This window comes from Ferrovibrio sp. (genome assembly GCF_035304305.1).
Classification (GTDB): Bacteria; Pseudomonadota; Alphaproteobacteria; order Ferrovibrionales; family Ferrovibrionaceae; genus Ferrovibrio.
The window spans coordinates 1-84,886 of the sequence record NZ_DATGQG010000152.1; the positions used below are offsets into that span (position 1 = coordinate 1).

The window sequence follows — 84,886 nt, forward strand, 5'->3', positions numbered from 1 at the left end:
ATCCTGGTGGACCAGATTGAGCAGGACATCCGTGCCGGCGAGCAGCCGTGGGACGCCATCGTGAATGCCACCCTGCGCCGGTTCCGGCCGATCGTGCTGACCGCGCTGGCGGCGATCCTCGGCATGGTGCCGCTGTCCACCAGCAACTTCTGGGGGCCGATGGCCTTCACGATCATCGGCGGCCTGCTGATCGCGACCCTGCTGACCGTGCTGTTCCTGCCGGCGCTTTATGCCGCCTGGTTCCGCGTCAGGCCGGCGGCGTGACCGTCACGTCGCGTCGTCCTTTTTCGCCCCGGTCGGCTGGATCGGCTTTTCCGTCCATTCCTCGCCGCCGGTGACGACGCAGGAGCGGCCGTCCTTACCGGTGATCAGGATGGTCCACGAACCGGATGCCGAAACCAGCAGTTCGACGACATTGTCGCCGGCCAGACCGGCGGCCTTCGGCTGCTCGGCGAAACGCTGATCCAGCATCCTGCCCATTTCATCGCGCAATCCGCAGATCATCTGGGCCTGGGCGGGCGCTGAAAAGGCGGGAATGGCAATCACAACGGCACTCGACAAGACGGCCTTACGCATGGCGGGCCTCCTTACCGTGCTGCGTCAACGCCTGGAGGATACCCGGCGAGACGCTTCAGCCACTGGAGAAAAGACGCGGCTTGCGGCGAAAAGGTTCCGTTCCGGAGGCGCGGCGAAGGCGAAGCCTCCGCTTACTGCCTGGTCACGGTCAGACGGTGGCCATCTCGTTGAGATGACAGGCCGACATGCGGCCCGGCGCGATTTCCCGCAGCGGCGGCGCTTCCGTTTTGCAGCGCGCCATGGCGAAGGGGCAGCGCGGATGGAAGTGGCAGCCGGTCGGCGGATCCAGCGGCGAGGGAATCTCGCCCTTGATCGGCGTGTAGTCGCGGCGTTCGGCCACCAGTTTCGGGGCCTCAGCCAGCAGCGCCTTGGTATAGGGATGGTTCGGCGCCGCGAACAGTTCCTCGGTCGGTGCGCTCTCGACGACGCGGCCGAGATACATGATCACCACACGGTCGGAGATATGCTCGACCACGGCGAGATTGTGGCTGATGAAGAGATAGGTCAGGCCGAGCTGCTCGCGCAGGTCCATGAACAGATTCAGCACCTGGGCCTGGATCGAGACGTCGAGCGCCGCCACCGCCTCGTCGCAGACGATGAACCGCGGCTGCACGGCCAGGGCGCGGGCGACGCCGATGCGCTGGCGCTGGCCGCCGGAGAACTGGTGCGGATAGCGGCGGCGGTAGCGCGGATCGAGGCCGACCTGCTGCATCAGCTTCTCGACATACTCGCCCATCTCGCTGCGCCGGATCAGGCCATGGGCCACCGGCGCCTCGCCGATGATGTCCTCCACGCGCATGCGCGGATTGAGCGACGCATAGGGGTCCTGGAAGATCATCTGCACGGCGAGCTTGTAGTCGCGGCGCTCTTCCTCGGTCATGGCCGAAAGTGCCTTGCCGCGGAAGCGGATCTCGCCCTCACTCGCATCCATGATGCCGGCGACGATGCGTCCGAGCGTCGACTTGCCGCAGCCGCTTTCGCCCACCAGGCCAACCACCTCGCCTTCGGCAATGCCGAGATCGACATGGTTCACGGCATGCACCGCGCGTTCCCGGATGCCGGCGCCGAGCAGGTTGGCCAGTCTCGACGCGAGATCGAGACGCCAGACGAAGCGCTTGGAAATCTGTCGCAGTTCGATCATCGGCGCAGTCATGCCGCACTCTCCGTCGGGGTGAGCGGCCTGGCGTCATGCGGATGGTGGCAGCGCACGCTGTGGTTCGGATGCAGCTCCACCAGTTCAGGCAGCGTATCGCAGAGCGTGTCGGCGCGGCTGCAGCGGGTCTTGAAGCGGCAGCCCGGAGGCAGATTCAGCGGCGCCGGCGTCATGCCCGGAATCTGGAACAGCCGCTTGCCGCGCGGCAGAACGCCCGGCACCGAGCCGATCAGGCCGCGGGTATAGGGATGCTGGGGCCGCTCGATCACGGTGGCGACCGGACCGGTCTCGACGATCTTGCCGGCATACATGACCATGATGCGGTCGGCGAGGCCGGCAACGACGGACAGGTCATGGGTGATCCAGATCAGCGCCGTGCCGGTGTCGCGGCAGAGCTTGCGCATCTCGTAGAGGATCTGCCCCTGGATGGTGACGTCGAGCGCGGTGGTCGGCTCGTCGGCGATGATCAGGTCCGGGCTGTGCAGCAGCGCGGTGGCAATCGCGATGCGCTGGCGCATGCCGCCCGAGAGCTGGTGCGGATAGGCGAGCAGGCGTTCTTCCGGCGCGGCGATGCCGACCGCCTTCAGGGTTTCGACGGCCCGGGCCCGGGCGGCTGCCTCGCTGACCTTCTCATGCGCCTGCACCGTCTCGATCATCTGGGTGTCGACGCGCAGGACCGGATTGAGCGTCATCATCGGGTCCTGGAAGATCATCGCGATGCGCGAGCCGCGCAGGCTGCGCATGCGCTCCGGCGACGCGCTGGTGATGTCCTCGCCCTTGAACAGGACGCGGCCGCCGGCGATGCGGCCCGGCGGGTCGATCAGGCCGAGGATGGAGAAGCCCGTGATCGACTTGCCGGAACCGGACTCGCCCACCAGGCCGAGGATCTCGCCCTCGGCGACGTCGAAGCTGACGCCGTCGACGGCGCGCACGATGCCGTCGCGGGTCGGGAAATGGGTTTCGAGGTCTTCGACCTGCAGCGTGGGAATGGTCATCGGTTCAGCGCTTCAGGCGGGGATTAAGCACGTCGCGCAACTGGTCGCCGACGAGATTGATGGCGATGATCACGAGCGTCAGCAGCACGCCGGGGAAAAGCGAAATCCAGTACACGCCGCTGAGCAGGTAATCGAAGCCGTTGGCGATCAGCATGCCGAGCGAGGGTTCGGTCACCGGCACGCCGAGGCCGAGGAAGCTCAGCGTCGCCTCCAGGGTGATTGAGCGGGCGATGTCGACGGTTGCGATCACGATCAGCGGCGGCATGCAGTTCGGCAGCAGGTGGCGCAGCAGCAGGCGGGTGCGGCTCAGGCCGAGGCAGCGCGCGGCCTCCACGTATTCCTTGTTGCGCTCAACCAGCGCGGCGCCGCGGGCGGCACGGGCGAAATAGGCCCACTGCACCGCGACCAGCGCGATGATCACCTTGTCGACGCCGTTGCCCAGCACGGCGAGCAGGATCAGCGCGACCAGGATGGCCGGAAACGACAGCTGGATGTCGACGATTCGCATGATCACGGTTTCGACCCGGCCGCCCACATAGGCGGCGAGCAGGCCGGCAAGGGCGCCGATCGCCAGCGCGAGCGCCACGGCGGTGACGCCGACGAAGAGGCTGATGCGCAGCCCGTAGAGCATCGCGCTCAGCATGTCGCGGCCCTGGCCGTCGCTGCCGAGCAGGAAGGTGAGGCCGGTGCCGGAGATTTCGCCGGGCGGCAGGCGGGCGTCGAGAATGTCGAGGTTTGCCAGGTCGTAGGGATTCTGCGGCACCAGGAAGGGCGCGAACACGGCGGCGATCAGGAAGATCACCAGCATGGCGAGCCCAAGCAGGGCCAGCCTGCTTTCGGCGAATTCCTGCCAGATCCGCTTCAGCGGGCTTTCGGTCTTCGCCGGCGCGGCGGGAAGGGCGGCGTCACTCATTTCGCATTCCCCAGCCGTACGCGCGGATCCAGCACGGAGTACAGGATATCGACCACCAGATTGATGATCACCAGCAGCAGCACCACGATGATCAGGTAGGCCACCACCACCGGACGGTCGAGCTGCACGATGGAGTCGATCAGCAGCTTGCCCATGCCAGGCCAGGAGAAGATCGTTTCCGTGATCACCGCGAAGGCGATCAGCGCGCCCAGCTCCAGTCCGGTCACCGTGGTAATCGGCACCATGATGTTCTTCAGGATATGCACGCCGATGATGCGCTTCTCGTTCAGGCCCTTGGCGCGGGCGAACTTGACGAAGTCCATCAGCATGACCTCACGCGCGGTCGCGCGGGCGAGCCGGATGATCAGGGCGCATTTCGACAGCCCCAGCGTGATCGCCGGCAGGATGATGTGCTTCCAGCCATTGGCCGTGAAGATGCTGAGATGCAGGCCGAGGACTTCCACCGTCTGGCCGCGGCCTGAGGCCGGCAGCCAGCCGAGCTGCACGGCGAAGATCATGATCAGCATCAGGCCGACCCAGAAATTCGGCAGGCTGAAGCCGAGCACCGACCCGGCCATGATGGTGCGCGCCGCGGTCGTCTCGTGGCGCAGGCCGGCATAGAGCCCGAGCGGCACGCCGATCAGCACGGCCATGACGGTTGCGGTGATGGCCAGCTCCAGCGTTGCCGGCATGCGCTCCAGCACCAGCTTCATCGCCGGCTGGCCGAACACGAAGGACTTGCCGAAATCGCCGCCGAAGGCCGAGCCGACGAAGCGCAGGTACTGTTCCCAGACCGGCCTGTCGAGGCCGAGTGCCCTGGCGATCTGCTCGCGGTCGAGTTCGGTGGCTTCGGGGCTGGCGAGGATCGCCAGCGGATCGCCGATCATGTAGATGCCGGCGAAGACCAGCACCGACATCACCGCCACAACGAGGGCGGCCTGCATCAGCCGTCGGATAATAAAAACCAGCATGCTGGGTCGGTTGCCCCGCTTGTCATCGGGCTCACGCCCATTCCCTGTCTGGCAAGGCTATAGCGGAAAGCCGGCCCGGCAGCCAGCCCGATCGGCGTTATGCAGCTATCAGCCGAGGTTATGGTTCTCGTCGCTCGCCGGCGTTTCCGCGGCGGGAGCGGCGGCGGCTTCGGCCGCGCGGGCCTTGGCGCGGGCCTCGCGCGCTTCACGCTTTTCCCGGTTCTCCCGGCGCTTCGCGGCGAGGATCAGCACGCGATCGAGTTCGGCCTGGCTGCACATGCCCAGACCGACGGGATCGCGCGGCTTGATGTTGGCATGATTCCAGTGCGTGCGGTTGCGCACGGAATCGATCGTCGCCTTGGTGGTGCCGAGCAGCTTCTGGATCTGCGCATCGGGCACTTCCGGATGGTATTTCAGCAGCCAGGCGATCGCATCGGGGCGATCCTGGCGCTTCGAGAGCGGCGTGTACTTTGCGCCCTTGGTTTTCTGGCGCTGCAGCGGCACGGTCGGCTCGAGCAGCTTCAGGTCGGCGGTCGGATCGGCCTCGCAGCGGGCGATTTCCTCCGCCGTGAGCTGGCCGTTCGCCACCGGATCGAGCCCGACGATCCCGACAGCCACTTCACCGTCCGCCACGCCCTTCACTTCCAGCGGATGCATGCCGCAGAAGCGGGCGATCTGGTCGAAGGTCAGCTTGGTGTTGTCGATCAGCCACACGGCGGTGGCTTTGGGCATCAGGGGCAATGCCATAGGGCAAATCCTTCCAGTGCGGCCGGCCGGCTTTACGGCCGCCCGCGGGTCAATTTACGAAATTGCGCGACAATATAGTGGAACGGCCCACCTGCGCAACCGCCCCGGATTTCAGCAATTTCCTGTTTATGATCAGGTGGTTAGGAGGATTTTGCCGACGTGGTCCGCATGGTCGATGCGGGCATGGGCCTCGGCGGCCTGAGCCAGTGGAAAACGGGAGTCGACGATCACCTTGAGGCGCCCGTCGGCGAAGGCCGGCCAGACTTTTTCCTCCAGCGCGCGGGCGATCGCCCCCTTGAACGCCACCGGCCGCGGCCGCAGCGTCGAGCCGGTCACGGTCAGGCGCTTGCGCATCACGACGCTCAGGTCGCCCTCGCCCTTGGGGCCGCCCTGGACGGCGATGATCACCAGCCGGCCTTCCTCGGCCAGACTCTTGATATTGGGCGCGAAATACTTGCCGCCGACCATGTCGAGGATGACGTCCACGCCCTTGCCGCCGGTCAGTTCGGCGATCCGGGCGGCGAAGTCCTCGGTCTTGTAGTTGATGGCCTTTTCCGCACCGAGACTTTCGCAGAAGCGGCATTTCTCGTCGGTGCCGGCCGTGGCGAAGATGCGCCCGGCTCCCAGCAGTTTCGCCAGCTGGATGGCAGCGACCCCGATGCCGGAGGCGCCACCATGGATCAGGATGCTTTCGCCGGCCCTGAGCTGACCGCGGTCGGCGATGTTGGTCCAGACGGTAAACCAGTTCTCGGGCAGGGCGGCGGCCTCCGTGATGTCGAGGCCCTGCGGAACGGGCAGGCATTGCTCGGCCGGTGCCACGCAGTAGGTGGCATAGCCGCCGCCGGTCACCAGCGCGCAGACTTTGTCGCCGACCTTCCAGTGCTGCACGTCGGGACCAAGGGCGGCGATCTCGCCGGCGACCTCAAGGCCGGGATAGTCCGGCGCGCCGGGCGGCGGCGGATACATGCCGGCGCGCTGCAGCACATCGGGGCGGTTCACGCCGGCGGCCGCCACCTTGATCAGCACCTCGCCGGCGCCCGGCCGGGGCATCGGGCGGCTGGCGGGTTTCAGCACCTCGGGGCCGCCGGGCTGGCTGATCTCGATGACGGTCATCTCCTGCGGCAGCATTCGTTTCCTCCTTGCGGTGCATCGGCATGTTTCAGGCGCGGGAGGATAGAGCTACTATCCCGCCCTTGCCAGTTGGAGACCGCCATGGACTGGGACGAAGCCCTGTCGCGCAAGCCACAGCCGCCCAAATATGACGTGATGTCAATCAAGGATCTTGAGGCCCGCATCGCCGAACTGGAAGCCGAGATCGAGACGATCCGCGATGTGATCCGCATGAAGCAGGATGCCCGCGGCGCGGCGGCGAGTTTCTTCAAGAAGTAGCGGCCGGTGTCAGGCTGCAACCGCCTGCAGGATCAGGTCGATGGCGGCCTTCGCCCGGGCGCGCCAGATGTCCGGCTCCAGATCGGCCGCCAGCTGCGGGTCATGGAAGCGGCCGATCAGGTCGTCGAGGGTCTGGGCCAGCCGCTCCGGCTGGTCGCTGCGGAAGGCGCCCTGCGCGATGCCCTCCGCCAGCAGCCCGGCCAGGTGCCGCCGCACATGGGCGCGATGCTGCTGGACCACCGGAGCGACCCTGCGCGTCACTTCATCCAGAACCTCCAGCAGGCTGGGATCGGCAAGATAGCGGCGGGCCGATTCGGCATCGGCCAGCAGGAAGGCCCCGAGGCGCTCGGCAGGCGCGGTTTCGTGGTCGCGGGCGATCTCGGCCAGCCGCGCCTCGTCCTCCGCCAGCCAGCGGGTCGCCAGCGCGGCCACCATGGCCTGCCTGTTCGGGAAATAGCGGTATACGGCCGTGCGGGCGACCCCGGCTTCGGCGGCGATGTCCTCGATTCGGGTCCGTTTGCTGCCCAGCCGCCGGAAACAGATCAGGGCGGCGTCGAGCAGCCGGTCGGGGACCGGGCCGGGTGACGCCGGTTTGGCGGGGTTGTGTGACATGGAGGGGGAAGATGTCATGGCCTGACCATACAGGACTCCCGGTGTTTCACGAAATCTTAAGCGGATGGCGCCAGACTGCCCTGCAGTTCCAGTTGGTCATAGTTTCCTCCCTGTTGAGTTGAACTGAGGCCGCCGGACCCGCTTCGGCGGCCATTTTTCTCCCCCGCGCCAGCCCCCGCACCGCCCTTCTTGACTTGAGGCTAGGGCGATGAATTAATCGCCCCGTTTCGAGCTTGAGGCAGAATTGTCGGGGTCGTCCCATCCATCAGGGAAGGGGCGGCCCGCTTTTTATGCCGGCCATGCGCCCGCATGGCTGATGCGTCCGGGGAGAATGATCATGCTGGGACCGAAATTTCTGCGCTTCGACACCCTCAGCCTGCATGCAGGCCAGCAGCCGGATCCGACCACCGGGTCCCGCGCCGTGCCGATCTACCAGACGACCTCGTATGTCTTCCGCGATGTCGACCACGCCGCCGCCCTGTTCAACCTGGAGCGCGGCGGGCACATCTATTCGCGCATCTCCAACCCGACGGTCGCGGTCCTGGAAGAGCGCCTGGCGGCGCTGGAGGGCGGCGTCGGCGCGGTCTGCACCTCGTCCGGACAGGCGGCCCTGCATCTCGCCATCGCCACGCTGATGGGGCAGGGCAGCCATATCGTCGCCTCCCGCAACATCTACGGCGGCAGCTACAACCTTCTCCATCACACCCTGCCGCGCTTCGGCATCACCACCACTTTCGTCGATCCGCGCGACCATGCCGCCTGGAAGGCCGCCATCCGGCCCGAGACGCGGCTGGTTTTCGGCGAGATCCTCGGCAACCCGGGGCTGGAGGTGCTGGACGTCCCGGCGGTGTCGAAGATCGCCCATGACGCCGGCCTGCCGCTGATGCTCGATTGCACCTTCGCCACGCCGTATCTGTTCAAGGGTTTCGAGCATGGCGCCGATCTGGTGATGCATTCGGCGACCAAGTTCCTCGGCGGCCATGGCGTCGCCATCGGCGGAGCGCTGATCGATTCCGGCCGCTTCGACTGGGAGAAGTCCGGCAAGTTCCCGACGCTGACCGAGCCCTATGCCGGCTATCACGGACTCGACTTCGCCGAGGAATTCGGTCCCTCGGCCTTCATCATGCGGGCGCGCGCCGAAGGCCTGCGCGATTTCGGCGCCTGCCTGTCGCCAACCAATGCCTTTCATATCCTGCAGGGCGTTGAAACGCTGCATCTGCGCATGAGCCGCCATGTCGAGAATGCGCGCAAGGTCGTCGCCTTCCTGAAGGATCATCCGGCGGTGGACTGGGTCTCCTGGCCGGAACTGCCGGAGCATCCCGATCACGAACTGGCGAAGAAGCTGCTGCCCCGGGGCTGCGGCGCGATCTTCTCCTTCGGGGTGAAGGGCGGCCGCGAGGCCGGCCGCGCGCTGATCGAGAACCTGCAGATATTCTCGCATCTCGCCAATGTCGGCGACGCCAAGTCGCTGGTGATCCATCCGGGATCGACGACGCACCAGCAGATGAGCGCGGCCGAGCTGAAGGCCGCCGGCATCGGCGAGGAACTGGTGCGGCTTTCGGTGGGACTGGAAGACGTGCAGGACCTGATCGATGATCTGAACACCGCGCTGCGCGCCGCGCAGAAGGCCGTCAAGGCCGCGGCCGAATAAACCGGGGGGATGTCAGTATGTGGCTCGATGTAGCGGGCAAACGCGTGTTTGCCGCCACCGGCGGCAGGGATTTCGACAACACGAAGCCGACGGTCGTGTTCATCCACGGCAATGCCGGTGACCATACCGTCTGGGCCTTGCAGACGCGCTGGTTCGCCTGGCACGGCTATTCCGTGCTGGCGGTCGATCTGCCGGGCAACGGCCGTTCCGAGGGTCCGATGCCCGACAGTGTCGAGGCCTTTGCCGACTGGATGCCGAAGCTGCTGGATGCAGCGGGCGTGAAGCAGGCGGCCCTGGTGGGTCATTCCATGGGCGCGCTGATCGCGCTGGAGACCGCGGCGCGCCATCCCGACCGCGTGAGCCGGATTTCGCTGCTCGGTTTCGCCTATCCGATGAAGGTCAATCCGGATCTGCAGGCGCTGGCCGACAGCGGGGCTTATACCGTCGTCGAGCTGATGAACGACTGGATGATCGCCAAGCGCAACCAGATCGGCGGCAACCGGGTGCCCGGTTCCTATCTGCTGGGCGGCAGCATCCGCCTGACCGACAACGCGCCGCGTGAATCGCTGGCGCTCGGTTTCCGCCTCTGTAACGCCTATGCCAACGGCAAGCAGGCGGTGGCGGCGGTGACCTGCCCGGCGCAGATCATTGCCGGCGAGCGTGACATCATGACGCCGCTGCGCGCGGCGCGCGGCTGGGCGGCCGAGTTCAGCCAGGGCCGCATTGACGTCCTGCCGGGCTGTGGCCACATGATGATGGGCGAGCGTCCCGACGAGACGCTCGACGCCCTGCGCAGTTTCATCGCCGGCTGACCATGGCTTCCAATACCCCGCGCACGCGGCTTTACCTGATCACGCCGCCGGTCATCGATCCCGCCGCCTTCGCGGAAAACCTCAAGGCGGCGCTGGATGCCGGCGATGTCGCGTCGCTGCAGCTCCGCCTGAAGGACGGCGAGCGGACGGCTTCGGAGAATGCCTTCCGCCGCGCGGCCGAAACGGTGCTGCCGATCTGTCACGAATACGACGTGGCGCTGATCATCAACGACCGGCCGGACTTTGCCGTGAAGTTCGGTGCGGACGGCGTGCATGTCGGTCAGGACGATGAATCCTACGCCGAGGCCCGCCGCATTCTCGGGCCCGACCGGATCGTCGGCGTCACCTGCCACAATTCCCGCCACCTCGCCATGGAGGCGGCCGAGGCCGGCGCGGATTACGTGGCTTTCGGCGCCTTCTTTCCGACCGAGACCAAGCAGCCCAAAACCCGGGCCGAACCGGAGATCATCGCCTGGTGGTCCGAGCTGATGGAGATACCCTGCGTCGCCATCGGCGGCATCACGGTCGAGAACTGCGTGCCGCTGATCGAGGCGGGCGCCGATTTCCTCGCGGTTTCGGCGGGAATCTGGAAACATCCCGATGGACCGGCAGCTGCCGTGAAAGCTTTCCATGCGGCAATTGCCAAGCATGGCCGCGGCTGATAGGGTCCGCCGCCTTTCCGGACGGACAATTCATTCATGGCGCTGAAATCCGCACTGATCAATGCGATGGGCAATGCTGCGCGCAAGGCGCAGCGCAGCCTGATCCGCGATTTCAATGAGGTCGAGCATCTCCAGGTCTCCAAGAAGGGCCCGGCGGATTTCGTCTCCGCCGCCGACCGCAAGGCAGAGAAGATCCTGCAGGGCGAACTGGCCAAGCTGCGTCCCGATTTCGGCTTCCTGATGGAAGAGGGCGGCCGGGTCGAGGCCAGGGACGGCAGGCATTACTGGATCATCGACCCGCTCGACGGCACCACCAATTTCCTGCACGGGATTCCGCATTTCGCCATCTCCGTCGCCGTGCAGCGCGAGGGCGAACTGATTGCCGGCATCGTTCTGGACGTGATCCGGGACGAGCTGTTCTGGGCCGAGAAGGGCGTTGGCGCCTACCTGAACGAGCGCCGGATCCGCGTCTCGGCGCGCCGCAAGCTCTCCGAGGCGCTGTTCGCCACCGGAATTCCGTTCCTCGGCCGCCCGGGCCATGCCGAATTCCGCCGCGAACTGGCCGCCGTGATGGGCGAGGTGGCGGGCATCCGCCGCATGGGCTCCGCCGCCCTCGATCTCGCCTATGTCGCGGCCGGCCGCTACGATGGCTACTGGGAAACCGGCCTGTCTCCCTGGGACGTCGCGGCCGGAATCGTGCTGGTCCGCGAGGCCGGCGGCATGGTTACCGACTATGCCGGCGGCGACCGCATGGTGGAGACAAGCGGGATCGTCGCCGCGAACGACGTCCTGCACGCGCCGCTGCGCAAGCTGCTCGTCCAGGTCGGCTGACCCACCCGCCCGCAACCGCTTGATTCTGCAATCCCCGGGTTGTTCCCGAGGGCTGCCTCCGCTATCGTTCCAGCCCAGATTTGGGGTGAGGGGGAAGGGTCCGATGGCTGCCAGGCCGCTGAGGTTCACACTTGCTGCTGCGATGCTGGCCGGCGGATTCCTGCCCGCCGCCGCAGGAGCGCAATCCCTCATCGACGGCAGCAATGTCCAGGTGAACCCGCAGGCGCTGGACCAGCTCGGCGCGCCCGCTCACGCCCGCCCCGCCCGGCCGCTGCTCGGCGGCGGCCAGTCCTTCAGCCAGTTCTTCGTTCCGCCGCCCGTTGCCGGCCGCCCGCCGCTGCCCGGAGAGGCCCCGGCGCCGCGTCCGCTGATCGGTGAGACCGGCAATCCGCGGTTTGCGACCCGGTCCCGGCCGGCGCGGCCCGCCGCGAAGGCTGACCGTCCGGCAGCGATATCGGTGGGCGAGGCGCCGCCCCGCAGCGAGACTCCGGCTGCCCAGACCCCTGCCACCCAGCCGCCCGCCGCCGAGGCTCCGGCGACCACTGCGCCGGCCGCATCCGCTGTCTCTGAAGCTCCGGCCGCCGCGCCGACTGCCGCCGCTCCGGCGGCCGAAACGCCGGCCGCTGCACCCGCCACGCCGGCGCCGGCCGCGCCCGCACCGGCTGCTCCGGCTGCCGAAGCCCCTGCGGTTGCGGCGCCTGCCGCGCCGGCCCAGACGCCACAACAGTCTTCGCAAACCCAGTCCGCGCAGGAACAGCCTTCGCCGGCTCCCTCCCGGCCGGTCGCAGTCGCGCCGTTGCCGGCACCGCCCGCGTCGACGGATCCTGCACCATCCAGTCCTGCACCGGCCCCTGCTGCTTCGGCACCGGCGCCGGCTCCCGCTGCGCCGGTGACACCGGCGCCTCCGGCAAGCGAGCCGGCGGCCCCGGCTGCCACCTCACAGGCGGCGCCGCAGACGGCCATGGTCACACCGCCGCCCGTACCGACGCCCGCACCGGCATCGCAGGGCGGCATCGTTACCGTCGCTTTCTCCGGCGGCCAGAGCGAACTGCCCGGCGACTCCATTCCCGCGCTGGATACGCTGGCGCAGCAGATGGCCAATACCGAAGACCGTCTGCAGATCCGCGCCTATGCCGCCAGCAGCGGCAGCGATGGCGGCAGCGGTGCGCGGCGGCTGGCTCTGAGCCGGGCCCTTGCCGTGCGCGCCTATCTAATCGATCGCGGTATCCGCAGCACGCGGATCGACGTCCGTGCACTCGGCACACCCACCGATGGCAGTCCGGTTGATCGCGTCGAGGTTGCGCCTGTCGGCCGCTGAGCGTCGTCAGCCCGTTTCGTCCGCATTGTCCGGCCCGGTTTCGGGCGCGATCATTCGCCAGTGACTTCCGGATTCGGAAGGTGGCAGAGGGGGATTTCATCGCGGAGGTGCCGCGAAAATGCCGTATTCCGTGCCTAGGCAGGTTCTCGAAGGAAGGCATGCATGACTAAACCGGGGCGTTTCCTTTTCCGCATGGGCGTGTTCCTTGCGGCCGTGGGCGCGGTGATCGCCGTCCTGCACCAGCCGCTGTTGCGCGCTTTCATGGCCAATCCGGCGCTGAACGGCTTCATCCTCGCGGTGCTGCTGATCGGCATCGTCTACGCCTTCCGACAGGTGATCCTGATCGGACAGGAAGGCGCATGGGTCGAGGCATGGCAGCGCGCCCAGCGCACCGCCACGCAGGTCCGCGTCGGCGAACCGGCGCATCTGCTTGCGCCGCTCGCCAAGATGCTGGAGAGCCGCGGCCCCCGCGGAACGCTGTCCGCAGTCGGAACCCGCGCCCTGCTCGATTCCGTCGGCGCCCGCCTGGACGAGTCGCGCGAGATCCTGCGCTACCTTATCGGCCTGATGGTCTTCCTCGGCCTGCTCGGGACCTTCTGGGGCCTGCTGGAAACCATCTCCTCGGTCAGCGACACGATCAATGCCCTCAATCTCGGCGGCAGCGAGGACATCACGGCGCTGTTCGACAAGCTGAAGGGCGGTCTCGAGGCGCCGCTGGCCGGCATGGGGCTGGCCTTCTCCACCTCGATGATGGGCCTGGCCGGCTCGCTGGTGCTTGGCTTCCTCGATCTGCAGGCCGCCCAGGCGCAGAACCGCTTCTTCAACGATCTGGAGGAATGGCTGTCGGGCTTCACCCGCTTCGCCGGCGGTGCCGTCGCCGATGGCGACCAGTCCGTGCCCGCCTATGTGCAGGCGCTGCTCGAGCAGACCGCCGACAGTCTCGACAATCTGCAGCGCACCATGGCGCGCAGCGAAGACAGCCGCAATTCCACCGGCGCGGCGCTGCTGCAGCTGAACGAGAAGCTCAGCCTGCTGGCCGAGCAGATGCGCGCCGAGCAGGGCCTGCTGCTGAAGCTCACCGAGCACCAGATCGAGATGAAGCCGATCATGGCCAAGCTGGCGCAGAATGCCGAAAGCGGCGGCTTCGATGCTGCCAGCCGCGGCCACCTGCGCAACATGGACATTCTTCTCACCCGGCTGCTCGACGATGCGGCCCAGGGCCGCGCCAAGCTGGTCGATGAGATGCGCGCGGAGATCAAGCTGCTGTCGCGCACCATGGCCGCGATGGCCGACAGCCAGCGGCGGCACGGGTAGGGGGCGGGATGGCAAGACGCCGCAGCGAAGCCCATGGTCCCGGTGCCTGGCCCGGCTATGTGGACGTACTGTCCACGCTGCTCATGGTCATCGTCTTCGTGCTGGCGGTGTTCATCCTGGTGCAGTTCTTCCTCGCCAATGCGATCTCGGGACGCGACCGCGCGCTGGCCGACCTGCGCAGCCAGCTTTCAGGCCTGGTCGAGCAGCTCAATCTGGAACGCAGCACCAGCGCCGGGCTGCGCACCGAACTGGGACAGCTGCAGGCCACGCTGAGCAGCACGCGGGCCGAGCGCGACCAGATTGCCGCCGTGCTGGCCGAGGTGCAGGCACGCAGCGACGAAACCGAGCGGAAGCTGGCCGAGCAGCAGCAGATCGTCATCGACCTGCAGGGCAAGCTGGTATCCAGCGAAGGGCAGCTAGAGGATGAGAAGAAGCTGACCGCGGAGGCGCGCAGCCAGGTCGATCTGCTGAACCGGCAGCTGCTGGCGCTGCGCGAGCAGATGGCGCAGATCGAGCGCATCCTGAAAGAGAGCGAGGAGAAGGACAAGGCCAACCAGGCGCAGATTACCGACCTGGGGCGCCGGCTGAACGCGGCGCTGGCGCGCAAGGTCGATGAGCTGACCAACTACCGCTCGGAATTCTTCGGCCGCCTGCGCCAGGCGCTGGGCAACCGGCGCGACGTGCAGATCGTCGGCGACCGCTTCGTCTTCCAGTCGGAGGTGCTGTTCGACAGCGCCCAGGCCGATCTCAATCCGCAGGGCCGCGAGCAGATGGCCAAGCTGGCGACCACGCTGGTCGAGATCGCCAACAGGATTCCCGGCGACCTGAACTGGGTCCTGCGCGTCGACGGCCATACCGACCGTGTGCCAATCAGCACGCCGCAATTCCCCTCCAACTGGGAACTCTCGACCGCGCGCGCCATTTCCGTGGTGAAATTCCTGATCGCGCAGGGCGTGCCGGCCGACCGCCTGGCCGCCACCGGCTTCGGCGAATACCAGCCCCTCGATCCCGGCAACGACGAGATCGCGCTCCGGCGCAACCGCCGCATCGAGCTCAAGCTTACCGAACGCTGAAGGCGATGCGCGCCGTCCTGCTTGCCGCGAGCGTCCTTCTGCTGGCCGGTTGCGCCGCTGCGCCGGCCTGCCGCAACCACACGCAGCTGTACTTCGGCGCCGCGATCGGCGAGGACGGCGAGCGCGTGGACGAAGCGGCGTGGCGCGCTTTCGTGGAGCGCGCGATCCTGCCGCGCTTTCCCGACGGCTTCACGGTGATGGACGGGCAGGGGCTGTGGCGCTCGCCGTCAACGGGCCGAGCCGTGTCCGAACCGACCCGCGTGCTGCTGGTGCTGCATGCGGATGACGCGGAAAGCCATAGCCGCCTGGAGGCGATTGCCGCCGATTACAAGGCCCAGTTCCGTCAGGAAAGCGTGCTGCGCGTCGACCAGTGCAGCGCCTACGGATTCTGACTCAGCCGGCGTCGCGCATCCGGGCGGGATCGATCCGGCAGTCGAGGATGCGGTTGTCGAAGACCGCGCCGATCAGCACGCGGCCCTGGTGATGCGCGGCGGTGCTGGCGGCCGACAGCAGTCCGCCGGGATCGCCGAACGCCTCCTGCACGCGCATCGAACCGCGGCCATCGCGGCCGATCCGCAGCACCTGGCTGGGCGCCTGCTTCTCCGCATTCCGGGCATGGCCGATGAAGGCGAAGCTGTTCACATGCACGGCGGCCCAGAGGTCGCCGGCCGCATCGCGGTGGATGTTGTCGACGCCGCCCGGCATGGCCAGGCTGCCGTTGCGGACCAGCGCGCCGCTGCGGGGATCGCGCGCATAGGTCAGCATCATGCGCCACAGCGTCGAGCCGACCAGCAGCGTACCGCCGTCGGCCGAAAGCTCGACGCCGTTCGCGAAGGCGATGTCCTCCGCCACCACCCTCGCGCCGCGGCCGTCATGATAGATGACGTTCGAGCGCGTGAGCTGCAGCAGGTTTTCCACCATGTGCATCCAGCGTGGACCCGAGCCGCGGTCGTTGGTGAGATAGAAGGCTTCCGGCCCGGCGGCGGCGATGCCGTTCGGATGCACGAAGAGCCCGCTGGCCACGCTGCCGCGATGGTGCAGCAAGGGCACGCCCCCATCGCCGGCCTGGAGCGTGAAGATCTCGACGGTATGGCGGTCCTCGCTGCGGTGGTTGATCACCTGGAGGAAGATCTGCCCGTCATGGGCCCGGTATAGGGCGATGCCATGCGGATGGAAGGGAAAGCTGCCGGGCGTCTCGAGGCGGGTGAAGCGGCCCGGCGTTTCCCGCAGGTCGTAATACCAGAGAGCGCCCGGGGCGGAGCGGTCGCGGCGGTCCTGCGCCGAAACGATCGCCGCGCTGCCATCGGGCAGCATGACGAGGTCTTCCGGTCCGGCCGGCGCGTCGACCGGCAGGCATTCGCCGGCCACGAAGGGCTCGACATCGCGATAGGCGCCGCCGAGCCAGGCCGAGTAGCCGACATAGACCAGCAGCGCCACCAGGATGAAGCGCCACCAGAAACGCATCAGGCGCCGCTGCAGCGGCTTTTCGTTCCGCCGTCTACGCCGCATCGGCTGGCGGTCCTTCCGGGTGGTTGCTCATGAACTGAAGACGCGCGAGGCGGGCATAGAGGCCGCCTTCCGCCATCAGGCTCTCGTGGCGGCCCGCCGCGACGATGCGGCCGTGATCCATCACCACGATGCGGTCGGCCTTCTGCACGGTGGCCAGCCGGTGCGCGATGACGAGCGTCGTGCGTCCCTGCATCAGGCGCTCCAGCGCCATCTGCACCTTGCGTTCGGATTCCGCGTCCAGCGACGAGGTCGCTTCGTCCAGCAGCAGCACCGGCGGATCGCGCAGCAGCGCGCGGGCGATGGCGATGCGCTGCCGCTGGCCGCCGGAGAGCCGCACGCCACGTTCGCCGAGATAGGTGTCGTAGCCCTGCGGCAGCGTCTGGATGAAGCCGTGCGCCGCCGCCGCCTCGGCGGCAGCCCGCACTTCCGCGTCGCTCGCCTCCGGCCGACCGTAGCGGATGTTGTCGGCCACCGAGGCGCCGAAGATCACCGGCTCCTGCGCCACGAGGCCGATATGCTGCCGCAGGCGCACCGGGTCGAGCTGCGTGATGTCGATGCCGTCGAAGCGGATGCAGCCGGAGGTCGGATCGTAGAAACGCAGCAGCAGCTGGAACAGCGTCGTCTTGCCGGCGCCGGACGGGCCGACGATCGCCACCGTCTCGCCGGCGGCAATGTCGAGTGACAGGCCGTCCAGCGCCCGGGTGTCCGGACGGGCGGGGTAGCGGAATTCCACGACATCGAACTGCAGTGCGCCGGCTGGCCGGGCGGGAAGCGCGAGCGGCTTTTCCGGCGCCCGGATGCCCGGTTCGGTGGCGAGCAGCTGCATCAGGCGTTCGGCGGCGCCGGCCGCGCGCTGCACGTCGCCCCAGACTTCCGACAGCGCGCCGAGCGCCGATGCGCCGATCACGGCGTAGAACACGAAGGCCGAGAGTTCGCCGGCCGACATCTCGCCGGCAAACACCGCCTTGCCGCCGATCCACATCACGCCGTTCACCGCGCCGAAGACCAGCAGCATCACCAGTGCGGTGAGCCATGCGCGAGCCCGCGTGCGTCTGACCGCGGTGGCGAAGGCCAGTTCGGCGTTGTCGCCGAAACGGGCGGCCTCCCGGGTCTCGAAGGTATAGGCCTGCACGGTGGCGATCGCGTTCAGCGTCTCGCCGGCCTGGGCCGAGAGATCGGCGATGCGGTCCTGGCTTTCGCGCGACAGCCGGCGCAGCCGGCGGCCGAGGATGACGATCGGCAGCACGACGAACGGAATCACCAGCGCGACCAGCAGGCCTAACCGCGGCGAGGTGATGAAAAGCAGGGTGGCGCCGCCGAAGAACAGCAGCAGGTTGCGCAGGGCGACGGAGACCGAGGAGCCGACCAGCGTCTGGATCAGTTCGGTGTCGGTGGTCAGCCGCGACAGCACTTCGCCGGTGCGCGTGGATTCGAAAAATGCCGGACTGAGCCGCAGCACATGGCTGTAGACCGCCTTGCGGATATCCGCGACGACGCGTTCGCCGAGCCAGGTGACCAGGTAGAAGCGCGCAAAGGTCGCCAGCGCCAGCACCACGACGACGCCGAACAGCGCGCCGAAATAGAGGTCGAGGTAGGTGCCGTTGCCGGCGCCGAAGCCGACATCGATCACGCGCCGGATCGCTTGGCCGATGCCGAGCACGGCGCCCGCGGCGACAACCAGCGCGACACCCGCGCCGACGGCGACCCAGCGGTAGGGCGCGACAAACACCAGGACGCGGCGGAGCGCGCCGAGGGAAGGGCGCCGGGAATCTGACGGTTGGGGCATTTTTGTCCGGTCAGCCAAGAATATCGGGCGGTTATAGCGACCGGGGGCGACCGGGACAATGCAGGCCGGAGCCTGCCGGCCGTAATGCGCCGCGGCGGAGGGGCGCTGCCGAATGGAGCCGTACCGGCCCTTTTTGGGCCGTCCATTGCCCTTGCAGGGGGGGAGGCTTCTGGCTATAACCCCGCCCGACTGAGAAATTGACGGGGCGCGGTGCGCGCCCGGGAGACGCGTTATGAAGCCGGATATCCATCCCGACTACCATGAGATCAAGGTCCAGATGACCGACGGGACCGTCTATACGACCCGTTCGACCTGGGGCAAGCCGGGTGACACCCTGGTGCTGGACATCGATTCCAGCTCGCACCCGGCCTGGACCGGCGGCCCGGCCCGCCTGAACGAGGCCGGCGGCCAGGTGGCGAAGTTCAAGAAGCGCTTCGGCAATTTCGGCCTGAAGAAGTAAGCATCTCCGGATACGATCCGACGGGGCGGCCCCTGCGGCCGCCCTTTTTGTTTGGGGCTTTCAGCGTACTGTGCGCCCGCAGCAGTTGAATTGAAGCCGCTGCTGCTTTACGTGGCGCCAGCCGCATCCTGCCTGCTAGTTTAGGCCCGCGAATCGGCTCCGGGGGGAGCCGCCAGACTAGCGCGACGCCGATGGCCCAAACCTATCAATCCGCTTCCTTCAAGCTGGGCGATGAAGTGATCACGGTGATTTACGTCGCCTATGCATCGATTGCCACCAACGAAATGGCGACAAAATCGCTTGCCGCCATGCGACCGCTGTTCAAGAACAGCACCGTCGTGCTGGCCGCCCAGGGGGTCAACCTGGCGCCGGAATATGTCGGCCCCAAGCACGTGGTGGATTTCCTCCGCGGCCGGTCGCTGTCCGATTTCAAGTGGTTTCCGGTCTCGATCGGCTGAGCGCGAAAGGGCGCATTTTCCGGCCTCTTGAACGGGGTTTTTCCGCTTCCTAAATGCAAGGCGTACCGGATGCCCGGATGGGGTCCGGTGGAACCGCGGTCTGGCGATGTCTCCGGGACGGAGGATGCGGGCCGCTCATTGAACGCTTCATCGCTTTAGGAGGATGAACCATGCGTGCTTTCGATTTCTCTCCCCTGCTGCGCTCCAGCATCGGCTTCGATCATGTGAACCGCCTGTTCGATCTGGCGAACCGGATTGACGACGCGGCGGCTTCCTACCCGCCCTACAACATCGAGAAACGCGGCGAAGACACCTACCGCATCACCATGGCGGTGGCCGGTTTCCGCCCGGACGAACTCGACGTCACGGTGAAGGAAAACAGCCTGATCATCTCCGGCAAGGCTGCCGAGCAGCCGAAGCCCGAAGAGCAGGTGACTGTGCTCCATCGCGGCATCGCCCGGCGCGCCTTCGAGCGCCGCTTCGAACTGGCCGATACCGTGAAGGTGACCGGCGCCGAGCTGAAGGACGGCCTGCTGCATATCGCGCTGAAGCGCGAGGTGCCGGAAGCCAAGAAGCCGCGGCAGATCCCGATCACCACGGCCGCCAATGCCGGTACCGTCATCGAGGCGCAGCCCAAGGCGGCGTAAGTCTCTGAATCTTCAGAGGAAGCCCGGATGCTCCGCATCCGGGCTTTTTTTGACCTTGCATTGTTCCTCTAATTCCCCTCAAATACTCTCATAAGACGTGCATCAAATTGTATGCACTACCGGAGGAGTTAATGGCGGGCCGGATTGCTTTCAGACCGGGAAAGGACTGGGAGGACGCGCTTATGGTGGCGACCCTCCTCGATCTGGTCACGTTGCGGCTGGCGCGCTTCTGGACCCGCTCCCGTCTGCGCCGTCTTTTCTTCACGGCGATAGAGATCGACGGGGATCCGCTCGACTACCGCGGAAAGCCGCACGAACTGCTCGTCGGCTTCGCGCTGTCCTTCTGCCTGCTGGCGCCGGTCGCCGCGGGAGCGGCAGCACTGCTTGCTGTCGCTGAGGCCGAAGCTGCCGGTTCCGTCCTGCTGGCTTATGCCATCTGCGGGGCGCTCGCCTTCGGCTACGGCGTCGCGGGATATGCCGCGCGCGGATATCTGCTGTCCCGCCTGGCGTGGCGGGGCGTCACCGGCCGGCAGGATGGCAGCATGCTGCAGTTCGGGTTTCTGTGGCTCTCCTGGGCCGTGGCGTTTCTGCTGTCCGCCGGTCTGTGTGTACCCAGGGCATGCCGAGCGCTCGCGGCGTACCGGTGGCGCTTCACGCGATGGGGCGGACTGCGCGGCGGCTTCACCGGCAGGGCCGAGCAGCTGGAGCCGGAATGGCGTCGCATCTGGCTCGTGCATGTCCTGCCGCTCTACGCGGCGGCATTCTGGGTCCTGTTCGAGCGGGACTGGCACCCTGCCGCGCTGCCATGGGAGCTGGAACTCGCTTTCGACGAGATGGTGCGGAATGAAGCCGGACTGATCCTGCTCTGGGTTGCCGGAGGCCTGTGGCTCTATTCGGGACTGATGCAGTTCCGCATCGCCTGGCTGCGCTGGCTGGTGAATGGCTGCGCTCTGGGTCCGATCCGGTTCTATTGCCGTCTTGATGGCGCCTATGCGACCCATCGCCTGCAACAGGGCATCCTGTGGGTCGAAGGTCTCGTCTGCGCAGCCTTCCTTCTTCTCCTTCTGACCGGCGGCGCCGAGACCGGCTTCTTCGGCGAACTGGGCTACACGTCCTTCGTCTGGCTTGCCTCGGCGATGATTTTCGCGGCCTGGCTTGCCGCGCGATACCTGCATCTGCGGTTCGTCTTCTGGCCGCTGATGGAGCAGCTGCTGCCATCGGTCGCGGTGATCAATGTCACGGCGGCAGAACAGGCGGGCGGCGAGGACCGGAAGCAGGTGGCCTTTCCGGCCGGGATTGCGGACCTTGGTTATGCCCACTTCCTCTGAGCCCGTGCGCTGCCTTGCGCAGTATTTCGACGGCGTCTCCGCGAAACGGATTTTCGCCGAGGTGACGGCCATGCCTTCGGGTCTGACCATCGCCCTGCCTGACGTCATGCTCTTCTGGCCGCGCGGCGGCATTGTGGTGGAACCTGCGGCGGGGGCCGGCTGCGACCGAATTCTGCGCCGCACGGATGGATCCTCAGCCCGGCTGCGTGTGGCCGCCGGCGAGCTGGCCAGGCTCGGTCCCGCGATCGGGCGGCCGCATCTGCGGTTCCGCCTGCGCGAGCTGTCGCGATATCTGGCGGCCGTTGGCATGCTCTGTCTTGGTGCCGGCGCCGTCTTCGCGTGGCTTCTCCCGACTTTGATCAGCGAGGCGAGCGGCATGCGCTCGGTGCAGCAGGAAGTGAGGGAGTCCGAGCGCCGCTTCGAACGCTTCGTCGAAAGAAACAAGCGGCGCAGTTCCGGACGGCTGGAATACTGCGTGCACCAGCCGGGGCGCGATGCGCTGGAGCGGCTGGTCGGAACCCTGGTGCAGGATGCTTCGCTGACGTTCGAACCCAGAATCATCGTGATCAGCAGCCTGATCGACAATGCCTACAGCCTGAGCGGCGGCTATGTCGTGCTGACCAGCACCATGCTCGACGAACTGAAGAACCAGACCGAGCTTGCCGGCATCATCGCGCATGAGATCGGCCATAACGAGCAGCGTCACCATACCCGTTTCGAGATGGAGGCTGCCGCCTGGCTCGCGGTCATGGGCGGCCTGTTCAATACGCCGCTGACGAACTGGAACTACCTGCTGACAGGGACACGGAGCGGTCCGGCGCTGCGTAGCCGGGAGATGGAGCGCGAGGCGGACCGGTTCGCCGTCGCCATGCTTGCGAGGGCCCGCATGGACCCCGGCGCTCTGGGACACTACATGGCGCGCAACAGCGGACTGGAGGGCGACGTCGCCTTCTTCTCCAGCAGTCATCCGAGCTATGCCGAACGGGCAGCCTTCTTCGCGGCGGCGCGGCAGCGCGGCCGGGAGGTGCTCAGCCCGGAGGAATGGCGGGAGGTTCGCGCGATCTGCCGCAGGCGAACGGAAAAGGCCCCTGCATTTCTGCAGGGGCCCGATGAGGTGCAGCAGAACTGAGGCAGCGACTTACGCCGCCTTGAATTCCTGCTCCAGCTTGGCTTCATACTTGCCGGAAGCCGCCAGGCTGTTGAGGCGGGCGCGGTGCAGGAAGCCCTTCTGCGCATTGGCGACATTCGCCGCCTTGCCGCCCCAGAGCTTCAGCGGCAGGGCCTGCAGGGCGCGGCCGTAGGAGAAGGTCAGCTTCCAGGGCAGGTTCGGATTGCGCGCATTCATGGCACCGAGATGGGCCGAGGCGTCCTCGTCCGACTGGCCTCCGGAGAGGAAGGCGATGCCCGGCACCGCGGCCGGCACGGTGCGCAGCAGCACCTTCACGGTCGCATCCGCGCATTCGTCGACGCTGGCCGGGGTTTTGCAGCTCTCGCCGTGGATCACCATGTTCGGCTTCAGGATCATGCCCTCGAAGGCGACGTTATGCAGCGCCAGCTGCTCGAACACGGTATGCAGGGTGCGCTCGGTGGCGCGGAAGGCGACGTCGATGCCGTGCGCGCCGTCCATCAGGATTTCCGGCTCGACGATCGGCACGATGTTCTCGGCCTGGCAGAGCGCGGCATAGCGGGCCAGCGCCTCGGCGTTGGCGACCAGCGCCTGGCGCGACGGCTTGCCCGCCGCTTCGTCGATGCTCAGTACCGCGCGCCACTTGGCGAAGCGGGCGCCGAGCTGGTGGTATTCCTGCAGCCGCTTGCGCAGGCCGTCGAGACCCTCGGTGATCTTCTCGCCGTTGCTGCCCGGTAGGTCGACGGTGCCCTTGTCCACCTTGATGCCCGGCACGATGCCCTTCTTCTTCAGGATCTCGACGAAGGGGGTGCCATCCTTGGCCTTCTGGCGCAGGGTCTCGTCATAGAGGATGACGCCCGAGATGTATTTCTCGCAGTCCTGCGTGGTGAACAGCATCTCGCGATAGTCGCGGCGGTTCTCTTCCGTGTTCGGCACGTTGATGCTGGACAGGCGCTTTTCGATCGTGCCCGTGCTTTCGTCGGCGGCGAGGATCCCCTTGCCCGGCGCCACCATCGCTTCTGCGATCTGGTTCAGTTCCTTGAGATTCATGGTGTCAGCTCCCGATGCTGTCCTGTTAGTCTTTTCCGGTCGCCCGGTCTTCGCACGTGACAATTTGGGGGCCGGCTATTTCGCCAGCGCCGCAACTCCCGGCAATTCCTTGCCTTCCAGCCATTCGAGGAAGGCGCCACCTGCCGTGGAAACATAGGAAAACTCTTCCGCCACGCCGGCATGGCGCAGCGCGGCCACCGTGTCGCCGCCGCCGGCCACGCTGAGCAGCCGGCCAGACGCGGTCAGCGCCGCCGCCGTGCGCGCCACCATGACCGTGCCGGCATCGAAGGGCGGCGTCTCGAAGGCGCCGAGCGGGCCGTTCCAGACCAGCGTGCGGCAATCGGCCAGCAGGGTGCCCAGCCGCGAGGCCGAGACGGGGCCGATATCGAGGATCATCTGGTCGGCCGGGCAGCGGTCGGCGGGAACCACCTTGCTGGCGGCACCGGCCTTGAATTCCTTCGCCACCACGACGTCGTCGGGCAGCAGCACGGCGCAGCCGCGCGCCACCGCCTCGCGCAGGATGTCGCGTGCGGTATCGGCCATGTTCTTCTCGCACAGGCTCTTGCCGATCTCGCGGCCCTGCGCGAACAGGAAGGTGTTGGCCATGCCGCCGCCGATGATCAGCTTGTCGACCCGGCCGAGCAGGTTGCCCAGCAGTTCCAGCTTGGTCGAGACCTTGGCGCCGCCGACCACCGCCGCGACCGGCTTCTCGGGGGCGATCAGCGCCGCCTCGAGATGCTTCAGCTCGACTTCCATGTTGCGGCCCGCATAGGCCGGCAGCAGATGCGCCAGCGCTTCCGTCGAGACATGGGCGCGGTGGGCGCAGGAGAAGGCGTCGTTGACATAGATGTCGCCGAGCGCCGCCATTTCCTTCGCCAGGGCAGGGTCGTTCTTTTCCTCCGCGGCGTGGAAGCGGGTATTCTCCAGCATCACGATGCCGCCGGGCTTCAGTTTGGCGATCGCCTCCTTCGCCGGCGCGCCGACGCAGTCCTCGGCAAAGGCGACCGGCGAGCCGAGCGCGGTGGCCAGCGCGGCGGCCACCGGTTTCAGCGACATGTCCGGCACCGGCTTGCCGTCCGGGCGGCCGAAATGCGACAGGACCACCACCCTGGCGCCCTTGCGCGAAAGCTCGTGCAGGGTGGGCAGGATGCGGCTGATGCGCAGATCGTCGGTGATCTTCCCGTCCTTCATCGGGACGTTCAGATCGACCCGGGTCAGCACCACCTTGCCGGCGACATCGGCATCGTCGAGCGTACGGAAGCGGGGCATCTGGGCAGCCTGCTTACAGCTTCGCCATCGCGATCGCGGTGTCGGCCATGCGGTTGGAGAAACCCCATTCGTTGTCGTACCAGGACACGACGCGGACGAGGTTGCCCTCCATCACCTGGGTCTGCCGCAGGTCGAAGGTCGAGCTGGCCGGGTTGTGGTTGAAGTCGCTGGAGACCAGCGGCGCGTCGTTGACGTCGAGAATGCCCTTGAGCCGGTTGGCGGCGGCCCGCTTGATCGCCTCGTTGACCTCCTCGGCCGTGGTGTTCTTCTTCGCCACGAACTTGAAGTCGATCAGCGACACGTTCGGCGTCGGCACGCGGATCGACGAGCCGTCCAGCTTGCCCTTGAGGTCGGGCAGCACCAGGCCAACGGCCTTGGCGGCGCCGGTGGTGGTCGGGATCATCGACAGCGCCGCGGCGCGGGCGCGGTAGAGATCCTTGTGCAGAGTATCCAGCGTCGGCTGGTCGCCGGTATAGGCATGGATCGTGGTCATGTAGCCCTTCTCGATGCCGATGGCTTCATGCAGCACGTAGGCGACCGGGGCGAGGCAGTTGGTGGTGCAGGAGGCGTTCGACACCACGGTGTGCTCGGGCTTCAGCTTGTCGTGGTTGACGCCGTAGACGACGGTGAGGTCGGCGTTGGTGGCGGGCGCCGAGACCAGCACCTTTTTGGCGCCGGCGGTGAGATGCGCGGCGGCCTTGTCGCGGTCGGTGAAGATGCCGGTGCACTCCATCGCGACGTCGACGTTGAGTTCCTTCCAGGGCAGCTTGGCCGGGTCGCGCTCGGCAGTGACCTTCATCCAGCCGCGGCCGACATCCATCGCGCCGTCCTTGGTCTTCACCTCGCCGTTGAAGCGGCCGTGCACGCTGTCATAGCGGAACAGATGCGCGTTGGTTTCCACCGGGCCCAGATCGTTGATGCCCACCACCTCGATATCGGTCCGGCCGCTCTCGATGATTGCACGCAGCACATTGCGGCCGATGCGGCCGAAACCGTTAATCGCAACCCGAACCGTCATTTTCTCGTTCTCCGATGGGATGGGGTGGCAGACAGCGGGGCGCGGGAATGCCCCGGAACAAGTTTTGCGGCTGATTTAGCCCCTTTGGGGCTGAGTCGCAAGACGACCACGGTCTGGTCACCGCCGGCGGGGCGATGCGGCCCGAAACGGGCTGGCAGGTGGTCCTCATGGCTGGCTCATCAGGCCGAACGGGAAGGGGGTCCAGAGGCCGACTGGAAGGGCCGCGGCCCGCAGCGCCGCGCCGATCCATTCGTTGCAGGTGCGGATCGGGCTGTAGCGGCCGACCGCTTCGTAGAAGGCATCCGTGCCGCTGTAGGCGGCGCCGGAAATGGGGCGCGGCCGGCCGTTGCCGCCCAGCGCGAAACCCTTCCGGATATAGGCGACCAGGGCGTGGTACTGCAGCAGATCGGCCTCGATGCGCCGGACCGAGCCCGAATCGGCATCCGGTTCCGGTACCCGCATCACATGCATCGCGGCGGGGCCGCGGCCGAGCAGGGCCGCCACGGCAAGGTTGGGACGGAAATCGGCCGGCCGGCGGGTATGAAGATAGAAGTCCCGGTCGCCCCAGCCGAAGGCGATGTAGTCGCGGCCGCTGACATCGGCGGCGAAGTCGGTTTCCGGCAGCCATGCGCGCCAGTCGACCGCGCTTTCGCCCTCGCCATGCCGCAGCGGCAGGGCGAGCCAGACATGCCAGCCATTGGACAGGAGGTAGACCGGAACGCGCTCCTGGCCGGGCAGCGGCTCGCGCCAGGGCGCCTCGATCATCCCCAGCGCCAGCGCTGCCGCGCCATAGAGGGCGGGGACGGCAAGGATCAGCAGGACAAGGGAGAGGAGGATGCGGCGGAGCAGTCGCATGGCGGGCTTCCTGCCGCAAAAATGTGGCGAGATTACAGCGGGGCTGTTCCATTCCCGGTATCAGGCTTGGCTTAACCCCTTGCCGTGGCTAGTATTCGGCTCTGCCGGCGTGCTCTGCCGGTGCGCTTTCCGGGGGGGAATTCCGACAATGCGTAGAGGCGTTTCCGTAGTCGCGCTGCTGGTGGCGGCCCTGCTGGTCATTCCGTCTGCGGCCCGGGCCGATGACCCGGCCTTCCTGGCGCTTTCGGCCGGCTATTACGACATCAATGACAATTACGAGGCCGCCGAAGCCCGCATCGAATATCGCCACGACAAGAAGTTCTGGATCTTCAAGCCCTTTGCCGGCGTGATGGCGACCACCGACGAGGCGGTGCACGGCTATGCCGGCGTGCTGGTCGACATCTATTTCGGCCGCCGCTGGGTGCTGACCCCGAGCTTCGCCCCCGGCCTCTATCGCGAGGGCGACGGCAAGGATCTCGGCGGCACCATCCAGTTCCGCTCGCAGCTCGAGCTGAGCTACCGCTTCGACAACCGCTCGCGGCTGGGCCTGAGCATCAACCACATCTCGAATGCCAGCATCTACGACAGCAACCCGGGCACCGAGAGCGTGGCGCTGACCTACGCGATCCCGCTCGGCCACTGAACGGGCGGCTTCTTCACCCGATCCGAATGCCCGGGCCTGTCCCGGGCATTCTTTTTTCAGGCTGGCCGAACCCCCGACCGCGCCGAAAACCATGCCCGGACGCCCCTTTTTCGGCCAACCCGCTGATTTTCCTGAGCCCGACAGAGCCGGTTCGATCCCGTTCGGAGCCAGTTGAGTCCCGTTGGGAGCCAGTTCAGTCCGGTTCAATCCCGTTGAGGGCCAGTTGAGTCCCGTTCAGTCCCGTTGAATCCCGTTGAGTCCCGTTGGGACAGCCGGTGAAGCGCCAGCCATGCCGGGTCTGGCATACGGTCGTATGTCATCCATCCGATTCACGATGTCCGACAACGGCAGGACGCCAAAGCGGCGGCAGGAACATAAAGAGTACAATCGGCCTGCGCCAATGTCAACCGCCGGCGTCCCGGTCAGGCTGAATCCCCGCCTGGCGCCAGACCTCAGCCGGCGTGATACCGGCTGCGCGCAGGTCGCGCAGGCGCGGCGCGTTGCGGCGTTTGGCCAGCCGCTCGCCGCTCTTGTCCAGCAGCAGCCGGTGATGGGCATAGGCAGGCACCGGCCAGTCGAACAATGCCTGCAGCAGCCGGTGCAGATGCGTGGCGGCAAAGAGATCGCTGCCCCGCGTCACCAGCGTGATGCCCTGCAGCGCGTCGTCGTGGGTGACGCAGAGATGATAGCTGGCCGGCGTTTCCTTGCGTGCCAGCACCACGTCGCCGAAACCGTCGCGCAGCAGGCCTGGCGTCACGCTCTGGATGCCCTCGCTTTCGTCCCGCCAGACGAGCGGCCAGCGACCGATCTGCGCGCAGGCCGCGGCGATGTCGAGTCTGAGCGCATAGGCCTCGCCGGCGGCGATGCGCGCCTCGCGCTCAGTCGTGCTCAGGCTCCGGCAGGTGCCGGGATAGACCTGCCCCTCGAAGCCGTGCGGGGCATGGCCGGCGGCGGCGATCTCCGCCTGGATCTGTCTGCGCGTGCAGAAGCAGGGATAGAGCAGGCCGCGCTGCTTCAGTGTTTCGAGCGCGGCGGTGTAGTCGCTGAAATGCTGCGACTGGATCCGCACCGGCTCCTCCCAGCGCAGGCCCAGCCAGGCGAAGTCCTCGAGGATCGCGGCGGTGTATTCCGGGCGGCAGCGCGTGACGTCGATATCCTCGATGCGCAGCAGGAAACGACCGCCGGATTCTCTGGCGCGCGCATGGGCGATCCCTGCCGAATAGGCATGGCCGAGATGCAGATAGCCGGTCGGGCTTGGCGCGAAACGTGTGACGATGTCAGACTGCATGGAAACCCGACCACAGCTTAGGAAGGCCGCCCCGTGTTGTCATCCGCGGCCGCCGGTTTGTTGCGGCCACCACGAACAGGAGATGCCATGCTCGACGGCCCCAGACTGCCATCTGCCAGCGGCAGGGCGCGCTCGCTGGTCGTGCTGCTGCACGGCTATGGCGCGGACGGCAACGACCTGATCGAACTCGGCGCGCAGTGGCGCCAGCTGCTGCCGGATGCGGCGTTTGCCGCGCCGCATGCCCCGTCGATGATTCCGGGCTTTCCGCCCGGCATGGGCGGCGGGCGGCAATGGTTCGCGCTCGACCAGTATGATCCGAACCTGCTGCGCCGCGATCCGCAGCAGGCCGCCGGCATCTATGCCACGATGCAGGCGGGCGCCGAGCAGGCCGCGCCGGCGCTGCACGCCTTCCTCGATGCCGAGCTGGCGACGCATGGTCTCGACGGCAGCCGCCTCGCCCTGGTCGGCTTCAGCCAGGGCACGATGATGGCGCTGCATGTCGGGCTGCGCCGCTCGCCGGGTCCGGCGGCGATCCTCGGCTATTCCGGCGCCATGCTTGGCGCCGATGCGCTGAAGGACGAGATCCGCTGCCGGCCGCCGATCTATCTGATCCATGGCGATGTCGACGACATCGTTCCCGTGGAAGCGATGTTCGCCGCCATCCATGGCCTGAACGCTGCCGGATGCCCGGCGCGCTGGCATGTCTCCCGCGGCATGGCGCACGGCATTGCCCCGGACGGCCTGCAGATCGGTGGCGCTTTTCTGGCCGAATCGCTCCGGGCGAAGGGCTGAAGACGTGCGCAAATTATGGTGGTTGTCATGAAGCCGTCACCCCGCATATTGTAGTGTTCAGTGACGCAACCTGGTCCGGGAGTGTGAATGACCCCTGAGTCCTGTCCGGCGTTGGTGCTGAATGCGGATTATCAGCCGCTTTCCTATTTCCCGCTCTCGGTCTGGCCGTGGCAGGAAGTGGTCAAGGCGGTCTGCATGGAACGCGTCACGATCCTCTCCGAATACGACCAGGAAATCCGCTCGCCCAGCTTTTCCATGCGTCTGCCCAGCGTGGTGGCGCTCAAGCGCTACATCGCGCCGGCGCGGCGTCCGGCGTTCACGCGATTCAACCTGTTTCTGCGCGACCGTTTCACCTGCCAGTATTGCGGCAGCCGCCAGGAACTCACCTTCGATCATGTCATCCCGCGCTCGCGCGGCGGGCTGACCCGCTGGGACAACGTGGTTGCCGCCTGTGCGCCCTGCAATCTGGCCAAGGGCGGCCGCATGCCGCATGACTGCAACATGCATCCGCGTACCCGGCCCCATATGCCGACCGTACAGGAACTCCAGCGCAACGGGCGGGCCTTCCCGCCCAATTTTTTGCACGACAGCTGGCGCGACTTCCTTTACTGGGACAGCGAACTGGAGCCCTGACCTTGCATTGCAGCCGGCCGCGCTGCATCGTCTGTCCGACATCTGCCGGGAGACGTGTTCATGGTTTCTGCAATTCCCGACGGCTTCACCGCCGTCACGCCCTATCTCACCATCACTGACGCCGCCAAGGCGATTGACTATTACCGGCGGGCCTTCGGGGCGGAGGAGGTTTACCGCCTGATGGCGCCGGATGGCGAGCGGGTCGTGCATGCCGAACTGCGGATCGGCGATGCCCGGCTGATGCTGGCCGACAGTTTTCCCGAATGGAACACTCCCGCGCCTGCGCGCGACGGCGCCGGCGTCGGCGTGCATCTCTATGTCGAAGACGTCGATGCGGTGATGGCGGCGGCCGAGAAACACGGCGCGCGCATCCTGATGCCGCCGATGGATGCCTTCTGGGGCGACCGCTATGGCAAGCTGCTCGACCCCTACGGCGTCACCTGGGGCGTGGCGACGCATATCCGCGACATGACGCCGGACGAGATCGCGAAAGCCGCGAAGGAAGCGCTGGGAAACTGAAGGATAGCCCTCACCCTCCCAGCCGAAGCAGCGGGAGTGTGAAGGGGTTAAATCCGCTCCGACAGCCAGATGGCGGTGCGGGTAATTGCCTTCACGCCCTTCGAGAACAGCTCATAGGCCGGCGCCTCGGCGGCGCCCTCGGCGCGCGCCGTGTCGCGATGGGCAATCTCGTCGGCACGGAACTGCGCGATGGTTTCGCGCAGCGCCGGCTCGGCATCGCCGAGCTTTTCGATCTGCCGCGCATAATGCTGGTCGATGACATCCTCGACGGCTTCGGTGCAGGCCATGGCGGCCTTCTCGCCCATCAGCGCGGATACCGCACCCAGCGCGAAGCCGCCGACATGCCAGAGCGGCGAAAGCAGGGTCGGGCGCACCCGGCGCTGCGGCAGCAGACGGTCGAAGGCGTCGAGATGTTCCTGCTCCTGCTGCGCCATGTGGCGGATGGTCGGCGCCGACGGCGAACGGCCGAGCACGGCAAGCTGGCCGTCATAGATGCGTTTGGCTCCGTATTCGCCGGCATGGTCCACACGCAGGATGCGTTCAACCAGCTGGCGCGGATCGGGATCGCCGGCGAGGCGGCGGCGCGGCTTCGTCATCACGTCGTCTCCGCACGGGCGCGCTTCGCGGCGAACAGCGCGAAGCCGCCCAGGACGATCGACCAGAGCACATTCCAGCCGGCCATGGAAAGGCCGAGAAAGCGGAAGGCGGCCTCGTCGCAACGCACCACCGGCGCCGTCAGCAGCTGCGCGCGCAGCGCCTCGATGCTGTTCGGCGTCGGCGCGGCGGAGCAGCCCGGCAGACCCTGCCACCATTTCTCCTCGACGCCGACATGGAAGACGGCGATGCCGCCGCTCACCAGCACGCTGAGGCCGGCCAGCGCCAGCAGGGCCGGGCGCAGCTTCGGCATGACCAGGGCGGCCAGGGCGAAGATTATCGCGGCGCCATAGGGCCAGCGCTGCCAGAGGCAGAGTTCGCAGGGGGCAAGGCCGAAGCCGTATTGCGACAGGAAGGCGATCCCGAGCGTCAAGGCGGCGAGTGCCGCCACCGAAAGGCCGGCGCGGGAAGGCTGCAGGGCGAAATCCGCGTTCATGGCGCGGATCATATAAAGGAATGGAAGGGCGGAAAACGCCCGGCGGGAAACTGCGGCAAAATGCCGGTGCGGTGCGGGCGGGAGAAAGTGACGGCGGCCGGAGCCTGCAGCGCTCCGGCCGCCGTTCGAAAGAGTCCGGTCAGTGTTTCCTGACCGCGTCGCGGATCGAATCCTTGGCACCGCCGACGGTGTTCTGCACCTTGCCTTCCACCTTGTCGGCCTTGCCTTCAGCCTGCAGCTTGCTGTCGCCGGTCATCTTGCCGAGCGCGTCCTTCACGGCGCCCTTGGCCTGCTTGCCGGCGCCTTCCACACGATTCTTGTCCATGAGGTCCTCCTCTGCTGTGGCCAGCACCAACAGGCGGGGAGGATTCCGGTTCCCTGCCGCTGCTAGATCAGGTAGCGGATCGCCAGAAAACCGCCGATCAGCGCGATCAGAAAAATCCAGCTCAGGATGGTGAGTCGCTTCTCGATGAAGCTCTGGATCGGCGGACCGAACTTCCACAGCAGGGCGGCGAGCAGATAGAAGCGCAGACCGCGGGTGATGACCGAGGCTATGATGAAGACGCCGAGGCTGAAATGCGCGGCGCCGCTGGCGATGGTGACAAGCTTGTAGGGGATCGGCGTCAGGCCCTTGACCAGGATGATCCACAGGCCCCATTCGGCGTAGGAGGCCTCGAACGCGTCCCAGGCCGCGCGCAGGCCGTAGAGTTCGATGATCCAGGCGCCGAGCGTCTCGATCAGGAAATAGCCGATGCCGTAGCCGAGCAGCCCGCCGAGCACGGAGGCGATGGTGCAGATCAGCGCATACTGGAAGGCGCGGTGCGGCGCCGCCAGGCACATGGGGAGCAGCATAACGTCAGGTGGGATCGGGAAGACCGAGCTTTCCAGAAACGAGACGACAGCCAGCGCACGCGGCGCATTCGGCCGGCGCGCCTGGCGCATGGTCCAGTCATAGAGGCGGCGAAACAAGACGGGCGGGCTCCGGCCGGCAGGAAAACGTCAAAGCTGTATGCCGGAGGGTGGCCGCAGTGTCCACCGGCGGGCCGGTGACGGCTTGATGACCGCCGCCTGTCCGGCGGCCGGCGATGGGTGGCTGGTCCGGAATCACCGGCGGTCAGCTGAATCGCGCGGGCCGGGGGAGGCGGCGGTTGCAAGGGGCAGGGCGAGAAGCTAAAAATCCGCGGCGCTTAGCTCCGGCGGCAAACCGGGCCCCAGTGGTGGAATTGGTAGACGCGGCGGACTCAAAATCCGTTGCCCTCGCGGGCGTGCTGGTTCAAGTCCGGCCTGGGGCACCATCCTTCGCGCTTCGATGCGCAGACAGCCCGAAGCGCTTCCCTAGGCCTTCCTCACGAATTCCGATTTCAGGTTCATCGCGCCGATCCCGTCGATCTTGCAGGCGATGTTGTGGCCGTCGGCGCCATCGGTGAGCCGGATATTCTTGACCTTGGTGCCGACCTTGACCACCAGCGACGAGCCCTTGACCTTCAGGTCCTTGATCACGGTGACCGTGTCGCCGTCGGCGAGCTGGTTGCCGTTGGCATCCCGCACGATCCCGGCATCCTCGGCCGCGGCGTCCGCGGCGGCCATGTCCTGCGACCATTCATGGCCGCATTCGGGGCAGACCCAGAGGCTCTGATCCTGATAGGCATGCGCACCGCCGCATGCCGGGCATTTCTCGTCTTCACTCATGGCTGCTCCCGCTGTTCGCGGGGAGCCTATAGCAGCAGCGGCCGGAATTCCAACCGTCGGGGGCGCAACGCCGTCACGCCGCGGGAACGGATGACGCGGCGTGATGCCAGGTCCAGACCGGCATCCGGCCTGCGCGGCCGCGGATCGGTTGCGGCGGCAGCGCGACGAAACCCTCGAGCAGGGCTTCCCTGCCGCATTGGCGGATCATCGCGACCACCGCGTCGGAAATCGTGATCGTGCTGTCAGCGGAGCGGGTCAGGCTTTCCAGTCGCGCCGCGACATTGACGGTGTCGCCGGCGGCGGAGAAATGCATCTGCGTCGCGCCGCCGAGCCGGCTGATCACCACCGGCCCGTAATGGATGCCGACGCGGATGGCCAGCGGTGCTCCGCCGCGCGCTGCCAGCTGCCGGCTCCACCCCGCCGTGGTTTCCACCAGCCGTTTCGCGCAGGCCAGGGCGGCGGCGGCATTCGCCGCGCCGGGCTGCCCGACGCCGAAGATCACCATGGCGCCGTCGCCGAGGAACTGGTCCAGCACGCCGCCATGGGCCAGAACGGCCCGCTCGATATGGCCGTGGAATTCACGCAGGAAACGGGCGGCGGCTTCCGGCGCGAGGCTTTCGCTGCGCGCGGTGAAGCCCGCCATGTCGACGAACATGATCGCCGCCGGCTGGAGCCGCTCGGCCGCCTCGGGCCGTTCACGCGCCAGCAGCTCGGCGATCAGCGGCGAGTGATAGCGCGACAGGTTCGTCTTCTGCTGCCGCTCCTGCATGACGCGCGTGACGGCGACCGCGCCGGCATTGAGCAGGATGGCCGCGGCTGGAAAGGTGAGGTTGAGCCAGAGCCGTTCCGCCTGGAACGCCCATTGCGCGGCAAAGACCAGGGCCGCGAACAGGGCGCCCACGGCGAGGCTGGCGGCGGGCGGCGATGGCAGATGGCCGAGCAGGAAGGCGGCGGCGCCGAAGCCGACGATCAGCGTCAGGTCGAGCCAGGAAAGCGCCGCATGGCGCTGCAGAAGACGGCCGTCGAGCAGGTTGGCCAGCATGGTCGCCAGCGCCTCGACGCCGGGCAGGCTGCGGCTGAAGGGCGTGACGAAGGTATCGCCGGTTCCGGTGGCGGTCGCGCCGATCAGCACGACGCGCCCGGCAAGTTGCTCTGCCGGCAGCCGGTCCTGCAGCAGATCGGCCAGGGACCAGGTCGGAATGGTTTTCGGCGGACCGTAATAGTTGAGCGGCAGCCGCAGCTCGGCATCGGTGCGCACCATCCGTTGCCCGAGTTCCAGGCCGCGTCCGGTCAGCAGGATGATCTCGCCTTCCGGCAGTCCCAGATGATGCCGCGCCAGCGCCACCGGGAAGGCGGGGACATGGCGGCCGCCGACCGGAACCGCGAGATGGATCTGCCGCAGCACGCCATCCTCGTCGGCAAGCACGTTGACATGGCCGAAACCGGCCGCGCTGCCGCGGAAGGGCTCGGCCGGGATCAGCGCGCCGGTGGCGGCGAGGCCGGGGGTGACGGTCGCGCCGGCGCCGTCGCGATGCACGACCGGCAGGGCGGCCTGGCGGATCAGCCGCACCGCATCCTCGCCGATCTCTCCGTCGGGCCGAAAGGTGAAGGCGATCGGCAGTACGGCCGGCTGCAGGGCCAGGGCTTCGGCGAGCGCGGCATCGTCTTCGGGAGTGCTGTCATCCAGCAGCAGGAGATCGAGCCCGACGGCCCGCACGCCGGCGGCATGCAGGCGCCGCACCGCCTCGGCCAGCAGGCGCCGCGAAACCGGCCAGCGGTTTCCCGCCGCCATGGTGGCATCGTCGATGGCGAGGATCGCGACATCCTCCGGGGCCGGAATGCTGCCGCGGGTCTGGAACCGCCAGGTCAGGGTCTGGCCTTCGATGGCGCCGGGCAGGGCGGCATCGCGCCACAGCAGATAGGCGGTACCGAGCATGATCGCGAGGCCGACGGCCAGAAGCATCTGCCAGCCGGGCAGCCGGAAGATCCGCTTTCCCCGCCGCGTCGCCATGATCAGGGATCGTCCGTGCGCTGCAATGCCTGCTCGACCCGCGCCGGCCCCCAGCGTACCGGCTCGCGGGGCGCCGCGCCGGCGGCGACATCGGTGCCGAAGCCGGCTGGCAATACAACCGTATGCTCGCGGCCGGGGCTGCTCACGGCCACCTCACCGGCGATGACGAAGACTGCGGTGCTGGCGGAGCCGGCTTCCGTGATCCAGGCGGTGGAGCGCGCGGCGGCGACGGCGGTTGGCGTGCGCAGCTCCAGCCGGTCGCGCTGGAACTGCGGCGCCAGGCTGATGCGGAGGATGCCGCCGATCAGGTCGATGATGGAGCGGCTGGCGCTTCCGGCCTCGCCGATCATGCGCATCGAGATGCTGGTATCGGCGCCGATGGTGACCTCGACGCCGTCGCGGCAGGCGATCTTCAGCCGCGCGCGCCTGCCGGTGACCAGCTGGTCGTCGCCGCGCAGCGCCGTGCCCGCCTGCGCTCGGATCGTGTTGCCATCGCGCAGGATCATCGCCGGACCGCGCAGGGCCGCCACCGCGCAGCCTTCGGGCGACTGCGCCGCAACGGAAAACGGAAGCACGCATCCCAGCACGGCCATCACGGCCAGCAGGATGCGGCTTCCGGACTGTCTCTGCAGGGCCGCCAAGGCATGCCCCCTCGTTTATGGCCGGGCGGCCCTCACCGCCCGGCGGCTCGTCAGGCCATCGCTTCCACGCGATGGCCACCGCTGGATTTGCGCGGCCGGCTCGGAACCGGCGTCATGACCTGCTCCACCTGTTCAACGGGAACGCCGCTGGCCACCAGCTGCTCGGACAGCAGCGCCTTCAGCCGCGCCAGTCCGTCCGCATCCGCCGCCTCGCAGCGGCCGACCAGGACATTCTGGGTGTTGGAGGCGCGCAGCAGCCACCAGCCGTCCGGCGTGCTGACCCGCACCCCGTCGATGTCGTTGACATCGGCGCCGCTGGCGCGCAGCCGCGCCTTCACTTCGTCGATGATCCGGAACTTCCGGCTCTCATCCACCTCGATGCGCAGTTCCGGCGTGTTCAGCATCTTGGGCAGCTTGTCGTTCATGTCGGCCAGGCTGCGGCTGCTCCGTGCAACGATGTTCAGCAGGCGGACGGCCGCGTACAGTGCATCGTCGAAGCCGTAGTAGCGGTCGGCGAAGAAGATGTGGCCGCTCATTTCGCCGGCGAAGACCGCGCCGGTTTCCGCCATATGGGCCTTGATCAGGGAGTGGCCGGTTTTCCACATGATCGGCTTGCCGCCCATGCGGGTAATGGCATCGAAGACGGTCTGGCTGGTCTTCACGTCGGCGATGATCGTGCTGCCCGGCTGGCGGCGGAGGATTTCCTCCGACCACAGAATCATCAGCTGGTCGCCCCAGAGAATATTGCCGCGATTGTCGACCACGCCGAGGCGGTCGCCGTCGCCGTCGAAGGCGATGCCGAGATCGCAGCCCTCGCTCAGCACGGTGGCGCGCAGCTGTTCCAGCGTCTCGGGCAGGGTGGGGTCGGGATGATGGGCCGGGAAGGTGCCGTCGACCTCGCCGTTGAGGACGATATGCCGGCCCGGCAGGTGGCGGGTGATGCTCTCGACCACATTGCAGGCCGCGCCGTTACCGGGATCCCAGACCACCGACAGCGAGCGGGTAAGCTCGGCGTCGCGCATCAGCCGCCGCACATAGGCGCCGATCACAGAGCGGCGGATCGAGCGGCCGCGGCCCTGGGCGAACTTGCCGCTGCGCATGATGCTCCCGAGCTTCTGGATGTCGGAGCCGAAGAAGCTGCGGCTGTTCATCACCATCTTGAAGCCGTTGTAGTCGGGCGGGTTGTGCGATCCCGTGACCATGATCCCGCCGTCGGCGCCGAGATGCTTGGCGGCGAAGTAGAGCATGGGCGTGGGGCCGATGCCGATCCGCAGCACGTCGATGCCGGCCGCCTTCAGTCCCTTTGCCAGGCCGTTCGCCAGCGAGGGCGAACTCAGCCGGCCGTCCTGACCGATCACCACGGTGTGCCCGCCGTTGGCGGCGACAAGAGTGCCGAAAGCCTGCCCGATCGCCTTCGCGTCGCGCACTGACAGGGTGGTCCCGACGATGCCGCGAATATCATACTCGCGCAGTATGCTGGCATCGAACTGGTGTCCGGGCATGCGTGCTTCTCCTTCGGGCTCCGAAACGTTTCCGTTCCCGCCGTGATCGAACGGCGTCGCGTTAACCACGACTGCCGGTCCGTCCCGCGGCGGAAATGCAGACGCATACAAATCAAAGAAGCCACGGCGGCTGTGTGGTAATTGCGTGGTCAGGCTGTGTCACGTGATGGAAGCGGGACATAAACGGGAGCGCTGTGACTTTTCCGAGGCGCAGTCATCGATCAGCCTCTCTGACCTTGAACGTTCGCCCAGCGCTCGTAATATCCGCCCGGTCAACAACGTATCCGGATCCTGATCGTGCGGTCCGCGTGTTGATGTCTTCAGTATCGCTCGCCCAGCAATGGGTAGAGCCAAGCCCGAAGGGCCTTCTGCACGGGGGAAAGCTTGAGAACGGTCACAGCCGCACGCAAAGCGGACGGTAAAGGACGAACAGTGGGGCGAGATCGAGCGTATGCCGAATGGCGCTTCTTCACCGACTGCCTGCTGCACGCCTGCGGTAACGCGTGGCCGTGCTTCATGGCCGCCGCGTCTGATCGCCGCCGGTTCGATCCTTCTGCTGCTCGTCGCGTGCGAGACTCTGCCGCTTCCCGGCCTGTCCGATACCGGCGAAGCGCGAACCAGTTCCAGTTCCCAGGTCAAATCAAAAAAACCAAGGGCGGCCATGAGCGGCACGTCCGGTTCCGCTGCATCCATCTCCGCCAGTGCAGCCAAGGCGAAACCGGTGGCGGTCACCAGGCCGACGGATACGCAGGACCCGTTATCGACTGGCGTAACCGGGCAGCAGATTCAGCTGTCCGGCCTCAGCGAGCAGGAACTGCGCAATCTCTACGGTGCGCCAAGCGAAGTCGAGGACAGGGCGCCCGCCAGGATCTGGCGGTACCGCAAGGACCAGTGCGCCCTGGCAGTTTCTCTGTATCCAGATGTTCAAACCCGCGTCTTCCGAATCCTAAGCTACGAGGTGACAGGCTATGACGGTACTGATCAGCGAAACCACCAATGCTGGCCCGAACTACGTTCCGGTGCCCAGCCGCGGTGATGTCAGTCGCGGTGAAACCAAAGAGATCCGGGTTGTCCTTGTTGATGATGATGACGATTTCCGCGAGGCGATCAGCGGCGAGCTGAGCGACGAAGGTTTTGACATGCGCGGCTTCGGCGACGGCACCGCCATGTTCGACTATTTCAGCGAAGGGGGTTCCGCCGACGTCATCGTGCTCGACTGGCGTCTGCCGGGCACCTCCGGCCTCGATCTGCTCGGCCAGCTGCGGCGTCGCGGCATCATGCTGCCGGTCATCTTCCTGACCGGCATGCCGGCGACATCCTACGAAAGCGCGGCGCTGGACAACGGTGCGCTCGACTTCGTCAACAAGTCGCGCGGCGCATCGATCCTGGCGCGCCGTATCCGGCTGATCATGAACGCGGCAAAGAACCCCCCGGAGCAGCGCCGGCAGGAAGTGCTCTACTGTGGTGATCTTCTGCTGCGCCCGCAGGTCAGTCGCGCGATGTGGAAGGGTCATGACGTCAACCTGACCGTGGTCGAGTTCAACATCGTGTCGCTGCTGGTGCAGAACGCCAGCGAATATGTGACCTACAGGGCGATTTACGACTGCGTGCACCATGCGGGCTTCATCGCGGGGAACGGGGAAGATGGATACCGGACAAATGTACGATCCTCAATTAAGCGGATCCGCAACAAGTTCCGCGCCATCGACCCTGAGTTTTCGCAGATCGAAAATTTCCTTGCCTTCGGCTACCGCTGGCGCGGCGCCCCAGTCGAGCGAGCCTGATGCCCAGCGAGTGATGCGCCGCCTTGGCGCATCACTCACCCTCAAGCTGGTCGGGCTCGTCGGCGTCTTCATTGCCCTGCCTGTCGTTCTCTACGGTCAATTCGAAAGCGCCGACGCGCAGCGCCGCGAACTGGTGGCGCGTGGCATCGAGCATCGCAGCTGGCTGATCGTCCAGGCGCTCACCCCGCTGCTCGATCGTCCGGACTCCGCGCGACACAGCGACCTGAACGCCGAGCTGCAGCGCTATAACGACGGCCGCTCGATCCTGAAACTGATGTACTCGCCCGACAACACGGGTGGCGAGCGGCAGTTCTATTATGTTGCCTCCTCGCCGAGGACCGGCCTCGACGAGATCGGGCCTGAACTGGAGAGTCTTGCCGAGCGCGGCATCCTGCAGCGCCTGTCGCAGAGCTGCGAAGGGCCGACATCCTTGGATGTGCGTTACCGCCAGGCCAGCGGGCGCGAAGACATCCTGACATCCGTTCTGCCGATCCAGACGCGCTGGGGCTGCTGGGTTCTGATCTCGGCCCATCCGACCACCGAATTCCTCAATCTGTCGATCGGCCGCTCCTACTGGCAGACGCGCGAGATCCGCATCGCGGCGGCGATCTACTTTGCCTTCGCGCTGCTGGCCGGCCTGATCGCCCTCAGTGTATGGCGCAACCTGCATCACTTCCGCCGCGTTGCCCGCGAGATCCGCCAGGGACGCGCGAGCGCCAAGAGATTCGCCGACCACAACATCGTGCCGGAGCTGACCAGCGTGGCGCAGGATTTCGACCAGCTGGTCGCCGATCTGCGCAAGGTGGCGAAGGACATCCGCCAGGCGGCGGAGGACAATGCGCATTCCCTGAAGGCGCCGATCTGCACCATCCAGTCGTCTCTGGAACCGCTGCGGCGGATCGTGCCCGAGGACAACCAGCGCGCCAAACGCGCGGTCGTGCTGATCGAGTCCTCGATCAACCGTCTGCATGCTTTGGTCAACGCGGCCCAGCGGCTGGATTACAACACCGCCGATCTGATCGACGCGCCGCGCGAGGCGGTCAGCGTCACCCAGGTGGTGGCCGACATCCTCTACCGCAGCCGCGAGGTAATCGCCGAGCGCCAGATCCGCCTGGTACGCGTGTTGGACGACAACGTCATTGTCCGTGCCGGCAAGGGCGTGCTCGAGGTCGTGGTCGAGAACGTGATCGACAACGCCATCAGCTTTTCTCCGCCGGACAGCACGATCACCGTAACGCTGACGAAGGATCGTAAAAATGTCACGTTGCGGGTTGATGACGAGGGGCCGGGCATCGATCCGCAGAAGGTCGAACACATCTTCGAGCGGTATTTCTCGCTGCGGCCTGCAAAGCAGGCGGCAGAGGCGCTCGCGAACCGCAATCTCGATCATTCCGGGCTCGGATTGTGGATCGTCCGCCGCAATGTCGAGGCGCTCGGCGGCCGTGTCGCGGCGATGAACCGCATCACCGGTGGACTGAGCGTGCAGATCACGTTGCCGGCCGCGGAATAGCGCCGACTTCTGCCGACTCCCGCAGACACAGGATGATCACTGGTGGCTCGCAGGTCGCGTGGCCATAGTCGCAGGGCTTCCCCATTACCTGTCGACGAGGCTGACGATGAATGCCGTGACCGAGACCAGTCGTTTTCTGGATCAGGATAGTTTCAAGATCCATCCAGTCATTCTCGCCGGCGGATCCGGGACGCGGCTGTGGCCGCTGTCGCGGGCGGTTTACCCGAAGCAGCTGCTCGCGCTCACCTCGGAGCGCACGCTGCTGCAGGAGACCATCGAGCGCAATCTCAGCGATGCGGGCTTTGCCGCACCGATCGTCGTCTGCAACGACGAGCACCGTTTCCTGATCGAAGAGCAGATCGAGGAACTGGGCGTCCGTCCCGGCAAGCTGATCCTCGAGCCGGTCGCCCGCAACACCGGTCCGGCACTGGCTGCCGTTGCCGTCTGGCTCAGCCGGCGCGATCCGGAAGCGCTGATGCTGGTGCAGCCTGCAGACCATTCGATCGGTGCCGCGGCCGCCTTCCACCGCGCCGTGCAGAGCGGCATCGGCGCGGCGGAGAAGGGGAAGCTGGTCACCTTCGGCATTGCCCCGACCCGGCCCGAGCCGGGCTACGGCTACATCAAGCTCGGGCCGCTGCTGGACGGCTCCGACCAGGCGCGCCATGTCGACCGCTTCGTCGAGAAGCCCGATCCGGACACCGCGAAGCGTTATGTCGAGAGCGGCGCCTTCTGCTGGAACAGCGGCATATTCCTGATGTCGGCACGGCATCTCATCGCGGAACTGCAGCGCCTGCATCCGGCGATCCTGGAAGCGGCCGAGCGTGCGGTGGACAACGGCGAGGAGGATCTCGGTTTCTTCCGTCTCGATACCGCGGCCTTTGCCGATGCGCCGGCACTCTCCATCGACCGTGCGGTGATGGAGCATACCGAGCATGCCGCCGTCATTCCCGTCGACATGGCATGGAGCGATCTCGGCTCCTTCCAGGCTCTGCGCGATGCGGCCGATCGCGACGGCGACGGTAACGTCGTCAGGGGCGACGTGCTGACGAAGGATGTCCGCAATTCCTATCTGCGCGCCGAGGACAAGCTGCTGGCCGTGATCGGCATGGATGACGTTGTGGTCGTCTCCACCGACGATGCCGTGCTGGTCGCCAAGGCGGACCGCGTCGACGAGGTCTCGGCCATCGTCGCCCAGCTCAAGCAGCGCAACCGGCAGGAGTCGGTCACGCATACCACCACCTACCGGCCCTGGGGCTACTACCGTTCGGTCGATCTGGGCGAGCGCTTCCAGGTCAAGCGCCTGATGGTCAAGCCGGGCGCCAAGCTGAGCCTGCAGAAGCATTTCCATCGCGCCGAGCACTGGGTGGTGGTGCGAGGAACGGCCATGGTCCAGCGCGACGATGAGCAGATACTGCTGCGCGAGAACGAGTCGATCTACATCCCGGTCGGGGCCGCCCACCGGCTGGAAAATCCCGGCAAGCTGCCGCTGCACCTGATCGAGGTGCAGTCCGGCTCCTACCTCGGGGAGGACGACATCGTCCGCCTGGCCGACAATTACGGCCGGTGCTGACATGGCTCTGTTCGACGGAGCGGAAAACCGCCCGGCGCTGCTGGTCACCGGCGGCGCGGGCTATATCGGCAGCCACGTCTGCAAGGCGGTCGCGGCGGCCGGGTTCCTGCCGGTCACCTACGACAACCTGTCTGCCGGCCATCACTGGTCGGTCCGCTGGGGGCCCCTGGAATGCGGTGACCTGATCGATTCCGGGCGCCTCGACGAGGTCATGCGGCAGTACCGCCCGGTGGCTGTTATCCATCTGGCAGGACTGATTATTTCCAGCGAATCGGTGAGCGATCCGGCGCAGTATTACGACAACAATGTCAGCGGCACGCTCAATCTGCTGGCGGCCATGCGGCGGAATGCGGTCGACCGGATCGTTTTCTCGTCCAGCGCGGCGGTTTACGGCGAGCCGGAAGTCACCCCCATGCCGGAGAGCCATCCCTGCATCCCGCTCAACCCCTACGGGACCAGCAAGCTCATGATCGAGCGGGTTCTGCAGGATTATGCCCGGGCCTACGGTCTCCATTCGGTCTCCCTGCGCTACTTTAACGCGGCCGGGGCCGATCCGGACGGGGAGACCGGGGAGGCCCATCCCGTCGAAACCCATTTAATCCCGCTTGTACTAGATGTTGCGGCCGGTTATCGTCATTTCGTCGCAATCTTTGGAGCGGATTATCCGACCCGGGATGGCACTTGTGTGCGCGACTACGTGCATGTTTGCGATTTGGCGGAAGCCCATGTTCGGGCGCTTCGCTACCTCGACACGTCCGTCGGGGCCCATGTGTTCAACCTGGGAAATGGCAACGGAGCCACCGTGCGAGAGGTTGTAGAGCTTGCAAGGCGGGTTACCGGGAGGCCAATTCCCGTCAGGGTGGAACCGCGTCGCCCCGGCGATCCGGCCGTCCTGCTTGCAGATTCGAGCCGTGCGCGGCAGGTGCTGGACTGGAAACCGGCGCTATCGGATCTCGAGGCCATGGTCGCAACTGCATGGAGTTGGCACCGGAGGGTGTCGTCCCGCGCACAAGCCGCCCAATAACGGGCGGTCGCCAGCGGGCCGGTTGGATGAGTCGCCAAGTGGGGGTCAATGTCTGTCCGTAAGTCGTCTGTCCGTCATCTGGGCGTCAGTCTGCTCGCCATTTCCGCTTTCGCCGCTACCGGAGCTTTTGCGCAAACCACTCCCCGGCCGAGTCAGCCGGTGGACGAGGTCGTCCGGGGCGCAACGGTGACCGAGCGCTCCCGCCCGGATTACGATCCGGTCGGCGTCCGGCTCGGCGGCTTCTTCCTGCTGCCCGCGCTGTCGGTGCAGGAGAGCTACAACAGCAACATCTTCGCCACCGAGAGCAACGAGGAGAGCGATTTCATCACCTCGATCGAGCCCAAGCTCGATCTGCGCTCGAACTGGAACAACCACGCGCTGAACCTGCATGCCGATGCGCGGGTGGTGCGGTTCGCCGATTTCGATTCGGAAGACTTCGAGGATTACACCCTGGCGGCGGACGGCCGCGTGGACGTGCAGCGTGACCTCCGCCTGTTCGGCGGTGTGGCGCACATGCTGCGCCACGAGCAGCGCTCTTCGCCTAACGATCAGGGCGGCCGGGAGCCAACGGAGTACGAAGTCAGCACGATCAATCTCGGCGTCGAGAAGCAGTTCAACCGCCTCTCCACCCGGCTTGACGCCAAGCGCGACTTCATCAGCTACGACGACGTCCGCACCGGCGCCGGCGGTACCATCGACCAGGGCGACCGCGACCGCGAGCAGACCGAGATCGGGCTGCGCGCCGGCTACGAGATCGCGCCGCTCCGCGAGATCTATGTCCTGGGCCTGTACAATTTCCGGGAATATGACCGCACCACGGACCGCAACGGCTTCCGGCGCGACTCCGACGGCTACACCCTGGCGGTCGGTGCCGAGTATGACCTGTCGGGTGTGACCTTTCTGGACGCCTATGTGGGCTACACCCAGCAGGAATACGACGACGCGCGGCTCGGTGACCTGAGTGGCTGGACCGCCGGGGCCAAGCTGACCTGGAACGTCACCCAGCTGACCACCGTGACCGGCACGCTGTCGCGCGAGGTCGAGGAAACCATCCTCAGCAACGCCTCGGGCTACTTCGCCACGCGGGCGGAAATCCGCGCCGATCACGAGCTGCTGCGCAACCTGCTGCTCAATGCTTCGATCGGTTACGAGAATGACGAGTTCGAAGGCATTTCGCGCGACGACGATTACTATCTCTTCGGCATCGGCGCGAAATATCTGATGAACCGCTACCTGTCGGTTTCGGGCGGTTACGGCTATCGCACGCGGTCGTCGAACCAGCCCAACGCCGACTTTGACGAGAATGTGGTCTTTCTGCGTCTGACCGGCCAAATGTAAGCGATTAACCGGCCTTTATCGGCCGGTTGTTGCCTCCGCTTGGTCACACCAGCCCGGCGTCTTTGTTGCTAAGTGTTTGACCCGCGCGGTCGCTGAATGCGGCCCGCGGGTTTCACTTTGCTCAGAGAAGCCGAAGCATGATGCACTCCAGAAAATCCGGTTCTGCTGTCGCGGCGTTCTGCCGCCGTGTCAGTGTTGCTGTCGCATTCTGCGCCGCGCTGATCCTGGCCGGCGGCGCAGGCGCGCAAACGGCCAGGTCCGGCGCGGCGCCGATGCCGCAGCAGAGCGCCGCGCAGACGCCGGGCATGCCGGGCGCACAGCCACAGGTCGACCTGGGTTACCGCCTCGGTTCCGGCGATCGCGTCCGCATCACCGTCTACGGCCAGCCGGAACTGACCGGCGAATACCAGGTTGATGGAACCGGTCAGCTGGCATTTCCGCTGATCGGACAGGTACAGGCCGGCGGGCTGACCGGCCAGGGCCTGGAGCAGGCGCTGGTCGACAAGCTGAAGCCCGACTACCTGAAAAATCCGAGCGTCAGCGTCGAGGTGCTGACCTATCGCCCCTTCTACATCGTCGGCGAGGTCAAGCAGCCCGGCAGCTACCCCTATGTCACCGGCATGTCGGTGATCAATGCGATCGCGCTGGCGGGAGGCTTCACCTACCGCGCCCGCGAGAGCTCCTTCTACGTGAGCCGCACCGGGCCGAACGGCGAAAAGACCCGGCTTGATGCCACACCCGAAACTCCGGTCATGCCGGGCGACGTAATCACTGTTCGCGAGCGGTACTTCTGATGGCACTCCCTGATCGCTTCCAGCCGTATTGGCAGCCGGCACCCTCCCATCCTGGCCAGGTTCCCGGCATGGCCGCCCCGCCGGTCTATACGGCCCCGCAGGAGGCGCCCAACTTCCTCGATACCCTGCGCAAGCTGTGGCGGTACCGCGGAATGATCCTGATCGTGACGGCGGTCTTCGCCGCCATCTCGGTCGTCGTCGCCAAGCAGATCCCCTCGACCTATATCGCGGAATCCCGCGTTCTGGTCGGCATGCCGAGCGTGCGGGCGCTGAATATCGAAGCGATCATCAACGAGCTGAGTCCCGACGCCGAGCGGGTCCAGAACGAAAGCTTCGTCATTCTGTCCCGCGACGTGGCGCGCCAGACGATCGAGCGCCTGGGGCTGTCCGAAAATCCCGAGTTCAATCCCTTCATTCGCACCGAGCCCGCCTGGCAGCGGTATCTCGGCTATCTCAATCCGCTGCGCTACATCCCCGCCGAGTGGCTCGGCGATTTCGGGGAGGACGAAAAGCCGCTCACCCCCGAGGAGCAGGCCGAGTTCGAGATGAACGTCATGATCGATGTTCTGCTCGACAAGCTGGATGTTGCCACGCTTGGCCGCAGCCATGTGCTGAGCATCCAGGCACGCTCGCTGGACCCCAACACGGCGGCGCAGGTATCGAACACCATGGCCGAACGCTACCTCGCGAAACAGCGCAGCGAGAAGATCGAGGCGACCGAGGAGGTCGAGAAGTTCCTCGCAGAACGCATCGCTGCCCTCCGTGAGCAGGTCGACCGCTCCGACCGGGCGGTCGAGGAATACCGGCGCGCCAACGGCCTCTACAAGGGCGCCAATACCGGTGTTGCGGTCCAGCAGCTGACCGAACTGAACACCCAGCTGATCGCCGCGCAGACGGCGAAGGCCGAAGCCGAATCGCGGCTGAACGAGGCGATGGCACTGCGTCGCACCGGGGTATCGGGCGAAAGCGTGCCGGAGGTGCTCAACTCTCCGGTGATCTCCTCGCTGAAGGCGCAGGAAGCCGTGGCCACGGCCCGCCTGGCCGATCTGTCCGGCCAGTTCGGCAACCAGCATCCGCGCATCATCAGCGCCAATGCCGAGATCGCCGACATCCGCCGCAAGATCCAGGCCGAAATCAACAGCATCATCGGCGGCCTGCGCCACGAGGCGCGCACCGCTGGCGCGCGTTACGAAGCGCTGCGGCAGAATTTCGAGCGCCTGCAGAACCGCCTCGGCGGGGTGAACGAGAAGTCGATCAAGCTCGACGCCCTGGAGCGCGAGGCGCAGGTCAACCGCAACCTGCTGGAGCAGATGCTCGGCCGTGCCAAGGAGACCATCGGGCAGGATCGCCTGCAGAAGCCGAATGCGAAGCTGATCTCGGCCGCCGCGCCGCCCACCGCGCCGGCCTTTCCGCCGAAGAAGCTGATCGTCTTCCTCGGCGTGCTGGCCGGCGGGCTGATCGGCGTGGTGATCGCGCTGCTGCGTGACGGCGCCGACCACACCTTTCGCCGCGGCGACCAGATCGAAACCATGACCGGCCTTCCGGTGCTGGCCCTGGTGCCGGCCATCCGCGGACGCATGGAGCCGATCGTGCATGTCCTGCGCAAACCCGTCTCGCCCTATACCGAGGCATTGCGCAAGCTGCATATCGGGCTCGAGCTCTCCGAGGCGGCACAGTCGCCCAAGACCGTGCTGTTCGGCTCGGCCGTTCCGGGCGAGGGCAAGTCGGTGCTGGCGAGTTCGCTCGGTCGCATGCTTGCCAGCCAGGGGCGCCGCGTCCTGCTGATCGACTGCGACTGGCGCAATCCGCGCCTGCACCAGCTGTTCCGCTGCTCCAACACCAAGGGACTGGCGGCGCTGCTGCGCGACGAGGAGGACGACATCGAGAAGGTGATCTTCACCGACTCGCTCTCCGGCGTGGACGTCATTCCGGCCGGCATGTTCAGCCCCGATGCGATGCGCTATCTGACCTCGGACCGCATGCGGCTGATCCTCAATGCGCTGGCGCCGCGCTACGACCTCATCCTGCTGGATGCGGCGCCGGTTCTGGTCGGGGCCGAGGTGCTGACCCTGGCCCGCATGGTGGACAAGGTGTCCTTCGTGGTGCGCTGGGGCGATACCCGCCGCGAAACCGTGCTCGAGGGCCTGAAGGAACTGGTCGATGTGAAAGCCGATATTGCCGGCATCGTCTTGACCCGGATCGATCCGAAGCAGTACCGCAAATACTCGTACAGCCAGCTGAGCTACGAGTATGAGCGGCCGATGCTGGTGAAGACGACCGACTGGGCCTAGCGGATGGCCGATCCCGTACTTCTCGTTACCCAGCATTACCGGCCAGAAGTCATCGGATCCGCCTCCTACTGCACCGATCTGGCCGAATGGCTGGCGGGGCAGGGACGTCCCGTCACGGTACTGACCGGCCGGCCGCATTACCCCAACCCGGACGACTTCGCGGATTTCAACGCCCGGGCGCCGAAACGTGAAGTCACGGGCGGCATCGTGGTCGAGCGGCTGCGCAGCTGGGCGCCGCGGCGGCGCTCCGCCGCGCTCCGGATCCTCAGCGAATGCCTGTTCCTGCTGGCAGGACTGTTCGCACTGCTGAGCGGGAGGGTGAAGCGGCACGGGCTCGTCGTTTCACTCTGTCCCTCGATCTTCGCCGTGATGCTCGGAATCCTGGCGACCCGGCGGGGCGGACGGCATGTCGCGATGGTGCACGACATACAGTCCGGCCTGGCTGCCGGCCTCAACCTGGTCCGTTCCGGTCTGCTGCTGCGCGTCATGCGCTGGTGCGAGCGTGTGACGCTGAACCGGCTGGATGCGGTCTGTGTGCTGACCGCCGAGATGAAGGTGCAGCTGCGTCGCCTCGGTGTGACCGTCCCCATCGAAATCCTGCCGATCTGGGTGGATACCGACCGCATAACCCCGCAGCCCCGTGACAGGGCCGGATCGCCTGTCCTGCTCTACAGCGGCAATCTCGGTCGCAAGCAGGGGCTGGAGCAGATCCTGGCCCTGGCTGCCACCCTCGCGAAAATCCGCCCGGAGGTGAAGATCGTTCTGCGCGGCGATGGCAGCGAGAAGACGGCGCTCATGCAGGAAGTCGCCCGCCTAGGTCTGCAGAATGTGGAATTCGCCGGCCTGCTGCCGCGCGAGCGGCTCAACGAGGGGCTGGCGCTAGGAGACCTGCATCTGGTGCCGCAGAAGCCCTCGGCAGCGGACTTCGCCATACCGTCGAAAATCTACAGCATCATGGCGGCCGGCCGGCCCTTCATCGCCACCGCCCATCCGGGTTCCTCGCTCTCGCGGCTGCAGGAAACGACCGGAGCGTTTCTCTGCGTGCCGCCGGAAGATCCTGCAGCCTTCTGCGAAGCGGCACTGGCCTTGCTGGACGATCCGGCCCTGCGGGAGGAGATGGGACGGAAAGGCCGCAGCTTCATCGAGCAGAGCCATGGCCGCGCCGCGGTGCTGGCGGCCTTCACTGCGTCGCTGGATGGCGCCGGCATGGCAGCCCGAAGGCAGGTAGTGTTTCTCGAGCCTGACCGGGATGGCCATCCGCGCGAATGGGTCCAGCACCTCATGCGCTACACCATGCAGCAGCAGGATATTGCGCGGATCTGGTTCGTGATCGCGCCGGAAATCCGTTCTTCGCTGCTGGCGGAAATTCCCGAAGACCTGCGCGATCGCGTCCGCATGATCGCACTGACCGAGGACGAGCGCCGGATGTGCACGCATCGCCGCCTTGCCATCAGCGGTTTTTCCCGCTGGTGGGTGATGCGGCGTTATCTGAAACGCACCGGCGCCCGGGCTGGCTATTTCCTGTCGCTGGATCATCTCTCTCTGCCGCTGGCGCTCGGACTGGGTGCGGCGGGCCGCAAGCTGGGTGGTATCCTGTTTCGTCCTTCGGTGCATTACGGCCGGCTCGGACCCAACCATCCGACATGGGCCGAACGCCTGCGGGATCTGCGCAAAACCCTGCTGTATCGTCTGATGCTGCTCAATCCGGCGCTGCATGTCGTACTGACGCTCGATCCCTTCTTCCCGGATTACGCGGTACAGCACTATCGCGGCGGCCATAAGGTCCACGCATTGCCCGACCCGGCGCACCCGCCGGTGCGTCCGGCCGGACCCGGCGCGGTTCCGGTCGCCATTCCCGAAGACCGGATCGTGCTGCTGCTGTTCGGGGTGCTGACCGCGCGCAAGGGCATCCTGCATCTGATGGAGGCCTTGCAGCTGCTGGGCCCGGGGGTTGCATCCCGCACGGCCGTCGTCGTCGCCGGCAAGGTTGCGCCGGAAATCAGCGCGCCGCTGAAGGCACAGGTCGAACGGCTGCAGCGTCACCGGCCCGACCTGTGGTTCCATATCGAGGACCGGTGGCTGGACAGCGGCGAGATCGGTGCCCTGGTCGAGCGCTGCGACGTCGTACTCGCGCCGTACCAGCGCTTCGTCGGTTCCAGCGGCGTGCTGCTCTGGGCGGCCGGCGCCGCCAAGCCTCTCCTCACGCAGGATTACGGCCTGCTGGGCAGACTGGTGCAGGATCACAGTCTCGGGCTTGCCGCCGATGTCACCCGGCCGGAGCAACTGGCGCGGGCAATCGAGGAAATGGTGGTCGAAGGGCCGCAGCGCTACATCGATCAGAAGGCCGCACGCAGCTTCGTTTCCGACCGTACGCCAGAGGCTTTTGCTGCGCAGATTTTCGGCAGTCTGCGAGCACTTTAGCGAGTCACGATGGCCTCAGCTTGATCACAACACGCTTGCGCGCTGTTGTGGCACATCCATCGCACTTCAGCCGCGCCGCCCGGATTCCGTTTCGGTTCAGCACATGCGCGCTATGCCGGACAGATGGCCAGAGAGGGATTTCATGTCACTCGACATCCTATCCAAGCCTGAGCTGGACTCCCGTTCCGAGGTGATTCATTACCCCGTTGAGCGCGAGGCCGCGGCACTGCCGCCGCCGGCCGCCATGCAGGCGCCGGCCGGCCTTGTCGAACGGCAGATGGTCGTGCCGGCGGAACGCCGGCGGATTTCGCTCGAGATCGTCGCGGGATTGCTGCGCGGATTCGACGTCATGGCGGCGCTCGCGGGCAGTCTGGCGGCCTATGCGCTTGCCACGCCCGATTTGCCGATGGCGCCGGGCTATTATGTCCTGGTCACGCTGCTCGGAAGCCTCGTGCTGGCCAATCTCCTGCATCTCTGCGGCGCCTACAGGAAAGACCAGCTGCCCGAACTCGGCCGCTCCCTGAGCCGGGTGCTGCTGGCGTGGTCGATCACCGGGCTGCTCGTTTCGGCCGTCCTCGCGGTCAGCGCGGGTTCGCTGATGGCAAACAAGACCTGGCTGGTGCTGTGGCTGCTGTTCGGCGCCGCTCCGGTACTGCTGGCACGCGGCGCCCTTGCGGTCTGCATCGACAGCTGGCGCCAGAACCAGGTGGTGCAGCAGCGGGTAGCCATCGTTGGCAGCGGTCCGCTCGGGCTGCGCCTGCTGCGGCGGATGAATGCGGCAAACGATCCCGACGTCATCGTCACCGGCGTTTATGACGATCGCCTGTCCCGGCTGCCGGAGAGCTGCATGGGCCACAAGATCTGCGGCTCGGTCGACGATCTGGTGGCCGATATCCGTCGCCACGGCATCGACACGGTGATCGTCGCGCTACCGCTCTCGGCCGAACGGCGGATCAGCGAGGTGATGAACCGGCTGCGCGAGGTGGCGGTCGACGTGCATCTCTGTCCCGACCAGTATGGTTTCAACCTGGCGCGCGCGGAGGTGGAGCGCATCGGCGGCGTCACGCTGCTGAATGCCGAGCAGCGGCCGCTGCGCGCCTGGCGCGGCGTGCTGAAGGAGGTCGAAGACCGGGTTTTCGCCGGTCTGATCGTACTGCTGATTTCCCCGCTGCTGGCGGCGATCGCGCTGGCGATCAAGCTGGACAGTCCGGGACCCGTTTTCTTCCGGCAGAAGCGGTACGGCCTGAACAACCAGCTCATCGAGGTGTGGAAGTTCCGCACCATGTACCAGCATGCCACCGACCACAATGCCGAGCAGCTGACCCGGCGCAACGATCCGCGGGTAACGCGGCTGGGCGCCTTCCTGCGCCGGACCAGCCTCGACGAGCTGCCGCAGTTCTTCAACGTGCTGACCGGAGACATGTCCGTCGTCGGGCCGCGCCCCCATGCAACGGCGGCGAAAGCCGGCGGCCTGCTCTACCAGGACGCGGTCAGCAACTATTTCTGGCGTCATCGCATGAAGCCCGGCATCACCGGCTGGGCGCAGGTCAACGGCTGGCGCGGCGAGACGGAAACCGTCGAGCAGATCGAGAAGCGGGTCGAGCATGACCTGCATTACGTCGAGAACTGGTCGCTCGGCCTGGACGTGATGATCATCCTGCGAACCGTCTTCGGCGGTTTCACCGGCCGGCAGGCCTATTAGAGGCAGCGATGCGGAATGCCATGCGATGTCTCTGGCTCACCTGGGCCAACCCCGAACCGCGGCATAACGGTCAGTTCATCTATACCGGCGGACTGATCGACGCCATCGCGGGGGCCGGCGCCGCCGTGGAGGTTCTGGCCCTGGCGCGCCCCGGCGAGGCCGCGAGCATGGGGAGCACGGATGGCGCCGTGCGCTGGTGGCTGGCGCAGCATGAATCGCGGCCCGGCTGGACCAGCCTGCTGTCGCCACTGCCCCGCATCGCCCATCGCGGCGCCACCCGCGCGCTGCGCCGCATGCTGGACCGCCAGCTGCAGGAATCCTGGGACATCATCATTCTGGATGGCATTTCCGCCGGCTGGGCTTTACGGCAGGTGCTGCGCTCCTTCCGCGGCCGCAACCCGCGACCCAAGCTGGTCTATGTTTCCCATAACCACGAGGAAAGCCTGCGCCGGCAGATCGCCGGCGAGCAGACCAACCCGCTCAAGCGCCTGGCCCTGATGCTGGACGCCGCCAAGGCCGCCATGCTGGAACGCGCCATGGTGGATGCCGCCGACCTCGTGACCGCGATCACCGAGGAGGACCGGCTGCTTTATCTGGAGCGCCGGCCGACCTGTCGCGTCGAGGTTCTGACGCCCGGCTATGACGGACCGCGCCTCGACCGGCGCGAGATCACGCCCGCCGTGCCGCGCCGCGCCATCATCGTCGGCAGCTTCGACTGGATTGCCAAACGGATGAATCTGGAAGAATTCGTCGCGGTGGCCGATCCCCTGTTCGCGGCCCAGGGAGCGGAGCTCCAGGTGGTGGGCAGCGCCGAGGAATCCTTCCTGGACCGCATGCGCCGCAAGACCGCAGCGACCCGCTTCACCGGGCGCGTCGAGGATGTCGACCCGTTCATGCAGCAGGCGCGCGTAGCCCTGGTGCCGGAACGCCATGGCGGCGGCTTCAAGCTGAAGGTGCTCGACTACGTCTTCAACCGCATGCCGATCCTGGCGCTGGACGGGTCGGTGGCCGGCATGCCCCTGCGCCATGAGGAGAGCATCCTCTTCTACCCCGATTACGAGGCGCTGGCGCGCGGCGTTCTGCGGGTCATCGATGACTGCGATCGCCTGAACCGGCTGCAGGAGCAGGCCTTCGGCGTCTGCCGCGATGCCTTCGACTGGCACAGCCGCGGCCGGCAGCTCATGACCGCGGTGGCCGCGCTATGATGGTCCGGCCGGCCGCACCGCCCGCGACCCAGCGGCTCGGCTGGGTGGACATGACGCTGGTGCTGATCTTCCTGATCGGCATCTATCTCGGCGTCAACCTGCCGATCACCAGCTCGATCCCGTTCCCGTCTGCGCCGGCGGGCATCGCCGGCATCGTCCTGCTCTGGCGGCGCCGCGACGCCATCGAAACCCGTCATCTGGCCGTCTTCCTCGGCGTCCTGGTGGTCTATATCGCCTCCGTCCTTGCCGCGACGGACTACGCCTTTCTCGGCAAGCGCTTCACCGGTCTGGTGCAGCTGGTCTACTCCCTCATCATCGGCTATGCCCTGTTCCTCACTGTTCTGCAGGCCGAGCGGCGGCAGATCGCGCGCCTGTTCTTCTGGATGAGCGTGATCATCCTGATCGGCTGCATCCTCGAGACCCATGCCGGTCTGGCCGCGGTCAGCGACCGGGTGCGCGCCGCGATCTACGACCACGGCGTCTACATTTCCGACCGCCGCGACCTGCTGCTCTACGGCAAGGTGCGGCCGAAGTTCTTCACCTCCGAACCGTCCGCCGTGACGTTCGGCTACACGCTGTTCGTCTTCTGCTGGTTCCTGGTTTCAGGCTATCGCTGGAAGCTGTTTCTCTATGTTGCCCTGATCGGCGCCGGCATGATTGTCATGCCCGGTCCGACCCTGCTGCTCTCGCTGCTGCTGATCGCGCCGTACTACTACTTCATCATCCCGGCCTCGCAGCCCGGCAACCGGCGCAACACCATGTACCGGGCTGGCATCCTGATCTTCGGCTCGTTGCTGCTGATAGTTTTCGCCATCGTCGGTTCGGTGGCCTACAGCGAGCGCCTGAACCAGATCTTGCATGGTGGCGGTGATCCGAGCTTCTTCTACCGCGTGATCGGCCCGATGCTGGTGGCGCTCGAGATCTTCAAGGTCTATCCCGTCGCTGGGGCCGGCCTGACCGGCGAGCCCTTCATCCACGAACTGGCGACCAACACCTATGCGCGGTCGTCCTTCTATTCCACCGACTGGGGCTTCAGCAAACTCTCGGAAGTGCTGACCAATTACTTCTGGCTGCACTGGATCTATCTCGGCGCGATCTTCGGCCTCGCCGTACTGGCCGCGATCACCTACTGGATGCATGTCCTGCGGGTGCCGAGCATTACCTTCTGCTGGATCGTCTGGATCATCTTCGGCCAGGCGTCCGGTGCGTATGTCGGCCCGAAAACCTGGACCGTTCTGCTGCTGCCGGCCGCACTGAGCGTTCTCTACTGCCGCAATGCCGCGCGGGTCGTGGTTCCTCTGCCGGAGGCGCAGCGGCGGATCCAGAGCATCCGTCTCGGCAACCGGCTGCGACAGCCCGGCCTGGTGTCGCAGCGCTGATGGCCATGGACCGGCGGAATCTCTTCACGATGGGCGGCGGGGTGGCGGCCGCCGGGCTGCTTGGCTCCGCCGGAGCGCCGGCGCTGGCGCAGGCAGGCCGGACCCTGTCGGCGGCCGAGTTCGGCATCCGTGGCGATGGCCGCACCGATGACGGACCGGCGCTGCAGAAGGCGCTCGACGCGGCCTTCGAACAGCAGGCCGTCCTGCTACTGCCGCCGGGCGACTACCGCATCCGCCGCACCCTGCGGGTCGAGCCGCGCACCCATGTGACGCGGCAATGCGGCATCATCGGGACCGGCGCGCGCCTGGTATCGGAGATCGGTGACGGCGCCAACGTCATCGAGGTGATCAGCCGAACGACCTTCCGCTTTCTCCTGCTGCAGGGACTGGACATCAAGGGATCGGGCCGCGACGGGCACGGCATCCTGCTGTCCTGCGACGTGCCCGGCGGGCAGTATCTCTATAACTTCTGCCTGCGCGACATCGTGGTGCAGGGCTGCGGCGGCGACGGCTGCCACATGATCGGCAACGTCTTCGAAGGGCAGATGATCAACTGCTATTTCCGCGACAACGGCGGCAATGGCGCGACCTTCGCCCACAGCCGCAACAAGGGTATCCTGTCGGCCATCCATGTCTTCGCCAGCGTGTTCGGCCAGAATGGCGGCCATGGCGCCGCGCTGCTCAACAACTGTTATGACGTCAGCTTTCACGGCTGCTATTTTCTGCTCAACCGCGAATTCGGGGTCCTGGCCGACAATGGCTGCACCCTGCTGTCAAACTGCGGCTTCGAGAACAATCACCAGGGCGCGCCGGATTTTGCCAATGGCGATGCCGGCATCCTGCTGAAGAATTTCGGCACGCTGATCGGCTGCACGGCCTACTCGATCTACAAGCAGACGCACCTGATTCGTGCCTTCGTCGTCCGCGAGCTGGTCATGGTCGGATGCACCGGCCATGGCGGCGGTCGCGCCAAGGAGGCGGGGCTGGCGCGCCTGCGCGGCGCCAGGGAGAAAGCCCATGTCACCCTGGTCGGCTGCACCGGCCGGGTGAGCGAGGAGGGCGGGCTGGAGGCCATCGAGGTAGGTGGCGATCACGGCGGCCTGCGCCTCGGCGCGGACTGGCGCAGCCGGAACCTGCCGCAGCTGGGCGACTACCGCCTCTGGGTCGATCGCCGGGGGCAGCTGCGAATCAAGAAGGGCAGGCCGGAGTCTGACGACGACGGCCGGCCCGTCGGAGTCTGAGAAGAACAGGCACGAAAAAGCCGCCAGCGATGACTGGTGCACCGCCGGCGGCCCTCTCCGGGTCAGTCAGGCGCTGGCGACCTGCCGTTCATGCTCGGGCGCCACATGCTCCACATACCAGGCATAGGTCTGGCGCAAGCCTTCGCGCAGCGGTGTTTTGGCTTCCCAGCCGAGATCGCGCAGGCGGCTGACATCCATCACCTTGCGCGGCGTGCCGTCCGGCTTGCTCGGATCGAACTTGAGAGTGCCCGAAAAGCCGACGATTTCGCCGATCATTTCCGCCAGTTCGCGGATCGTGACCTCCTGACCGGTGCCGAGATTGATGAATTCCTCGTCAGAGTAGTGCTTCATTGCATAGACGAGGCCGTCGGCGGCGTCGTCTACGAAGAGGAATTCCCGCAGCGCCTTGCCGGTGCCCCAGACCTCGACCTCCGACATCTTCTGCTGTCTGGCGCGATGGAATTTCGCCATCAGCGCCGGGGCCACGTGGCTGTAGAGAAGGTCGAAATTGTCGCCCGGACCGTACAGGTTGGTCGGCATGGCCGAGATGAAGTCGCAGCCATACTGCCGGCGATAGGCCTGGCACAGCTTGATGCCGGCGATCTTGGCGACGGCATACCACTGGTTGGTGGGTTCCAGCGGACCGGTCAGCAGCGCCGACTCCTGGATCGGCTGCGGCGCCATGCGCGGATAGATGCAGGAGGAGCCGAGGAAGAGCAGCTTCTCCACCTCGAAACGGCGTGCCGCCTCGATGACATTCGCCTCGATCATGAGGTTGTCGTAGAGGAATTCGGCCGGCCGCACGTCGTTGGCATGGATGCCGCCCACCCGGGCGGCCGCCACGAACACGGCCTGCGGCCGGTTTTCCTGCATCCAGGCATTCACCTGCTCCGGCGAGCGCAGATCCACCGTCCGGCGGTCGGCCGTGAGGATGGTGCAGTCTTCCGAAGCCAGCCGCCGGACCAGGGCCGAGCCGACCAGGCCGCGATGGCCTGCGACCCAGACCCGCTTTCCGGCCAGTGAATAGTCGATCCGCTTAGAAGGCATTGGCGTACTCGCTGCGCTGCAGACCGATGCGATCAGCCTCGACCATCTCGGCCACCAGCTGCTCGAAGGTGGTCTTGTGCTGCCAGCCGAGCTGCTTTTTGGCTTTTTCCGGGCTGCCCAGCAGGAAGTCGACCTCGGTCGGGCGGTAATAGATCGGGTCCACGGCGACGAGGACATCGCCGGTCTTGTTGCAGATGCCCTTTTCCTCGGTGCCCTTGCCCTCCCAGACGATCTCGCGATCGATGTGGCGGAAGGCGAGCTCGACGAATTCGCGGACGCTGTGCACCTCCCCGGTGGCGAGAACGTAATCGTCCGGCTTCTCCTGTTGCAGGATTCGCCACATGCCCTCGACATAGTCCCGGGCATGACCCCAGTCGCGCTTGGAGTCGATATTGCCCAGATACAGGCATTTCTGCAGGCCCTGTTCGATGGCCGCCACCGCGCGGGTGATTTTGCGGGTCACGAAGGTTTCGCCGCGGATGGGCGATTCGTGGTTGAACAGGATGCCGTTGGAGGCGTGCATGCCATAGGCTTCGCGATAGTTGATCGTGATCCAGTAGGCATAGAGCTTGGCGACGGCATAGGGGCTGCGCGGATAGAAAGGCGTGGTCTCGCGCTGCGGCGTCTCCACCACCTTGCCGAACAGCTCCGAGGTCGATGCCTGGTAGAAGCGGACCCGGTCTTCCATTTTCAGGATGCGGATCGCCTCCAGCATGCGCAGCGTGCCGATCGCGTCGGTATTTGCCGTGTATTCCGGCGTCTCGAAGCTGACCTGGACATGGCTCTGGGCGGCGAGATTGTAGATCTCGGTCGGCTGGATCTCCTGGATGAGGCGGATGATGTTGGTCGAATCCGTCATGTCGCCGTAATGCAGGAAGTAGCGGACGCCGGGTTCATGCGGGTCGCGGTAGAGGTGGTCGACGCGGCGGGTATTGATCGAGGAAGAACGCCGCTTCACGCCATGCACGATGTAGCCCTGCTGCAGCAGGAATTCGGCGAGATAGGCGCCGTCCTGCCCGGTGGCTCCGGTGATAAGTGCGACCTTGTCGACCATGATCTGTCCTCTGTGGTTGATCGGTTCTGGGGCTTGCTGTTTTTGTTGCGGGTGGCAGATGCTCAGGCGTAGGCGATTTTCCGCGCGGCGATCTCCCAGGAGTAGGATTGCAGAACATGCTGCTGCCCGCTCTCGCCCATATCGGCGAGCCGCTGGGGATCCGAAAGAGCGTCCAGGATCGCCTCGGCGAGCTGCTGCGGGTCGGCGTCATCGATCATGAAGCCGTGGCGTCCATTCTCGGTGATCTCGGGCAGACCGTTGCGCCGCAGGCCGAGTACAGGAGTGCGGGAGAGCAGGGCCTCGAGATAGACCTGCCCCCAGGGATCGTTCAGCATCGGCTGGGCCAGCAGGCTGGCCTCGCGGAACAGCCGCTGCAGCTCGGCCAGCGGGATATGGGCACGGAACTCGACCTGGAGATCGGCCGGAATGTGGCTGCGGCTGCGTTCGTCTCCGACGATCGTCAGCACGATGTCCGGCCGTTTCTTTCTTGCGATCCGCAGCGCTTCAAGCAGCAGATTTCCGCCCTTTGCGGCGAAAAGATGCTTCGCCACGAACAGCAGGCGGGGCCGGGTGTAATCCTTGGGGCCGTAATAGGGCTCGATATCGCCCATGCCCGAGCCCACTGCGGTGACGCGCTCCGCCGGGATGCCATAGTGGGAAACAATGTGATCGCGGACATAGGTTCCGAAGGTGAAGACATGCTCCGCGCAGGCCAGCGAATCCCGCTCGAGAAGCTCGAAGGCCTCGATCGCGCGGGCGCTGTAGCTCGCGATGTCCGGACGGTGCAGCAGGGAAAGCGCCCAGGTATGGTCGCAGTAGATGTAATGCTTGATCTTCGGGGCGATCGCCGAGGGCAGCATGTCCAGACTGCCGGTATGCAGGACATGACCGATATTCCGCTGCTTCAGCACGGTGGCCAGCCGGTCAGCGGCCCGCCGCCGCGCTGCGGCAGTGCGCAGGACAGCCTCGCTGCTCCGTGGCGTACCGTAACCGGACAGGCTGTAACGCGAGGCGAGGAAGGCGAGTTCGCCGCGACTGCCGCCGGAATGGATGCCCTCCACTTCGATTCCGAAACTTCTGAAGCAACGGGCAATGTTGAAGGGGGCTGCCGACCAGGTCCGCCGGTCGAGCGGATTGCCGAAGACGCTGCTCACCGCGATACGGTCGAAGCGCAATTGGGGCTCACCAGAGGGTTGCACGACCGTTTCGGCCGGCTCGGCAATCGCAATCACGTCAACCTCGATGGAATTTGCGGTCGGCGTGATAGAACCTCAGCAACTCGCGCCCAGCCAGTGATCAACCTGTGACTGGGTTTGCGCCGATTTTCCTTCCCGAATGCCTACTTGCCGCGCGCCGGGCACAGCTTGATCACAGCCAACCGAGGCTGCCGCCCGCGTAGAATGCGTCCTCTGTGGCGTGCAGTGGCAGTCATGACGATATCACGATGAAAACCGTCCTCCTCCTGACGCCAGACATCACCGACACCAGCAGCACCAAGCGCGGCGAGGCACTGGTTGGACTGGGATGCCGGCTGCTGATGGTCGGGTTCCGGCGCGAGCGCTACAACAAGGACTTCCGCCCCGAATGGCCGTATCTGCTGCTGGGGCGTACGGAAGACGGCAATTACGCGCAGCGATTGTGGACGCTGCTGCGTGCCCTGGTCGTGCTGCTGCTCAACCGCAGCTTCATCAGACAGGCCGATGTTATCTACGCCCGCAACGTCGACCAGATGATGCTGGCGCTTGTCATCCGTCTGCTGGCGGGGCGGGCCATTCCCACCATTTATGAAGTGCTCGACATCCAGCCCGCCTTCGTCGGTCGGAGCCGTGTTTCACGCATGATTCGCGCCGTGGAGCGGTATGCGCTCCGACATGTCAGCCTTCTGGTGCTCTCCTCGCCGGCGTTTCTGCGCCACTACTTCGCGGCCATGCAGGGATATGACCGCGCATGGTTTCTCCTCGAAAACAAGTTGCCGGCGTCGGTAACAAGAGATGCGGCAGCACTTACGAGGCGCAAACGGCCCCGGAACCGGGAGGGATATCGCTGGGTGGTGGCCTATTGCGGGCTGATTCGGGGACAGGCCACCTTCGACCTGATCGTCCGCCTGGCCGAACGGCTGCGCGGCCGGGTGATGTTCCGCTTCCACGGCGTACTGACGACCGTCGATCGGGATAGATTCGAGCGGGCCGTGGCCCGCCTCGACAACCTGGTTTATGACGGACCCTATGTGAACCCGCGCGATCTGGCGAAGATCTATGCCGATGTCGATTTCGCCTGGGCCATCGATCTCGAGAACGTCGAGCATAATTCCCGCTGGCTGCTGCCCTGCCGCTTCTACGAGGCCGGCTTCTTCGGCGTGCCCTGTCTGGCAGCGCGCGGTTTCGAGGTGGGCGCTCTGGTCGAAGAGCAGGGCATCGGCTGGAGTTTTGAAGCCCCGTATGAGGACTCGCTTGTCCATTTCCTCTCCACCCTGACCGAACAGGATTACGCCGAGCGTCGGCGGAGGCTGCTTGAGCTGCCGGCCAGCCGCTTCGCGGGCAACGAGGATATGGCCGCTCTGCTCGAGGCATTGGAACGCGCGGAGAAGAGGCAGGACAGCATCCGCGCCGGAGAGCTGTCTCCGACTCCTGCGAATGATGGGGCGCCTGTCTCCGCCGTTACGCCGCAGCCGACGGGTGTGGATTACCGGCCAGCGGTGCCCTGATGTACCCGAATGTTCCGGCGATGACCCTCTTGCAATGATGTGAGTGGGACGGGGCCGAACATAAAAGGTTGCGTCACAGCCGATGCTTCCTATCTAGGAAGCTCACGCCGACGACAAGCGCCGATTGCCGCTATACTCCATCAGAAATTGGAGCAATGCCGCTTATTCGATGTTTTTCACTGGCGTGCCCGGAACACGCAAGGTGGAGACTGTCATGTGCGGATTCAGCGGCGAGGCGAGGTTTGATTCCGGCCAGTCGGATGTCGCTGCCGTAGCCAGGATGACCGAATCCATGGCTCCGCGCGGACCCGACGCGATGGGGCTGACTGCGCAGGGCCGCATGGCGTTCGGACATCGCAGGCTCAAGATCATCGACCTGAGCGAGCGTGCACAGCAGCCGATGGTAGATGCGGAACTCGGCCTGACGCTCGCCTTCAACGGCTGCATCTACAACTACAGGGACCTCCGCCGCCAGTTGCAGGAGAAGGGCTATCGCTTCTTCTCCGATGGCGACACCGAAGTCGTGCTGAAGGCCTGGCATGCCTGGGGCACGGAGGCCCCGAAGCGCTTTCACGGCATGTTTGCCTTCGCCGTCCACGAACGGGATACCGGGCGACTTGCCCTCTGCCGGGACCGTCTGGGCATCAAGCCGCTTTATTTTTCCGAACGGGGGGGGAAACGCCTTCGCTTTGCCTCTTCCCTGCCCGCCCTGCTGGCAGCCGGCGACATCGATACCAGCCTCGATCCTGTCGCTCTGCATCATTACATGAGCTTTCATGCGGTCGTGCCGCCCCCCTTCACCATGCTCAAAGGGGTTCGGAAACTTCCACCGGGCAGCATTGCGGTCTTCGAGGCCGACGGCCGCCGGCGCGATCACGTCTACTGGACGCTGACCTTCGATCGGCAGGCGGATGACATCGCCTGTTCCGCCGAAACCTGGGAACGGCAGGTGCACGCAGCACTGGCGAAGGCGGTCGAGCGCCGCATGGTATCCGACGTGCCTGTCGGCGTGCTGCTGTCCGGCGGCCTCGATTCCAGCCTGATCGTCGCATTGCTCGCCGAAGCAGGACAGAAAGGGCTGAAGACCTTCTCCATCGGCTTCGAGGAGGCCAATGGCGAGAAAGGAGACGAGTTCATCTACTCCGATCTGATTGCGAGGCATTTCGGCACCGAGCATTACAAGATCTTTGTCCGCTCCCGTCGTCTGCTGGATGCGATGCCGAAAGTCATATCGGCGATGTCCGAGCCGATGGTGTCATACGACAATGTCGGATTCTTCCTTCTGTCCGAGGAGGTATCCCAGCATGTTCGAGTCGTGCAGAGCGGACAGGGGGCGGACGAGGTGTTCGGCGGCTATCACTGGTATCCGCCGCTGATGAACTCGAACGACGCCGTTGGCGACTACGCAAAGGTGTTCTTCGACCGCGATCACGCGGAGTTCGCCGAGGCCGTCCATCCGGACCTGGTGGGCGAGGATTATAGCGCGGCATTCGTTGCCCGGCATTTCGGGCAGCCGGGCGCCAGCCATGCCGTGGACAAGGCCCTGCGGCTCGATACCACGGTGATGCTGGTGGATGATCCGGTGAAGCGCGTCGACAACATGACCATGGCCTGGGGGCTGGAGGCGCGCGTTCCTTTTCTCGATCACGAACTGGTCGAACTGGCAGCCCGGATTCCGCCCGAACACAAGCTGCGTGAAGGCGGCAAGGGTGTGCTGAAGGATGTCGGCCGTCGCATGCTGCCGGCGGAGGTCATCGACCGACCCAAGGGCTACTTTCCCGTACCGGCACTGAAATACATCGAAGGTCCGTATCTCGACATGGTGCGGGACGTTCTGCACAGCCGGCGCACCCGTGAGCGCGGCCTGTTCCGGGAGGAATATGTCGAAAAGCTGCTGAGGGATCCGAAGGATCACATCACGCCGCTGCGCGGTTCCAAGCTCTGGCAGGTGGCCGTGCTGGAGATGTGGCTGCAGGCCAACAACATCTGAGAAACGCACAGAAAATCGCACCGGGAGAGACGCCATGGCAACCAGCGGATCGCTGTCGACAAATTCGGACCGGAAGATGCTCGGGCCCGCCGAAACGCCCGTGTCGCTGCAGCAATGGGGCGCGCCCCCGCGCGCCGTGCGCCGGCGGGCGGCTGCCGTGGATTGCGGCTGGGGCCGGCTGCTCTTCGGGCAGACATTCGATTGCCCCGAACAGCTGGTCGATCGCCTGCTTGAGGAAGCAACCGGCGAGCGCGACATCGCCTTCTATGTGCGCGAGCCGCATGTCGTGCTCTCGATCGCCCCGCAGGCCCTGTTCCTCGATCCGTCCAATGCCTTCCGCCTGCCTCTGGAGGCGGCCATGCCTGAAGAGGGCGACACGGCAGTGCGGGTCCGCCTGGCGCGACCGGCTGACGAATCCGAGATCAACCGCCTCTATACTTCGCGCGGCATGGTCCCCCTGCGGGAGGGCTACTGCGCCGATCTGCATCCCGCAGTGGAGATCCTGGTAGCCGAGGCACCCGGCGCCGATGGCCGGCTGCTGGGCGTCGTGATGGGCGTGGATCATGCCCGGGCATTCCGCGACCCCGATAACGGTGCCAGCCTCTGGGCATTGTCCGTCGATCCGCAGGCTTCTCCTCCCGGGATCGGGCGCGCCTTGACCCTGGAGCTTGCACGGCGCATGCGAAAGGCCGGCCGGGCGTTTCTCGACCTGTCCGTGATGCATGACAACGAGCAGGCAATCGCTCTCTACAAGCAGCTCGGATTCGTGCAGATCCCGGTTTACTGCATCAAGACGCGGAACTCGATCAACCAGAAGCTCTATATCGGCCCGGCCATCGACGGCGAAGTGAATATCTATGCCCGCATCCTGATTGACGAAGCGCGCCGCCGGGGCATCGGCGTGGAAATCGAAGATGCCGCGGCGGGAATTTTCAGCCTGCAGCACGGCGCACGCAAGGTCTGCTGCCGCGAAAGCCTGAGCGACTTCACCACCGCGGTGGCGATGAGCCGCTGCGACGACAAGGCGCTGACCAGGCGGCTGCTGGCGAGGGCAGGCCTCGCGGTGCCCGACCAGCAGGATATCAAATCGCCCGAGGATGCCGTGGCGTTTCTGGAGAAGCACCGCCGGATCGTGATCAAGCCCGCCCGGGGCGAGCAGGGCAGGGGAGTCTTCGTCGACCTGCGCCGCCGCAGCGAGGTTCTGGTTGCCTACGAGACGGCCCGGCGCCATGACAGTCATGTTATCGCTGAAGAATACGTCGTGGGCGACGATCTGCGCGTGATCGTGATCGACAGCGAGGTGGTGGCCGCCGCCATCCGCCGCCCGGCCACGATTATCGGCGACGGCGTGCACAGCGTGATCGAGCTGATCGAGAAGCAGAGCAGGCGCCGGGCGGCGGCAACCGGTGGCGAGAGCCGCATTCCGCTGGACGAGGAAACCGAGCGCTGCGTGCGCTCCGCCGGTTTCGGCTTCACCGACATTCTGGGGCAGGGCGAGAGCCTGGCGGTGCGCAAGACCGCCAATCTGCATACCGGCGGCACCATCCACGACGTGACCGAGCATCTGCATCCGGCGATCGCGGAGGCAGCGGTCAAGGCTGCCGCCGTCCTGCACATGCCGGTGGTCGGTTTCGATTTCATCGTGCGGGCGCCCGACCAGCCCTATTACCGCTTCATCGAGGCCAATGAACGGCCCGGCCTCGCCAATCACGAACCGCAGCCCACGGCGGAGAAGTTCATCGACTTCCTGTTTCCGGAAACCAAGGCAGCCTGGGCGCATGCCGGAGGAAGGGGATGAAGAATCTCGTCATCGACCGCGACTACATGCTGAACATCCTGCGCGGGCTGCTTGCCATTCCGAGCCCCAGCGGGATGACCGACGCGGCAGTCGCCTTTGTCTGCGCCGAACTGGAAAGTCTTGGCATTCCCTATGAACTGACGCGCCGTGGCGCCATCCGCGCCGATCTGAAGGGCCGGCGCAATTCACCCGACCGTGCGATCGTGTCGCATCTCGATACGCTGGGAGCCATGGTCAAGGGATTCTGGCCCAATGGCAGGCTGGAAGTGGTGCCGATCGGCACCTGGTCGGCGCGTTTCGCCGAAGGGGCGCGCTGCCTCGTACATACAGACGCCAATACCACCGTGCGCGGCAGCATCCTGCCGCACAAGGCGTCCGGCCATGTCTATAACGAGGAGGTCGATACCCAGCCGATCGCCTGGAGCAATCTGGAAGTGCGGCTCGACGAGCGGACTTCGAATCCCGAGCAGACGAAGGCGCTGGGTATCCATGTCGGCGACACGATTTCCATCGATACCGCGCCCGAATTCCTCGATAACGGCTTCATCGTGGCGCGGCATCTCGACGACAAGGCCGGCGTCGCGGCGATGCTGGCAGCGGCCCGCGCCATATGCGAGGCGGAGGTCACCCTGCCGATCGACTGCCATCTGATCTTCACGATTTCGGAGGAAGTCGGTGTCGGCGCCTCCACGGTACTGCACGGCGATGTCGCCGAGCTGGTCTCGATCGACAACGGCACCATCGCGCCGGGGCAGTATACCAGCGAGTTCGGCGTCACCATCGCGATGCAGGATTCCAGCGGTCCGTTCGACCGCCACCTGACCCGCAGCCTGCTCGACCTCTGCGCCCGCTACCGCATCGAGCATGCCCGCGACGTTTTCCGCTACTACCGCAGCGACGCGGCCTCCGCGGTTGAAGCCGGCAACGACATCCGCACCTCGCTGGTCTGCTTCGCGCTGGATGCCTCCCATGGCTATGAGCGGACGCATGTCGAGTCGCTCGAGGCGCTGGCGCGGCTGCTCTGCCTCTACATGCAGTCCAAGCCGCTCTTCGCGCGCGATGACCAGGCACTCGGACCTCCGGGCGACCTGCCGCCCACGCGCGCCGACCTGATCCCGGTCGCGGAGTAGCTTGCCCCCGGCTTGCTTGCCATGCAAATAATTGTACGGGCAAACTATTGCGGGCCGGCGGGAGGAACTCATGCGGATCTGCCGCTTCGATGGCAATCACATCGGCGTGGTCGAGGGCGACAGCGTCTACGACGTCACGGCGCTGTTCGATCTCAAGCCGACATGGCCGCTGCCGCAGGGCGACTGGATCATGCGGCAGCTGCCTGATCTTCTCCCGAGGATCCGGGACCAGTTCCGGACGTCAAAGGCGGCGCCGCTGCAATCCGTGCGGCTGGAAAGCCCGGTTGCCAATCCCGGCAAGATCATCGGGGCGCCGATCAACTACCGCGCCCATATCGACGAGGCCAATGCCGACAGGGACATCAACCACGGCAAGACCTTCACCTCGCTGGACCAGTATGGCCTGTTCATCAAGGCGAATTCGGCCCTGATCGGCCCGAGTGACGAGGTACAGCTGCGGTTTGACGATCGCCGCAACGATCACGAGGTCGAGCTGGCCGTCATCATTGGCAGGGAAGCCCGGTTCGTGCCGCGCGAGCGGGCGCTCGACCATGTGCTGGGCTACTGCATCGGGCTCGACATGACCGTGCGCGGGCCGGAATTCCCCGGCTTCCGCAAGTCGCTGGACACCTTCGCCGTACTGGGGCCATGGCTGGTCACCAGGGACGAGATCGCCGATCCGAACGATCTGGCGCTCAGCATCCGGGTGAATGGCGAAACCCGGCAGGATTCCAGGACCAGCTATCTCATCTTCGACGTGCAGAAGCTGATCGAATATGCCTCACGCTTCTACACGCTGCATCCGGGCGACGTGATCATGACCGGCACCCCGGAAGGCGTCTCCCAGGTCAATCCGGGCGACGTGATGGACGCCAGCATCGAGAAGATTGGCAGCATGCAGGTCAGGATCGCGCGCGACTGGGCTCGCCCCTGAGCGTTCAGTCCATGGCGCAGAGCGGCCGCGCCACGTCTTCCAGCGCCTTCCGTTCGGCGGCCACGCCGAAGACCGCCTGGATGACGCCGGCTGCGATCATCAGCGCAGCGCCGATCAGGTAGCCAACCAGCACCGCTTCCCGCAATCCGGTGTCGATCAGGGCGCCGAACAGGAAAGGGGCAACCACGCCGCCCAGCCCGGTTCCCACGGCATAGAAGATGGCTATGGCCAGCGCGCGCATTTCGATGGGGAATGTCTCGCTGACTGTCAGGTAGGCCGAACTTGCCGCCGCGGAGGCAAAGAAAAAGATCACCATCCAGGCGATGGTCTGGGTCCGACTGTCGAGCAGTCCCTGCTGGAACAGCAACCCGCTGACAGTGAGCAGAATTCCGGAAAGAATAAAGGTGATGCTGATCATCGGCCGGCGTCCCACCGTATCGAACAGCCGGCCCAGCAGGATCGGGCCGAGCACGTTGCCCAGTGCGAAAGGCAGGATGTACCAGCCGACCTGTCCGGCGGGCACGTCGTAGAAGTCGGTCAGCACCAGCGCATAGGTGAAGAAGATCGCGTTATAGAAGAAGGCCTGCGCCGTCATCAGGCTCAGACCCACCAGGGTGCGGCGGCGATGCCGGTGCAGCAGGACGGCGGCGATTTCCGCGAAGGACGCGTGGGGCCGCTGCCGGAGCTGCAGGCCCGGCGCCGCGGGTTCGCCCAGGCGGTGGCCCGCGGCGCTGAAGCGGCCCTCGATGTCTGCCGTGACGGCGTCTGCCTGCGCGGCACGGCCATGGGTGAGCAGCCAGCGGGGGCTTTCCGGAATCCACGCGCGCATCGCCATGATCGGCAGGGCCAGAATCGCACCGATCAGGAAGCAGCTGCGCCAGCCCCAGTCCTCGGGGAGGATGGACGGATCGAGCAGCAGGATGGAACCGGCAGCCCCGAGGCCTGCGCCCATCCAGAAGCTGCCGTTGATCACAAGATCGGTCCAGCCGCGCACGCGGGCGGGGATGAGTTCCTGGATTGTCGAATTGATCGCGGCATATTCGCCGCCGATTCCGGCCCCGGTCGCAAAGCGGAAGAGCGCAAAGCTCCAGATGTCCCAGGAGAAGGCAGTCGCCGCCGTAGCCGCAGCGTAGAGAATGAGGGTGACGAAAAAGAGAAGCCGGCGTCCCAGCCGGTCGGCCAGCCAGCCGAAGAACAGCGCGCCGATCACCGCGCCGGCCAGATAGGCGCTGTTGGCCAGGCCGACTTCGGTGTTGCTGAGGCGCAGCGCCGGGCTTTCCTTCAGGGCACCCGCCACCGATCCGGCCAGGGTCACTTCGAGGCCGTCCAGGATCCAGGTAATGCCGAGGGCCGCGACGACCAGCGTATGGAAGCGCCCCCAGGGCAGCCGGTCCAGCCGCTGGGGAATATTGCTGGTCACGAACTGTCCGGAAGGGCGGTGATCTGCCATTCTTCATCGACACCGGAGGTGCCTTTTTGTGCCGGTGAAAGGGTCTTGCCTCCCCCGGGCAGAATAGTTATGGTCCATAACAATTATTGAACCAACGCAATTCCGATGCATCTGAATCCGATCGAACGGTCCGACCATTCCCTTCTCAACCTGCCCGCCACGCTCGGCTTCGAACTGGAGGACGGCATCGGCATCCTGCGGCTGACCCGGGCGGAAAAGCGCAACGCACTGGACAATGCGACCATCCTCGGTCTGCACCGGTTTTTCGCCAATCCGCCGGACGGCGTAAAGGTCGTCATCATCGATGGCGAGGGCGAGCATTTCTCCGCCGGTCTGGACCTGAGCGCGACCCAGGAATTGTCGGCCACCGAAGGGGTCGGCCATTCCATGATGTGGCATGAGGCCTTCCGGCATATCCAGTTCGGCCGCGTGCCGGTCATCTCGGTCCTGCATGGCGCGGTGATCGGCGGCGGGCTTGAACTGGCTGCGTCCACGCATATCCGTATTGCCGAGGCGAGCAGCTTTTACGCCCTGCCCGAGGGCCAGCGCGGCATTTTCGTCGGCGGCGGCGGATCGGTGCGGATTCCGCGGCTGATCGGCGTGGCACGCATGATGGACATGATGCTGACCGGCCGCGTGTATGATGCGGAAGCCGGCCATGCCATCGGCCTGTCGCAGTATCTTGTCGGTCGGGGCGAAGGCATGCCGAAGGCGCTGGAGCTTGCGCGCAAGATTGCCGGCAATGCGCCGATGACGAATTTTGCGGTGATGCACGCGCTGCCGCGCATCGCCGAGAGCAGTCCGGAATCCGGCTACATGATGGAGGCGATGATCTCTTCCATCGCGCAGGCCGATATTGAAGCGAAAACCCGCATCCGCGATTTCCTGGAGAAGCGCGCCGGGAAAGTCGCCAAATAACCGACGGTCCGGCGGGACCGCCGGCCAGGCCGCTGGGAGGAAACAGAAATGCCGCACCCGCATCGCGAGGTTCGGTTCGGACGTGCCGATACGGAGCTGACCCGTCGAGCCGACGGAACCATCCTGATGCGCTCGCCGGAGCCGCTCGGACCCTATCCCGACAAGCTCACGGAACGGCTGCTGCACTGGAGCAGGGTGGCTCCCGATCGCATCTTTGCCGCCCAGCGTGACGAGACCGGCGGCTGGCGCGAGCTGACTTATGCCGAAACCCTGCGACAGGTGCGTGCCGTCGGACAGGCGTTGCTGGATCGCGGGCTTTCCGCCGATCGGCCGGTGGCCATTCTCTCCGACAACGACCTCGAGCATCTCGTCCTCTGCCTGGCCGCACAGCATGTCGGCATTCCGTCGGCGGCGATCTCGCCCGCCTATTCGCTGGTTTCGACCGACTACGGCAAGCTGCGCCACGTTCTTGGCCTGCTGCAGCCGGGCATGGTTTTCGCCGCGGATGGCGAGCGCTTTGCCAAGGCCATAAATGCGGCAGTGACGGGTGAGGCCGAGATCGTCACCACCCGGCATGCCGTATCGGGCCGTCCCACCACGGAATACCGGACACTGCTCGCCACGGAACCCACCGATGCGGTCGAACGCGCGCATGCCGCGGTCGGTCCTGATACCGTCGCCAAACTGCTGTTCACGTCCGGCTCCACCGGCATGCCGAAAGGAGTGATCAACACCCAGCGCATGCTGTGCAGCAACCAGCAGATGATCCTGCAGTCGCTGCCGGTCTTCGGCGAGGAGCCGCCGGTGTTCATCGACTGGCTGCCCTGGAACCACACCTTCGGCGGCAACCATAATGTCGGGATCACGCTTTACAATGGCGGCACGCTCTATCTGGACGACGGCAAGCCGGTGCCGGCGTTGATCGAGCGGACGGTGCGCAATCTGCGCGACGTCGCGCCCACGGTCTACTTCAACGTTCCAAAGGGCTTCGAGATGCTGCTGCCCTACCTGCGGGCGGAAAAGCAGCTACGCGAGACCTTTTTCAGCCGGCTGAAGATGATCTTCTATGCCGGAGCCGCATTGTCACAGCATGTCTGGAGCGCGCTGGAGGATCTCGCAATCGAAACAATCGGCATGCGCATCCCGATCATCAGCGGATTGGGGGCGACCGAGACAGCGCCATTCGCCATATGCGCGAACTGGCCGGTCGACCGTTCCGGCGTCATCGGTCTCCCCGTTCCGGCCCAGGAACTGAAGCTGGTGCCGAACGGGCGCAAGCTGGAAGTGCGGGTCCGCGGCCCGAATGTCACGCCCGGCTACTGGCGGATGCCAGAGATCAGCGCCAGGGCCTTCGACGAGGAAGGCTATTACCTGATGGGAGATGCCGCCTGCTTCATCGATCCCGAGCGGCCGGAAAAGGGGCTGCTCTTCGATGGGCGCATCTCCGAGGATTTCAAGCTGACCAGCGGCACCTGGGTCAGCGTCGGACCGCTGCGTGGCCGCTTCATTGCCCATTGCGCGCCGCTGGTGCGCGACGTCGTCATCGCCGGCCATGACCGCGACGCCCTCGCCGCGCTCGTTTTCATCGATGTCGAGAACTGCCGTGCACTCTGCCCCGACCTCCCGCCGGGTGCCGATGTTGCGGCGATCGTCAATCATCCCGTCATCCGCGAGCGTTTCCGCGAGATGCTCGGCCGCTTTGCCGCCCAAGCCACGGGCAGTGCCAACCGGATCACCCGCATCGCACTGGTGGACGAACTGCCGTCGTTGGATGCCGGCGAGGTGACCGACAAGGGCTCGATCAACCAGCGCGCCGTGCTCGACCACCGGGCCGACCTCGTGGACGATCTTTACGCCGAAAGCCCCTCTGACCGAGTCATCATAGCTGCAACAGGACTGGCCCATGTCGCATAAGCCCGCAGGATTGACCATTTCCTTCGACGATATCTGGCTGCTGGACGGCGTGCGCACGCCCTTTGCCGACTACATGGGGCCCTTTGCGGAAGTCTCGCCGATCGATCTCGGGATCAAGGCGGCCCGCGAAGTCCTGAAGAAGGCGGAGGTCGAACCGCAGGAGGTTGGCACCGTCGTGGCCGGCAACATGGCCCAGGCCTCCTATGACGCCTATATGCTGCCGCGCCATATCGGCCTGTATTCCGGCGTGCCGATTGAGGTGCCGGCCCATATGGTGCAGCGGGTCTGCGGCACGGGCATCGAGGCCGTTATCCAGGCCTCCACGGCGATCAGGCTGGGCCAGACCGAAGTTGGCCTCGTCGTGGGTACGGAGTCGATGAGCCGCAATCCCGTCGCCGCATACACCCACCGCAACGGCTTCCGCATGGGGCAGGTCGAGTTCAAGGATTTCCTCTGGGAAGCGCTGATCGACACCGCTCCGGGCATCATGATGGGCGACACCGCCGAGAATCTGGCGCGTGAATACCAGATCACCCGCGAGGAGGTGGATGCCTACGCCGCCGAGAGCTTCGACCGTGCCTGCAGGGCGAAAAAGAGCGGCTTTCTGGCTGGCGAGATCGCGCCGGTGACCAGCGAGGAATTCGAACTCCCGGGCTACAACAAGCGCGGCATCAGGCTCAGCCGCAAGGCGCCGGAGGTAACGGAAGACACCCATATCCGGCCGTCTCCGGTGGAGGTGCTGGCGAAAATCCGGCCGGCTTTCGGCGGCGTGCAGACCGGCGGCAACAGTTCCGGAGTGGTCGACGGTGCCGCGGCGGCCATCGTGGTGTCCGGAAACTATCTGAACGGCAGCAGGAAGAAGCCGCTGGCACGCATCGTCGCCGGCGCCAGCGTCGGCGTGCGGCCGGAGGTAATGGGGATCGGACCGGTGCCGGCGATCCAGGCGGTCTGCGACAAGGCCGGCATCGCCGTCGAGGATGTCGATCGCTTCGAGATCAACGAGGCCTTCGGCGCCCAGGTGATGGCCTGCATGCGGGCGCTGAACATTCCGCGCGACAAGCTGAACGTCAATGGCGGCGCCATCGCCATCGGCCATCCGCTGGGTGCCACCGGCGTGCGGCTGGCAGTTACCGTATCACGCGAATTGCAGCGGTCGGGCCTGCGCTATGGCATTGCCTCGGCCTGCATCGGCGGCGGACAGGGAATTGCGCTGCTGGTGGAAAATCCTGCGGCGGCCTAGCCGAGGCTCGCGAGCTTTTGCAGCAGATCCAGAAGCTGTCGCTTGCCGGTCTCGCCGAGAACTTCCTCCAGGCGCCGCTCATGCTTCGTCTGCAGATGCTGCAGCGCTTCTGCCAGGAAAGCTTCACCTTGGGGCGTAAGGTACAGCGCATTGGAGCGCCGGTCATCGGGCGATGGCGCCCGGCGCGCCAGATTGCGATGCTCCAGTTCGTCGAGCAGCGCCACGAAATTCGCCCGGTTGATGCCGAGCGCCTCGCTGACCTGCGACTGCTTCAGGCCGGGATTCGCCTGGATAATCGCCAGCACCGAGAACTGCGCGGGGCGCAGCGCGAAGTCTTTCATCTTGACGATGAAATCCTGGAAAACGGCAAGCTGGGCGCGGCGCAGACTGTAGCCGACGAGTTCCGCCAGCGGGCCGAGGTGGACACTGGTGCCATCGCCGACGGGTCTGTCTTCGGCGGCCGAAGCCTTCGACGCGGTTGGTTTCATGGCAAGGGCTGTAGAAGATATCGCAGGAAGGTGCAACCGCGACCGGCGGGAAGGTGCGGAATTGACGGCATCCGGCCACCCCGATAGAAACAGGAAAATAGTTTGAGGACAAACTAATGAAAACCAGCATCTACCGCCTGACGGTCGAATGGGGCGATGCCGATCCGGCGCGGATTGTTTTCTATCCGAAGTATTTCACCTGGTTCGATGCCGCGACCCGCCACATGTTCACCAGCGCGGGTCTGAAGGTGCCCGACATCTATGACCAGCATGGCGTAATCGGCATGCCGATCGCCGAGGCGAATGCCAGGTTTCTTGCGCCCTCGAAATTCGCCGACGAGCTGGAAGTCCATAGCGGCGTCTCGGAATGGAGCGACCGCTATTTCGTGGTCAGCCACAGGATCTACAATGCCGGGGTACTCAGCGTGGACGGCTACGAGCGCCGGGTCTGGGCGGCACCGCATCCCGAGAAGCCGGGCCGCCTGAAGGCTTTGCCGGTTCCCGACGAAATCCGTGCCAGGCTGTCCTGAACTCAGGACATCGCCATGCGGATGCCGTCGGCAGCGTAGAGCAGCGGCGACAGAAAGCGCTGGCGCATCTCCTCGGCGCTGACCCGGGACACATGGCCGCTCACGTTCATCGCCGCCAGCACCCGTCCGGCCTGGTTGCGGATCGGCACGGCGATCGAGCGCAGGCCGATCTCCAGTTCCTGGTCCACCAGCGCATAGCCGTTCTGGCGCACCTCGCCGATGACACGGCGCAACGCGTCCGGTTCCGTCACCGTGTGCGGCGTCAGCGGCGCGAGACGGGCACGGGCGAGATAGGTGTCCAGTTCGGCCGGACGCAGGTCAGCCAGCAGCACGCGTCCCATGGAGGTGCAGTAGGCCGGCAACCGGGTTCCGATGCCCAGAGCCACCGACATGATCCGCTTGGTCGGCACGCGGGCGACATAGACGATGTCGTCGCCCTCCAGCACCGAGATGGAGCAGGATTCGTTCACCTGTTCGGTGAGCCGCTCCATGAAGGGTTGTGCCCGCTCCCAGAGATGCATTGAGGTGAGAAAGGCATAGCCGAGCTGCAGCACGCGCGGTGTGAGCCGGAAATACTTTCCGTCGCCGGTCACGTAGCCGAGTTCGCAGAGCGTCAGCAGATAGCGACGGGCGGCGGCGCGCGTCATGTCGGAGCGGCGCGCCACGTCGCTCAGGGTCATCTCGGGATGATCGCGGTCGAATGCGACAATGACGCGCAGGCCGCGGGCCAGCGAGGTCGAGAAATCGCGCGCGGCAATCCCGGTTGACACAGTCAGGTCCACTTATTCTAATGTTCGATATACAAATCTTTGTGCGGTAAACGCACTGAGTCAAGGGGAGGGTCATGACGCTAATTGGATATAAAAGGGCGGCTGCCGGCACGCAGCCTGCCTATCTGCATCCGCCCTATCAGTCCTCCGTGAAGCGGGCGCCGAGCCGGCCGCTGATCCTGCTGCCGCATACGCTGTCGGAAGTGACCGGGCCTGTTTTCGGCCATGAGCGGATCGGCCCGAACGACAACGACCTCACCAAGCAGCATGCCGGCGAGCCGATCGGCGAGCGCATCATCCTGAGCGGCCGGGTGCTGGACGAGGATGGTCGCCCGGTCCCGAACACGCTGATCGAGATCTGGCAGGCCAACTCAACGGGCCGCTATCGCCATGACAGGGACCAGCATGACGCGCCGCTGGACCCGAACTTCACCGGCTACGGTCGCACGGTTACCGACGACCAGGGGCGCTATCGATTCATCACGATCCGACCCGGTGCCTATCCCTGGCGAAACCACCACAATGCCTGGCGGCCGCAGCATATCCATTTCTCGCTGTTCGGCCCGAGCTTCCTGACCCGGCTGGTCACACAGATGTATTTCCCGGGCGATCCTCTGCTTCCGCTGGATCCGATCTTCAACTGCGTCAGCGATGCGCGCGCGCGCGACAGCATGATCAGCAGCTTCGATCTGGAGACGACGGTGCCGGAATTCGCGCTCGGCTTCCGCTGGGACATCGTGCTGCGCGGACGGGACGCCACCCCGATGGAGAACAACTGACCATGGCGCTCATTCCTACTGCTTCGCAGACCGTGGGTCCCTATCTGCACCTGGGCCTGACAAACATCACGTTTCCGGACATTGCCAAGGATGCGTCGAAAGGCGAGGTCATCCTGATCAACGGGCGGGTTCTGGACGGCGAGGGGGAGCCGATACCGGATGCGCTGCTCGAATTCTGGCAGGCCAATGCGGATGGCAAATACGCCCATCCCGAAGACAGCCAGGACAAGCCCCTGGATGGCGGTTTTATCGGTTTCGGCCGCGTGCCGACGGACGGATCAGGGCGGTTCAGCTTCCGCACCATCAAGCCCGGCCGGGTGCCCGGCCCGGGCAACAGCCTGCAGGCTCCGCATATCGTCGTCTGCCTGTTCATGCGCGGCATGCTCCGGCATCTCTATACGCGCATCTATTTTTCCGACGAGGCGTCGAATGCCGAGGATCCGGTGCTCGGCCTGATCGAGGATGCGGCCCGTCGCGATACACTGATCGCGCAACGGCAGAGCGGAAAGGCGGAATACAGCTGGACCATCGTGATGCAGGGTGAAGGAGAGACGGTCTTTTTCGACTGCTGAACCATAAGGGCCGGAACGGCCCGCGAGAGGAGGAAACGATGAAACTCAAGCACCTGTATCTGGCTGCGGCCGCAATCCTGGGCCTCTCCATGCCCGCCACGGCGCAGACCGTTGAACTGAAGATCCAGCATTTCCTGCCGGCCGGCGCGCCGTCGCAGAAATCCCTGATCGAACCCTGGGCGAAGGCCGTGGAAGCGCAGTCGGGCGGCCGCATCAAGTCGCGGATTTTCCCGGCCATGCAGCTCGGCGGCAAGCCACCCGAGCTCTACGACCAGGTGCGCGACGGCATCGTCGACGTGGTCTGGACCCTGCCGAGCTACACGCCTGGCCGCTTTCCGATGATGTCGGTATTCGAACTGCCGTTCATGATCAGCGATGCGAAGGCGACCACCAAGGCAGCCTGGGAATTCTACCAGACCTACGCCAGGGACGAATTCGCCGACATTCATCCGCTGCTGTTCCATGTGCATGCCCGCGGCGTGATTCATACCAAGGGCAAGGCGGTGCAGTCGGCGGACGACCTGAAAGGCCTGAAGCTGCGCGCACCCTCGCGTCCCGTCGGCGACGCGCTGGCGAAATACGGTGCCACGCCGGTCTTCATGCCGGTGCCGCAGGCCCCCGAGGCACTGTCGAAGAATGTCGTCGAAGGCATCGTCGTGCCGTGGGAGGTCACCGTCTCGCTGCGTCTCTACGAGCTGACCGACCATCATACCCAGGTCACCGGTCCGCGCGGCCTCTACACCTCGGTCTTCCTTTACGGCATGAACAAGAAGACCTATGAGGGGCTGCCGGCCGATCTGAAGAAGGTGATCGACGCCAACTCCGGTGCGGCACTGACCGACAGGATCGGCCAGGCCTGGGAAGATGTTGAAAAGCCCGGCCTCGAGGCGGCGCAGAAGCGCGGCAACAAGATCCTGACCATGCCGGCCGCGGAAGCCGCCAAGCTGCAGAAGATGGCGGAATCGGTCGCGGCCGACTGGGTTGCGGAAATGAACAAGGCCGGCAAGGACGGCGCCAAGCTGCTGGCCGCTGCCCAGGCCCTGATCGACAAGCATGGCGCAAAGACCAACTGAGGCCGGCGTGAGCGCGGCAGCGGCTGACAGGCCGCTGCCCGCCTTCGACCGGTTCTGCCGCTGGCTGGCAACGGCCGGCGGCTTCATTCTTCTGGTGGCGGCGATCGTCACCGTTGTCAGCGTGCTCGGCCGCTATTTTCTTAACGCGCCGATCCCCGGCGATATCGAGATCGGCGGCTTCCTCATGGCCGCGGCCATCGCACTGTTCCTGCCCGAATGCCAGTTGCGCAAGGGCAACGTGATCGTCGACGTCTTCACCGTTGCCGCGCCGGTGAAGATGCAGGCGGCGCTGGACGCCGTTGCCAGCCTTACCGTGGCAGTGGCCGCCGCCGTGATCGCGTGGCGGATGGGAATCGGCATGGTGGAACTGCGCGCCGCACGCGACGAGACCATGGTGCTGCGCCTGCCGACCTGGATCGGCTTCATCGTCGTGGTGCCCTCGCTTGTTCTGCTTGCCGTTGCAAGTCTCATTGCGGCCTGGCGCGACGCCGGCATTTTCCGCCGCTCCGGAGCATCCCAGTGACCAGTCTTGCCGTCGGCGGCCTTTTCATTGTCGCCATGATCCTTCTCATGGTGCTGCGCGTGCCGATCGCGCTGGCAATGATTCTTGCCGGCGCCGGCGGCTACATCTCGCTGGCCGGCTGGCTGCCGTTCCTGAACCGCCTCAAGACCGGGCCCTATTACACGCTGTCCTCGGAAAGCTTTTCGGTCATCCCGCTTTTCCTGCTGATGGGGTATATCGCCTCGCGCTCGGGGATCAGCCGCTCGCTGTTCATCGGGATCAATGCCTTTCTCGGCCATGTGCGGGGCGGCCTGTCCATGGCTGCCGTCGGTGCCTGCGCGCTGTTCGGTTCGATCTGCGGCTCGTCGCTTGCCACGGCGGCCACGATGGGGCAGGTCGTCCTGCCGGAGATGAAGCGCTACGGCTATCACGGCGGCCATGCTACCGGCACGCTGGCGGCCGGTGGCACGCTCGGCATCCTGATCCCGCCCTCCATTCCTCTGATCGTCTACTGCATTCTGGCGGAGCAGAACATCGCCAAGGTGTTCTTTGCGGCCATGCTGCCGGGCGCCCTGGCGGCGCTTGGTTACATGCTGGCGATCGCGGTCTATGTGCGGGTCAACCCTGCCGCCGGCCCGGCCTGCCCGCGAAGCGACTGGCGCGCGCGGCTGCAGGCTCTGCGCCACATGATTCCGATCCTGGCGCTGTTCGTGCTGGTGCTGGGCGGTATCTATACCGGCGTGTTCACGCCGACCGAGGCGGCCGCCTTCGGTACGATCGGCGCGCTGTTCATCGCCATCTTCCTGAACGGCATGCGCCTGCGCGGGCTGGTCGAAAGCCTGCAGGAGACCGCCATCAGTACCGGCATGATCTTCATGATCCTGATCGGCGCCGACATCTTCAACTCCTTCATGGCGCTCAGCGGCGTGCCGCAGGCTCTTGCCGATGCCATCGGCCAGAGCGGCCTGTCGCCCATGATGGTGCTTCTGCTGATCCTGCTGGTCTATCTGGTACTCGGCTGCCTGATGGACTCGCTGAGCATGATCCTGCTGACCCTGCCGATCTTCCTCCCGGCCGTCATGGCGCTGGATTTCGGCCTCACCGCTGAGCAGACCGCCATCTGGTTCGGTATCCTGATCCTGATCGTGGTTGAGGTTGGCCTGATCACGCCGCCGGTCGGCATGAATGTTTTTGTCATCAACAAGCTGGCGCGGAACGTGCCGATGGGCCAGACTTTCCGTGGCGTGGTGCCTTTCCTGATTTCGGACGCGATCCGCGTGGGCCTGCTGGTCGCCTTTCCGATCCTCACCTACGGCCTGCTGGAATGGACGAATTGGCGATAGCCGGACCGGATCTGCTCGGACCTCTCTTCTACGGCGAAACCGCGCCGCGGCTGTTCAGCGATGTGGCGCGCCTGCAGGCCATGCTGGATTTCGAGGCCGCGCTGGCCCGGGCCGAGGCAGGGGTCGGCATCATCCCGGCCACCGCTGTTGAACCTGTTGCGGCCCAGTGCAGGGCAGAGCTGTACGATATTGCGGCACTGGCGCGGGCCACGGCGACGGCCGGAAACCCGGCCATCCCAATGGTCAAGGCGCTCACGGAGAAGGTGAAGGCGCGCGACGCGGAAGCCGCGCGCTACGTTCACTGGGGGGCCACCAGCCAGGATGTCATCGATACCGGCTTGGTGCTGCAGCTGCGGCAGCTGCTCGATCTCCTGGAGGCCGATCTCGGCCGGCTTTCGGCTGCGCTGGCGAAGCTGGCGGACGAGCATCGCCGGACGCCCATGGTCGGTCGGACCTGGCTGCAGCATGCATTGCCGGTAACCCTTGGCCTCAAGGCCGCAGGCTGGCTTGACGTGATCGAGCGTCATCGTCTCCGACTGCAGGAGATCCGGCCCCGGCTGCTCGTGCTGCAATTCGGCGGCGCGGCGGGAACCCTCGCAGCACTGGGCGACAGGGGCCTCGCCGTTGCCGATGCGCTTGCCGTGGAATTGAAACTGGCGGCGCCGGTCCTGCCTTGGCATACGGCGCGCGACCGGCTGGTGGAATTCGGCTGCTGGCTCGGCCTTCTGACCGGCAGTCTTGGCAAGGTGGCCGGCGATGTCGCGCTCATGATGCAGACCGATGTGGCCGAAGCCTTCGAGCCGGCCGGCCCCGGCCGGGGGGGATCTTCCACCATGCCGCACAAGCGCAATCCGGTAACGGGCGCGGTGGTGCTGGCGGCCGCCACCCGGGCGCCGCAGCTCGTGGCGACGCTGCTGGCCGGCATGAACCAGCAGCACGAGCGGGGACTGGGCGGCTGGCATGCCGAATGGGTTGCGCTGCCCGAGGTGGCGCAGCTGACGGCCGGCGCTCTCGCGCATATGGCCGAAACCATGACCGGTCTGGAGATTGATGCGGCCCGGATGCGCAGCAATCTGGACGCCACCAATGGCCTGATCATGGCCGAAGCGGTCATGATGGCGCTGGGTGCGAAAATGGGCAGGCTTGCCGCCCATGACCATGTGGAAGAGTGTTGCCGCCGGGCCGCATCGGAAAATCGTCATCTGCGTGACGTGCTCGCCGGCGATGACGAGATCATGAAGCATCTCAGCGCGGCGGAGCTCGACCGGCTGTTCGACCCGCTGAACTACATCGGGGCGGCGCCGGATATGGTCGAGCGCGCACTCGCCGCCCGTCGGAAACAGGATTGACGGCCATGCCCTATCTCGCCTGCCAGGATGGTGTCGAACTGCATTACCGTCTCGACGGTGACGACGCCGCGCCGGTACTGGTTCTCTCGAATTCGCTCGGCACAAATCTCGGTATGTGGGAACCGCAGATGCCGGCGCTGAAGCGGCACTTCCGTGTCCTGCGCTATGACGCCCGGGGCCACGGACAGTCCGGCCTGTCGCCGGCACCCTATCAGGTGGACCGCCTCGGCAAGGACGTTCTGGTGCTGCTTGACGGGCTCGGCATCGACAGGGCGCATTTCTGTGGCCTCTCCATGGGCGGCATGACCGGGATGTGGCTTGGCGTGCATGCGCCCATGCGCATTGATCGTCTCGTCCTGTGCAACACCGCCGCGAAGATCGGCACGCCGGACGTCTGGAACACGCGCATTGCCGCCGTGGAGAAGGGCGGCATGGCCGCGGTCCAGCCCGGAGTGATCCAGCGCTGGTTCACGGAAGCTTTCGTTGCTGCCCAGCCTGAGGCTGTTAACCGCATTGCCGCCATGCTGCTGGGGACCGCCCCCGAGGGTTACATGGCGGCCTGCGGTGCGGTGCGCGACATGGACCAGCGGCAGGCGATCACAGCAATCCGCCTGCCCACGCTGGTGATTGCCGGCAGCCACGATCTGGCGACTTCGGCGGCGGATGGCCGCGCCGTTGCCGATGCCATCCCCGGCGCGGAATATGTTGAACTGCCGGCGGCGCATCTCTCCAACGTCGAATGCGCCGAAGCCTTCACCGATGCGGTGGTCCAATTCCTGACGAAGTGAGCGGGGCCGATTATGGATGAGAAAGAACGCTACGATGCCGGCATGACGGTGCGTCGCGCCGTGCTGGGTGATGCCCATGTCGATCGCTCCCTGACCCGCCGCAACGACTTCAATACGGAATTCCAGGCGCTGATCACGCGTTATGCCTGGGGCGAGATCTGGACCCGGCCGGGGCTGGAACGCAAGACGCGCAGCTGCATGACACTGGCGATGATGATCGCACTGAACCGCGCCGACGAATTCAAGCTGCATGTCCGTGCCGCCTTCAACATCGGTCTGACCCGTGACGACATCAAGGAAGTGATCCTGCAGGCGGCCGTTTATTGCGGCGTGCCCGCCGGGAACAGCGCGATGCACTGGGCCGAAGAGGTTTTCGCCCAGATGGAACAGGACAAGGCATAGAAAAACGGCGCCCGAAGGCGCCGTTTCCGTCCATAATCCCGATGCTCAGCCGGCCTGGGCCTGACTGCGACCAGGATTGCCATAGCTGTGGTTCTGGCCCTGCCGCTGGTTGCGCGGCTTGCCGAAGCGGCGGTTGCCCGGCTTGCCGTTGCGGGCCTGCTGCGGCTGGCCGTTGCGGTGGCCATCGCCGCGCTGTCCCTCGCTGCGCTGGCCGCGATGATGGTTCTGCGGCTCGCGCGGCGGCCGCACATCCTTGGGTTCGGCGGCACTGGCCGTCGCAAGGGCGGCGTCGCCGCGGCGATCGATGGCGGGAATGCGCTGCCGGGTGGTGCGCTCGATGTCGCGCAGATAAGGCCGCTCATCCTGCGCGCAGAGCGAGATCGCCTGGCCGGCCGCGCCCGCGCGGGCCGTGCGGCCGATGCGATGCACGTAGCTTTCCGGCACATTCGGCAGCTCGAAGTTGATCACATGGCTCACGCCGGTGACGTCGATGCCGCGGGCGGCAATGTCGGTGGCGACGAGTACGCGGATGCGACCCGACTTGAAATCGGCCAGCGCGCGCTCGCGCTGGTTCTGCGACTTGTTGCCATGGATTGCATTGGCCGGCACACCGCCGCCGGTGAGGTGCCTCGCCACGCGGTCGGCGCCGTGCTTGGTGCGGGTGAAGACGAGCGCCCGGGTGATGGCGGGGTCCTTCATGATCTCGGCCAGCAGCGCGCGCTTGCGCTCGGTCTCAACGAAGATGATCTGCTGCTCGACCCGCTCGGCCGTGGTCGCCACCGGAGTGACTTCCACCTTGATCGGGTCCTTCAGGAAGCCCGCCGCCAGCTGGGCGATGTTCTGCGGCATGGTGGCCGAGAAGAAGAGACTCTGGCGCTGCTTCGGCAGCAGGGCGGCAATGCGCTTTACTGCCGGCATGAAGCCCATGTCGAGCATCTGGTCGGCTTCGTCGAATACCACGACCTCGACCCGGTCGAGGCGCAGCGTGTTCTGCTGCAGATGGTCGATCAGGCGACCCGGCGTGGCAACCAGGATGTCGACGCCGCGCGCCAGCATCTGGATCTGCGGATGCATGCCGACGCCGCCGAAGACGGTCGCCGTGGTCAGCTTCAGCTCTCGGCCGTAGGAGCGGAACTTGTCTGCGATCTGGCTGGCCAGTTCGCGTGTCGGGCTCAGTACCAGCACGCGGCAGGTCTTCGGCGCCGGTCGCCGGTTATTCTCGCCCAGCCGGTGCAGGATGGGCAGGGCGAAGGCGGCGGTCTTGCCGGTGCCGGTCTGTGCGATGCCGAGCAGGTCGCGGCCGGCAAGCACCGGGGGAATGGCCTGGCTCTGGATCGGCGTCGGCTGGGTGTATTTGCCGAGCGCGAGCGCGTTGAGCAGCGGCTGCGACAGGCCGAGGTCTTTGAAAGCAGTCAAAACTGAATCCTTTGGGATAAGCGAACGACGGCGCCAGGCGGATCGCCTGCAGCGCAACGGTCGGACGCGGGTCCGGAACAAACGTCCCCGCGTGACCTGGGTCGTGAATGAGAAAGCGAAGGCGTCCGGCAGGACGGAACGGCATTAGCGTTCCGCTCACGCGGCCAGGACGCGAGAGGTCGCCGAAGCGACAGCGGCTATATGGGCGTCTTTGCCCCAAAGGTCAAGCGGTATGACGGTAACCTGGCCAGAAACCGCAAAGTTCGGCCGGATTGCTCATCAGGACCTGCGGCGATCGACCTCCGAGGCGCCCGGTCATGCGGGTGTACATGCCGGCCGCCTAGGCGACGCGGTAGCGGTCGATCGCGGCGTGATCGGGTTCGAAGCCGATACCCGGTGCGTCGGGAACCCTGATCCAGCCATCTTTCGGCAGCGGGATGTTGCGGCCGGAAAAAGCCTCCGGCGCGACATGGAGGACCTCGAACAGACCGATGTCATCGAGATGTGCCGCCAGCTGGAGTGTCGCCCAGTAGCCGGGACCGAAATAGGGCGAATGCGGCATGAGGGTTTTCCCGGCAGTGCGGGCGAGGCGCGCCACCTTGAGAAATTCGCTGATGCCGCCGACCTTGGTGACGCTCGGCTGCGGGTAAGTCAGCGCCGGGATCAGACGTGCGAATTCCACTGCGGTGCAGGCATTCTCGCCGGCCGCAAGCGGCACGCCGAAACGGCCGAGCTGCTGCAGAGTTTCGTAACCCTCCGGCGGGAAGACCGGTTCCTCGACCCAGAAGAGGTCGAGCGCCTTCAGTCGCGGCAGGATCGCTTCGGCTTCCGGCACCGACCAGACGCAGTTCACATCGGTGGTCAGGCGGATGTTGCTGCCCACCGCCTCGCGGCCGGCGGCAATATTCTCATGGGCAATCTCGTGTAGTTTCACGTCGGCGTAGCCCTCGGCCACGGCATGGGAGGCGACGGCCCTGATCGGTTCGGGTGCGCCATACCGGACCAGGCTGGCATAGGCCGGGATGCGGTCGCGATGGCGGCCGCCGAGATGGGCGGCCAGGCTCCTGCCGCTGCGCTTTGCGGCCAGATCCCAGAGCGCGATGTCGAGCCCGGACAGCGCGAAAAGGGTGACGCCGTAGCGTCCCCAGATATGCAGCTCCTTCTGCAGTGCCAGGCTGAAGGCCGGTATGTCCTCGACGGTCTGTCCCGCCACCAGCGGCGCGACCGTGTCGGTCAGCATGGCGCGGACGGAGGAGGCGCAGCTATAGGCGAAAGCCTCGCCCCAGCCGATGCTGCCGTCATCCGCGGTGACCCTGACGAGGACGGTGTCGAACTGCGTCCAGCCGCGAGGCTTGCGCCGCGGCCCCGCCCAGAGATCGCCGAACGGTATCTTGAGAGTGATCGCTTCGACATTCCGGATGCGCATGGCTCAGGACAGTTTCTTCAGGGCAGCGAAATCGCCGTCGAATTCCTCGCTGCAGAACGGGCTGCCGCCCTGGAAATAGTCGCCGATCTCGTCCTTCGGCAGCTTCTTCTGCGCCTCCAGCGCCGCGGCGGCGAAATCCTCGGATCTGCCGGCCGGCCTGTAGCCGAGCTCCAGTGCGCGGGCATTGTCCCACCAGGCGCGCCGGTTGTCGGACATGCCGTAGACCACTTCGTAGACCAGATCCGGCTTCTCGAGTCCGATGCGGATCAACTGCACGAGATCCTCCGGTTTCAGCCAGATCGCCAGCCGCCGCTCGTCCACCGGCTGGTCGCCAACATTCCCGATGCGGATGCTGAGGACACCGATGCCATGTTTGTGCGCGTAAAGCGCCCCGAGCCCTTCGCCGAACAGCTTGCTCAGGCCGTAGCGCGAATCGGGTTTCGGCACCGCCTCGACGCCGATCCTGGTCTTGCGCGGATGGAAGCCCATGACATGGTTCGAGGAGGCAAACACGATCCGCTTCACGCCCTGGCGGCGGGCAGCCTCGAACAGGTTGTAGCAGCCGATGATGTTGGCATTGAGGATGGTTTCCCAGGGGCCTTCGACGGAATGGCCGCCCAGATGCACGATGCCGTCGATGCCGCTGCAGATGGCCTCGACGGCGGCCATATCGGTCAGATCGGCGGCAACGAAGGTCTCGTTCGAATGCAGATCGGCAGGTTGCCGGATGTCGCTGAGAACAAGTTCGGGATAGATCGGCTGCAGCAGGACGCGCAGGCGGGTCCCGATTGCACCTGACGCACCGGTGAGCAGAACGCGTTTCATCGCCGGTCCTCCTGCTCCTGAGTATATCCGAGGAAAAGACCGGTCTGCTCCATGGCTGTTCTCCAGCGGTCAGGCGACGCCGCTTGGCTGCAGCGTCCGTTCCATCGCCCGGCGCAGGCGTTCGCGGCTGTTGCTCAGATGCAGCCGCATTGCCGAGCGGGCGGCATCGGATTCCTGGCGCGCAATGGCCTGATAGATGTCTTCATGCTCGCGGTTGACGCGCAGCAGGTATTCCGTCCGGTCATCGGCGAAAAGGCGGAAGGTCTGCACCCTGGTGCGCGGGATCATCAGCGCTCCGAGATAGTTGAACAGATGGATGAAATGCGGATTGCCGGTGGACTCCGCGATCAGCCTGTGAAAGTCGAGATCCGAGGCGACGGCGTCCTCGGAGGCGGCGATTGCCGCTTCCATGCGGTCCAGCGCCGCGCGCATCTCCCGGACATGTTCGGGGCACCGCCGCTGGGCGGCGAGGGCCGCCGCCTCGGTTTCGAGCGCGATGCGCAGCTCAAGCACGCTGACGATCTCCTTGAGCAGGTCGAGGCTGCTCTCATCAATGCGGAAGGGCTCGGCCGGAGCCTGCAGCACGAAAGCGCCCACCCCCTGTTGTGTGGTGACCAGGCCGGCGGCGCGCAGGGACGAGATCGCCTCGCGCACCACGGTGCGGCTGACGTTGAATTTCCCGCTGAGTTCCTGCTCGCTCGGCAGCTTGCCGCCCGGCTTGATCCGGCCGGTCACGATCCACTCGGTGAGGGATCTGATCAGCTGGGATGTCAGGGTTTCGCGTCGCTGCAGGGCCGTCACCGTGCGTCCTCCATGCAGTGTGATGTAGCAGGAGGCTAGTTGTATGACAAGTT

The 84,886-nt window shown here is 65.9% G+C and carries 82 protein-coding genes and 1 tRNA gene; 50 read left to right on the plus strand and 33 right to left on the minus strand.

Annotated elements, in window-relative coordinates:
- Positions 1 to 264 (plus strand): efflux RND transporter permease subunit (locus tag VKZ87_RS16530; RefSeq protein ID WP_324222370.1); only part of this gene is annotated, 264 nt, incomplete at its 5' end.
- Positions 265 to 267: 3 nt separating this feature from the next.
- Here VKZ87_RS16530 and VKZ87_RS16535 read toward each other — a convergent pair.
- The 7 genes from VKZ87_RS16535 to VKZ87_RS16565 form a co-directional block, all read right to left on the minus strand.
- Positions 268 to 576, minus strand: coding sequence for a hypothetical protein (locus tag VKZ87_RS16535; protein WP_324222371.1), 309 nt, complete (start codon positions 574 to 576; stop codon positions 268 to 270).
- Positions 577 to 724: 148 nt separating this feature from the next.
- Positions 725 to 1,729, minus strand: a complete 1,005-nt coding sequence (locus VKZ87_RS16540) for an ABC transporter ATP-binding protein (protein WP_324222372.1) — start codon at positions 1,727 to 1,729, stop codon at positions 725 to 727.
- A complete protein-coding gene (locus tag VKZ87_RS16545) occupies positions 1,726 to 2,724 on the minus strand; it encodes an ABC transporter ATP-binding protein (RefSeq protein WP_324222373.1) in 999 nt (332 codons plus the stop codon). Before VKZ87_RS16545 ends, VKZ87_RS16540 begins: the two co-directional genes overlap by 4 nt.
- A gap of 4 nt (positions 2,725 to 2,728) precedes the next feature.
- Positions 2,729 to 3,637 (minus strand): ABC transporter permease, encoded by a 909-nt coding sequence (locus VKZ87_RS16550; RefSeq protein ID WP_324222374.1) that lies wholly within the window; start codon positions 3,635 to 3,637, stop codon positions 2,729 to 2,731.
- On the minus strand, positions 3,634 to 4,608 hold the full coding sequence (locus VKZ87_RS16555; RefSeq protein WP_324222375.1) for an ABC transporter permease: 975 nt from the start codon (positions 4,606 to 4,608) through the stop codon (positions 3,634 to 3,636). Before VKZ87_RS16555 ends, VKZ87_RS16550 begins: the two co-directional genes overlap by 4 nt.
- A 108-nt stretch (positions 4,609 to 4,716) precedes the next feature.
- Positions 4,717 to 5,355, minus strand: a complete 639-nt coding sequence (locus VKZ87_RS16560) for a DUF1013 domain-containing protein (protein WP_324222376.1) — start codon at positions 5,353 to 5,355, stop codon at positions 4,717 to 4,719.
- A gap of 132 nt (positions 5,356 to 5,487) precedes the next feature.
- The gene (locus VKZ87_RS16565) at positions 5,488 to 6,483 is read right to left on the minus strand and encodes an NAD(P)H-quinone oxidoreductase (RefSeq protein ID WP_324222377.1); all 996 of its coding nucleotides are present in this window, start codon (positions 6,481 to 6,483) and stop codon (positions 5,488 to 5,490) included.
- Between the two features lie 84 nt (positions 6,484 to 6,567).
- Between VKZ87_RS16565 and VKZ87_RS16570 the strand changes: the two genes are divergently transcribed.
- Entirely contained in the window at positions 6,568 to 6,744 is a 177-nt protein-coding gene (locus VKZ87_RS16570; RefSeq protein WP_324222378.1) for a DUF1192 domain-containing protein, read from the plus strand.
- A 9-nt stretch (positions 6,745 to 6,753) separates the two neighbouring features.
- On the opposite strand, the gene VKZ87_RS16575 is transcribed toward VKZ87_RS16570, so the two are convergent.
- Entirely contained in the window at positions 6,754 to 7,356 is a 603-nt protein-coding gene (locus VKZ87_RS16575) for a TetR/AcrR family transcriptional regulator (protein ID WP_324222379.1), read from the minus strand.
- A 337-nt stretch (positions 7,357 to 7,693) separates the two neighbouring features.
- Between VKZ87_RS16575 and VKZ87_RS16580 the strand changes: the two genes are divergently transcribed.
- The 8 genes from VKZ87_RS16580 to VKZ87_RS16615 all read left to right on the plus strand — a co-directional run bounded on the left by VKZ87_RS16580 (position 7,694) and on the right by VKZ87_RS16615 (position 15,409).
- A complete protein-coding gene (locus VKZ87_RS16580; RefSeq protein WP_324222380.1) occupies positions 7,694 to 9,007 on the plus strand; it encodes an O-acetylhomoserine aminocarboxypropyltransferase in 1,314 nt (437 codons plus the stop codon).
- A 17-nt stretch (positions 9,008 to 9,024) separates the two neighbouring features.
- Entirely contained in the window at positions 9,025 to 9,819 is a 795-nt protein-coding gene (locus VKZ87_RS16585; RefSeq protein ID WP_324222381.1) for an alpha/beta hydrolase, read from the plus strand.
- 2 nt (positions 9,820 to 9,821) lie between these two features.
- A complete protein-coding gene (thiE, locus tag VKZ87_RS16590) occupies positions 9,822 to 10,481 on the plus strand; it encodes a thiamine phosphate synthase (protein ID WP_324222382.1) in 660 nt (219 codons plus the stop codon).
- Between the two features lie 36 nt (positions 10,482 to 10,517).
- Positions 10,518 to 11,312 (plus strand): inositol monophosphatase family protein, encoded by a 795-nt coding sequence (locus VKZ87_RS16595; RefSeq protein ID WP_324222383.1) that lies wholly within the window; start codon positions 10,518 to 10,520, stop codon positions 11,310 to 11,312.
- Between the two features lie 961 nt (positions 11,313 to 12,273).
- A complete protein-coding gene (locus tag VKZ87_RS16600) occupies positions 12,274 to 12,630 on the plus strand; it encodes an OmpA family protein (RefSeq protein ID WP_324222384.1) in 357 nt (118 codons plus the stop codon).
- Between the two features lie 162 nt (positions 12,631 to 12,792).
- Positions 12,793 to 13,944 (plus strand): flagellar motor protein MotA, encoded by a 1,152-nt coding sequence (locus tag VKZ87_RS16605; protein ID WP_324222385.1) that lies wholly within the window; start codon positions 12,793 to 12,795, stop codon positions 13,942 to 13,944.
- A gap of 8 nt (positions 13,945 to 13,952) precedes the next feature.
- Entirely contained in the window at positions 13,953 to 15,017 is a 1,065-nt protein-coding gene (locus VKZ87_RS16610) for a peptidoglycan -binding protein (protein WP_324222386.1), read from the plus strand.
- Positions 15,018 to 15,022: 5 nt separating this feature from the next.
- A complete protein-coding gene (locus VKZ87_RS16615; RefSeq protein ID WP_324222387.1) occupies positions 15,023 to 15,409 on the plus strand; it encodes a DUF3574 domain-containing protein in 387 nt (128 codons plus the stop codon).
- Between the two features lies 1 nt (position 15,410).
- On the opposite strand, the gene VKZ87_RS16620 is transcribed toward VKZ87_RS16615, so the two are convergent.
- The gene (locus tag VKZ87_RS16620) at positions 15,411 to 16,526 is read right to left on the minus strand and encodes a hypothetical protein (protein ID WP_324222388.1); all 1,116 of its coding nucleotides are present in this window, start codon (positions 16,524 to 16,526) and stop codon (positions 15,411 to 15,413) included.
- The gene (locus tag VKZ87_RS16625; protein ID WP_324222389.1) at positions 16,516 to 18,312 is read right to left on the minus strand and encodes an ABC transporter transmembrane domain-containing protein; all 1,797 of its coding nucleotides are present in this window, start codon (positions 18,310 to 18,312) and stop codon (positions 16,516 to 16,518) included. The genes VKZ87_RS16620 and VKZ87_RS16625 overlap by 11 nt, the downstream gene beginning before the upstream one ends.
- Before the next feature lie 232 nt (positions 18,313 to 18,544).
- Between VKZ87_RS16625 and rpmE the strand changes: the two genes are divergently transcribed.
- The 5 genes from rpmE (at position 18,545) to VKZ87_RS16650 (ending at position 22,334) form a co-directional block, all read left to right on the plus strand.
- Positions 18,545 to 18,772: a 50S ribosomal protein L31 gene (rpmE, locus tag VKZ87_RS16630; protein ID WP_324222390.1), complete on the plus strand. Its 228-nt coding sequence runs from the start codon at positions 18,545 to 18,547 to the stop codon at positions 18,770 to 18,772.
- A gap of 191 nt (positions 18,773 to 18,963) precedes the next feature.
- Positions 18,964 to 19,230, plus strand: a complete 267-nt coding sequence (locus tag VKZ87_RS16635) for a hypothetical protein (RefSeq protein WP_324222391.1) — start codon at positions 18,964 to 18,966, stop codon at positions 19,228 to 19,230.
- Between the two features lie 170 nt (positions 19,231 to 19,400).
- The gene (locus tag VKZ87_RS16640) at positions 19,401 to 19,877 is read left to right on the plus strand and encodes an Hsp20 family protein (protein WP_324222392.1); all 477 of its coding nucleotides are present in this window, start codon (positions 19,401 to 19,403) and stop codon (positions 19,875 to 19,877) included.
- Between the two features lie 182 nt (positions 19,878 to 20,059).
- Positions 20,060 to 21,205 (plus strand): DUF898 family protein, encoded by a 1,146-nt coding sequence (locus VKZ87_RS16645; RefSeq protein WP_324222393.1) that lies wholly within the window; start codon positions 20,060 to 20,062, stop codon positions 21,203 to 21,205.
- On the plus strand, positions 21,189 to 22,334 hold the full coding sequence (locus VKZ87_RS16650; protein ID WP_324222394.1) for a M48 family metallopeptidase: 1,146 nt from the start codon (positions 21,189 to 21,191) through the stop codon (positions 22,332 to 22,334). Before VKZ87_RS16645 ends, VKZ87_RS16650 begins: the two co-directional genes overlap by 17 nt.
- A 9-nt stretch (positions 22,335 to 22,343) precedes the next feature.
- Here the strand turns inward: VKZ87_RS16650 and VKZ87_RS16655 are convergent, their stop codons facing one another.
- From VKZ87_RS16655 to VKZ87_RS16670, 4 genes are all read right to left on the minus strand, one after another.
- Positions 22,344 to 23,381, minus strand: coding sequence for a class I fructose-bisphosphate aldolase (locus tag VKZ87_RS16655; protein ID WP_324222395.1), 1,038 nt, complete (start codon positions 23,379 to 23,381; stop codon positions 22,344 to 22,346).
- A gap of 75 nt (positions 23,382 to 23,456) precedes the next feature.
- Entirely contained in the window at positions 23,457 to 24,650 is a 1,194-nt protein-coding gene (locus VKZ87_RS16660) for a phosphoglycerate kinase (protein WP_324222396.1), read from the minus strand.
- Positions 24,651 to 24,663: 13 nt separating this feature from the next.
- A complete protein-coding gene (gene gap, locus VKZ87_RS16665) occupies positions 24,664 to 25,668 on the minus strand; it encodes a type I glyceraldehyde-3-phosphate dehydrogenase (RefSeq protein ID WP_324222397.1) in 1,005 nt (334 codons plus the stop codon).
- Between the two features lie 165 nt (positions 25,669 to 25,833).
- Positions 25,834 to 26,523, minus strand: a complete 690-nt coding sequence (locus tag VKZ87_RS16670) for a TIGR02117 family protein (RefSeq protein ID WP_324222398.1) — start codon at positions 26,521 to 26,523, stop codon at positions 25,834 to 25,836.
- Between the two features lie 148 nt (positions 26,524 to 26,671).
- On the opposite strand from VKZ87_RS16670, the gene VKZ87_RS16675 reads away from it, so the two are divergent.
- Positions 26,672 to 27,166: an acyloxyacyl hydrolase gene (locus VKZ87_RS16675; protein ID WP_324222399.1), complete on the plus strand. Its 495-nt coding sequence runs from the start codon at positions 26,672 to 26,674 to the stop codon at positions 27,164 to 27,166.
- 403 nt (positions 27,167 to 27,569) lie between these two features.
- On the opposite strand, the gene gluQRS is transcribed toward VKZ87_RS16675, so the two are convergent.
- Positions 27,570 to 28,454, minus strand: coding sequence for a tRNA glutamyl-Q(34) synthetase GluQRS (gene gluQRS / locus VKZ87_RS16680; RefSeq protein ID WP_324222400.1), 885 nt, complete (start codon positions 28,452 to 28,454; stop codon positions 27,570 to 27,572).
- An 87-nt stretch (positions 28,455 to 28,541) separates the two neighbouring features.
- Between gluQRS and VKZ87_RS16685 the strand changes: the two genes are divergently transcribed.
- The 3 genes from VKZ87_RS16685 to VKZ87_RS16695 all read left to right on the plus strand — a co-directional run bounded on the left by VKZ87_RS16685 (position 28,542) and on the right by VKZ87_RS16695 (position 30,398).
- The gene (locus tag VKZ87_RS16685) at positions 28,542 to 29,246 is read left to right on the plus strand and encodes an alpha/beta hydrolase (RefSeq protein ID WP_324222401.1); all 705 of its coding nucleotides are present in this window, start codon (positions 28,542 to 28,544) and stop codon (positions 29,244 to 29,246) included.
- Positions 29,247 to 29,333: 87 nt separating this feature from the next.
- Positions 29,334 to 29,879 (plus strand): HNH endonuclease, encoded by a 546-nt coding sequence (locus VKZ87_RS16690; RefSeq protein WP_324222402.1) that lies wholly within the window; start codon positions 29,334 to 29,336, stop codon positions 29,877 to 29,879.
- Positions 29,880 to 29,939: 60 nt separating this feature from the next.
- The gene (locus tag VKZ87_RS16695) at positions 29,940 to 30,398 is read left to right on the plus strand and encodes a VOC family protein (RefSeq protein ID WP_324222403.1); all 459 of its coding nucleotides are present in this window, start codon (positions 29,940 to 29,942) and stop codon (positions 30,396 to 30,398) included.
- Positions 30,399 to 30,445: 47 nt separating this feature from the next.
- Here VKZ87_RS16695 and VKZ87_RS16700 read toward each other — a convergent pair whose 3' ends face one another.
- From VKZ87_RS16700 to VKZ87_RS16715, 4 genes are all read right to left on the minus strand, one after another.
- The gene (locus tag VKZ87_RS16700; RefSeq protein WP_324222404.1) at positions 30,446 to 30,994 is read right to left on the minus strand and encodes a demethoxyubiquinone hydroxylase family protein; all 549 of its coding nucleotides are present in this window, start codon (positions 30,992 to 30,994) and stop codon (positions 30,446 to 30,448) included.
- A complete protein-coding gene (locus tag VKZ87_RS16705; RefSeq protein WP_324222405.1) occupies positions 30,994 to 31,488 on the minus strand; it encodes a disulfide bond formation protein B in 495 nt (164 codons plus the stop codon). Before VKZ87_RS16705 ends, VKZ87_RS16700 begins: the two co-directional genes overlap by 1 nt.
- A 139-nt stretch (positions 31,489 to 31,627) precedes the next feature.
- Positions 31,628 to 31,813, minus strand: a complete 186-nt coding sequence (locus VKZ87_RS16710) for a CsbD family protein (protein ID WP_324222406.1) — start codon at positions 31,811 to 31,813, stop codon at positions 31,628 to 31,630.
- A gap of 62 nt (positions 31,814 to 31,875) precedes the next feature.
- Positions 31,876 to 32,457, minus strand: coding sequence for a YqaA family protein (locus VKZ87_RS16715; RefSeq protein ID WP_324222407.1), 582 nt, complete (start codon positions 32,455 to 32,457; stop codon positions 31,876 to 31,878).
- Between the two features lie 239 nt (positions 32,458 to 32,696).
- On the opposite strand from VKZ87_RS16715, the gene VKZ87_RS16720 reads away from it, so the two are divergent.
- Positions 32,697 to 32,783 (plus strand) — tRNA-Leu (locus VKZ87_RS16720).
- Between the two features lie 40 nt (positions 32,784 to 32,823).
- On the opposite strand, the gene VKZ87_RS16725 is transcribed toward VKZ87_RS16720, so the two are convergent.
- The 4 genes from VKZ87_RS16725 to pgmG all read right to left on the minus strand — a co-directional run bounded on the left by VKZ87_RS16725 (position 32,824) and on the right by pgmG (position 37,331).
- Positions 32,824 to 33,177, minus strand: coding sequence for a zinc ribbon domain-containing protein YjdM (locus VKZ87_RS16725; RefSeq protein ID WP_324222408.1), 354 nt, complete (start codon positions 33,175 to 33,177; stop codon positions 32,824 to 32,826).
- A 73-nt stretch (positions 33,178 to 33,250) separates the two neighbouring features.
- The gene (locus VKZ87_RS16730; protein ID WP_324222409.1) at positions 33,251 to 35,188 is read right to left on the minus strand and encodes an adenylate/guanylate cyclase domain-containing protein; all 1,938 of its coding nucleotides are present in this window, start codon (positions 35,186 to 35,188) and stop codon (positions 33,251 to 33,253) included.
- A gap of 2 nt (positions 35,189 to 35,190) precedes the next feature.
- On the minus strand, positions 35,191 to 35,829 hold the full coding sequence (locus VKZ87_RS16735) for a FecR family protein (RefSeq protein WP_324222410.1): 639 nt from the start codon (positions 35,827 to 35,829) through the stop codon (positions 35,191 to 35,193).
- A 50-nt stretch (positions 35,830 to 35,879) separates the two neighbouring features.
- Positions 35,880 to 37,331, minus strand: coding sequence for a phosphoglucomutase/phosphomannomutase PgmG (gene pgmG, locus VKZ87_RS16740; RefSeq protein ID WP_324222411.1), 1,452 nt, complete (start codon positions 37,329 to 37,331; stop codon positions 35,880 to 35,882).
- Positions 37,332 to 37,782: 451 nt separating this feature from the next.
- Between pgmG and VKZ87_RS16745 the strand changes: the two genes are divergently transcribed.
- The 13 genes from VKZ87_RS16745 to VKZ87_RS16805 all read left to right on the plus strand — a co-directional run bounded on the left by VKZ87_RS16745 (position 37,783) and on the right by VKZ87_RS16805 (position 55,590).
- On the plus strand, positions 37,783 to 38,367 hold the full coding sequence (locus VKZ87_RS16745; RefSeq protein WP_324222412.1) for a hypothetical protein: 585 nt from the start codon (positions 37,783 to 37,785) through the stop codon (positions 38,365 to 38,367).
- The gene (locus VKZ87_RS16750) at positions 38,300 to 39,115 is read left to right on the plus strand and encodes a response regulator transcription factor (RefSeq protein WP_324222413.1); all 816 of its coding nucleotides are present in this window, start codon (positions 38,300 to 38,302) and stop codon (positions 39,113 to 39,115) included. Before VKZ87_RS16745 ends, VKZ87_RS16750 begins: the two co-directional genes overlap by 68 nt.
- Positions 39,116 to 39,128: 13 nt before the next feature.
- Complete coding sequence (locus VKZ87_RS16755; protein ID WP_324222451.1) at positions 39,129 to 40,625, plus strand: HAMP domain-containing sensor histidine kinase; 1,497 nt, start codon at positions 39,129 to 39,131, stop codon at positions 40,623 to 40,625.
- A gap of 115 nt (positions 40,626 to 40,740) precedes the next feature.
- Positions 40,741 to 42,195: a mannose-1-phosphate guanylyltransferase/mannose-6-phosphate isomerase gene (locus VKZ87_RS16760; RefSeq protein ID WP_324222414.1), complete on the plus strand. Its 1,455-nt coding sequence runs from the start codon at positions 40,741 to 40,743 to the stop codon at positions 42,193 to 42,195.
- 1 nt (position 42,196) lies between these two features.
- Complete coding sequence (gene galE, locus VKZ87_RS16765) at positions 42,197 to 43,219, plus strand: UDP-glucose 4-epimerase GalE (RefSeq protein WP_324222415.1); 1,023 nt, start codon at positions 42,197 to 42,199, stop codon at positions 43,217 to 43,219.
- Between the two features lie 159 nt (positions 43,220 to 43,378).
- Positions 43,379 to 44,557: an outer membrane beta-barrel protein gene (locus VKZ87_RS16770; RefSeq protein WP_324222416.1), complete on the plus strand. Its 1,179-nt coding sequence runs from the start codon at positions 43,379 to 43,381 to the stop codon at positions 44,555 to 44,557.
- A 137-nt stretch (positions 44,558 to 44,694) separates the two neighbouring features.
- Entirely contained in the window at positions 44,695 to 45,351 is a 657-nt protein-coding gene (locus VKZ87_RS16775) for a polysaccharide biosynthesis/export family protein (RefSeq protein ID WP_324222417.1), read from the plus strand.
- Positions 45,352 to 45,419: 68 nt separating this feature from the next.
- Positions 45,420 to 47,642: a polysaccharide biosynthesis tyrosine autokinase gene (locus VKZ87_RS16780; RefSeq protein ID WP_324222418.1), complete on the plus strand. Its 2,223-nt coding sequence runs from the start codon at positions 45,420 to 45,422 to the stop codon at positions 47,640 to 47,642.
- Between the two features lie 3 nt (positions 47,643 to 47,645).
- On the plus strand, positions 47,646 to 50,063 hold the full coding sequence (locus VKZ87_RS16785; RefSeq protein WP_324222419.1) for a glycosyltransferase: 2,418 nt from the start codon (positions 47,646 to 47,648) through the stop codon (positions 50,061 to 50,063).
- Positions 50,064 to 50,205: 142 nt separating this feature from the next.
- Positions 50,206 to 51,765, plus strand: coding sequence for an undecaprenyl-phosphate glucose phosphotransferase (locus VKZ87_RS16790; protein ID WP_324222420.1), 1,560 nt, complete (start codon positions 50,206 to 50,208; stop codon positions 51,763 to 51,765).
- Positions 51,766 to 51,785: 20 nt separating this feature from the next.
- Complete coding sequence (locus VKZ87_RS16795) at positions 51,786 to 52,970, plus strand: glycosyltransferase (protein WP_324222421.1); 1,185 nt, start codon at positions 51,786 to 51,788, stop codon at positions 52,968 to 52,970.
- Entirely contained in the window at positions 52,967 to 54,349 is a 1,383-nt protein-coding gene (locus VKZ87_RS16800; protein ID WP_324222422.1) for a hypothetical protein, read from the plus strand. The genes VKZ87_RS16795 and VKZ87_RS16800 overlap by 4 nt, the downstream gene beginning before the upstream one ends.
- Entirely contained in the window at positions 54,349 to 55,590 is a 1,242-nt protein-coding gene (locus VKZ87_RS16805; protein WP_324222423.1) for a glycosyl hydrolase family 28-related protein, read from the plus strand. Before VKZ87_RS16800 ends, VKZ87_RS16805 begins: the two co-directional genes overlap by 1 nt.
- 66 nt (positions 55,591 to 55,656) lie before the next feature.
- Here VKZ87_RS16805 and fcl read toward each other — a convergent pair whose 3' ends face one another.
- From fcl to VKZ87_RS16820, 3 genes are all read right to left on the minus strand, one after another.
- Entirely contained in the window at positions 55,657 to 56,637 is a 981-nt protein-coding gene (gene fcl, locus VKZ87_RS16810) for a GDP-L-fucose synthase (RefSeq protein ID WP_324222424.1), read from the minus strand.
- The gene (gene gmd, locus VKZ87_RS16815; protein ID WP_324222425.1) at positions 56,627 to 57,691 is read right to left on the minus strand and encodes a GDP-mannose 4,6-dehydratase; all 1,065 of its coding nucleotides are present in this window, start codon (positions 57,689 to 57,691) and stop codon (positions 56,627 to 56,629) included. The genes fcl and gmd overlap by 11 nt, the downstream gene beginning before the upstream one ends.
- 62 nt (positions 57,692 to 57,753) lie before the next feature.
- On the minus strand, positions 57,754 to 58,923 hold the full coding sequence (locus VKZ87_RS16820) for a glycosyltransferase family 4 protein (protein WP_324222426.1): 1,170 nt from the start codon (positions 58,921 to 58,923) through the stop codon (positions 57,754 to 57,756).
- A gap of 179 nt (positions 58,924 to 59,102) precedes the next feature.
- On the opposite strand from VKZ87_RS16820, the gene VKZ87_RS16825 reads away from it, so the two are divergent.
- From VKZ87_RS16825 to VKZ87_RS16845, 5 genes are all read left to right on the plus strand, one after another.
- Entirely contained in the window at positions 59,103 to 60,395 is a 1,293-nt protein-coding gene (locus VKZ87_RS16825; protein ID WP_324222427.1) for a hypothetical protein, read from the plus strand.
- Between the two features lie 214 nt (positions 60,396 to 60,609).
- Positions 60,610 to 62,385: an N-acetylglutaminylglutamine amidotransferase gene (locus VKZ87_RS16830; protein WP_324222428.1), complete on the plus strand. Its 1,776-nt coding sequence runs from the start codon at positions 60,610 to 60,612 to the stop codon at positions 62,383 to 62,385.
- Between the two features lie 34 nt (positions 62,386 to 62,419).
- Entirely contained in the window at positions 62,420 to 64,183 is a 1,764-nt protein-coding gene (gene ngg / locus VKZ87_RS16835; protein ID WP_324222429.1) for an N-acetylglutaminylglutamine synthetase, read from the plus strand.
- The gene (locus VKZ87_RS16840; RefSeq protein ID WP_324222430.1) at positions 64,180 to 65,313 is read left to right on the plus strand and encodes an osmoprotectant NAGGN system M42 family peptidase; all 1,134 of its coding nucleotides are present in this window, start codon (positions 64,180 to 64,182) and stop codon (positions 65,311 to 65,313) included. Before ngg ends, VKZ87_RS16840 begins: the two co-directional genes overlap by 4 nt.
- Positions 65,314 to 65,383: 70 nt before the next feature.
- A complete protein-coding gene (locus tag VKZ87_RS16845; protein ID WP_324222431.1) occupies positions 65,384 to 66,247 on the plus strand; it encodes a fumarylacetoacetate hydrolase family protein in 864 nt (287 codons plus the stop codon).
- A 4-nt stretch (positions 66,248 to 66,251) separates the two neighbouring features.
- Here VKZ87_RS16845 and VKZ87_RS16850 read toward each other — a convergent pair whose 3' ends face one another.
- The gene (locus VKZ87_RS16850) at positions 66,252 to 67,667 is read right to left on the minus strand and encodes an MFS transporter (protein WP_414655660.1); all 1,416 of its coding nucleotides are present in this window, start codon (positions 67,665 to 67,667) and stop codon (positions 66,252 to 66,254) included.
- 135 nt (positions 67,668 to 67,802) lie between these two features.
- Here VKZ87_RS16850 and VKZ87_RS16855 point away from each other — a divergent pair, with 135 nt between their 5' ends.
- Genes VKZ87_RS16855 through VKZ87_RS16865 form a run of 3 tightly spaced genes read left to right on the plus strand, consistent with a single transcriptional unit; the run spans position 67,803 to position 71,769 of the window.
- Positions 67,803 to 68,615 (plus strand): crotonase/enoyl-CoA hydratase family protein, encoded by an 813-nt coding sequence (locus tag VKZ87_RS16855; protein WP_324222433.1) that lies wholly within the window; start codon positions 67,803 to 67,805, stop codon positions 68,613 to 68,615.
- A 48-nt stretch (positions 68,616 to 68,663) separates the two neighbouring features.
- Positions 68,664 to 70,529, plus strand: coding sequence for a feruloyl-CoA synthase (locus VKZ87_RS16860; RefSeq protein WP_324222434.1), 1,866 nt, complete (start codon positions 68,664 to 68,666; stop codon positions 70,527 to 70,529).
- A complete protein-coding gene (locus tag VKZ87_RS16865; RefSeq protein WP_324222435.1) occupies positions 70,519 to 71,769 on the plus strand; it encodes a thiolase family protein in 1,251 nt (416 codons plus the stop codon). Before VKZ87_RS16860 ends, VKZ87_RS16865 begins: the two co-directional genes overlap by 11 nt.
- Here VKZ87_RS16865 and VKZ87_RS16870 read toward each other — a convergent pair.
- Positions 71,766 to 72,257 carry a MarR family winged helix-turn-helix transcriptional regulator gene (locus VKZ87_RS16870; RefSeq protein ID WP_324222436.1) on the minus strand — a complete coding sequence of 164 codons (492 nt, stop codon included), beginning with the start codon at positions 72,255 to 72,257 and terminating at the stop codon, positions 71,766 to 71,768. The genes VKZ87_RS16865 and VKZ87_RS16870 overlap by 4 nt on opposite strands.
- A gap of 116 nt (positions 72,258 to 72,373) precedes the next feature.
- Here VKZ87_RS16870 and VKZ87_RS16875 point away from each other — a divergent pair, with 116 nt between their 5' ends.
- Positions 72,374 to 72,787 (plus strand): acyl-CoA thioesterase, encoded by a 414-nt coding sequence (locus VKZ87_RS16875; protein ID WP_324222437.1) that lies wholly within the window; start codon positions 72,374 to 72,376, stop codon positions 72,785 to 72,787.
- A 2-nt stretch (positions 72,788 to 72,789) separates the two neighbouring features.
- Here VKZ87_RS16875 and VKZ87_RS16880 read toward each other — a convergent pair whose 3' ends face one another.
- Positions 72,790 to 73,569: an IclR family transcriptional regulator gene (locus VKZ87_RS16880; protein WP_324222438.1), complete on the minus strand. Its 780-nt coding sequence runs from the start codon at positions 73,567 to 73,569 to the stop codon at positions 72,790 to 72,792.
- Positions 73,570 to 73,631: 62 nt separating this feature from the next.
- Here VKZ87_RS16880 and pcaH point away from each other — a divergent pair, with 62 nt between their 5' ends.
- From pcaH to pcaC, 8 genes are read left to right on the plus strand one after another with little or no spacing between them, the layout of a single operon-like run.
- Positions 73,632 to 74,336, plus strand: coding sequence for a protocatechuate 3,4-dioxygenase subunit beta (pcaH, locus tag VKZ87_RS16885; RefSeq protein WP_324222439.1), 705 nt, complete (start codon positions 73,632 to 73,634; stop codon positions 74,334 to 74,336).
- 2 nt (positions 74,337 to 74,338) lie between these two features.
- On the plus strand, positions 74,339 to 74,908 hold the full coding sequence (pcaG, locus tag VKZ87_RS16890; RefSeq protein ID WP_324222440.1) for a protocatechuate 3,4-dioxygenase subunit alpha: 570 nt from the start codon (positions 74,339 to 74,341) through the stop codon (positions 74,906 to 74,908).
- 38 nt (positions 74,909 to 74,946) lie between these two features.
- The gene (locus VKZ87_RS16895; protein WP_324222441.1) at positions 74,947 to 75,981 is read left to right on the plus strand and encodes a TRAP transporter substrate-binding protein; all 1,035 of its coding nucleotides are present in this window, start codon (positions 74,947 to 74,949) and stop codon (positions 75,979 to 75,981) included.
- A 7-nt stretch (positions 75,982 to 75,988) separates the two neighbouring features.
- Positions 75,989 to 76,504, plus strand: a complete 516-nt coding sequence (locus VKZ87_RS16900) for a TRAP transporter small permease (RefSeq protein WP_324222442.1) — start codon at positions 75,989 to 75,991, stop codon at positions 76,502 to 76,504.
- Positions 76,501 to 77,826, plus strand: a complete 1,326-nt coding sequence (locus VKZ87_RS16905; RefSeq protein ID WP_324222443.1) for a TRAP transporter large permease — start codon at positions 76,501 to 76,503, stop codon at positions 77,824 to 77,826. Before VKZ87_RS16900 ends, VKZ87_RS16905 begins: the two co-directional genes overlap by 4 nt.
- Complete coding sequence (locus VKZ87_RS16910; protein WP_324222444.1) at positions 77,808 to 79,175, plus strand: 3-carboxy-cis,cis-muconate cycloisomerase; 1,368 nt, start codon at positions 77,808 to 77,810, stop codon at positions 79,173 to 79,175. The genes VKZ87_RS16905 and VKZ87_RS16910 overlap by 19 nt, the downstream gene beginning before the upstream one ends.
- Before the next feature lie 5 nt (positions 79,176 to 79,180).
- Positions 79,181 to 79,963, plus strand: coding sequence for a 3-oxoadipate enol-lactonase (pcaD, locus tag VKZ87_RS16915; RefSeq protein WP_324222445.1), 783 nt, complete (start codon positions 79,181 to 79,183; stop codon positions 79,961 to 79,963).
- A 12-nt stretch (positions 79,964 to 79,975) separates the two neighbouring features.
- Positions 79,976 to 80,365, plus strand: a complete 390-nt coding sequence (gene pcaC / locus VKZ87_RS16920; RefSeq protein WP_324222446.1) for a 4-carboxymuconolactone decarboxylase — start codon at positions 79,976 to 79,978, stop codon at positions 80,363 to 80,365.
- Between the two features lie 45 nt (positions 80,366 to 80,410).
- Here the strand turns inward: pcaC and VKZ87_RS16925 are convergent, their stop codons facing one another.
- The 4 genes from VKZ87_RS16925 to VKZ87_RS16940 all read right to left on the minus strand — a co-directional run.
- Complete coding sequence (locus VKZ87_RS16925) at positions 80,411 to 81,781, minus strand: DEAD/DEAH box helicase (RefSeq protein ID WP_324222447.1); 1,371 nt, start codon at positions 81,779 to 81,781, stop codon at positions 80,411 to 80,413.
- 340 nt (positions 81,782 to 82,121) lie between these two features.
- Positions 82,122 to 83,207 (minus strand): mandelate racemase/muconate lactonizing enzyme family protein, encoded by a 1,086-nt coding sequence (locus tag VKZ87_RS16930; RefSeq protein ID WP_324222448.1) that lies wholly within the window; start codon positions 83,205 to 83,207, stop codon positions 82,122 to 82,124.
- Between the two features lie 3 nt (positions 83,208 to 83,210).
- On the minus strand, positions 83,211 to 84,032 hold the full coding sequence (locus VKZ87_RS16935) for an NAD(P)-dependent oxidoreductase (RefSeq protein WP_324222449.1): 822 nt from the start codon (positions 84,030 to 84,032) through the stop codon (positions 83,211 to 83,213).
- A 69-nt stretch (positions 84,033 to 84,101) separates the two neighbouring features.
- Positions 84,102 to 84,886, minus strand: a 785-nt coding sequence (locus tag VKZ87_RS16940; RefSeq protein ID WP_324222450.1) for a FadR/GntR family transcriptional regulator, incomplete at its 5' end; no start/stop codon positions are given.

Bases quoted from the DNA above. Each gene is read 5' to 3' on its own strand.
- VKZ87_RS16555 (WP_324222375.1), bottom strand. From the start codon at position 4,608: ATGCTGGTTTTTATTATCCGACGGCTGATGCAGGCCGCCCTCGTTGTG.
- rpmE (WP_324222390.1), top strand. From the start codon at position 18,545: ATGAAGCCGGATATCCATCCCGACTACCATGAGATCAAGGTCCAGATG.
- VKZ87_RS16780 (WP_324222418.1), top strand. From the start codon at position 45,420: ATGGCCGCCCCGCCGGTCTATACGGCCCCGCAGGAGGCGCCCAACTTC.
- gap (WP_324222397.1), bottom strand. From the start codon at position 25,668: ATGACGGTTCGGGTTGCGATTAACGGTTTCGGCCGCATCGGCCGCAAT.
- VKZ87_RS16775 (WP_324222417.1), top strand. From the start codon at position 44,695: ATGATGCACTCCAGAAAATCCGGTTCTGCTGTCGCGGCGTTCTGCCGC.
- VKZ87_RS16645 (WP_324222393.1), top strand. From the start codon at position 20,060: ATGGTGGCGACCCTCCTCGATCTGGTCACGTTGCGGCTGGCGCGCTTC.
- VKZ87_RS16560 (WP_324222376.1), bottom strand. From the start codon at position 5,355: ATGGCATTGCCCCTGATGCCCAAAGCCACCGCCGTGTGGCTGATCGAC.
- VKZ87_RS16895 (WP_324222441.1), top strand. From the start codon at position 74,947: ATGAAACTCAAGCACCTGTATCTGGCTGCGGCCGCAATCCTGGGCCTC.
- VKZ87_RS16635 (WP_324222391.1), top strand. From the start codon at position 18,964: ATGGCCCAAACCTATCAATCCGCTTCCTTCAAGCTGGGCGATGAAGTG.
- VKZ87_RS16580 (WP_324222380.1), top strand. From the start codon at position 7,694: ATGCTGGGACCGAAATTTCTGCGCTTCGACACCCTCAGCCTGCATGCA.
- VKZ87_RS16710 (WP_324222406.1), bottom strand. From the start codon at position 31,813: ATGGACAAGAATCGTGTGGAAGGCGCCGGCAAGCAGGCCAAGGGCGCC.
- pcaG (WP_324222440.1), top strand. From the start codon at position 74,339: ATGGCGCTCATTCCTACTGCTTCGCAGACCGTGGGTCCCTATCTGCAC.
- VKZ87_RS16690 (WP_324222402.1), top strand. From the start codon at position 29,334: ATGACCCCTGAGTCCTGTCCGGCGTTGGTGCTGAATGCGGATTATCAG.
- VKZ87_RS16845 (WP_324222431.1), top strand. From the start codon at position 65,384: ATGCGGATCTGCCGCTTCGATGGCAATCACATCGGCGTGGTCGAGGGC.
- VKZ87_RS16650 (WP_324222394.1), top strand. From the start codon at position 21,189: ATGCCCACTTCCTCTGAGCCCGTGCGCTGCCTTGCGCAGTATTTCGAC.
- thiE (WP_324222382.1), top strand. From the start codon at position 9,822: ATGGCTTCCAATACCCCGCGCACGCGGCTTTACCTGATCACGCCGCCG.
- VKZ87_RS16620 (WP_324222388.1), bottom strand. From the start codon at position 16,526: ATGCGGCGTAGACGGCGGAACGAAAAGCCGCTGCAGCGGCGCCTGATG.
- pcaH (WP_324222439.1), top strand. From the start codon at position 73,632: ATGACGCTAATTGGATATAAAAGGGCGGCTGCCGGCACGCAGCCTGCC.
- galE (WP_324222415.1), top strand. From the start codon at position 42,197: ATGGCTCTGTTCGACGGAGCGGAAAACCGCCCGGCGCTGCTGGTCACC.
- VKZ87_RS16640 (WP_324222392.1), top strand. From the start codon at position 19,401: ATGCGTGCTTTCGATTTCTCTCCCCTGCTGCGCTCCAGCATCGGCTTC.
- VKZ87_RS16910 (WP_324222444.1), top strand. From the start codon at position 77,808: ATGGACGAATTGGCGATAGCCGGACCGGATCTGCTCGGACCTCTCTTC.
- VKZ87_RS16660 (WP_324222396.1), bottom strand. From the start codon at position 24,650: ATGCCCCGCTTCCGTACGCTCGACGATGCCGATGTCGCCGGCAAGGTG.
- VKZ87_RS16930 (WP_324222448.1), bottom strand. From the start codon at position 83,207: ATGCGCATCCGGAATGTCGAAGCGATCACTCTCAAGATACCGTTCGGC.
- VKZ87_RS16565 (WP_324222377.1), bottom strand. From the start codon at position 6,483: ATGCTGCCGCAGGAGATGACCGTCATCGAGATCAGCCAGCCCGGCGGC.
- VKZ87_RS16790 (WP_324222420.1), top strand. From the start codon at position 50,206: ATGTCACTCGACATCCTATCCAAGCCTGAGCTGGACTCCCGTTCCGAG.
- VKZ87_RS16725 (WP_324222408.1), bottom strand. From the start codon at position 33,177: ATGAGTGAAGACGAGAAATGCCCGGCATGCGGCGGTGCGCATGCCTAT.
- fcl (WP_324222424.1), bottom strand. From the start codon at position 56,637: ATGCCTTCTAAGCGGATCGACTATTCACTGGCCGGAAAGCGGGTCTGG.
- VKZ87_RS16785 (WP_324222419.1), top strand. From the start codon at position 47,646: ATGGCCGATCCCGTACTTCTCGTTACCCAGCATTACCGGCCAGAAGTC.
- VKZ87_RS16695 (WP_324222403.1), top strand. From the start codon at position 29,940: ATGGTTTCTGCAATTCCCGACGGCTTCACCGCCGTCACGCCCTATCTC.
- gluQRS (WP_324222400.1), bottom strand. From the start codon at position 28,454: ATGCAGTCTGACATCGTCACACGTTTCGCGCCAAGCCCGACCGGCTAT.
- VKZ87_RS16615 (WP_324222387.1), top strand. From the start codon at position 15,023: ATGCGCGCCGTCCTGCTTGCCGCGAGCGTCCTTCTGCTGGCCGGTTGC.
- VKZ87_RS16550 (WP_324222374.1), bottom strand. From the start codon at position 3,637: ATGAGTGACGCCGCCCTTCCCGCCGCGCCGGCGAAGACCGAAAGCCCG.
- VKZ87_RS16700 (WP_324222404.1), bottom strand. From the start codon at position 30,994: ATGACGAAGCCGCGCCGCCGCCTCGCCGGCGATCCCGATCCGCGCCAG.
- pcaD (WP_324222445.1), top strand. From the start codon at position 79,181: ATGCCCTATCTCGCCTGCCAGGATGGTGTCGAACTGCATTACCGTCTC.
- VKZ87_RS16685 (WP_324222401.1), top strand. From the start codon at position 28,542: ATGCTCGACGGCCCCAGACTGCCATCTGCCAGCGGCAGGGCGCGCTCG.
- VKZ87_RS16840 (WP_324222430.1), top strand. From the start codon at position 64,180: ATGAAGAATCTCGTCATCGACCGCGACTACATGCTGAACATCCTGCGC.
- VKZ87_RS16750 (WP_324222413.1), top strand. From the start codon at position 38,300: ATGACGGTACTGATCAGCGAAACCACCAATGCTGGCCCGAACTACGTT.
- VKZ87_RS16595 (WP_324222383.1), top strand. From the start codon at position 10,518: ATGGCGCTGAAATCCGCACTGATCAATGCGATGGGCAATGCTGCGCGC.
- ngg (WP_324222429.1), top strand. From the start codon at position 62,420: ATGGCAACCAGCGGATCGCTGTCGACAAATTCGGACCGGAAGATGCTC.
- VKZ87_RS16605 (WP_324222385.1), top strand. From the start codon at position 12,793: ATGACTAAACCGGGGCGTTTCCTTTTCCGCATGGGCGTGTTCCTTGCG.
- VKZ87_RS16800 (WP_324222422.1), top strand. From the start codon at position 52,967: ATGATGGTCCGGCCGGCCGCACCGCCCGCGACCCAGCGGCTCGGCTGG.
- VKZ87_RS16870 (WP_324222436.1), bottom strand. From the start codon at position 72,257: ATGAAACCAACCGCGTCGAAGGCTTCGGCCGCCGAAGACAGACCCGTC.
- VKZ87_RS16755 (WP_324222451.1), top strand. From the start codon at position 39,129: ATGCGCCGCCTTGGCGCATCACTCACCCTCAAGCTGGTCGGGCTCGTC.
- VKZ87_RS16855 (WP_324222433.1), top strand. From the start codon at position 67,803: ATGCATCTGAATCCGATCGAACGGTCCGACCATTCCCTTCTCAACCTG.
- pcaC (WP_324222446.1), top strand. From the start codon at position 79,976: ATGGATGAGAAAGAACGCTACGATGCCGGCATGACGGTGCGTCGCGCC.
- gmd (WP_324222425.1), bottom strand. From the start codon at position 57,691: ATGGTCGACAAGGTCGCACTTATCACCGGAGCCACCGGGCAGGACGGC.
- VKZ87_RS16600 (WP_324222384.1), top strand. From the start codon at position 12,274: ATGGTCACACCGCCGCCCGTACCGACGCCCGCACCGGCATCGCAGGGC.
- VKZ87_RS16575 (WP_324222379.1), bottom strand. From the start codon at position 7,356: ATGTCACACAACCCCGCCAAACCGGCGTCACCCGGCCCGGTCCCCGAC.
- VKZ87_RS16860 (WP_324222434.1), top strand. From the start codon at position 68,664: ATGCCGCACCCGCATCGCGAGGTTCGGTTCGGACGTGCCGATACGGAG.
- pgmG (WP_324222411.1), bottom strand. From the start codon at position 37,331: ATGCCCGGACACCAGTTCGATGCCAGCATACTGCGCGAGTATGATATT.
- VKZ87_RS16675 (WP_324222399.1), top strand. From the start codon at position 26,672: ATGCGTAGAGGCGTTTCCGTAGTCGCGCTGCTGGTGGCGGCCCTGCTG.
- VKZ87_RS16935 (WP_324222449.1), bottom strand. From the start codon at position 84,032: ATGAAACGCGTTCTGCTCACCGGTGCGTCAGGTGCAATCGGGACCCGC.
- VKZ87_RS16795 (WP_324222421.1), top strand. From the start codon at position 51,786: ATGCGATGTCTCTGGCTCACCTGGGCCAACCCCGAACCGCGGCATAAC.
- VKZ87_RS16830 (WP_324222428.1), top strand. From the start codon at position 60,610: ATGTGCGGATTCAGCGGCGAGGCGAGGTTTGATTCCGGCCAGTCGGAT.
- VKZ87_RS16655 (WP_324222395.1), bottom strand. From the start codon at position 23,381: ATGAATCTCAAGGAACTGAACCAGATCGCAGAAGCGATGGTGGCGCCG.
- VKZ87_RS16535 (WP_324222371.1), bottom strand. From the start codon at position 576: ATGCGTAAGGCCGTCTTGTCGAGTGCCGTTGTGATTGCCATTCCCGCC.
- VKZ87_RS16865 (WP_324222435.1), top strand. From the start codon at position 70,519: ATGTCGCATAAGCCCGCAGGATTGACCATTTCCTTCGACGATATCTGG.
- VKZ87_RS16875 (WP_324222437.1), top strand. From the start codon at position 72,374: ATGAAAACCAGCATCTACCGCCTGACGGTCGAATGGGGCGATGCCGAT.
- VKZ87_RS16570 (WP_324222378.1), top strand. From the start codon at position 6,568: ATGGACTGGGACGAAGCCCTGTCGCGCAAGCCACAGCCGCCCAAATAT.
- VKZ87_RS16585 (WP_324222381.1), top strand. From the start codon at position 9,025: ATGTGGCTCGATGTAGCGGGCAAACGCGTGTTTGCCGCCACCGGCGGC.
- VKZ87_RS16625 (WP_324222389.1), bottom strand. From the start codon at position 18,312: ATGCCCCAACCGTCAGATTCCCGGCGCCCTTCCCTCGGCGCGCTCCGC.
- VKZ87_RS16670 (WP_324222398.1), bottom strand. From the start codon at position 26,523: ATGCGACTGCTCCGCCGCATCCTCCTCTCCCTTGTCCTGCTGATCCTT.
- VKZ87_RS16805 (WP_324222423.1), top strand. From the start codon at position 54,349: ATGGCCATGGACCGGCGGAATCTCTTCACGATGGGCGGCGGGGTGGCG.
- VKZ87_RS16540 (WP_324222372.1), bottom strand. From the start codon at position 1,729: ATGACTGCGCCGATGATCGAACTGCGACAGATTTCCAAGCGCTTCGTC.
- VKZ87_RS16745 (WP_324222412.1), top strand. From the start codon at position 37,783: ATGCCGAATGGCGCTTCTTCACCGACTGCCTGCTGCACGCCTGCGGTA.
- VKZ87_RS16705 (WP_324222405.1), bottom strand. From the start codon at position 31,488: ATGAACGCGGATTTCGCCCTGCAGCCTTCCCGCGCCGGCCTTTCGGTG.
- VKZ87_RS16610 (WP_324222386.1), top strand. From the start codon at position 13,953: ATGGCAAGACGCCGCAGCGAAGCCCATGGTCCCGGTGCCTGGCCCGGC.
- VKZ87_RS16545 (WP_324222373.1), bottom strand. From the start codon at position 2,724: ATGACCATTCCCACGCTGCAGGTCGAAGACCTCGAAACCCATTTCCCG.
- VKZ87_RS16730 (WP_324222409.1), bottom strand. From the start codon at position 35,188: ATGGCGACGCGGCGGGGAAAGCGGATCTTCCGGCTGCCCGGCTGGCAG.